The sequence below is a fragment of the Microbacterium lacusdiani genome, from assembly GCF_054779895.1.
On record NZ_BAAGXJ010000001.1, the window covers coordinates 223,066 to 305,143 of the forward strand.

At 71.5% G+C, this 82,078-nt stretch carries 80 protein-coding genes and 1 tRNA gene (1 of these 81 cut by a window edge); 46 read left to right on the forward strand and 35 right to left on the reverse strand.

Going from position 1 to position 82,078, the window contains the following annotated elements; translation table 11 throughout:
• The 15 genes from ACYVGN_RS01100 to ACYVGN_RS01170 all read right to left on the reverse strand — a co-directional run.
• On the reverse strand, positions 1 to 348 hold the beginning of the coding sequence (locus ACYVGN_RS01100) for an HNH endonuclease signature motif containing protein (protein ID WP_460788213.1). It extends 975 nt beyond the left edge of the window; the window shows 348 of its 1,323 coding nt (coding positions 1-348); it begins with the start codon at positions 346 to 348; the stop codon falls past the left edge of the window.
• Between the two features lie 76 nt (positions 349 to 424).
• Complete coding sequence (locus tag ACYVGN_RS01105; protein ID WP_460788214.1) at positions 425 to 1,120, reverse strand: NYN domain-containing protein; 696 nt, start codon at positions 1,118 to 1,120, stop codon at positions 425 to 427.
• 56 nt (positions 1,121 to 1,176) lie between these two features.
• Positions 1,177 to 1,875: a hypothetical protein gene (locus tag ACYVGN_RS01110; protein ID WP_134745770.1), complete on the reverse strand. Its 699-nt coding sequence runs from the start codon at positions 1,873 to 1,875 to the stop codon at positions 1,177 to 1,179.
• Positions 1,872 to 2,771 carry a hypothetical protein gene (locus tag ACYVGN_RS01115; RefSeq protein WP_055989599.1) on the reverse strand — a complete coding sequence of 300 codons (900 nt, stop codon included), beginning with the start codon at positions 2,769 to 2,771 and terminating at the stop codon, positions 1,872 to 1,874. The genes ACYVGN_RS01110 and ACYVGN_RS01115 overlap by 4 nt, the downstream gene beginning before the upstream one ends.
• Complete coding sequence (pilM, locus tag ACYVGN_RS01120; RefSeq protein WP_460788216.1) at positions 2,768 to 3,787, reverse strand: type IV pilus biogenesis protein PilM; 1,020 nt, start codon at positions 3,785 to 3,787, stop codon at positions 2,768 to 2,770. Before pilM ends, ACYVGN_RS01115 begins: the two co-directional genes overlap by 4 nt.
• Positions 3,788 to 3,830: 43 nt before the next feature.
• On the reverse strand, positions 3,831 to 4,658 hold the full coding sequence (locus ACYVGN_RS01125; protein WP_460788218.1) for a prepilin peptidase: 828 nt from the start codon (positions 4,656 to 4,658) through the stop codon (positions 3,831 to 3,833).
• The gene (locus ACYVGN_RS01130; RefSeq protein WP_460788219.1) at positions 4,655 to 6,121 is read right to left on the reverse strand and encodes a hypothetical protein; all 1,467 of its coding nucleotides are present in this window, start codon (positions 6,119 to 6,121) and stop codon (positions 4,655 to 4,657) included. Before ACYVGN_RS01130 ends, ACYVGN_RS01125 begins: the two co-directional genes overlap by 4 nt.
• Entirely contained in the window at positions 6,112 to 6,633 is a 522-nt protein-coding gene (locus ACYVGN_RS01135) for a prepilin-type N-terminal cleavage/methylation domain-containing protein (RefSeq protein ID WP_167626739.1), read from the reverse strand. The genes ACYVGN_RS01130 and ACYVGN_RS01135 overlap by 10 nt, the downstream gene beginning before the upstream one ends.
• Before the next feature lie 8 nt (positions 6,634 to 6,641).
• The gene (locus ACYVGN_RS01140) at positions 6,642 to 7,055 is read right to left on the reverse strand and encodes a type IV pilus modification PilV family protein (protein WP_460788221.1); all 414 of its coding nucleotides are present in this window, start codon (positions 7,053 to 7,055) and stop codon (positions 6,642 to 6,644) included.
• Positions 7,056 to 7,119: 64 nt separating this feature from the next.
• Positions 7,120 to 7,524, reverse strand: coding sequence for a type IV pilin protein (locus ACYVGN_RS01145; RefSeq protein WP_460788223.1), 405 nt, complete (start codon positions 7,522 to 7,524; stop codon positions 7,120 to 7,122).
• Between the two features lie 85 nt (positions 7,525 to 7,609).
• Entirely contained in the window at positions 7,610 to 8,881 is a 1,272-nt protein-coding gene (locus ACYVGN_RS01150; RefSeq protein ID WP_460788224.1) for a type II secretion system F family protein, read from the reverse strand.
• Positions 8,878 to 10,056, reverse strand: a complete 1,179-nt coding sequence (locus ACYVGN_RS01155; RefSeq protein ID WP_460788226.1) for a type IV pilus twitching motility protein PilT — start codon at positions 10,054 to 10,056, stop codon at positions 8,878 to 8,880. The genes ACYVGN_RS01150 and ACYVGN_RS01155 overlap by 4 nt, the downstream gene beginning before the upstream one ends.
• A gap of 137 nt (positions 10,057 to 10,193) precedes the next feature.
• Positions 10,194 to 11,885: a GspE/PulE family protein gene (locus ACYVGN_RS01160; protein ID WP_460788228.1), complete on the reverse strand. Its 1,692-nt coding sequence runs from the start codon at positions 11,883 to 11,885 to the stop codon at positions 10,194 to 10,196.
• Positions 11,886 to 12,030: 145 nt separating this feature from the next.
• Positions 12,031 to 12,106: transfer RNA gene (locus ACYVGN_RS01165), tRNA-Lys, on the reverse strand.
• 115 nt (positions 12,107 to 12,221) lie between these two features.
• Entirely contained in the window at positions 12,222 to 12,845 is a 624-nt protein-coding gene (locus tag ACYVGN_RS01170) for a GntR family transcriptional regulator (RefSeq protein WP_460788229.1), read from the reverse strand.
• A gap of 248 nt (positions 12,846 to 13,093) precedes the next feature.
• Here ACYVGN_RS01170 and ACYVGN_RS01175 point away from each other — a divergent pair, with 248 nt between their 5' ends.
• Positions 13,094 to 13,540: a GNAT family N-acetyltransferase gene (locus ACYVGN_RS01175; protein WP_055989569.1), complete on the forward strand. Its 447-nt coding sequence runs from the start codon at positions 13,094 to 13,096 to the stop codon at positions 13,538 to 13,540.
• A gap of 6 nt (positions 13,541 to 13,546) precedes the next feature.
• On the opposite strand, the gene ACYVGN_RS01180 is transcribed toward ACYVGN_RS01175, so the two are convergent.
• Positions 13,547 to 13,834: a hypothetical protein gene (locus ACYVGN_RS01180; RefSeq protein ID WP_230667506.1), complete on the reverse strand. Its 288-nt coding sequence runs from the start codon at positions 13,832 to 13,834 to the stop codon at positions 13,547 to 13,549.
• Positions 13,835 to 14,002: 168 nt separating this feature from the next.
• On the opposite strand from ACYVGN_RS01180, the gene ACYVGN_RS01185 reads away from it, so the two are divergent.
• The 7 genes from ACYVGN_RS01185 to ACYVGN_RS01215 all read left to right on the forward strand — a co-directional run bounded on the left by ACYVGN_RS01185 (position 14,003) and on the right by ACYVGN_RS01215 (position 22,229).
• Positions 14,003 to 15,490 (forward strand): alpha,alpha-trehalose-phosphate synthase (UDP-forming), encoded by a 1,488-nt coding sequence (locus tag ACYVGN_RS01185; protein ID WP_460788232.1) that lies wholly within the window; start codon positions 14,003 to 14,005, stop codon positions 15,488 to 15,490.
• Positions 15,487 to 16,284 (forward strand): trehalose-phosphatase, encoded by a 798-nt coding sequence (gene otsB, locus ACYVGN_RS01190; RefSeq protein ID WP_460788234.1) that lies wholly within the window; start codon positions 15,487 to 15,489, stop codon positions 16,282 to 16,284. The genes ACYVGN_RS01185 and otsB overlap by 4 nt, the downstream gene beginning before the upstream one ends.
• A 75-nt stretch (positions 16,285 to 16,359) precedes the next feature.
• A complete protein-coding gene (ilvD, locus tag ACYVGN_RS01195) occupies positions 16,360 to 18,078 on the forward strand; it encodes a dihydroxy-acid dehydratase (RefSeq protein WP_460788236.1) in 1,719 nt (572 codons plus the stop codon).
• A 57-nt stretch (positions 18,079 to 18,135) separates the two neighbouring features.
• Positions 18,136 to 19,944 carry an acetolactate synthase large subunit gene (locus ACYVGN_RS01200; RefSeq protein ID WP_460788238.1) on the forward strand — a complete coding sequence of 603 codons (1,809 nt, stop codon included), beginning with the start codon at positions 18,136 to 18,138 and terminating at the stop codon, positions 19,942 to 19,944.
• 1 nt (position 19,945) lies between these two features.
• Complete coding sequence (ilvN, locus tag ACYVGN_RS01205; RefSeq protein WP_055989557.1) at positions 19,946 to 20,455, forward strand: acetolactate synthase small subunit; 510 nt, start codon at positions 19,946 to 19,948, stop codon at positions 20,453 to 20,455.
• Between the two features lie 50 nt (positions 20,456 to 20,505).
• Complete coding sequence (ilvC, locus tag ACYVGN_RS01210; RefSeq protein WP_055989554.1) at positions 20,506 to 21,534, forward strand: ketol-acid reductoisomerase; 1,029 nt, start codon at positions 20,506 to 20,508, stop codon at positions 21,532 to 21,534.
• A gap of 209 nt (positions 21,535 to 21,743) precedes the next feature.
• The gene (locus tag ACYVGN_RS01215) at positions 21,744 to 22,229 is read left to right on the forward strand and encodes a hypothetical protein (RefSeq protein ID WP_460788240.1); all 486 of its coding nucleotides are present in this window, start codon (positions 21,744 to 21,746) and stop codon (positions 22,227 to 22,229) included.
• A 65-nt stretch (positions 22,230 to 22,294) separates the two neighbouring features.
• Here the strand turns inward: ACYVGN_RS01215 and ACYVGN_RS01220 are convergent, their stop codons facing one another.
• The 3 genes from ACYVGN_RS01220 to ACYVGN_RS01230 all read right to left on the reverse strand — a co-directional run bounded on the left by ACYVGN_RS01220 (position 22,295) and on the right by ACYVGN_RS01230 (position 24,621).
• Positions 22,295 to 23,041, reverse strand: coding sequence for a DUF4352 domain-containing protein (locus tag ACYVGN_RS01220; protein WP_460788242.1), 747 nt, complete (start codon positions 23,039 to 23,041; stop codon positions 22,295 to 22,297).
• A gap of 336 nt (positions 23,042 to 23,377) precedes the next feature.
• A complete protein-coding gene (locus tag ACYVGN_RS01225) occupies positions 23,378 to 23,542 on the reverse strand; it encodes a hypothetical protein (protein WP_460788243.1) in 165 nt (54 codons plus the stop codon).
• 83 nt (positions 23,543 to 23,625) lie between these two features.
• Entirely contained in the window at positions 23,626 to 24,621 is a 996-nt protein-coding gene (locus ACYVGN_RS01230) for a LacI family DNA-binding transcriptional regulator (protein ID WP_460788245.1), read from the reverse strand.
• A 171-nt stretch (positions 24,622 to 24,792) separates the two neighbouring features.
• Here ACYVGN_RS01230 and ACYVGN_RS01235 point away from each other — a divergent pair, with 171 nt between their 5' ends.
• Genes ACYVGN_RS01235 through ACYVGN_RS01250 form a run of 4 tightly spaced genes read left to right on the forward strand, consistent with a single transcriptional unit; the run spans position 24,793 to position 29,944 of the window.
• The gene (locus ACYVGN_RS01235; protein WP_055989542.1) at positions 24,793 to 26,040 is read left to right on the forward strand and encodes a sugar ABC transporter substrate-binding protein; all 1,248 of its coding nucleotides are present in this window, start codon (positions 24,793 to 24,795) and stop codon (positions 26,038 to 26,040) included.
• A 12-nt stretch (positions 26,041 to 26,052) separates the two neighbouring features.
• Positions 26,053 to 27,171 (forward strand): carbohydrate ABC transporter permease, encoded by a 1,119-nt coding sequence (locus ACYVGN_RS01240; protein ID WP_460788247.1) that lies wholly within the window; start codon positions 26,053 to 26,055, stop codon positions 27,169 to 27,171.
• Entirely contained in the window at positions 27,168 to 28,034 is an 867-nt protein-coding gene (locus ACYVGN_RS01245) for a carbohydrate ABC transporter permease (protein WP_055989536.1), read from the forward strand. Before ACYVGN_RS01240 ends, ACYVGN_RS01245 begins: the two co-directional genes overlap by 4 nt.
• Positions 28,031 to 29,944: a glycogen debranching N-terminal domain-containing protein gene (locus ACYVGN_RS01250; RefSeq protein WP_460788249.1), complete on the forward strand. Its 1,914-nt coding sequence runs from the start codon at positions 28,031 to 28,033 to the stop codon at positions 29,942 to 29,944. Before ACYVGN_RS01245 ends, ACYVGN_RS01250 begins: the two co-directional genes overlap by 4 nt.
• Before the next feature lie 140 nt (positions 29,945 to 30,084).
• On the opposite strand, the gene ACYVGN_RS01255 is transcribed toward ACYVGN_RS01250, so the two are convergent.
• The 3 genes from ACYVGN_RS01255 to ACYVGN_RS01265 are packed head-to-tail and all read right to left on the reverse strand — an operon-like array spanning position 30,085 to position 31,967.
• Entirely contained in the window at positions 30,085 to 30,480 is a 396-nt protein-coding gene (locus ACYVGN_RS01255; protein ID WP_460788251.1) for a type II toxin-antitoxin system VapC family toxin, read from the reverse strand.
• Positions 30,481 to 30,482: 2 nt separating this feature from the next.
• Positions 30,483 to 30,758, reverse strand: coding sequence for a type II toxin-antitoxin system Phd/YefM family antitoxin (locus ACYVGN_RS01260; RefSeq protein ID WP_055989526.1), 276 nt, complete (start codon positions 30,756 to 30,758; stop codon positions 30,483 to 30,485).
• Between the two features lie 30 nt (positions 30,759 to 30,788).
• On the reverse strand, positions 30,789 to 31,967 hold the full coding sequence (locus tag ACYVGN_RS01265; protein ID WP_460788253.1) for a hypothetical protein: 1,179 nt from the start codon (positions 31,965 to 31,967) through the stop codon (positions 30,789 to 30,791).
• A gap of 332 nt (positions 31,968 to 32,299) precedes the next feature.
• Here ACYVGN_RS01265 and rpsA point away from each other — a divergent pair, with 332 nt between their 5' ends.
• The 7 genes from rpsA to ACYVGN_RS01300 all read left to right on the forward strand — a co-directional run bounded on the left by rpsA (position 32,300) and on the right by ACYVGN_RS01300 (position 40,694).
• Positions 32,300 to 33,751 (forward strand): 30S ribosomal protein S1, encoded by a 1,452-nt coding sequence (rpsA, locus tag ACYVGN_RS01270; RefSeq protein ID WP_055989519.1) that lies wholly within the window; start codon positions 32,300 to 32,302, stop codon positions 33,749 to 33,751.
• Positions 33,752 to 33,914: 163 nt separating this feature from the next.
• A complete protein-coding gene (locus tag ACYVGN_RS01275) occupies positions 33,915 to 34,898 on the forward strand; it encodes an ABC transporter ATP-binding protein (protein ID WP_460788255.1) in 984 nt (327 codons plus the stop codon).
• Positions 34,895 to 35,926 carry an aliphatic sulfonate ABC transporter substrate-binding protein gene (locus ACYVGN_RS01280; RefSeq protein WP_460788257.1) on the forward strand — a complete coding sequence of 344 codons (1,032 nt, stop codon included), beginning with the start codon at positions 34,895 to 34,897 and terminating at the stop codon, positions 35,924 to 35,926. Before ACYVGN_RS01275 ends, ACYVGN_RS01280 begins: the two co-directional genes overlap by 4 nt.
• Positions 35,923 to 36,747, forward strand: a complete 825-nt coding sequence (locus ACYVGN_RS01285) for an ABC transporter permease (RefSeq protein ID WP_460788259.1) — start codon at positions 35,923 to 35,925, stop codon at positions 36,745 to 36,747. Before ACYVGN_RS01280 ends, ACYVGN_RS01285 begins: the two co-directional genes overlap by 4 nt.
• Positions 36,747 to 38,768, forward strand: a complete 2,022-nt coding sequence (gene acs / locus ACYVGN_RS01290; RefSeq protein ID WP_460788260.1) for an acetate--CoA ligase — start codon at positions 36,747 to 36,749, stop codon at positions 38,766 to 38,768. Before ACYVGN_RS01285 ends, acs begins: the two co-directional genes overlap by 1 nt.
• Before the next feature lie 37 nt (positions 38,769 to 38,805).
• Positions 38,806 to 40,155: an O-acetylhomoserine aminocarboxypropyltransferase/cysteine synthase family protein gene (locus ACYVGN_RS01295; RefSeq protein WP_460788262.1), complete on the forward strand. Its 1,350-nt coding sequence runs from the start codon at positions 38,806 to 38,808 to the stop codon at positions 40,153 to 40,155.
• On the forward strand, positions 40,152 to 40,694 hold the full coding sequence (locus ACYVGN_RS01300; protein WP_055989505.1) for a CoA-binding protein: 543 nt from the start codon (positions 40,152 to 40,154) through the stop codon (positions 40,692 to 40,694). Before ACYVGN_RS01295 ends, ACYVGN_RS01300 begins: the two co-directional genes overlap by 4 nt.
• 67 nt (positions 40,695 to 40,761) lie before the next feature.
• On the opposite strand, the gene ACYVGN_RS01305 is transcribed toward ACYVGN_RS01300, so the two are convergent.
• The gene (locus tag ACYVGN_RS01305; protein ID WP_055989502.1) at positions 40,762 to 41,118 is read right to left on the reverse strand and encodes a VOC family protein; all 357 of its coding nucleotides are present in this window, start codon (positions 41,116 to 41,118) and stop codon (positions 40,762 to 40,764) included.
• 134 nt (positions 41,119 to 41,252) lie between these two features.
• Between ACYVGN_RS01305 and ACYVGN_RS01310 the strand changes: the two genes are divergently transcribed.
• Together ACYVGN_RS01310 and coaE are read left to right on the forward strand one after the other, a co-directional pair.
• On the forward strand, positions 41,253 to 41,684 hold the full coding sequence (locus ACYVGN_RS01310; RefSeq protein ID WP_460788265.1) for a DUF1761 domain-containing protein: 432 nt from the start codon (positions 41,253 to 41,255) through the stop codon (positions 41,682 to 41,684).
• Positions 41,685 to 41,735: 51 nt separating this feature from the next.
• On the forward strand, positions 41,736 to 42,338 hold the full coding sequence (gene coaE / locus ACYVGN_RS01315; protein WP_460788266.1) for a dephospho-CoA kinase: 603 nt from the start codon (positions 41,736 to 41,738) through the stop codon (positions 42,336 to 42,338).
• Here the strand turns inward: coaE and ACYVGN_RS01320 are convergent.
• Positions 42,335 to 42,976, reverse strand: a complete 642-nt coding sequence (locus ACYVGN_RS01320) for a GntR family transcriptional regulator (protein ID WP_055989496.1) — start codon at positions 42,974 to 42,976, stop codon at positions 42,335 to 42,337. The two genes, coaE and ACYVGN_RS01320, sit on opposite strands and share 4 nt — an antisense overlap.
• A 162-nt stretch (positions 42,977 to 43,138) precedes the next feature.
• Between ACYVGN_RS01320 and ACYVGN_RS01325 the strand changes: the two genes are divergently transcribed.
• The 6 genes from ACYVGN_RS01325 (at position 43,139) to uvrB (ending at position 51,429) form a co-directional block, all read left to right on the forward strand.
• Positions 43,139 to 44,395, forward strand: a complete 1,257-nt coding sequence (locus ACYVGN_RS01325) for an NRAMP family divalent metal transporter (RefSeq protein WP_055989493.1) — start codon at positions 43,139 to 43,141, stop codon at positions 44,393 to 44,395.
• A gap of 3 nt (positions 44,396 to 44,398) precedes the next feature.
• Positions 44,399 to 45,169 carry a LamB/YcsF family protein gene (locus ACYVGN_RS01330; protein ID WP_460788268.1) on the forward strand — a complete coding sequence of 257 codons (771 nt, stop codon included), beginning with the start codon at positions 44,399 to 44,401 and terminating at the stop codon, positions 45,167 to 45,169.
• The gene (locus ACYVGN_RS01335) at positions 45,166 to 45,954 is read left to right on the forward strand and encodes a putative hydro-lyase (protein ID WP_460788270.1); all 789 of its coding nucleotides are present in this window, start codon (positions 45,166 to 45,168) and stop codon (positions 45,952 to 45,954) included. The genes ACYVGN_RS01330 and ACYVGN_RS01335 overlap by 4 nt, the downstream gene beginning before the upstream one ends.
• Positions 45,951 to 47,552 carry a 5-oxoprolinase subunit B/C family protein gene (locus ACYVGN_RS01340; protein WP_055989484.1) on the forward strand — a complete coding sequence of 534 codons (1,602 nt, stop codon included), beginning with the start codon at positions 45,951 to 45,953 and terminating at the stop codon, positions 47,550 to 47,552. Before ACYVGN_RS01335 ends, ACYVGN_RS01340 begins: the two co-directional genes overlap by 4 nt.
• A complete protein-coding gene (locus tag ACYVGN_RS01345) occupies positions 47,533 to 49,284 on the forward strand; it encodes an acetyl/propionyl/methylcrotonyl-CoA carboxylase subunit alpha (RefSeq protein ID WP_460788272.1) in 1,752 nt (583 codons plus the stop codon). Before ACYVGN_RS01340 ends, ACYVGN_RS01345 begins: the two co-directional genes overlap by 20 nt.
• A 63-nt stretch (positions 49,285 to 49,347) precedes the next feature.
• The gene (gene uvrB, locus ACYVGN_RS01350; protein WP_055989478.1) at positions 49,348 to 51,429 is read left to right on the forward strand and encodes an excinuclease ABC subunit UvrB; all 2,082 of its coding nucleotides are present in this window, start codon (positions 49,348 to 49,350) and stop codon (positions 51,427 to 51,429) included.
• 6 nt (positions 51,430 to 51,435) lie between these two features.
• Here the strand turns inward: uvrB and ACYVGN_RS01355 are convergent, their stop codons facing one another.
• Positions 51,436 to 51,645 (reverse strand): hypothetical protein, encoded by a 210-nt coding sequence (locus ACYVGN_RS01355; protein WP_460788274.1) that lies wholly within the window; start codon positions 51,643 to 51,645, stop codon positions 51,436 to 51,438.
• 117 nt (positions 51,646 to 51,762) lie between these two features.
• Between ACYVGN_RS01355 and ACYVGN_RS01360 the strand changes: the two genes are divergently transcribed.
• The 11 genes from ACYVGN_RS01360 to ACYVGN_RS01410 all read left to right on the forward strand — a co-directional run bounded on the left by ACYVGN_RS01360 (position 51,763) and on the right by ACYVGN_RS01410 (position 63,784).
• Positions 51,763 to 52,209, forward strand: coding sequence for a MarR family winged helix-turn-helix transcriptional regulator (locus ACYVGN_RS01360; protein ID WP_460788276.1), 447 nt, complete (start codon positions 51,763 to 51,765; stop codon positions 52,207 to 52,209).
• Between the two features lie 67 nt (positions 52,210 to 52,276).
• Positions 52,277 to 55,165 (forward strand): excinuclease ABC subunit UvrA, encoded by a 2,889-nt coding sequence (gene uvrA, locus ACYVGN_RS01365; RefSeq protein WP_134744981.1) that lies wholly within the window; start codon positions 52,277 to 52,279, stop codon positions 55,163 to 55,165.
• A gap of 2 nt (positions 55,166 to 55,167) precedes the next feature.
• On the forward strand, positions 55,168 to 57,123 hold the full coding sequence (gene uvrC / locus ACYVGN_RS01370; RefSeq protein ID WP_460788277.1) for an excinuclease ABC subunit UvrC: 1,956 nt from the start codon (positions 55,168 to 55,170) through the stop codon (positions 57,121 to 57,123).
• 10 nt (positions 57,124 to 57,133) lie between these two features.
• Positions 57,134 to 58,030, forward strand: a complete 897-nt coding sequence (rapZ, locus tag ACYVGN_RS01375; protein ID WP_460788279.1) for an RNase adapter RapZ — start codon at positions 57,134 to 57,136, stop codon at positions 58,028 to 58,030.
• Positions 58,031 to 58,156: 126 nt separating this feature from the next.
• Complete coding sequence (whiA, locus tag ACYVGN_RS01380) at positions 58,157 to 59,128, forward strand: DNA-binding protein WhiA (protein ID WP_460788280.1); 972 nt, start codon at positions 58,157 to 58,159, stop codon at positions 59,126 to 59,128.
• Positions 59,129 to 59,267: 139 nt separating this feature from the next.
• Positions 59,268 to 59,894 carry a superoxide dismutase gene (locus ACYVGN_RS01385; protein WP_134744978.1) on the forward strand — a complete coding sequence of 209 codons (627 nt, stop codon included), beginning with the start codon at positions 59,268 to 59,270 and terminating at the stop codon, positions 59,892 to 59,894.
• Positions 59,895 to 59,990: 96 nt separating this feature from the next.
• Entirely contained in the window at positions 59,991 to 60,998 is a 1,008-nt protein-coding gene (gene gap, locus ACYVGN_RS01390; protein WP_055989458.1) for a type I glyceraldehyde-3-phosphate dehydrogenase, read from the forward strand.
• A gap of 78 nt (positions 60,999 to 61,076) precedes the next feature.
• Positions 61,077 to 62,291 carry a phosphoglycerate kinase gene (locus ACYVGN_RS01395; RefSeq protein ID WP_055989455.1) on the forward strand — a complete coding sequence of 405 codons (1,215 nt, stop codon included), beginning with the start codon at positions 61,077 to 61,079 and terminating at the stop codon, positions 62,289 to 62,291.
• Positions 62,282 to 63,073 carry a triose-phosphate isomerase gene (gene tpiA, locus ACYVGN_RS01400; RefSeq protein ID WP_460788282.1) on the forward strand — a complete coding sequence of 264 codons (792 nt, stop codon included), beginning with the start codon at positions 62,282 to 62,284 and terminating at the stop codon, positions 63,071 to 63,073. The genes ACYVGN_RS01395 and tpiA overlap by 10 nt, the downstream gene beginning before the upstream one ends.
• 107 nt (positions 63,074 to 63,180) lie before the next feature.
• Positions 63,181 to 63,429 (forward strand): preprotein translocase subunit SecG, encoded by a 249-nt coding sequence (secG, locus tag ACYVGN_RS01405; protein ID WP_055989449.1) that lies wholly within the window; start codon positions 63,181 to 63,183, stop codon positions 63,427 to 63,429.
• Between the two features lies 1 nt (position 63,430).
• Positions 63,431 to 63,784, forward strand: a complete 354-nt coding sequence (locus ACYVGN_RS01410; RefSeq protein WP_055989446.1) for an RNA polymerase-binding protein RbpA — start codon at positions 63,431 to 63,433, stop codon at positions 63,782 to 63,784.
• A gap of 51 nt (positions 63,785 to 63,835) precedes the next feature.
• Here ACYVGN_RS01410 and pgl read toward each other — a convergent pair whose 3' ends face one another.
• From pgl to tkt, 6 genes are read right to left on the reverse strand one after another with little or no spacing between them, the layout of a single operon-like run.
• Entirely contained in the window at positions 63,836 to 64,603 is a 768-nt protein-coding gene (gene pgl / locus ACYVGN_RS01415) for a 6-phosphogluconolactonase (RefSeq protein ID WP_055989443.1), read from the reverse strand.
• Positions 64,600 to 65,538 carry a glucose-6-phosphate dehydrogenase assembly protein OpcA gene (locus ACYVGN_RS01420; RefSeq protein ID WP_460788285.1) on the reverse strand — a complete coding sequence of 313 codons (939 nt, stop codon included), beginning with the start codon at positions 65,536 to 65,538 and terminating at the stop codon, positions 64,600 to 64,602. The genes pgl and ACYVGN_RS01420 overlap by 4 nt, the downstream gene beginning before the upstream one ends.
• Positions 65,535 to 67,082 (reverse strand): glucose-6-phosphate dehydrogenase, encoded by a 1,548-nt coding sequence (zwf, locus tag ACYVGN_RS01425; protein ID WP_134744974.1) that lies wholly within the window; start codon positions 67,080 to 67,082, stop codon positions 65,535 to 65,537. Before zwf ends, ACYVGN_RS01420 begins: the two co-directional genes overlap by 4 nt.
• Complete coding sequence (locus ACYVGN_RS01430) at positions 67,079 to 68,692, reverse strand: glucose-6-phosphate isomerase (RefSeq protein WP_460788288.1); 1,614 nt, start codon at positions 68,690 to 68,692, stop codon at positions 67,079 to 67,081. Before ACYVGN_RS01430 ends, zwf begins: the two co-directional genes overlap by 4 nt.
• Positions 68,689 to 69,810 carry a transaldolase gene (gene tal, locus ACYVGN_RS01435; RefSeq protein ID WP_055989431.1) on the reverse strand — a complete coding sequence of 374 codons (1,122 nt, stop codon included), beginning with the start codon at positions 69,808 to 69,810 and terminating at the stop codon, positions 68,689 to 68,691. Before tal ends, ACYVGN_RS01430 begins: the two co-directional genes overlap by 4 nt.
• Positions 69,807 to 71,903 (reverse strand): transketolase, encoded by a 2,097-nt coding sequence (tkt, locus tag ACYVGN_RS01440; protein WP_460788290.1) that lies wholly within the window; start codon positions 71,901 to 71,903, stop codon positions 69,807 to 69,809. Before tkt ends, tal begins: the two co-directional genes overlap by 4 nt.
• 348 nt (positions 71,904 to 72,251) lie before the next feature.
• Between tkt and ACYVGN_RS01445 the strand changes: the two genes are divergently transcribed.
• Together ACYVGN_RS01445 and ACYVGN_RS01450 are read left to right on the forward strand one after the other, a co-directional pair.
• The gene (locus tag ACYVGN_RS01445; protein WP_460788292.1) at positions 72,252 to 73,172 is read left to right on the forward strand and encodes a heme o synthase; all 921 of its coding nucleotides are present in this window, start codon (positions 72,252 to 72,254) and stop codon (positions 73,170 to 73,172) included.
• A gap of 1 nt (position 73,173) precedes the next feature.
• On the forward strand, positions 73,174 to 74,628 hold the full coding sequence (locus ACYVGN_RS01450) for an MFS transporter (RefSeq protein ID WP_460788294.1): 1,455 nt from the start codon (positions 73,174 to 73,176) through the stop codon (positions 74,626 to 74,628).
• A gap of 3 nt (positions 74,629 to 74,631) precedes the next feature.
• On the opposite strand, the gene ACYVGN_RS01455 is transcribed toward ACYVGN_RS01450, so the two are convergent.
• Entirely contained in the window at positions 74,632 to 75,048 is a 417-nt protein-coding gene (locus ACYVGN_RS01455; RefSeq protein ID WP_460788295.1) for a dinucleotide-utilizing enzyme, read from the reverse strand.
• A 126-nt stretch (positions 75,049 to 75,174) separates the two neighbouring features.
• Between ACYVGN_RS01455 and ACYVGN_RS01460 the strand changes: the two genes are divergently transcribed.
• Entirely contained in the window at positions 75,175 to 75,687 is a 513-nt protein-coding gene (locus ACYVGN_RS01460; RefSeq protein WP_055989415.1) for a YbhB/YbcL family Raf kinase inhibitor-like protein, read from the forward strand.
• 57 nt (positions 75,688 to 75,744) lie between these two features.
• Here ACYVGN_RS01460 and ACYVGN_RS01465 read toward each other — a convergent pair whose 3' ends face one another.
• The 3 genes from ACYVGN_RS01465 to ACYVGN_RS01475 all read right to left on the reverse strand — a co-directional run bounded on the left by ACYVGN_RS01465 (position 75,745) and on the right by ACYVGN_RS01475 (position 77,691).
• A complete protein-coding gene (locus tag ACYVGN_RS01465) occupies positions 75,745 to 76,176 on the reverse strand; it encodes a phosphodiester glycosidase family protein (protein WP_460788297.1) in 432 nt (143 codons plus the stop codon).
• Positions 76,167 to 76,685: a hypothetical protein gene (locus tag ACYVGN_RS01470; protein WP_460788299.1), complete on the reverse strand. Its 519-nt coding sequence runs from the start codon at positions 76,683 to 76,685 to the stop codon at positions 76,167 to 76,169. Before ACYVGN_RS01470 ends, ACYVGN_RS01465 begins: the two co-directional genes overlap by 10 nt.
• A 70-nt stretch (positions 76,686 to 76,755) precedes the next feature.
• Entirely contained in the window at positions 76,756 to 77,691 is a 936-nt protein-coding gene (locus ACYVGN_RS01475) for a COX15/CtaA family protein (RefSeq protein WP_460788300.1), read from the reverse strand.
• 247 nt (positions 77,692 to 77,938) lie between these two features.
• On the opposite strand from ACYVGN_RS01475, the gene sufB reads away from it, so the two are divergent.
• The 5 genes from sufB to ACYVGN_RS01500 are packed head-to-tail and all read left to right on the forward strand — an operon-like array spanning position 77,939 to position 82,007.
• Complete coding sequence (sufB, locus tag ACYVGN_RS01480) at positions 77,939 to 79,357, forward strand: Fe-S cluster assembly protein SufB (protein WP_460788302.1); 1,419 nt, start codon at positions 77,939 to 77,941, stop codon at positions 79,355 to 79,357.
• Positions 79,358 to 80,572: a Fe-S cluster assembly protein SufD gene (gene sufD / locus ACYVGN_RS01485; RefSeq protein ID WP_460788304.1), complete on the forward strand. Its 1,215-nt coding sequence runs from the start codon at positions 79,358 to 79,360 to the stop codon at positions 80,570 to 80,572.
• Complete coding sequence (locus ACYVGN_RS01490; protein WP_055989404.1) at positions 80,569 to 80,895, forward strand: non-heme iron oxygenase ferredoxin subunit; 327 nt, start codon at positions 80,569 to 80,571, stop codon at positions 80,893 to 80,895. Before sufD ends, ACYVGN_RS01490 begins: the two co-directional genes overlap by 4 nt.
• A gap of 2 nt (positions 80,896 to 80,897) precedes the next feature.
• The gene (gene sufC, locus ACYVGN_RS01495; protein ID WP_055989401.1) at positions 80,898 to 81,668 is read left to right on the forward strand and encodes a Fe-S cluster assembly ATPase SufC; all 771 of its coding nucleotides are present in this window, start codon (positions 80,898 to 80,900) and stop codon (positions 81,666 to 81,668) included.
• Between the two features lie 9 nt (positions 81,669 to 81,677).
• A complete protein-coding gene (locus ACYVGN_RS01500) occupies positions 81,678 to 82,007 on the forward strand; it encodes a metal-sulfur cluster assembly factor (RefSeq protein WP_460788306.1) in 330 nt (109 codons plus the stop codon).
• Positions 82,008 to 82,078 lie beyond the last annotated feature (71 nt).

The following is an 82,078-nucleotide window of genomic DNA, read 5'->3' on the forward strand; positions in this document are numbered from 1 at the left end:
GGTGATCCGCCCGTCCGACAATGCTTCATGCGTTGCGGGGAACTTCGAGACGAGCTCGTGCGCGCGATCCATCCGGGACTGCATCGCGCGCGGCGACTCCTTGAGCGCCAGAGCGAGCTCGGCGGCCATAGAGCGGAGGGGGAACGCGTGGTCGCTCCCGTTCGTGTCTCGTGCGACCTGCTCCAGCGCGATCCCGGTCACGTCGGCGAGGAGCGCGGCCTCGCGCGCGTCGAGCCGGGCGCGCTCGGCGCGGATCCGCTTCAGCTCCTCGATCGAGGCACGCGTGCGCGACCGCTCCGCCGGGGTGAACCCCCAGCTGACCTCGTCGGCATCCTCGAACCTCGGCATGCCTCTATTCTCCCACCGGCCTCGGACATCCGTTCGAATGTTCGCGGGGTGTGGAGAAGTGGACCAGCTCGGAAACCTAGGGGACGAGGGCCTTGTCGGCCACCACGATCGTCGTGCCGCGCGTCTTCATGTGGAAGCGCTCCGTCGCCTTGACGAGTTCGCTCAGGCGCGCGAACCCCCAGTTGCGGGAATCGAAGTCCGGCGCGTTCTTGCGGACGTGCTGTCCGACCGGGGAGAGATTCGCCCAGCCCTGTTCGTCAGCAGTGGCCAGGACCGCCGCGCGCAGCAGCGCGACGAGCTTCGCATCGCCGCCTGGTGACGACGTCTTCGTCGCGCCGTCGCGCTCCCGTGCCGGGGTGGCGCCCTCGAGCAGATCGAAGTAGGTGAACTGGTCGCACGCGTTGCGGAACGCGCTCGGCGTCTTGCGCTCGCCGTATCCGAGCACCGGGATGCCGTCCTCCCGAATGCGCGCCGCCAGTCGGGTGAAGTCGCCGTCACTCGACACGATCGCGAAGGCGTCGATCCGGCCCGAGTAGAGGATGTCCATCGCGTCGATGATCAGGGCGCTGTCACTCGCGTTCTTCCCGACGCTGTTCTGGAACTGCTGGATGGGCTGAACCACATGCTCGCTCGCGGCCTCCTTCCAGCGCCGGAGGTCGGGGCGGGTCCAATCCCCGTACGCGCGTTTGATCGACGCGATGCCGTGGCGCGCCACCTCGCCCAGCACGGGTCCGACCCACGCCGGGGCGATGTTCTCGGCGTCGAACAGCACGGCGATGGACTTCTCGCGGCGCGACCCCCGAGCCGGGAGCGCCGCACCCGCCGGCGTCACTCGGGAAGCACCCAGATGAGGCCGTCGATCAGCGCGCCCGTGGTGCCGGCGAGGACGTCGGGCTGCTCGTCGCTCGACGAGAACGCGAACCGCGAGGCGAGCGTCAGGCGCTCGGCGCCCTGAAGCTCCCGGATGAATCCGCGCACGCCGGCGGCGGGGCCGTTCACGCCGATCTGCACCGGGATGGCGAGCAGCGCTCCGGATTCGGCTGCGGGTGCCGCGGTCGGGTCCGCGGCACCCGCAGCCGGGGCCCCGGCGGACGGCGCGGCCTCGGGCTGAGCGGCAGGCGCTGCCGCACCGTCGGGGTTCGCGCCGTCGGAGGCCGGGGGAGCCGCGGGCGGCGCCTCGGTCGCGAGCGGCTGGGAGTCGGCCACGGTCACCTGCGTGATGGAGACCCCGGTCGCCGCGGCGAGGCGGTCGAGCTCCGCGAGCCAGTCGTCGTAATCGCCGTCGGCGGGGACGGCGCGCTGCAGCTCGGCAAGGCGATCCTCGTGCGCGGCGAGTCCGTCGCGCGCTTCGGAGAGCTGCGCGATGCGCATCTCGAACAGCTGGTTCTGCGACTCGATCTGGATGCGCTCGGTCGTGGCCGCCGCGGCGGCGTCGAGCGACGGCTTGACGCCCCACACGAAGCCGACGCCGAGCAGTCCGATCGCGAGCACGGTCGCCAGCAGATAGGTCGCGCCGATCCGGTTCACGATGCGTCCTCCTCCTCCGCCGGGGCCTCCGCCTCGGGCGGCGTCACGAGCCGGCGGTCGGTCAGGTCGACCGCGATCTCGATCGTGTAGCCCAGCACCCCGGTGCCGAGCGCGTCGGGCGCCTCGGCGACCGCCGCCCGCGGCGTGGCGTTCTCGAATCCCTCGACCTCGTTGAGCGCGCGCACCCAGGCGGCGGTGTCGGGGATCGTGGGCGTGAAGGCCGTGAAGGTGAGCGTGCCGATCCGGGCGCCGCGGAGCGGATCCGCGGGCTGCGCGATCTCCGTGAGGGGCGTGGTCGAGTCGACCGCGACCGTCGTGACCCGGGAGCCCGCCGGCAGCGCGCGACCGAGATCGTCGAGCAGGCGCGGCCAGTCCACCTCGTCCGCGGATGCGGTCGCGAGCGCCTCCTCGGACCGCGTGATGCGGGACAGCAGCGCGCTGACGTCACCGAAGCGGCCCTGCCGGTCGGTCAGCTCGACGGTCCGCGCCGCCGCGGCGTCGCGAGCCAGGTCGGTCGTGGCCGCGTGCCACAGCGCCGTGCCGACGCCCGCGAGCACGAGTATCGCCGCGAGGAGCACGATGATGAGCGCGCGCCCGCGCGCGACCCGCCAGGCGCGGGCATTGCGCAGCTCGGTCGGCAGCAGATCGACGCGGGGGACGCCGCCGACGTCGAGCGCGTTCGCGGGGCGCCGCGCGGGGCGGGGGCGCTTGGCCTTCGCCACGGGCTTCGGAGCCTTGGCGGCCTTCCCGACCTTCTTCTTCACCTTGCCGCCGGGCGCCGCGTCGGTCTGCTCTCCCGCCAGGAGCACCGCGAACGCGTCGTCCGAGGCGGGCGCGCCGTCGCCGAACGTGCTGCGGCGGGCCCGGCGACCGCCGACCTCCTCGTCGGCGCTCACGACGCCACCCCCATCGCCAGCCCGATCGCGACCGCCGAGGAGCTCGCGGCGATCGCGGCGCGGTCGACGCGGCGCGCCAGGCGCACCTGGTCGAGCGGATCGGCGGGAAGCACGCGCTTGCGCGTGCGGGCCTGGAGCTGCTCGCCGAGCAGCTGCGAGTGCATCCCGTGACCGGTCAGCAGGATGTGGCGCAGCTCGCCGGCCTCGCTCGTGCCGAGGTAGTAGTCGACCGTGTTCCCGACCGCGTTCACGAGCGGCTGGGCGGCGTCGCGCAGCGCGTCGATCAGGTACGGCTCGCTCGCGAGGTCGGCGGTCACGACGGCCGCCTGCGCCTCGGCGTCCTCCAGGCCCAGGAGGGCCGCCAGCTGGGTCGCGACCTCGTCGAGGCCGCTCGGGATGATCCGGAGGAACTGCGGCACGCCGTCGGACGCGATCAGCACGTTGGTCGTCGAGCCGGTCGCCTCGACGAGGCCGACCGTGCCGTCGGCGTGGTCGCCGCGCAGCAGGGTGCGCGCCAGCGCGAAGGGCACCAGATCGACGGCTTCGGGCCGGAGCTTGGCGCGCCGCACGGCGCTGACGTTGTCGTCGACCGCGTCGCGCGCGGCGGCGACGAGGAGCCCGCGCACCTTGCCGGGATGCGCGGGATCGCGCTCGATCGGGTAGAAGTCGATCAGCGCCTCGGACGAGGGGAAGGGGAGCAGCCCGTCTGCATGCATCGGCAGCGAGAGCCGCACCTGCTCGGGCCTGCCGTCGTCGACCGTGAGGGGCCGGGCGATCACGCGGTGGCTGCCGATGCCGAGCGCGACGGCGCGCGTGCTGAACCGCGCGCTCTCCCACAGGCGCCGCAGCGCATCCGCGACGGTGTTCGGCTCCGCGACCTCGCCGTGGTGGACGGCTCCGGGCGGCAGCCCAACCTCGCCGAACCGCTCGACGCGCGGCGACGCGGTGCCCACGCCCGAGAGCTCGGCGCCGCGGACCGAGGTGCTGTCGAAGTCGAGCCCGATCACCCTGCCCATGCGAGGGCTCCCGTCGGAGTGGAGTACATGGATCCGCCCTTCATCACGCGAGTCCGAACAGCTGCAGATAGGCGCGGGCGAGGACCTCGCCCGCGAGGATGCCGATCCAGGCGCCCGCGATCATCCAGGGCCCGAAGGGGATGCCGCCGCGCCGGTCGACGCGCCGGGCCAGGATGAGCGCGCCGCCCACCGCGGCGCCCAGCGCGAACGCGCCGATCGCGCCCACGACGAGCGCGCCCCACCCGTGCGAGGCGAGGAACATCCCGAGCGGCAGCGCGAGCTTGACGTCGCCGAAGCCCATCGCGCGCGGCGAGATGAGGAAGATCGCGAAGTACACGAGGCTGAGCGCGGCGGCGCCGATGCCGGCCCGGAGCAGGTCGCCCCAGGCGCCGGTCAGCGCGGCCGCCGCGGTGAACAGCGCCACGCCCGTCCCGAGCAGGGGCAGCACCAGCGCGTCGGGGAGGCGCTGCGTGTCGAGGTCGATCGCCGCGAGCGCGACGCCGAAGCCGGCGAGCGCCAGGTGCGCGACGAGGACGAGTGACGCGGCCCACGTCCCGGCCGCGGTGGTCGCCGCGGCGATCGAGGGCGCGAAGGCGGCGGCGACGATGACGAACAGCGCGGCCGTGACGGCCTCGACGATCGGGTAGCGCGCCGAGATCGGGGCGGCGCAGTCGCGGCACCGGCCGCGCAGGATGAGCCACGACAGCACGGGCACGTTGTCGTACGCGCGGATCTCGTGCCCGCACGCCGGGCACGCGCTGCGCGGAGCGACGACCGACTGCCCCAGCGGCACGCGGTGCGCGACGACATTGAGGAAGGATCCGATCGCGAGGCCGAACAGGCCGACCCCGGTGGTGACGACGGCGATCACGGCGCCCCCAGGCTCTTGGCGGTGGTCGACGTGTTGCGGTAGGAGCTCAGCGTGAGCTCTGTGGGAGGCGTGTCCGTGCCGTCCGTGAGGTTGGTGCCCGGGAGGCCCGTCGGGGCGTAGCGGTAGGTCAGGTGCTGCTCGACGTGGATGGAGTTCGCGTACACCTGCCCGTGGATCACGAGCGAGTTGCCGAACGAGATGCTGCACGGCGTGTAGAGCATGACCGCGAGGTTGGTGAACTCCGACGAGTTCGCGAGCGACGTGTCGTCGGGCACGATGATGCCCGTGCCGTCGGCCTCGCCGCAGCTCGGCACCCCGTTGTCGATGTAGTCGGGAGTGACCAGCCACAGGCGCTCGTTCCCGGTCTGCCCGGCGAACTTGGTCTGCGAGAGCTTGAAGCTCGGGGCGAAGATAGCGACGTTCGCCGTGAGGGTCTGGACCGTCGTCTGCCCGAGGCCGGTGAGATCCAGCTCGATGCAGTGGAGCGCGTTCAGCACGCCCGGCGCGCCGGCCAGGGAGTCGAGCGCGCTCTTCGCGGCCGTGCGGTTGCAGCCCGAGAGCGTCACGACCGTGTAGCCGGGCCAGTCGGCCGCCTCGAACTCGAAGTCCACCCAGCCGGGGACCGTCGGCATGGCGCCGGCGGCGCTCTTCGACTGCACGGGACCGTGATCGGCGAGCTGGCCCGGGGCGCTGCCGGTGGTGTCGTCGGCGTACAGCGGACCGAGCGTGCCCGAGTGGTTGTTCTCGATGACCAGGTGGCTCGCGACGAGCTTGCCGGCGATGCTCGCGCCGTTGGCCAGGGTCGCCGAGCCGGACAACACCCACGTGTCGCCGCCGATCTCGCATCGGTTGCCGGCCGTCAGGTTGCCGCTCTTGACGATGACGTCGGTGTTGCCCGAGATGGAGTTCGCGCAGACCAGGTCGCCGTCGTGCATCATGATGCTCATGTCGTCGCCCGTCAGGGGCTGGATGTCGCCGTTGTTGCCGAAGCTCATGCCGCCGTGCGAGTACATCGCCGGGCCGGTCGGCGCGAAGGGCTGCGGCACGGCCTCGTATCTCGCCTCGACGCTCCTGCCGTCGTCGGCCGCATAGGAGGCGGCGCTGTCGTATCCGGTCGCGACGATCCGGTACTCCTCGTCGGCCGTCGGGCATCCGTTCGTCATGACGCCGCCCACGACGTGCTGCACGATCGTGCGGTGGAACGGCGCGGCGGACGAGCTCGCGAAGGTGCCGCCGCCGCACGCGGCGCCCTCGATCGCGGCCTGCGCGACCGCGACGCCGGCCTCGGCCGCGAACTCCGCGGACACCGTGTCGCGCGTGTCGTCGGTGCGCTCGAGCGACTGCACGGTCGTGGTGGCGACCGTGAGGGCGACCACGACCGTGAGCAGCACGATGCCGACCACAGCGGCGAGCGCCGAGCCCCGGTCGTCGCGGCTCGCCCAGGCGAGGGAGATCAGGCGCATGGGTTGCCTCCGGTGCCCAGCAGGCGCGGGACCGCGACGGTCTCGATGAGCGTCGGGGAGGTGCGGGTGTCGACCTGGAACGTCACCTTGACGCCGCCCGAAGCCGCGGTGAACACGCCCGAGGTGGAGACCAGCCCGGTGCCGACGCGCATCCAGGTCGACCCGGGCGCGCCGGCGGGCTGGGCGATCGCCGCGTCGGAGATGCGCGCGTAGACGGAGCCGCCATAGGCGTACCACGCGTGGCATGCGTCGCCCGCGCCGTCCTCGAGGCGGGCGACGACGAAGTCGCCGTCGGCGCTCACGTGCGATGCGTTGCGCACCGATGTGGTGATCGTGCGGGCGATGGTCTGGCCGTCGCGGGAGGCGTCGGCCGAGCTCGTGACCCGCAGTGAGCCCTGGGTCACGCTCATGACCAGACCGGCGCCGAGCGTCAGGATGCCCGCGAGCAGCACGACGTAGACCAGCAGCTCCACGAGCGTGAAGCCGCGGTCGTCGCGTGTCGGGCGGGTCATGGGGTCCTCTAGTCGATCAGGACGATGGTGGTGGCGGTCGCCCATGTGCGGGCGTCGCCGGACCAGGGGTCGGTGCCGGTCGCGGTCACCGTGACGGTGACCGTCGTCGGCGGTGTGCTGCAGCTCAGGCTCGCGGGTCCGCTGCGCTGGATGGAGATGGTCTGACCCCGGGGGTCGGTGACCGTGGGGACCGAGGTGCCGAGCCACGTCTGCACGGCGGTGCACGAGTGCGGCTTGGCGGACAGCGGCGCCAGCTGTTCGTTGACCAGCTGTGTCGCGGTGGTCGCCGTCGTGTTCGCCACCGCAGACCGCAGTCCCGTCATGATCATCGGCAGGAACGCGACCGCGATGACCGCGAGCAGGAACATCGCGATCAGCGCCTCGAGGGCGCCGAATCCTCTGTCTCCGTTGCGAGCTGGCATCTGATGGCACTTATCCCGGCCGGCGGCCGACCTGGACCTCCAAGCCAGCCGCCGGCTACTGGATTCAGTTGCTCGTCGCTGTCTGTCCGTCGACGTGCGTGGCCACGAATTCCACTGCATCCGCCTGCGCATCGGTGGGATCTGCGGGCGTCGGGACGACAGTGATATCCGCGGTCGTCGCCTGTGCGGCGGCGGCATCTGCCGCATCGTTGATGGTCGTGATCGTGCTGCTGTTGTTCGTCTCGGACTCGAACACGAACGCAGTGTAGGCAGCCTTTGCCGTGGCAGCAGCAGCCTCGACTGCCGACTGCTTCGCCGAGTTCACGGTGCCGATGTACACCGGGATAGCCACGGCGGCGAGGACGCCGATGATCAGCACGACCACGAGCAGCTCGATGAGCGAGAAGCCGCGGTCGTCCTTCTTGAGCTCGTTCTGACGACGCACGAGGGCGTCGAGCATGTTCTTCATGGGGGACTCTTTCTGTTGCTGGGATGGGTGGGAGGAAGGACTCCGCGGTCGCGGTGCCCGGGGGAGCCGGCGGGGCCGGGGACGACTAGGCGGACTGCTGCATCTGCTCGAAGATCCCGAACATGGGCAGGTACATCGCGACGATCATTCCGCCGATGATGCAGCCGACGATCACGACCATGAGGGGCTCGATCATGGCGGTCAGGCGCTGCGCGGTCTGCTGCACCTCGCGGTCCGTGAACTCGGCGACGCGCTTGAGCATGGTGTCGAGCGCGCCGGTGTCCTCGCCGACCGCGACCATCTGAGTCACCATCTGGGGGAACACGGGCTCGTCGGCCATGAGCGCGGTCAGCCCCTTGCCGCGGCGGACCCCGTCGGCGATGCGGCCCACGGCGTCCTCGACGAGGGCGCTGCCGGCGGTCTGCTTCACGATGCCCAGCGCCTGCAGGATCGGCACGCCCGCGCTGAGGGTGGTCGACAGCGTCCGCGTGAACCGCGCGACGGCCGCCTTGCGGAAGAACGGGCCGAGCACCGGGATCCTCTGCCGGGCCGTGTCGATCGCGAGCCGCACGCCGGGTTCGCGCCCGTAGCGGCGGAACCACAGCACGGCGGCCACGACCAGCACGACGAGGGCGGGGCCGATCCAGAGCATGTTCTCCGACAGGGTCACGAGCACCTGCGTGGGCAGCGGAAGCTCGCCGCCCATGTCCTCGAACATCTTCTTGAACACGGGCACGATGAACACGAGCATCGCGATCACGGCGAGCACCGCGACGATCATCACGATGATCGGGTAGGTCATGGCGGCCTTGATCGTGTTGCGGATCTTCAGGTCGGCGTCGAACCCGTCGGCGGCCGACGTGAGCGCCTCGGCGAGGAAGCCGCCGGCCTCGCCCGAGCGCACCATGTGCACGAGGAGCGGCGGGAACACCTCGGGCCGCGCGCCGAGCGCGTCCGACAGGGGCTTGCCGCGCTCGATGTCGCGCCGCACGGTCTGCAGCACGTCGCGCAGCCGCGGGTTCTCGACCTGGTCGACCAGGATGGTCAGGCCGCGCACGAGCGTGAGGCCGGCATCCAGCATCGTGGCGAGCTGGCGGGTCGCGAGCGAGATCTCGTCGAGCTTGATCTTCTTCTTCAGGAACGACACGTCGAGCTCGCGCGTCAGGATGCTCGACTCGCGCAGCGACGTCGCGGTGATGCCCTGCTCGCGCAGCCGGGCGAGCGCGGCGGCCTTGCTGGGCGCGTCGATCGTGCCCTTGCGCCTGCGGCCCGTCGGGTCGGCGCCGACGTAGTCCCATGCCTGGGTGGGCGTGGCCTGCGGGCCGGCCTTCTGGCCGGCCGACGACGGGGCGCTCACCTGAGGCTCCGCCGGGTGAAGCCGTCGCCGTAGTCGATGCCGTCCCCGCCGCCGCCCGAGTGCCGGGCGAGCTGACGGAAGCCCACGAGATCCTGGGCGCGCTCCTCGGCCGCGTCGTACGTGATGCGCCCGTCGTCGACCAGGGCCGCGAGGTTCTGGTCCAGCGTGTGCATGCCGTGCGTCGAGCCGGCCTGCAGGACGCCGGGGATCTGGTGCATCTGCTGCTCGCGGATGAGGTTCGCCACGGCCGGGGTCATCACGAGCACCTCGGTCGCCGCGACGCGTCCGGATCCGCTCGCGTGCGGGATCAGCGTCTGGCAGACGACGCCGCGCAGCGTGGAGGCGAGCTGGGTGCGCACCTGGTCCTGCTGGTGCGGCGGGAACACGTCGATGATGCGGTCGATCGTCTGCGGCGCGCTCTGGGTGTGCAGCGTGCCGAAGACCAGGTGGCCGGTCTCGGCGGCGGTGAGCGCGACCTGGATCGTCTCGAGGTCGCGCATCTCGCCGATCAGGATGACGTCGGGGTCCTGCCGGAGCACCTGGCGCAGCGCCCGCTGGAACGACTCCGTGTCCTGGCCGACCTCGCGCTGGTTGACCACCGACCGCTGGTGCGTGTGGAGGAACTCGATCGGGTCCTCGATGGTCATGATGTGGTCGGCCCGCGTGCGGTTGATCTGGTCGATCATCGCTGCCAGCGTGGTCGACTTGCCGGATCCGGTGGGGCCGGTGACGAGCACCAGGCCGCGGGGGAGCGTCGCGAACCGCGCGACCGCGGCCGGCATGCCGAGCTCGCGGAGCGAGCGGATCCGCGTGGGGATGAGACGGAGGACCGCGCCCATCGCGCCGCGCTGGCGGTACACGTTGACGCGGAAGCGCGCCTCGTCCGACAGCGCGTGCGCGAAGTCGAGCTCCTGCTCGAGCTCGAACCGCTCGCGCTGCTCGGGGGACATCAGGGTCGCGATCTCGCGGGCGACCACATCGGCGGTCCAGACGGGCGCGCCGTCGATCGGGCGCAGCTTTCCGTCCACACGCACCATCGGGGGGACGCCCGCGGTGACGTGCAGGTCGGAAGCGCCCTCGACCACGACCCTGTGCAGGGCGTCGAGCAGCGTCAGTTGCGGCGCCACGCGGTGTTCGGGTGAGACCGCCGTGGCGACGGATGGGGGGACCGTCACGCGCTCAGGCTACTCACAGATACCTGGGGAGTAGTACCCATTTCTGAAAAATGTGGGCGCAAACTACCCGGGCAGTACATCCATATGTCGGGCGTGTCGCCGCCCGGCATGGCGCGATGCATCGTGCGCGCGGGGTGTCAGATCACGACGCGCAGGATCTCCTCGACCGAGGTCAGCCCCGCGAGGGCCTTGGCCCACCCGTCCTCGCGCAGCGTCCGCATGCCCTGCTCGCGCGCCACCCGCGCGATGTCGTTGCTCGAGGCATGCGCGACCGCGAGCCGCTCGATCTCCTCGGTGACCGTCATGACCTCGTGCACGGCGGCCCGGCCGTGGTAGCCCGTCTCCGCGCAGTGCGCGCAGCCGACGGGCCGGAACAGGGTCCCGTTCTCGGTCTCGGCGCGGGCGAAGCCGGCGGCCGCGAGCGCCTCGGCGCCGATCTCGTCGGGCTCCTTGCAGCGGTCGCAGAGGCGCCGGATCAGGCGCTGCGCCACCACGACGTCGAGAGCGGAGCCGACCAGGAACGGCTCGACGCCCATCTCCACCAGGCGCGTGACGGCGCTGGGGGCGTCGTTGGTGTGCAGCGTCGACAGCACGAGGTGGCCGGTCAGCGCCGACTCGATCGCGATGTTGGCGGTCTCCGCGTCGCGGATCTCGCCGACCAGCATCACGTCGGGGTCCGAGCGCAGGATGGCGCGCAGCGCGTTCGCGAAGGTGAGGCCCGCCTGCGTGTTGATCTGCACCTGGTTGACGCCGGCCATCCGGTACTCGACCGGGTCCTCGATCGTGATGACGTTGACCTCCGGCCGGGCGAGCTCGGCGACGGTGGAGTACAGCGTGGTCGACTTGCCGGAGCCGGTCGGTCCCGTGACCAGGATCATCCCGTAGGGCTTCGTGTAGGCGCGACGGTAGGCCGTCAGGTTGCGCTCCGAGAGCCCGAGCGTCTCGAGCTTCAGCGCGGTGCTCGCCTGGTCCAGGATGCGCATGACGATCTTCTCGCCCCACACGGTCGGCAGCGTGGCCACGCGCAGGTCGACCTTGCGGCCGTCGTGCTGCACCGAGATGCGGCCGTCCTGCGGGATCCGGCGCTCGGCGATGTCGATGTCGCTCATGATCTTCAGGCGCGAGATGACGCCCGACTGGATCGCCTTGGGGGCGCTCGGCATCTCGTGCAGCACGCCGTCGATGCGGTACCGCACCCGCACGCGGTCCGCGGTCGGCTCGATGTGGATGTCGCTGGCCCGGTCGCGGATGCCCTGGCCGAGCACGAGGTTCACGAACCGGATGATGGGGGCGTCGTCGTCCTCGTCGGAGCCGCCGCCGCTGACGTTGAAGGACCCGTCGTCCGGATCCTCCGCCTCCTCCACCGTGAGGCTGGACGTCAGCTCGGTCATCTCTGCGTCGGCGCGGTGATGGCGGTCGATCGTGGCGTGGATCTCGCTCGCCGTGGCCACGACGATGTACGGCGGCATCCCGTACGCCACGCGCACGTCGTCGAGCGCGATCACGTCGTCGGGGTTGGCCATGGCCAGCAGCAGGTGCGGCAGGCCGCGATGCTCGATCGTGCGCAGCGGCACGAGCTCGTGCGCGTGCGCGAACGTCACGGAGATCCTGGCGAGGATGTCGGCGTCCACCGCCTCGTCCTCGAGGCGCACGAACGGCACGTCCGCCTCGGTCGCCCGCGCACGCGCGAACTCCTCCTCGGACAGCTCGCCGGCGGCGAGCAGCTCGCGGATCCGCATCAACTCCTCGCGATCCGTGCCCGCGAGCTGCTGGGCCCGCGCGAAGGGGAGAGCGCCCTGGCGGACGAGGATGTGGATGAGACCGGCCATGGGCCTGCCTTTCGGTACGCGAGCTACCAGGATGTCGGGAATCGCATCCTATGCCGTACCCGGGCATCGCCGTCGATCTCCCCGGGCAGGAGTCGTCGCCCGTGCAACGCAGAAGGCCCGGTCGCGTGGACGGGGCCTTCTCGAGTGGTGCACCCCCAGGGACTTGAACCCTGAACCCACTGATTAAGAGTCAGTTGCTCTGCCGATTGAGCTAGAGGTGCATGATCCGGGAGCGTTTTCCGCTCTCGCGAACCGAGGGACTACGTTACCAGGCGGCGGCCGAGGGCGCCAATCGGGGCCGGAAACGGCGTGGCCCGGGCGTGTCCCGGGCGGGGCTCACTCGTCTTCGATGCCGAAGGCGGCCTGCAGCACGCGGGCGCCGGCGGCCGCGTCGCCGGCGAGGACCGCGTCGCGCAGTGCGTCGAGCATGGCCGCCACCTGGGTGCCGTCCGGCCCGTCGAGGGTGGCGAGATTGCGCTCGATCGCGAGGCCCAGGTCGGAGGACACCATGGACATGAACGCGTTGTCCGCCACGCGCATGAAGAGGTCCTGAAGCTCGCGGTACGCCACCGCCGGCGATCCTCCCGCGTCCAGCTCCGCCACCATCGCGTCGATCTCCGCGGCGGCCGTGACCCGGGCTTCGGGCGTCGCCGCGGCGAGGGCCATGCGCATCAGGGACGTGACGTAGTGGCCGGCGAACTGGCGCGTCGCCTGCGCGACCTCCGGGGTGACGGCGGTGACGCGCGTGTAGCGGCTCGCGGCGGTCTCGATCAGGCCGACGCGCTGCAGCCGCTGCAGGGCCTCGCGGACGGGCATCCGCGAGACGCCGAGCTTCTGCGCGAGCTCCTGGTCCCGCACGCGCGATCCGGCGGGCATCGTGCCGTCGATGATCGCCTTGGCGATCCGCTCCGCCACCATGTCGCTGAGGCGCATGCTGGGGACTTCGAGGGTGTCGATCATCTCTGTCTCTCACGTCTGGTGGCGCCGCTCCCACGACGCCCGCAGGAGAGGGCGCGGCGGAGCAGGTGCGGATCGGGTGATTCGCCCGCGGTCGCGTCGGGTACGCGTGCTGACCGATATCCGGGCGAACTGACACGTTACGCCCTGGTGAATGGAAGGGTCCAGAGCGGATTCCGGTTCGCAGGATGCTCCGAGGCGGTCGCGGCCCGCCGCCGCCGCGTTGCTCGGCCCCCGGATAGCCTGGCCGCATGCCCCTCGTGACCGAGCTCACCGACGCCGACCGCACCGCCTGGCAGGGCCTGTGGGAGGGCTATCTCGACTTCTACGGATCGACTCTCTCGCCCGAGGTCACGGACGGCACGTTCCGGCGGCTGGTCGAGCCGGAGGGACCGATCCGCGGGGCGCTCGTACGCGACGACGCGGGCACGCCCGTCGGCCTGGTGCACTGGCTGAGCCACCCCGCGACGTGGTCGCTGGGGGAGTACTGCTACCTGGAGGACCTGTTCGTCTCGCCCGAGGCCCGCGGCGGCGGGTACGGCCGGGCGCTCATCGCCCACGTGACCGAGTGGGCCCGCGAGCGCGGCTGCGCCAAGGTGTACTGGCTCACGCGGGACACCAACACGACCGCCCGCGCCCTCTACGACCGCGTCGCGACCGACACGGGTTTCATGCAGTACTCGATCCCGCTGGGCTGAGACCGCTCAGCGCCGACGCGCGCGCTTCGCGCCGCCGGCGTCGGCGACCTGCTGCTTGTAGTACTTGCCCTCCTTGCCCTTGATGGGCGAGTCATCGGAGACCGGACGACCCTGGCTGGCCTTGCGGATGTCGAGGATCGTGCCGATCGTCAGGGCGAACGTGATGGCCCAGCTCAGCCAGCCGAGCGCCGTCCGCCACGTGAAGTTCTGGGCGTTCGCGCCGCGCAGCAGCGCGTAGCCGCTCGTGAGCGTGCCGATCAGTCCCGTGCCACTCAGGTATTTGCGGATCCCCATGGCCCCCACGCTAGCGGCACACCGCGCGCGCCGCAGGGGCTTGCGCGGCCGGCGGGGCGCATGGCATGCGGTCATAACGACAGCGGCATGGGACGTCAAGCCCCGGGGCCAGGCACGGTGTCCGAACGGGCCCGCTGATACTGTGGCCAGACCGGCAGGAGGAGCCTCATGACTCGCGCAGATCTGGTCGTCGTCGCCAATCGTCTCCCCGTGGACCGCGTGGTCTCGCCCGACGGGGACGAGACCTGGCGGCGTTCGCCCGGTGGGCTCGTCACGGCGCTGGAGCCCGTGATGCGCAAGCCCGACCGGGCCTGGGTCGGCTGGGGCGGACAGCCCGATCTCGACCTCGAGCCGTTCGACTTCGAGGGGGCCCGGCTGGTGCCCGTCCCGCTCAGCGCGGGCGAGATCGAGTCGTACTACGAGGGCTTCGCCAACGGCACCATCTGGCCCCTCTACCACGATGTGATCGCCGCGCCGGTGTACCGCCGGTCGTGGTGGGAGTCGTACGTGCGGGTCAACCGCCGCTTCGCGGAGGCCGCCGCCGAGACCGTCGAGCAGGGCGGGGTCGTGTGGGTGCAGGACTACCAGCTGCAGCTCGTGCCGAAGATGCTGCGTGAGCTGCGCCCGGACGTCACGATCGGCTACTTCCACCACATTCCGTTCCCCGCATACGGGCTGTACTCGCAGCTGCCGTGGCGCCGCCAGGTGCTCGAGGGGCTGCTGGGCGCCGACGTCATCGGCTTCCAGCGGCAGGCCGACGCCGGCAACTTCCAGCGGTCGGTGCGGCGCGTGCTGCACCACACGACGCGCTCGAGCGAGATCGTCGTCCCGTCGGGCGACGACGACCGCGAGAACCCGCGCGTGGCGATCGCCAAGGCGTACCCGATCTCGATCGACGCGCAGTCGTACATCGACCTCGCCGAGGACCCGGCGGTGCAGGCCCGCGCCAAGGAGATCCGCGAGCAGCTCGGCGACCCGAAGACGATCCTGCTGGGCGTCGACCGTCTCGACTACACGAAGGGCATCCGGCACCGTCTGAAGGCGTTCGGCGAGCTCCTCGAGGACGGTCGCCTCAAGGTGGGCGAGGCGACGCTCGTGCAGGTCGCGAGCCCGTCGCGCCAGCGTGTGGACGCGTACGCCGACCTCCGCGACGAGATCGAGCTGACGGTCGGGCGGATCAACGGCGACCACGACACGATCCACCACACGGCCATCCGCTACCTGCACCAGGGGTTCCCGCGCGAGGAGATGGTGGCGCTCTACCTGGCCGCCGACGTGATGCTCGTCACGGCCCTGCGCGACGGCATGAACCTGGTGGCCAAGGAGTACGTCGCCTCCCGCACCGACAACACGGGAGTGCTCGTGCTGAGCGAGTTCGCCGGCGCAGCCGACGAGCTCACGAGCGCGCTCCTGGTCAACCCCCATGACATCGACGGCCTGAAGGACCTGATCATGCGGGCCGTGGAGATGTCCCCAGGCGAGCAGTCGCGTCGGATGCGCGCTCTGCGTCGCCGCGTGCTGGAGCACGACGTCGAGGACTGGTCGCACGACTTCCTGAGCGACATCGACAAGGTGCGACAGGCGCGGCGGCTGAAGTCGCGCGCCGCGCGGAACGGCGCTTCGCGTGCGGCCAAGGCGGCGGGCGGGCGCGCGTGAGCACGCGGGACTGGGACGGCGCGGTCGCCGAGCTCGCCCGCACGGAGCGCCTGCTGGTCGCCCTCGACTTCGACGGCACCCTCGCCCCGCTCGGGGACGACCCGATGGCGGTGCGCGCGCTTCCCGAGACGGCCGCCGCCGTGGCCCGGCTGGCGGAGCTGCCCGACACGGTCGTGGCGTTCGTCTCGGGACGGCAGCTCACGGACCTGCGCGTCATCGGCGCCCACTCCGACGACTCGTCGGTGTGGCTCGCCGGATCCCACGGCGCGGAGTTCTGGCGTCCGGCGGCGGTGGCCGCCGGGCTCCAGCCCGAGGAGGTCGCGATGGCCGAGGTCGTGCAGGAGGCCGCGGCCGCCGACGCGCTCGTCGCCGACGCGGAGCAGCTCGTCGACGACATCGAGGGCGCGTGGATCGAGCGCAAGGCCTACGGCTTCGCGCTGCACACCCGGCTGTCCGCCCCGGCCGACGCGAGCCGCGCCGGGTCGCTCGTGGACGGCCTGGTCGCCGACCGCGCCCCGGATTGGCGGCGCCGCACCGGCAAGAACGTCATCGAATACGCCTGGCGGCATGAAGGCAAGGACTCCGCGATCGCCCGTCTTCGTGCCGAGACCGCCGCGACGGCCGTGCTGTTCGCGGGCGACGACGTGACCGACGAGGACGCGCTGCGCAGTCTCGAGCCGCAGGATCTCGGCGTCCGCGTGGGGGACGGGGAGACCGCCGCGCGCGTCCGCGTCGCGGACCCTCTTGAGCTCGCCGAGTTGCTCACCGCTCTGGCCGACGCGCGAGCATCCTGACGCGTCGAAACGGAGCTCGTCAGGCGGTCTGCACGGGCACGGGGGCGGCCCTCGTGCGGGCATAGACTTCCGTTCATGGTCGACCTCGCTTCATCCCCCTCCGGAACCCCCGACATCAAGCCCCGCAGCCGGGTCGTCACGGATGGCATCGAGGCCACCACATCGCGCGGCATGCTGCGCGCGGTCGGCATGGGCGACGCGGACTGGGAGAAGCCCCAGATCGGCATCGCGTCCAGCTGGAACGAGATCACCCCCTGCAACCTGAGCCTCGACCGCCTGGCGCAGGGCGCCAAGGAGGGCGTGCACTCGGGCGGCGGCTACCCGCTGCAGTTCGGCACCATCTCGGTCTCGGACGGCATCTCGATGGGCCACGAGGGCATGCACTTCTCGCTCGTCTCGCGCGAGGTCATCGCCGACAGCGTCGAGACCGTGATCCAGGCGGAGCGCCTCGACGGCACGGTCCTGCTCGCCGGCTGCGACAAGTCGATCCCCGGCATGCTCATGGCCAGCGCGCGCCTCGGCCTGTCGAGCGTCTTCCTCTACGCCGGATCGATCGCGCCCGGCTGGGTGAAGCTCTCGGACGGCACCGAGAAGGACATCACGATCATCGACTCGTTCGAGGGCGTCGGAGCCTGCCGCGCGGGCCTGATGACCGAGGAGGACCTCAAGCGCATCGAGTGCGCGTTCGCTCCGGGTGAGGGCGCGTGCGGCGGCATGTACACGGCCAACACGATGGCGTCGGTCGCCGAGGCCCTCGGCCTCAGCCTTCCCGGATCGGCCGCGCCGCCCTCCGCGGACCGCCGCCGCGACTACTTCGCGCACCGCTCCGGCGAGGCCGTCGTGAACCTGCTGCGCCAGGGCATCACGACCAAGGACATCCTGACGAAGGAGTCCTTCGAGAACGCCATCGCGCTGGCGATGGCGCTCGGCGGCTCGACCAACGTCGTGCTCCACCTGCTCGCGATCGCGCGCGAGGCCGAGATCGACCTCAGCCTGCACGACTTCAACCGCATCGGCGACAAGGTGCCGCACGTCGCGGACATGAAGCCCTTCGGCAAGTACGTGATGAACGACGTCGACCGCCACGGCGGCATCCCCGTGATCATGAAGGCCATGCTCGACGAGGGGCTCATCCACGGCGACGCGCTGACCGTCACCGGCAAGACCGTCGCCGAGAACCTCGCGGAGCTGAACCCCGACCCGATCGACGGCGAGGTCATCCACCGCTTCGACGACCCGATCCACGCGACGGGCGGCATCACGATCCTGCACGGCTCGCTGGCGCCCGAGGGCGCGGTCGTGAAGACGGCCGGCTTCGACGCCGCGGTCTTCGAGGGCCCCGCGCGCGTGTTCGAGCGCGAGCGCGCCGCGATGGACGCCCTGGCCGAGGGCAAGGTCGCCGCGGGCGACGTCGTCGTCATCCGGTACGAGGGCCCCAAGGGCGGCCCGGGCATGCGCGAGATGCTCGCGATCACGGCCGCCATCAAGGGCGCTGGGCTCGGCAAGGATGTACTACTCTTGACGGACGGTCGATTCTCAGGCGGCACAACCGGACTGTGCATCGGCCATGTTGCACCCGAGGCGGTGGACGGTGGTCCGATCGCCCTGGTGCGCGATGGTGATCTGATCAGGGTCGATATCGCGGCCCGCTCTCTCGACCTACTCGTCGACGAGGCGGAGCTCGAATCCCGCCGTTCCGGCTGGGAACCCCTGCCCCCGCGCTACACCCGAGGCGTTCTGGCGAAGTACTCGCGACTCGTGCGCTCCGCAGCGGAGGGCGCGACGACCGGCTGATTCCGCTCCTCACACGCGGACCTCCCTCGACTCGATCCGACTCAAGGAAGCATCACCATGCCCTCCGATACCGCTCCGGCCACGCCCCGGCCGCCCGCATCCCGTCAGCAGCCGGCCTCCGCGCCCGTGATCACGGGCGCCGAGGCGGTCGTCCGCTCGCTCGAGCTGCTCGGCGTCACCGACGTCTTCGGCCTGCCCGGCGGCGCCATCCTGCCCGTGTACGACCCGCTGATGTCGGCCGAGAAGCTGCGCCACATCCTGGTGCGTCACGAGCAGGGCGCCGGCCACGCAGCCGAGGGCTACGCGTCTGCGAGCGGCAAGGTGGGCGTCGCGATCGCGACCTCCGGCCCCGGCGCCACCAACCTCGTGACGGCGATCGCCGACGCGTACATGGACTCCGTGCCGCTCGTGGCGATCACGGGCCAGGTGTTCTCGACCCTCATGGGAACCGACGCGTTCCAGGAGGCCGACATCGTCGGCATCACGATGCCGATCACGAAGCACTCGTTCCTCGTCAAGCGCGCCGAGGACATCCCCGGCGCCATCGCGGCCGCCTACGAGATCGCGTCGACCGGACGCCCCGGCCCCGTGCTCGTGGACATCACGAAGGACGCGCAGCAGGCCGAGGCGCCGTTCGTGTGGCCGCCCAAGATCGACCTTCCCGGCTACCGGCCGGTCACCAAGGCGCACGGCAAGCAGATCCAGGCCGCGGCCGCGCTCATGGCGCAGGCCAAGCAGCCCGTGCTGTACGTCGGCGGCGGCGTGATCCGCGCCCGCGCGGCCGAGGAGCTCAAGACCCTCGCCGAGTCGAGCGGTGCGCCCGTCGTGACCACGCTCATGGCGCGCGGCGCGTTCCCGGACTCGCACCCGCAGCACCTCGGCATGCCGGGCATGCACGGCTCCGTGCCGGCCGTCCTGGCGCTGCAGGAGGCCGACCTGATCGTGGCGCTGGGCGCCCGCTTCGACGACCGCGTGACCGGCAAGGCAGCCCTGTTCGCGCCCAAGGCGCAGGTCGTGCACGTCGACATCGACCCGGCCGAGATCTCCAAGATCCGCACGGCCGACGTGCCGATCGTGGGCGACCTCAAGGACGTGCTGGTCGACCTCGACGCCGCGCTGCACGCCGCGGGGGAGAAGGCCGACATCGCCGAGTGGTGGGCGTACCTGCGCGGGCTGCAGGAGCAGTACCCGCTGGGCTACGCGCCGACCACCGACGGCCTGCTGGCGCCGCAGTACGTCATCCAGCGCATCGGCGAGCTGACCGGCCCCGAGGGCGTGTACGCGGCGGGCGTGGGCCAGCACCAGATGTGGGCCGCCCAGTTCATCAAGTACGAGCGGCCCAACTCCTGGCTCAACTCGGGCGGCGCGGGCACCATGGGCTACTCGGTGCCGGCCGCGATGGGCGCCAAGGTGGCGCAGCCGGACCGCCACGTGTGGGCGATCGACGGCGACGGCTGCTTCCAGATGACCAACCAGGAGCTGGCCACCTGCGCGATCAACAAGATCCCGATCAAGGTCGCGATCATCAACAACTCGTCGCTCGGCATGGTGCGCCAGTGGCAGACGCTGTTCTACGACGGCCGGTACTCCAACACCGACCTCAACACGGGCCACGACACGATCCGGATCCCGGACTTCGTCAAGCTGGCCGAGGCCTACGGCTGCCTCGCGATCCGCGTCGAGAAGGCGGAGGACGTGGACGCCGCGATCCAGACCGCGCTCGAGACGAACGACCGCCCGGTCGTGATCGACTTCGTGGTGAGCGCCGACGCCATGGTGTGGCCGATGGTGCCGCAGGGCGTGAGCAACAGCTACGTCCAGTACGCGCGCGACCACGCGCCGGCGTTCAGCGAGCAGGAGGACTGAGATGACGACGCACGTGCTGAGCCTCCTCGTCGAGGACAAGCCGGGTCTGCTGACCCGCGTCGCCGGGCTGTTCGCGCGCCGCGGCTTCAACATCGAGTCGCTCGCCGTGGGCGTGACCGAGGTGCCGGGCCTGTCCCGCATCACCGTGGTCGTGGACGTCGACGAGCTGCCGCTCGAGCAGGTGACCAAGCAGCTGAACAAGCTGATCAACGTCATCAAGATCGTCGAGCTCGACGCGTCGACCAGCGTGCAGCGCGAGCACATGCTCGTGAAGGTGCGCGCCGACAACCAGACCCGGTCCAACGTGATCGAGGTCGTGAACCTGTTCCGCGCGAACGTGGTCGACTACGCGCCGGACGCGCTGGTCATCGAGATCACGGGCGACAAGGGCAAGGTCGACGCGTTCCTCAAGGCGATCGAGCCCTTCGGCATCCGCGAGCTCGCCCAGTCGGGCCTGCTGGCCCTGGGCCGCGGCAGCAAGTCCATCACCGAGCGCGTCCTCCGCGGCTGACGCTCCCCACACGCTCTCAGAACCCCAACCCACCAAGGAGAACCACAACCGTGAGCACCGAGATCTTCTACGACGCCGACGCCGACCTGTCGCTCATCCAGGGCAAGAAGGTCGCGATCGTCGGATACGGCTCGCAGGGACACGCGCACGCGCAGAACCTGCGCGACTCGGGCGTCGAGGTCGCGATCGCCCTCAAGGAGGGCTCGAAGTCGGTGCAGAAGGCGCACGACGAGGGCTTCAGCGTGATGACCGTCGCGCAGGCGACCGAGTGGGCCGACCTGATCATGATCCTCGCGCCGGACCAGCACCAGCGCTCGATCTACTCGGAGTCGATCGCCCCGAACCTCAAGCCCGGCAAGACCCTCGCGTTCGCGCACGGCTTCAACATCCGCTTCGGCTACATCGACGCACCCGAGGGCGTGGACGTCATCCTGGTCGCCCCGAAGGCGCCGGGCCACACGGTCCGCCGCGAGTACGTCGCGGGCCGCGGCATCCCGGACATCATCGCGGTCGAGCGCGACGCGTCGGGCCAGGCCTGGGACGTCGCCCTGTCGTACGCGAAGGCCATCGGCGGCACCCGCGCCGGCGTCATCAAGACGACCTTCACCGAGGAGACCGAGACCGACCTGTTCGGCGAGCAGGCCGTGCTCTGCGGTGGCATGAGCCACCTCGTGCAGGCGGGCTTCGAGGTCCTCACCGAGGCGGGCTACCAGCCGCAGATCGCCTACTTCGAGGTGCTGCACGAGCTCAAGCTCATCGTCGACCTGATGTGGGAGGGCGGCATCGCCAAGCAGCGCTGGTCGATCTCCGACACGGCCGAGTTCGGCGACTACGTGTCGGGCCCGCGCGTCATCGACGCCGGCACGAAGGAGCGCATGAAGGAGGTCCTCGCGGACATCCAGTCCGGCGCGTTCGCCAAGCGCTTCATCGAGGACCAGGACAACGGCGCCCAGGAGTTCCTGGCGCTGCGCGAGAAGGAGCAGGGTCACCCGATCGAGGCGACCGGCAAGGAGCTCCGCGCCCTGTTCGCCTGGAAGCAGACCGACGAGGACTACGTCGAGGGCTCGGCCGCGCGCTGATCTCCGACGGCGTCGGAGCGGCGCCGCTCGCGGCGATCGCCGACGCCCCAGACCGCTCTACCTGAGCTGGAACAGACCCCCGCACCCATAAGGTGCGGGGGTCGCTCCGTTCGGCGGCTGCGCGCGGTCGCCCGTCCACAGGGGCGGCGGGCGAACGGATGGCTCCACAGCGGGGTCGTGGCGCGGGACGCCGGGCCAGGCTCGAGGGCATGACATACACGAAGGCGGCCGAGCGCCGCATGAACGCGTTGCGCGACTCCGCGCTCGACGACGCCCGGCTGCGCGAGCTGCTCGGGTTGATGCTCACCGGCGCCATCCGGCGGCAGATGTGGCTGATGTTCCTCGACGACGACGATCGGATGAGCGATCTCATCATGCCGATGGCGGACTACCCCGAGGACGCGGATGAGCCGGCTGTGCTCGACGACCTCGGGCCGGTGACGGCCGCGCAGGCGATCGGCGCGCGGATCCCGATGATCGCCGAGGTCGTGGGCGCCACCCAGGCGGTGCTCGTGTGGGAGCGTCTGGGCGACGAGGAGTTCCAGCCGGGCGAGCTCGCCTGGGCGGCGCGGATCGCCGGCGCACTGAGCGGCGACCCGGCCGGGGGACCCCGCGTGCGCCTGCGCGGGCAGTTCCTGCTGCATGACGACGGCATCCGGGAGCTGACCCCGGACGACTACGCCGACGCGGCGTGACGTCCGGTGAAGACGAGGGACGGCCCGGCCGATGACCGGACCGGGCCGTCCCCGCACGAGCGAGCTCAGCTCGTGGGAACGTCGCCCCGGAACGCGAGCTCGTAGTTCTCGTCGTAGATCTCCATCACGAACGGTCCCGTGGCCGGGTCGACGTCGAACGCCACCAGGCCCGCCACGGTGCCGCCCGTCTCCAGGGCGTCGGACGCGAGGTAGCCCTCGAAGTCGTACTCGCTGAAGTACCACTCGCCTTCCGAATCGAGGAGCTCCACGAAGTCATAGCCGTCGACGTACTCCACCGAACCCGACGTGACCTCCCACGTCATGTCGATCAGCAGGAACTCCCCGTTGACGGGCGTGATGTCGGTGCCCGGAAGCGCGTCCGCCGACGTCGTGACCGAGTTGACCGTCACCTGCGCCGTGCCCTCGACCATGGGCACCTCGAACGGGGTGCCGATCGCGATCGGCACGGCGTCGGCACCGGGATCGGCCGGCGCGCCCGAGGGGTCGCCGTCCGTGCCGCCGCCCTGCATGAGGGCCTCGCACTCCTCCGGGCTGAGGCCCTGGTTCTCGCACTCGTCCTGGATGATCGTCGGCATCTGCGTCGTGAGGAAGCTCACGGTCGCGACGGTCGAGACGACCCCGGCGATCAGGCCGATCACGCCGAGCGCGAGGCCCGCGATGCCCAGACCCCTGCCGGGCATCCGGCGGACCAGCACGATGATGCCGATCACGATCGCGGCGAGCAGCAGGAGGCCGGCCACGAAGATCCCGAACGGGATGAGCGAGCCGAGGAAGCCCAGGATGCCGAGCACGAGCGCGGTGATCGCGAGGCCCTTGCCGGGCGCGCTGGGCGGCGCGACCGGGACGCCGCCGTACGGGGCTCCGCCATAGGGTGCGCCGGGGTAGGGGGCGCCGGGGTAGCCCGCGTCGGCCTGCGCGCCCGGATAGCCGCCGGACGGCGCCCCGGGATAACCCTGCGGCTGGGCCGCGGCGTACGGAGGAAGCGGAGGCGAGGACGGGTAGCCCTGGTCGGCGGACGCCGCGCCGGGCTGCGGCGCGCTGGGCTGCGGCGCGCCGGGGGACGCGGCGGCGTAGGCACCGGCCGCGGCCTCGGGCGAGCCGGGCGGGGGCGGCGGCGGGACCGTGAACTACGGGTCGGGCACGGGCGCGGGCGGAAGCGTGTACTCCGGGACCGACGTCCGGGTCGTGGGCGCCTGGAACTGCGGCGCATCGTCGTCCGCCGGCGACGGGGGCGTCGGAGGCGTCGGGGACTCCGGCGTGGCGCCGTCGTCGTGGTTCGGGGGCAGCGACATGGGGCCTCCTCAGCTGTTCTGCGAGAACGATATCGCGCAGGGGCTCCCGCGGCAGGGCGCTCCGGGCGGGCAGTCCGCCCCGGTCACTCCTGCCCGTCGTCGGCGGATCCGCGCACGACGAGCTGCGGCTCCACGAGCACGTGGCGGTCCTCCGGGCGGTCGTCTCCGGATGCCAGCAGCAGATCCAGGGCGGCCGACGCCACCTGCTCGGGGAGCTGCTCCACGCTGCTCAGCCCCATGGCCTCGGCCGCCGGCGTGTTGTCGAAGCCGATGATCGGCAGCTCCGGACGGCCGGCGGCGACGGCGGCCAGATGCGCGCCCATCGCCAGGGCGTCGCTCGCGCACACCAGCGCGTCGAAGGCCGCGCCGGAGGCGAGCGCCTCGCCGACCACCGCCCGCGCCGCACTCACGCTCTCCTCCGAGACCAGCCGCACCCCGCGGCCCTCCGGCACGACGGCGCGCCACCCGCTCTCGCGGTCGTCGCCTGTGCCCGATCCCGAGGGCCAGCCCAGGAACGCCACATCCGGGCCCGCGTGCTCCACGGCCCAGAGCGCCGCCTTGCGCGTGCCGGCCGCCCCGTCGACGTCGACCCACGCGTGGTGGTCGTCGTCGCCCCACGGGCGCCCGAAGGCCACGAACCGCGTGCCGCGCCGTGCCAGCCACTGCGTGCGCGGGTCCCCGTGATACGTGCCGGTGATGATGATCGCGTCGGCCTCACCGCCGTCCAGCAGGTCGCCGAGGCGGGCGATCTCCTCGGCCTCGGTCCGCGCCGTGTAGAGCAGGACCCGCATCCCCCGATCCCCGGCGAGGTCCGCCAGGGCGTGCACGAAGCGGTCGAGCACGACGCCCGAGACGCCGCCGGCGTACGGGTCGAGATGCACCGCGATCGTCGAGCTGCGGCGGGTGCGCAGGCTGCGCGCCGCGGCGTGCGGGCGATACCCGAGATCCGCGATGGCCTTGATGACTCGGACGCGCGTGTCCTCACGCACGATCTCGGGGGAGTTGATCACGTTCGAGACCGTCTGCCGTGAGACGCCCGCGGCCAGCGCGACATCCTGCAGTCTCGGCGCCCGGCTCATCCCGTCCCCTTCGTCGTCTCCGGCATGCGCCGGTAGTGGCTCATCCTAGGCCTTCGCGCACCCCTCTTGACAGAGACATTGGAACGTTCATACTGTGATCCCCAACACCGGGAGTTGAACGATCAAATCCGGATCACCCGCCGTCAGGCCTCGTCAAAGGAGAAGAGTCTCATGGCACGGCACAGCAGCACACGGGCGCTCGGCGCCACCGCACTCCTCGCCACCACCGCCCTGTTCGCGGGATGCGGCTCCGGCTTCGACGACGGGGGCGGGGGCGGCGGCGAGCCGACCGGCGAGGCGCCCACGGGCGAGCTCAGCATCCTGATCGGATCGTCCGGCGACGCCGAGACCGCGGCGGTCGAGGAGGCGGTGGCCGCCTGGTCCGAGGAGTCGGGCGTCGAGGCGAGCGTCCAGGTCGCGAACGACCTGCCGCAGCAGCTGTCGCAGGGCTTCGCCGCCGGATCGCCGCCCGACCTGTTCTACCTGTCGACCGACGCTCTGGCCGGGTACGCGAGCAACGGCTCCCTGGCGCCGTACGGCGACCAGCTCGAGAACAAGGACGACTTCTACCCGTCGCTCGTGGAGAACTTCACATACGACGGCGAGTTCTACTGCGCTCCGAAGGACTTCTCGACGCTGGCGCTGATCATCAACCAGGACATGTGGGAGGAGGCGGGGCTCACCGAGGCCGACATCCCGACCACCTGGGAGGACCTCACCGCGGTCGCCGGGCAGCTCACGACCGAGGACCGCGTGGGCCTGGCGTTCGGCGCCGAGTACCAGCGCATCGGCGTCTTCATGGCGCAGGCCGGGGGAGGTCTGATCGAGGGCGGCGAGGCGATCGCCGACAGCGACGCCAACGTCGAGGCTCTGCAGTACGTCAAGGACCGCCTGACCGACGGATCGTTCGCGTACGCCGCCGACATCGGCGCTGGCTGGGGTGGCGAAGCGTTCGGGACCGGCGCGGCCGCGATGGTCATCGAGGGCAACTGGATCGGCGGCGCGATGACCAACGACTACCCCGACGTGAACTACACGGTCGCGCCGCTCCCGGCGGGCCCGGGCGGCGAGGGCACGCTGCAGTTCACCAACTGCTGGGGCATGGCGGCGGACAGCCCGAACCAGGAGGCGGCGCTCGAGCTCGTGGAGTACCTGACCAGCACGGAGCAGCAGCTCGCGTTCTCGGAGGCCTTCGGCCCCATGCCGTCCATCCAGTCGGCCGCGCAGGAGTGGCAGTCGGCGAACCCGGAGCTCGCGCCGTTCCTGGACGGGGCCGAGTACGCGCAGTTCCCGCCGAACATCGAGGGGTCGGCCGACATCATCACCGACTTCAACGCCCAGCTCGAGGGTCTGCGCGACGGAGACCCGGCGGCCATCCTGCAGTCGGTGCAGGGGAACCTCGAAGCCGCGCTCGGCTGACGGGCGGCGACCATGACCGCCTCGACCGCGCGATCCGCCCGCCCTCGCCGCACCGGTCCCTCCGGGATCCGGCGCGGCGAGGGCGCCGCCGGCTGGATCTTCACCCTTCCGGTGGTGATCATCCTCGGCGTCTTCCTCTTCCTGCCCGTGCTGATGGCCCTGTGGGTCAGCGTGAGCGACTGGACGGGGCGAGGCAGCCCGCTGTCGCCGTCGGTGTCGTACGTGGGGACGGACAACTACGCGGCCGTGACGGCGGGCGGCGGGCTGGCCGAGCGCGACTTCGGCATCGCCCTGCGCAACAACGCCTGGTACGTGCTGCTCGTGGTCCCCGTGCAGACCGCGCTCGCGCTGCTGCTGGCGGTCCTGGTGAACGGCGCGGCGCTGCGTGGCAAGGGCTTCTTCCGCACGGCGTTCTACTTCCCGTCCGTGACCAGCTCTGTCGCCATCACGGTGCTGTGGCTGTTCCTGTTCTCGACCAACGGCGTCGTGAACCGCGTGATGTCGTACATCGGGGCGGCGGGCCCGAACTGGTTCAACGATCCGCGCGGCATCGTGCACATCGCGCTGGGCGCGCTCGGGATCACGCAGCCGACCGGCGCCCTGGCCGAGAACCGGGCGCTCGGCGTGACGTGGTGGGACTGGCTCGCCGGGCCCTCCGTCGCGATGAGCGCGTTCATCGCGATGGCGGTGTTCACCACGTCGGGCACCTTCATGCTGCTGTTCCTCGCGGCGCTGCAGAACCTCGGCGGCGACGTGACGGAGGCGGCGATGGTCGACGGCGCGAACGCCTGGCAGCGGTTCTGGCAGGTCACGCTGCCGCAGCTGCGGCCCACGCTGTTCGCGGTGCTCACGCTCGGCTTGATCGGGTGCTGGCAGGTCTTCGACCAGATCTACACCGGCACGCAGGGTGCGCCCGGCAAGACCACCCTCACGCCCGCGTACCTGAGCTACCACTCGGCCTTCCTGTCGCAGGAGTGGGGTCAGGGCGCGGCGATCGCGTTCATCCTGTTCGCGATCATCGTGCTGATGACGCTCATCCAGCGGTGGGCGCTGCGCGACCGCCCGGTCTCGCGCCGGCGGATGCTCATGGCCGAGAGCGTCGACCAGGCGCGGGTGGGGGTCGTCCGATGAGCGGGTCGGCGCTGCGCGTGCGCCGCGCGGGATCCGGCGGGGTGATGGCGCGGCAGATCCTGCTGTACGCGGTGCTCGCGGCGGTCGCGCTCGTGTACATCTATCCGTTCCTGGTGCAGGTGGCCACGTCGTTCAAGCCGGATGCGGAGGCCGCGTCCTCGCCCGTCTCGCTGTTCCCCGCGACGTTCACCTGGGCCGCGTACGAGCGGCTGTTCCTGCACTCGGACTTCCCGGTCTGGTTCACGAACTCGGCGCTCGTGACGATCCTCGTCACCGCCGGACGGGTGTTCTTCAACTCGCTCGCGGGCTACGCCCTTGCGCGCCTGCGGTTCCGCGGGCGCGGTGTGGTGTTCGCGGCCCTGGTGGCGGTGATGTCGGTGCCCGCCGTCGTGCTGCTCATCCCGAAGTTCCTCGTGATCAACCAGCTCGGCATGTACGACTCGTACGCGGGCATGGTGCTGCCGCTGCTGGTGGATGCCGCGGGCGTGTTCATCATGAAGAACTTCTTCGAGTCCATCCCGACCGCGGTCGAGGAGCAGGCGAGGATCGACGGCGCCGGCGTGTTCCGCACGTTCTGGTCCGTCGTGCTGCCCATGGCGCGCCCGGCGCTCATCACGATCATCATCCTGTCGTTCCAGGGGTCGTGGAACGAGCTGAACCACTTCATCGTCTCGACGCAGTCGCCCGAGCTGACGACCCTGACGAAGGGCGTCGCGTCGCTCGCGAGCGGGCAGCTGAGCCAGGGCAGCCAGTACCCGCTGAAGCTCGCGGCGGCGGCCATCATGACGATCCCCGTCGCGGTGCTGTTCTTCGTGTTCCAGCGCCGCATCATGAACGCCAGCGAAGGAGCAGTGAAGGAATGACGCTCGACGACGCGGCCGCGCCCCCCGCGCTGCAGCCGCTCCTGAACGCGGCCGAGGTCGTGCTGCGCGCGCCGACGCAGGTGTGGTCCGGCGCGGGAGGGGACCTGGGAGCCGCAGCGATCGACGGGATCTACCACGGCGACGTCCGGCACGTGCGGGCGGTGACGCTGTCGTGCGACGAGTCGCCGATCGAGTGGATCGGGACGTCGCGCCCGGGCGCGTCGCGCATCGTGTTCTCGGGGCTCCTGCGGGGGATCGACGATCCGATGCCGGATCCGCGCGTGCGGCTGATCCGGGACAGGGTCGTGGAGGGGGCCGCGGTGCGGGAGCGGCTCGAGCTGCGCAACGGCCTGGCGACACCCGTCGAGGCGACGCTGCGCGTGCGGCTGCGGCCCGAGTTCGCGTCGCTGCACGCGGTCAAGGCGGGGGAGGCCGAGCCGGCGGAGTTCGAGGTGCTGTCGACCGAGGGATCGGTCGCGGTCGCCGCAGGGACGCACCGGTTCACCGTGGTGGCGCACCGGGGGGAGGAGCGGATCGCCGAGGAGCTCGTCGAGCTGGAGTGGCGCGTCTCGGCGCCCCCGCGCGGAAGCGTGTCGGTGGACTGGGTCGTCGCGCTGTCGGACGACACGCTCGTGGTGCGTCCGGCCGCGCGCCGGGCCCCGTGGGACGCGCCCGCGCTCGCCGCATCCGTCGCGGGATCCGAGCCGCGCCTGGCCCGGTGGCTCGCCACGGCGCTCGACGACCTCGACGCGCTGCGGCTCGCGCTCCCGGACGCGCCCGAGGACGAGTTCTACGCGGCCGGAGCGCCGTGGTTCTTCACGCTGTTCGGCCGGGACTCGATCTGGGCCGCGCGGCTCCTGCTCCCTGTCGACGCGAGCATCGCGGCATCCACACTGCGCGTCCTCGCCCGTCTGCAGGGCGCCGAGGACGATCCGGACTCCGCGCAGGAGCCGGGCAAGATCCTGCACGAGCTGCGCGCGACGACGCTCGAGATCCCGGGGGAGCAGGTAGTGCTGCCGCCCACGTACTACGGGAGCGTCGACTCGACGCCGCTGTGGGTGTGCCTGCTCGTCGACGCGTGGCGCGCCGGCATGCCGGAGGACGAGGTCCGCGCGCTGCTCCCGGCGCTGCGGCGCGCCCTGACGTGGATCACCGAGCACGGCGACAGCGACGGCGACGGGTTCCTGGACTACCTCGACCGATCGGGGCGCGGCCTCGCGAACCAGGGCTGGAAGGACTCGGGCGACTCGATCCAGTGGCGCGACGGCGCGCTCGCGCAGGGGCCCATCGCGCTGTGCGAGGTGCAGGGGTACGCGTACGAGGCGGTCCTCGGGGGCGCGGACGTGCTCGATCGCTTCGGCGAGGACGCGTCGGGCCTGCGCGAGTGGGCCGCGACGCTGCGCGACCGGTTCGCGGACGCGTACTGGGTGTCGACACCCGAGGGCCGCTATCCGGCCGTCGCGCTCGACCGCGACAAGCGCCCGGTGGACACGCTCACCAGCAACATCGGGCACCTGATCGGCACGGGCATCCTGGACCCCGACGACGAGCTCCACGTGGCGTCGCTCCTGCTGGGGGAGTCGATGTCGTCCGGCTACGGCATCCGCACCATGTCGACGGAGGCCGGAGGGTACTGGCCGCTGTCGTACCACGGCGGCAGCGTGTGGGCGCACGACACCGCGATCGCCGCGCACGGCATGCTGCGCGCGGGCCTGCGCGACGAGGCCCGCGCGGTGGTCGAGGGGCTGATCGCCGCGGCTGACGGGTTCGGCTATCGCGTTCCCGAGCTGCACAGCGGCGACCCCGCGACCGAGACCGCGGCGCCCACGCCGTACCCGGCCGCGTGCCGGCCCCAGGCGTGGTCGGCCGCCGCGGCCGTCGTGGCGTGGAGCGCGCTCGCCGCGGGCTGAGCGGGCTTCCATCCGGTACCGAGATCACATCCGCGCGGCGAGGAGACATGCATCCGCGGGTGATCTCGCGGGACGGATGTGATCTCGCGACGGATGATGTGACCTGGGCTGCGGGCGTCCAGGCGGGGCTGTCGTGCGGATCAGGCCGGTGCGGTGACCGGGATGCCGTATGCGCGCGTCGCGTCAGCGAGTCGTTCGTCATAGGTGACGAGCGACTCCAGGTCGTCGCCCAGCGCGAGCGCTGAGGAGAGATGGATCGCGTCGAGACTGCGCAGCGTCACGGGTTCGAGGCGGCCCGCCGCGTCGAGGATCTGCGGGATCAGGCCGATGAGCGTGACGCTCTCCAGCACGATGCGCCCGCGCTGCGCGGCGTCGGGAGCCGAGCGCCGCAGGGCGCGCATAAGCTCCGTTCGCGCGATATCCGACGTCACGAGCGCATCGCCGCCGTAACCCTTCGCCCAGGCGAACAGTGCCGCGCTCTCGGCCTCATGCACGGCCAGCTTCACCAGTGCGGACGTGTCCAGGTAGTGGGCCACGCTCAGTGCCGTTCGTCTTCACGCAGCGCGAGGAGGGCCGCGGTCACCCGCCCGCTCTCGTCGATGCCGCCCGGTGGCATCCCGAGCTCGTCGAGCGACCGTCTCGCGGTGCGGGCCTGACCGGCCGTTCGCAGCTGCTCGAGCGGCGATTGCGGCAGAGGCGAGAGCTGGGCCACGGGGCGACGTCGGTCGGTGATCACCACGGTTTCACCCGCCGTGACCCGCGCGACCACGGCGGAGGCGTTCTGCTTGAGCTCGCGGATCCCGATCTCCGACATGTGCTTCATTGTAGAACATGCATGCTCGCTTCAGAAGGGGCTGAACCGTCGCGGCTGCACCGCGAGGTGGTTCGCGAGTCGACGCATCGGTGGGGTGATCACGCCGTGTGCTCCACGTGCGCTGAGCAGAGCGAGGCCTGCGAGCACGTCGGGGAGATCGTCGCGGGCGAGGGTCTCGCGACTGCGGTCGCCGATGAACTCGGCGTGCGGGTGCGTTCCCCGGGGTGCGTCGAGAGGAGAGAGGGCTTCGGCGAGCAGGGAAGGGATGTCGGCCAGGCGCTCGCCGATCCCGTCGGCGATCGCGAGGAGTGCGAGCGTCGAGCCGGTCTCTCGCGACCCGGACCAGGGATGGCGAGCGGAGAGTCCGACGGCGTCAATGGCGATGTCGGCCTTGCTTCTGGCGCTGTTCAGCCGACCCCGGTTGGTCGTGAGGATCCGGCCGCGCAGCCGGCGCATCAGCCGATGCCGCCATGCGGCATCGATCAGCGCGCCCGCGTGCGTGTGCTCCCAGCCCAGGGTGCCCGCGAGCTCCTCGGTGAATCCGGCCGTGAGACCGCCATCCGCGCCCTGTGGGATGCCGCCGCCGATCGCGTCGCCGAGTGCCGCGAATGCCCACGTCAGCTCCGTGGTCTCCCGTGCATCGAGGGGAGCGGGGTGCAGCAGTCCATGCTGTTCGAGGTGGGACTCCAATGCCACGCGGTCGATCGGCGGCAGGTGGGCGCACAGGTCTGCAAGCCGGGATCCGGGTGCCGGGCCGTCCGCGCGCCAGGGATCGACCAGGCGTGGCACGAACCCGAACTCGATGTCGAGGTCGCGTTGCAGAAGTGTCGGATCGATCGGCGTCGCGAGATCCCACCACGAGAACCTGGGCAGGTGCTCGGCGCCGCAGCGGAGCAGGAGAACGGTGGAGTCGCCGACCTCGGCCGGTTCGGACCCGGTGATGGTGACGCGGTACCCGGGGCCGAGCGGCTCGTCGCAGCCCGGTTCGTCGTCCTCCCCGCCCCACCCGCGTCGACCGAGCTCGGCCAGCGACCAGTCGGACTCGGCTTCGTGCACCCAGCTGCTTTCGTCGCCGGTCGTGAGCTGCATGGCGCGCGCGAGAATGCGGATCGGCGCGTCGGCGAGCATCCGGAACACCCGCTCCGGTTCCGCGTCGCCGATGCGACGCACTTCGACGATCGAGAATCGAGGGCTCGACGTGATGCACATGCCGCGAACGTAGGCGTTCGATGCCGACGCGCGGGGGTGATCTCGTGTGATGAGGAAGGCATCGCCCGCGCCCTGAGGCTGTGGACGAGCGAGCGTGTCCTGTTGCGGGGCGATCCCAGCGCATCCGGGCCCCCGAACGGACCCACGACTCTGATATCCTGAACTGTCACGCGTGTGCGCGTCATCCGGGTCCTCCCGCGACGGACCACCGCGTGATGAAAGAGAACAATCCAACTGCCGCGGTTCGAACCGTGGTCTCGCGCGTCCGGGGCACCGGAGGTCGGGACCGAGCCGCGGCCCGAGCAAACAATCCAACAAGGACAACCCACTACATGACTAACGCAACGACCGCCCCGGCCACCAAGCAGGTCGCGATCAACGACATCGGCTCTGCTGAGGACTTCCTGGCCGCGGTCGAGAAGACCCTCAAGTCCTTCAACGACGGCGACATCATCGAGGGCACGATCGTCAAGATCGACCGCGACGAGGTGCTGCTGGACGTGAGCTTCAAGACCGAGGGCGTCATCCCCTCGCGCGAGCTCTCCATCAAGCACGACGTCGACCCCAACGAGGTCGTCAGCGTCGGCGACGTCGTCGAGGCCCTGGTCCTCCAGAAGGAGGACAAGGAAGGCCGTCTGATCCTGTCGAAGAAGCGCGCGCAGTACGAGCGCGCCTGGGGCGACGTGGAGAAGATCAAGGAGAACGACGGCGTCGTCACCGGCACCGTCATCGAGGTCGTCAAGGGCGGTCTCATCGTCGACATCGGCCTGCGCGGCTTCCTGCCCGCGTCGCTCATCGAGCTGCGCCGCGTCCGCGACCTCACGCCGTACCTCGGCCAGGAGATCGAGGCCAAGATCCTCGAGCTCGACAAGAACCGCAACAACGTCGTGCTCTCGCGCCGCGCCCTCCTCGAGGAGACGCAGTCGGCCACGCGCACGCAGTTCCTGAACAACCTGCACAAGGGTCAGGTCCGCAAGGGCGTCGTCTCGTCGATCGTCAACTTCGGTGCGTTCGTCGACCTCGGCGGCGTGGACGGCCTCGTGCACGTCTCGGAGCTGTCGTGGAAGCACATCGAGCACGCCTCCGAGGTCGTCGAGGTCGGCCAGGAGGTCACCGTCGAGATCCTCGAGGTCGACCTGGACCGCGAGCGCGTCTCGCTGTCGCTCAAGGCGACCCAGGAGGACCCGTGGCAGGTCTTCGCCCGCACGCACGCGATCGGTCAGATCACGCCGGGCAAGGTCACCAAGCTGGTTCCGTTCGGTGCGTTCGTCCGCGTCGCCGACGGCATCGAGGGCCTCGTGCACATCTCGGAGCTGTCGTCGAAGCACGTCGAGCTGGCCGAGCAGGTCGTCTCGGTGGGCGAGGAGGTCTTCGTCCGCGTCATCGACATCGACCTCGACCGTCGCCGCATCTCGCTCTCGCTCAAGCAGGCGAACGAGATGGTCGACCCCAACGGCACCGAGTTCGACCCGGCGCTGTACGGCATGGTCACCGAGTACGACGAGAACGGCGAGTACAAGTACCCCGAGGGCTTCGACCCGGAGACCAACCAGTGGCTCGAGGGCTTCGACGAGGCCCGCGAGAAGTGGGAGCAGGAGTACGCCGCCGCCCAGGCCCGCTGGGAGCAGCACAAGGCTCAGGTGGCCAAGGCCGCCGAGGCCGAGGCCGAGGCGGGCGACGACTTCGCCGCCGGCTCGTCGTTCAGCTCGGAGTCGGCCGGCGCCGGCACCCTGGCCGACGACGAGGCGCTCGCGGCTCTGCGCGAGAAGCTGGCCGGTCGCTGATCCTCAGCTGACACCCTGAGACGGGGTCGGATCCTCCGGGATCCGGCCCCGTCTTCCGTTTCCGCGGAGGCGAATTCTGGCGGATGTCGCGCGGTCCGCCCGAATGTGACGTCATATTGCGCCGGATTCGGACGACGGCGTCCGCGGCGTCAGCATGGGGGAGATGTCCCTCCCCACCCCAACGGTCGCCCCTGCGCGCGCCGGCGCCGTCACGCTGACCGGCGTCGGACGCACCTTCGCCGCGCCCGGCGGATCGCGCGAGGTGCTGCGCGACATCGACATCGATCTCGCGCCCGGCGAGATCCTCTCGGTCATCGGCCCGTCCGGGTGCGGCAAATCCACGCTTCTGCGCCTGATCGCGGGGCTGGACGCCCCGACCGCCGGGTCCATCACCCTGGACGGCACCGCACTGTCTGACACGGATGAGCGCACGGCCGTGGCGTTCCAGGAGCCGCGCCTGCTGCCGTGGCGCACGCTCGCGCAGAACGTCGAGCTCGGCCTGCCGCGCGGGACGCTGAGCAGCCGCGCCGGTCGCCGGGAGGGGCGCGAGCGCGTCCGCGAGCTGCTGCACCTCGTCGGTCTCGAGCACGCCGCCGACCAGCGCCCGCGCGAGGTCTCGGGCGGCATGGCGCAGCGCGCCTCGCTCGCGCGTGCGCTGGCGCGGAACCCCGGTGTGCTGCTGCTCGACGAGCCGTTCGGCGCGCTCGACGCGCTCACGCGGCTGCGGATGCAGGACCTGCTGCTGGACATCCACGCGGCCGAGCCGACGACCATCCTGCTCGTGACGCACGACGTCGAGGAGGCCCTGTATCTGGGCGACCGCGTCCTGCTGCTGCGCTCGCTCCACGCCCCGGCCGTCGACCCGACCGAGGCGCCCGCAGCCCAGCGCGCGCGTGTCGTCGCGCTGGGCTCCGGCGCCGGCATCGGCGACGCCGGAGCTGCGGTGCCCGTCGCCGTGGAGCGCCACGAGCCCGCGACGGCGGCCGCCCCCGGCGCGCCCCGCTCCATCGCCCGGGTCGTCACCGTCCCGGGCTCCCGACCTCGCGACCGCGCCGATCGCGCGCTCGCGGATCTGCGCACGGGCCTGCTGGAAGGGCTCGGCGTGCACACCCACCATCACCCCACCACCCGCAAGGAGAACCGATGAGCACTCTCATCCGCCGCACCGTCCCGACGCTCGCTCTGGTCGGCGCCATGGCGATGGTCGCCACGGGCTGCGTCGCGGGCGAGAACGCGCCGGCTCCCGCGGCCGCGTCGGGAGAGGCCGAGTGGTCGACCGACACGGTCACGGTCGACTGGGCGACCTACAACCCGCTGAGCCTCGTGGTCCGCGACCAGGGCCTGATCGAGGCGGCGCTCGGCGACGGCGTCGAGGTCGAGTGGGTGCAGTCCGCCGGCTCGAACAAGGCCAACGAGCTGCTGCGCTCGGGCTCCGCCGACGTCGCGTCCACCGCCGGATCGGCGGCGCTGTTCGCGCGTGCCAACGGCTCGCCGATCAAGGTGATCGACATCTACTCGCAGCCCGAGTGGTCGGCCCTCGTGGTCGGCGCCGACAGCGAGATCACGTCGGTCGAGCAGCTCGAGGGCGCCTCGATCGCGGCCACGAAGGGCACCGACCCGTACTTCTTCCTGCTGCAGGCGCTCGAGACCGCGGGCCTGTCGCTGGACGACGTCGAGGTGCAGAACCTGCAGCACGCCGACGGGCGCGCGGCGCTCGAGGGCGGCTCGGTCGACGCGTGGGCGGGGCTGGACCCGATCATGGCGGCCGCCGAGGTCGAGTCGGGCGCGCAGCTCATCTACCGCAACGTCGACTTCAACACCTACGGCTTCCTCAACGCGACCGAGGACTTCATCGAGAACCACGCGGATGTCGCCCAGGTGATCGTCGACGCGTACGAGGAGGCCCGCGCGTGGGCTCTCGAGCACCCGGAGGAGACCGCGGCGCTGCTGGCCGAGGCCGCGGGCATCGCCCCCGTCGTCGCGGCCACGGTGATCGAGGAGCGCTCGAACCTGGACGTCTCGGGGGTTCCCGGCGCCGACCAGCTCGCGGTGCTCGAGAAGATCGCGCCGGTGATCGTGGAGTCGGGCGACGTCGCGGGCGGCCAGGAGGCCGTCGACGCCGCCCTCGAGTCGATCATCGAGGACTCCTTCGCGAAGCAGGCCACGGGACAGTGACGCAGCCTTCCGGCACGCACGCCGCGACCGGCGCCCCCGCGGCGCCGGTCGCGGCGCGGCCGTGGTGGTCGCGCACGTCCGTCCGGGTCGTCGGAGGGCTCGCGCTGCCGGTCCTGCTGGTGACCGTATGGCAGATCGCCACGGCCTCCGGCGCGGTGCCCGTCTACCGCCTGCCGGCGCCGCTGTCCGTCGTGCAGGCGGCCGGGCAGCTCATCGGCGACGGCAGCCTGTGGCTCCACATCGCGATCTCGACGCAGCGCGTGGTGATCGGCTTCCTGGCCGGGGCGGTCATCGGGCTCGCGGCCGCCGCGATCGTCGGCCTGTCCCGCATCGGGGACATCCTGCTCAGCCCGACGCTGGTCGCAGTGCGGGCCGTGCCGTCGCTCGCCTGGGTGCCGCTGCTCATCCTGTGGCTGCAGATCGGCGAGGAGTCCAAGATCACGCTGATCGCGATCGGCGCGTTCTTCCCCGTCTACACGACCGTGGCCGCCGCGCTGCGCCGCGTCGACCCGCATCTGGTCGAGGCCGGCCGCTCCTTCGGGCTGCGCGGCTGGTCGCTCCTGCGCACGATCCAGCTGCCGGCCGTCGTGCCGTCCCTGGTGTCGGGCCTCCGCCTCGCTCTCGCGCAGGCGTGGCTCTTCCTGGTGGCGGCTGAGCTCATCGCGTCGTCGATGGGCCTCGGCTGGCTGCTCACCGACTCGCAGCAGACCGGTCGCGTCGACCGCATCCTGCTCGCGATCGTGCTGCTCGCCCTGCTGGGCACCCTGACCAACGCCCTGCTCGTCCTGTTCGAGCGGGCCGTGCTGAAGAGGTGGCTGTGATGACGGATGCGACCGAGCTGGCGCCCTCCGCCGAGGAGAGCCGCCTCGTGGAGACGCGCGCATACCCCGCGCCCGCCGCGTTCGCCGCGCAGGCGAACGTGGGCGCCGAGGCGTACGCGCGCGCCGCGGCGGACCCCATCGCATTCTGGGAGGAGGCGGCGCGCCGCCTCGACTGGGCCGAGCCGTGGCACACCGCGCACGAGTGGGAGCCGCCCGTCGCCGGGCCCGACGGCGAACTGAGCGTCCCGGCCGCACGCTGGTTCGTGGGCGGACGGCTGAACGTCGCCGCGAACTGCGTCGACCGGCACGTCGCCGCCGGCCGGGGCGACAAGGTCGCGCTGCATTTCGAGGGCGAGCCCGGCGATCGTGTCACCGTGACGTACGCCGACCTGCAGCGCCGCGTGTCGCAGGCCGCGAACGGCCTGCTGGCGCTCGGCATCGAGCCCGGCGACCGCGTGGTCGTGTACCTGCCGGTCCTCGTCGAGACCGTCGTGATCGCGCTCGCATGCGCGCGGATCGGCGCCGTCCACTCGCTCGTGTTCGGCGGCTTCTCCGCCGAGGCCGTGCGGTTCCGGATCGAGGACACGGGCGCCAAGCTGCTCGTCACCAGCGACGGCCAGTGGCGCCGCGGCAAGGCCGTGGAGGTCAAGTCCAACGCCGACGCCGCGGCGGCCGGCATCGCGCACCTCGAGCACGTGCTCGTGGTGCGCCGCACGGGTCAGGACGTGCCGTGGACCGAGGGCCGCGACGTCTGGTGGCACGACGTGGTCGAGACCGCGCCGGACGTGCACGAGCCGCAGCCGTTCGACGCCGAGCACCCGCTGTTCATCATCTACACGTCGGGCACGACCGGGAAGCCCAAGGGTCTCGTCCACACCTCGGGCGGCTACCTGACGCACGCGAGCTGGGCGCACTGGGCGCACTTCGACGCCAAGCCCGACGACGTGCACTGGTGCACCGCCGACCTCGCCTGGGTCACCGCGCACACCTACGAGCTGTACGGCCCGCTGTCCAACGGCCTCACCCAGGTGATCTACGAGGGAACGCCGGACACCCCCTCGCAGGTGCGGCACCTCGAGATCATCCAGCGCTACGGCGTGACCGTGTACTACACGGCCCCCACGCTCATCCGCACGTTCATGACGTGGTGGGGCGAGCGCATCCCCGAGGGGTACGACCTGTCGACCATCCGCCTGCTCGGCACGGTCGGCGAGGCCATCAACCCCGAGGCGTGGGTGTGGTTCCGCCGCAACCACGGCCGCGACGAGGTGCCCGTGGTCGACACGTGGTGGCAGTCCGAGACCGGCGCCGCGATGATCGCGCCCCTGCCGGGAGTGACCACGCTCAAGCCCGGATCGGCCACCGTGCCGCTGCCGGGCATCGACGCCGCGGTGGTCGACGAGCAGGGTGAGCCCGTCGCGCCCGGCCGCGCCGGCACGCTCGTGGTGCGCCGTCCCTGGCCCGGGATGGCCCGCACGGTGTGGGGGAACCCGCAGCGCTACCGCGACTCGTACTGGGCGCCCTACGCGGGCAAGGGGGAGCACGGGGCGTACTACGTCGCGGGCGACGGCGCGACGATCGACGCCGACGGCAACGTCTGGATCCTCGGCCGCCTCGACGACGTCGTGAACGTGTCGGGGCACCGCCTGTCGACCATCGAGATCGAGTCGTCGCTGGTCGCGCACCCCGCGGTCGGCGAGGCCGGCGTCGCCGGCGTCGCCGACCCGCTCACGGGCCAGGCGGTCGCGGCCTTCGTCGCGGCGCGCGAGGACGTGGACGCGGACGAGCTGCGCGCGCAGGTCGCTCGCGACATCGGGCCCGTCGCCAAGCCCAAGCACATCGTGTTCGTGCCGGAGCTGCCCAAGACGCGCTCGGGCAAGATCCTGCGCCGCCTGCTCGCGCAGCTGTGGCAGGGTGACGAGTTGGGCGACACGACGTCGCTGCAGAACCCCTGGGCCGTCGACGGCGTGCGCGCCGCGGTGGAGTCCGCCCAGAAGCCCCACCAGAAGGAGAACCTGTGATGCGTCGCGAAGCGACCAGATTGAGCGAGGGAACGAAGTGACCGAGCCGAAATCCGAGGAGCACCGTTTCGGGTTCCGCACGCGCGCGCTGCACGCGGGCGGCACCCCCGACGCCGCCACGGGCGCCCGCGCGGTGCCGATCTACCAGACGACGTCGTTCGTCTTCGACGGGGCGCAGGACGCCGCGAACCTGTTCGCGCTGCAGAAGTACGGCAACATCTACTCGCGCATCGGCAACCCGACGGTCGCGGCGCTCGAGGAGCGCCTGGCGTCGCTCGAGGGCGGCATCGGAGCGGTCGCCACGTCGAGCGGCATGAGCGCGGAGTTCATCACGTTCGCCGCGCTGGTCGGCGCGGGCGACCACGTGGTCGCCTCGGCGCAGCTGTACGGCGGCACGATCACGCAGCTCGACGTGACGCTGCGCCGCTTCGGCGTCGACACCACGTTCGTCGCCTCGAGCGACCCGGCCGACTTCGCCGCCGCGATCCGCCCGAACACGAAGGTCGTCTACACCGAGGCGATCGGCAACCCCGGCGGCGAGATCGCGGACATCGCGGGCCTCGCCGAGGTCGCGCACGCCGCCGGTGTGCCGCTCGTGGTCGACGCGACGCTCGCGACGCCGTACCTGTCGCGCCCGCTCGAGCACGGCGCCGACATCGTGATCCACTCGGTCACCAAGTTCCTCGGCGGCCACGGCACGACGCTCGGCGGCATCGTGATCGAGTCCGGCAAGTTCGACTGGGGGAACGGGAAGTTCCCGACCATGACCGAGCCGGTGCCGTCGTACGGCGGCATCCGCTGGTGGGACAACTTCGGCGAGTACGGCTTCCTCACCAAGCTCCGCAGCGAGCAGCTGCGCGACATCGGCCCGGCCCTGACGCCGCAGGCGGCGTTCAACCTGCTGCAGGGCGTCGAGACGCTGCCGCAGCGGATCGACGCGCACGTCGCGAACGCGCGCGTGGTCGCCGAGTGGCTGTCGACCGACCCGCGAGTCTCGTTCGTGACGTGGGCCGGCCTCGAGGGGCACCCGCACCACGAGCGCGCGCAGAAGTACTTCCCCCTCGGGCCCGGCTCGGTCTTCGCGTTCGGCGTCAAGCCGGCCGGCGAGTTCGCGGACAACGCCGAGCGCGCCGCCGCGGCCCGTGCCGCGGGCGAGAGCTTCATCGACTCGGTCAAGCTGGCCTCGCACCTGGCGAACATCGGCGACGCGCGTACGCTGGTCATCCACCCGGCGTCCACCACGCACCAGCAGCTCACGCCCGAGCAGCTGGTCGCCGCGGGGGTCCCGGCCGACCTGATCCGCATCTCGGTCGGCCTGGAGGACGTCGAGGACATCATCTGGGACCTGGATCAGGCCCTCACCGAGGCGACGGGAGTCAACCGATGAGCGCAAGCGGCATCGTGGCCTGCGAGCTGCCCTGGGCCTCGGCCCCGGTCGCGGGCCGCACCTGGGTCGGCCCGGGAGCGCAGGACCGCTACGAGATCCTGCGCGCGACCAAGTCGATCGCGATCGTCGGCGCGTCCGACAACCCGGCGCGCGCGAGCTACTTCGTCGCGACGTACCTGCTGGGAAGCTCGCCGTACGACGTGTACTTCGTGAACCCGCGTGCCGAGTCGATCCTGGGGCGCCCGGCCTACAAGTCGCTCGCCGACCTGCCGGTCGTGCCCGACCTCGTCGACGTGTTCCGCCGCCACGAGGATCTGCCGGGCGTCGCGCAGGAGGCGATCGACGTGGGCGCCAAGACCCTGTGGCTGCAGCTCGGCTCCTGGAACGAGGAGGCCGCGGCGCTCGCGGAGGCCGCAGGCCTGTCCGTCGTGATGGACCGCTGCGTCAAGATCGAGCACGCGCGCTTCCACGGCGGCCTGCACCTGGCCGGCTTCGACACCGGCGTGATCAGCTCGAAGCGCCAGCTGCTGTCGCGCTGACCGACCGACCCGATCCGGGGCCGCACGGATGTCCGTGCGGCCCCGGCCCCGTCATGTCGTCACGTGATCACATCGATCCCTCGAACAGCCCGACCACGTTGCCGTCGGGGTCGCGGAACAGCGCCCACCAGCTGGTCTCGGTGATCGGCGTCCGCTCCTTGACGATCTCGCCGCCGCCGGCGACGGCCTTCGCGAGCGTGTCGTCGATCGAGTCGACCTCGACGATCGAGCGCGGCTGCGTGAAGCCCTCCTCGCGCGGCGTGAGCGCGCCGCCGCTGACGCCGTTGGGGTTCTGCCACATGGGGTACTCCTCGAAGCCCGGCGGAGCCTCGATCTGCCAGCCGAACAGGTCGGCGTAGAAGGCCTTGCCCTTCTCCAGGTCCGAGACCGGGATCTCGAGGTGTGTGACGTCTCCGTGTGCCATGACTGCCCTTTCGTCGTGGGGTGGCATCCCACGCGCTCACGGTATGCCCGGCCGCCGACACCGGCAAGGGGCCGCAGTGCGATCGTTCGATCGGCCTCCCGCGCGGCGAGGCGGGCGCGCGGTACAGTCGCGGCATGATTCCTGAGATCAACTACTGGGCCGTCGTCCTGGCCACCCTCTCGAGCATGGTCGTCGGCTCGGTCTGGTACGCGCCGAAGCTCTTCGGCACCCGGTGGTCGCAGCTGGCTGGGGTGTCGATGGAGGGCACCGGCAAGGACGCGACCGTGCCCATCGTCGTGACCGTGGTCGTCAGCTTCATCACAGCCTGGGTGCTCGCCGGGGCGATCACCATCGCCTGGCACTTCTACCAGGGCAGCTACCTCATGGCCGCGCTCGTCACCGCCGTGCTGCTGTGGGCGGGCCTCACCGCCGCGCGCTTCATCACGCACGACGCGTTCGAGGGCCGGCCGGGCCAGCTGACGCTCATGAACATCGCGCACGAGCTCGTCACGGTCGTGGTCATGGCGATCATCATCGGCGTCTGGCCGCCCGCCGGGACGGTCTGATCCGGGCGGCGACCGCAGATCAGCGCGCAAGGGGCGTGCCAGACTGCTGGCATGCCCCTCGTCGCGCTCACCGGCGGAATCGCGTCCGGCAAGTCCACGATCGCCCGCCGCCTGGCCGAGCACGGCGCCGTGGTGGTCGACGCCGACGCGCTCGTGCGCGAGCTGCAGCAGCCGGGGACGCCGGTGCTCGCGGCCATCGCGGCGGAGTTCGGCGACGGCGTGCTGACCGCCGCCGGCGCGCTCGACCGCGCCGCGCTCGGTGCGCTCGTCTTCGGCGACCGCGACCGGCTGGCGGCGCTCAACGGGATCGTCCACCCGGCGGTGAAGGCGGAGTCGCAGCGCCGGTTCCGCGCGGCGTTCGACGCGGACCCTCGCGCCGTCGTGGTCTACGACGTGCCGCTGCTGGCGGAGGCCCGCGGCACGGGGGAGTGGGACACCGTGGTCGTCGCCCACGCGCCGGCCGACGTCCGCGTCGCGCGCATGGTGGAGCACCGAGGCATGAGCGAGGACGAGGCGCGTGCGCGCATCGCCAACCAGGTGCCCGACGAGGAGCGCCTGAAGCTCGCGGATGTCGTGATCGACACGTCCGGATCCCTCGACGACACGCTCGTGCAGACCGACGCGCTGTGGGAGCGGCTCCGGGCGGAGGGTTAGCGGCGTCCGAGCCGCGTGAACGCCCCGAGCACGGTCTGCTCGGAATGGACGAGGTACGCGTGCAGCTCGTCGGATGCGGCCGGTCCGCCTTCGGTCAGGAATGCCTCGAGCACGGCCCGGTTCCGGGGCACGTAGGGGGCGTGCAGCGCCTCGGGGCTGTCGATCTCGAGGAACGCCAGGCGGAGCTCCGCGGCGATGTCGCGGAACAGACGTCCGAGGCGCGGGCTGTCCGCCAGCGCCACGATGGCCGCGTGGAACGCCATGTTGGAGGTGCCGACCGCCCGCCAGTCCTTCGCGGACAGGGCCGCCTCGCTCGCCTCGACCGCGTCGCGCATCGCGTCCACGGCAGGGTGCAGCGGGGACCCCGCGGCGAGCACGGCCGGCTCTATCGTGCGCCGGGCGCGATAGATGTCGATCACGTCGGCGACCGTGGGCGACGCGACGGACGCGCCCCGATGGGGGATGTGCTCGATCAGGCCCTGCTCGACCAGGACGCGGAACGCCTCGCGCAGCGTGTTGCGCGAGACGCCGAAGAACTCGGAGAGCGAGGTCTCCGACAACCGCGTGCCGGGCGCGAAATCACCGGCGATGATTCGCTGCCGCAGCACGTCGGCGAGCGTCTCGTCGTGGGCGGGCATGCAGGAATCCTACGGCGGGCCCGCGAGCGCGCCGCAACAGGATTGAAACAAAAACGACTTGGATTGTTCAACAATCCGTGGGATGTTGTTCGACATCAGGTCGTGCGCCCCACCGCGACCGCTTCCCACATCCCGCAGGCCCTTTCCCCAGAGGAGCACGACATGAGCGAGACCACCACCGCCGAGCGGGCGAAGACGTTCGCCCGCTCGCGTCGCGGACCGATCCTCGGCGCGATCTTCCTGATGGCCACCTCGGCCATCGGACCCGGCTTCATCACCCAGACCGCCACGTTCACCGCCCAGCTCGGCGCCGCGTTCGCGTTCGCGATCCTCGCCTCGGTGCTGATCGACTTCGCGCTGCAGATGAACGTGTGGCGGATGATCACGGTCTCGGGAAAGCGCGCCGGCGATCTCGCGAACTCGGCGATCCCGTTCTCGGGGCATGTGCTCGCGACCCTCATCGTGATCGGCGGCCTCGCCTTCAACATCGGCAACATCGCGGGCGCGGGCCTCGGCCTGAACGCGCTGCTCGGCATCGACGCCAAGATCGGAGGGCTGCTCTCGGCGCTCCTCGCGATCGGCATCTTCCTCTACAAGCGCGCGGGGCGCGTGGTCGACGCCGTCGTCATGGTGCTCGGCATCGTCATGATCGTCCTGACCCTCATCGTCGCGATCGTGTCCCAGCCGCCCGTCGGCGACGCGCTGCGCCAGACGTTCGTCCCGGACGAGCTGAACTTCGCCACCATCACGACCATCGTCGGCGGAACGGTCGGCGGGTACATCACCTACGCGGGAGCGCACCGCTACCTGGAGTCCGGCAAGACCGGCCCCGAGCACGTGGCGTCCGTGCATCGCGCGTCGATCAGCGGAATCCTCGTCACGGGCGTCATGCGCTATGTGCTCTTCCTCGCGATCCTCGGCGTCGTCGCCTCCGGCGTGACCCTCGACCTGTCGAGCCAGGCGGCGAACCCTGCCGGCCAGGCGTTCGGCGCGGTCCTCGGCGACGCGGGCATCCGCATCTTCGGCGCGATCTTCTGGGCCGCGGCGATCACCTCGGTCATCGGGGCCGCGTACACGTCCGCGACGTTCATCTCGACCTTCTCGAAGAAGCTCGGATCGGGATGGCCGCTGCAGATCACGACCGTCGCCTTCATCGTGGTCTCGCTCGGCTTCTACCTGGCCATCGGCGCGGCTCCCGCCGCCATCCTGGTGTTCGTGGGCGGCTTCAACGGGCTCATCCTCCCCATCGGCATGACGATCTTCATGTACATCGGCTGGTTCCGGCAGCGGGACATCCTGGGCGGCTACCGCTACCCGGTCTGGCTGCTCGTCGTGGGCACGCTCGCCACCCTGCTGACCTGGTACATGGGAGCCGTCTCGATCGGCCCGATCTTCGCGTTCATCGGCATCGGCGGCTGACCCGTGACGTCGATCGACCTCAACTCCGACCTCGGTGAGAACACGCCCGACCGGATCGTGGCCGACGACGGGGCCATGCTCGGCATCGTGACGAGCGCGAACGTGGCCTGCGGGTTCCACGCCGGCAGCCCGGAGGGGATCCGCGACACGCTCGCAGCCGCCGTCGCGCACGGCGTCACGATCGGCGCCCACCCCGGCTACCGCGACTACGAGGGCTTCGGCCGCAACGCCGTGGACGTCGACTCCGCGACGCTTCAGGCCCACGTCGAGTACCAGCTCGGCGCGCTGCTCGGCCTGGCGGCCGGGGTCGGCGGGCGCGTCCGCTACGTCAAGCCGCACGGCGCGCTGTACAACACGATCGCGCGCGACGAGAGGCAGGCGCGCGACGTCGTCGCCGCGGTCCGGGCCGTGGACCCGTCGCTCGTGCTGCTCGGACTGGCAGGCGGTGTCGTCCTCGACGTCGCCGAGCGGGCCGGGCTCGCGACCGCTGCGGAGGCGTTCGCGGACCGCGCCTACACGCCCTCCGGGGACCTGGTCTCGCGCAGCGAGGCAGGCTCCGTGCTGCACGACCCCGACGAGGTCTCGACGCGCATGCTGCGCCTTGCACGCGAGGGGGTGATCCGAGCGATCGACGGCACCGACGTGCGGGTGCGCGCGGATTCGATCTGCGTGCACGGCGACAGCGCGGGCGCCATCGCGATGGCGGCTGCTACGCGGGCGCTGCTCGAGAGCGGGGGCATCCGGATCGCGCCGTTCGCGGAGGGAGCGCGATGACGCGTGCGGTCGTCGACGAGGCGCGCGCCGCCCGCGCGGCCTACCGCGGCGGTCTCGTCGCCCCCACGAGCGGCGTCGCGCACGGTCTCGTCCAGGCCAACCTCATCGCCGTGCCGGCGGACTGGGCGTACGACGTGCTCCTGTTCGCCCAGCGGAACCCCAAGCCCTGTCCCGTCCTGGAGGTGCTCGACGCCGGCGCCGTCGAGTCGACGCTCGCGCCGGGATCGGATCTGCGGACGGACCTCCCTGCCTACCGGGTGTGGCGCGACGGGGAGCTCGCAGAGGAGACGAGCGATGCGTCCGCCGCCTGGGCGGAGCACCCGGATCTGGTGTCCTTCCTGATCGGCTGCAGCTTCACGTTCGAAGCGGGCCTGACCGACGCCGGCATCCCGATCCGTCACCGCGAGCTCGGACGGAACGTGCCGATGTACCGCACCTCCCGGCAGTGCCTTCCGGCCGGGCGGCTGCGGGGCGAGATGGTCGTCTCCATGCGACCGGTGGCGGCGGACCGGGTGGCCGACGCGGTGAGGATCTCGGGCCGGTATCCCGCGGTGCACGGGGCGCCCGTGCACGTGGGCGACCCGGCGGCGCTCGGAGTGACGGATCTCGGACGACCGGACTTCGGCGACGCTCCCGAGATGCGCGACGGAGAGGTCCCCGTCTTCTGGGCGTGCGGCGTGACGCCGCAGGCGGCGATCATGGCGTCGCGTCCTCCGTTCGCGCTGACGCACGCGCCCGGGCACATGTTCGTGACGGACGTGCCGGACACGGAGTACCTCGCGTGAGGCGGGTCCTCTCCGCCTCGGACCGGGCGCTGCTGGTCGAGGAGGATGACCTCGAGGGCTCCATGAGCCTGCATGCTGCGCTCCTCGCCGCCGGGCTGCCCGGTGTGCACGAGCTCGTGCCGGCGGCGCGCACGGTGCTCGTGCGCTTCGACCCGCTCGCGATCACCGGCACCGAGCTGCGCACGCGGATCGCGGCCCTGAGCGCCACGCGGGCCGCGGCGGTCGCGGCCGGCACCGTGACGCTGCCCGTCCGGTACGACGGCGAGGACCTCGACGAGGTGGCGCGCCATCTGGGGATCCCGGCCGACGAGGTCGTGGCGCGGCATCTCGGGGCGACCTGGCGCGTCGCGTTCACCGGGTACGCGCCCGGGTTCGGGTACCTGGTGGGCGACGATCCGATCTTCGACGTTCCGCGCCGCTCGTCCCCGCGCACGCGCATCCCGGCCGGGTCCGTGGGGCTCGCGGGGCACTTCTCCGGTGTGTATCCGCGAGAGAGCCCCGGCGGCTGGCAGCTCATCGGACGCACGGACGCCGTCATGTGGGACCTGCGTCGGGAGCCTCCGGCCCTGCTCGAGCCCGGCGCCGTGGTGCGGTTCGAGCGTGCGTCACGGGAGCGCGTCGAGCTCCCGCCTCCGGCGCCACCCGCGCCGCACCACGGCCCCTTCGCCGTCGAGGTGGTGCGCCCGGGCCTGCAGCTGGTGATCCAGGATCTCGGGCGTCCCGGGCACGCTGCGCTCGGGGTCTCGGCGTCCGGGGTCGCCGACCGCAGGGCCCTTCGCGACGCGAACGTCGCCGTCGGCAATCGTCCCGGCGCGGCCGCCTTCGAGCTGGCCGGAGGCGGCGCCGTGCTCCGCTTCCGCGGCCCGGGGGTCGTCGCCGTGACAGGGGCCCGCGCGGATGCCGTGATCGCCAGGACGGACGGGGTCGAGCTGCCCGTGCCGCACGGGGCGCCGGCGTCCGTCGAGAGTGGGGACGAGCTGCGCCTCGGCCACGCACGGGATGGGCTGCGCGCGGTGATCGCGGTGCGAGGGGGCATCGACCTCTCGCCTGCCCTGGGCAGCCTGTCCAGCGACACGCTCGCCGGTGTGGGGCCCATGGAGCTCGGCGGCGCCCCGCTCGCCGCGGGCATGGTCATCCCGCTCCACGGCCCCCGCGCGGGTTCCGCCGCCGTGCAGCCGGTGCCGGCTCCGCGCGACCCCCTTCCCGTCGCCGGCGAGGTCGTCGACCTCCGCGTCGTGCTCGGGCCACGCGATGACTGGTTCACGGCCGCCGGCGTGCGCACGCTCCTCGAGCAGGAGTGGACGGTCACGCCGCGGTCGGACCGCGTCGGCATCCGGCTCGCGGGCACCGTGCCGCTGGAGCGCGCGGTGCCCGGCGAGCTTCCCAGCGAGGGAGCCGTGACCGGCGCGATCCAGGTCCCGCCGGACGGGCAGCCCGTGCTGTTCCTGCCGGACCATCCGCTGACGGGCGGCTACCCGATCATCGGCGCCGTGATCGACGCCGACCTGGACCTGGCCGGCCAGCTGCCGCCCGGCGTCCGCATCCGCTTCCGAGCCGTCGCACCTCAGCGCGGCGCACATGACCAGACAGGAGCCTGATGTGCAGAAGGTGCTGATCGCCAACCGGGGCGAGATCGCCGTGCGGGTCATCCGGGCGCTCGCCGAGGCGGGGATGACATCCGTCGCGGTGTACGCGGATCAGGATGCCGACGCGCTGCACGTGCGTCTGGCCGACGAGGCGCAGGGACTGGGCGGCACCACGCCGGCCGACAGCTATCTCTCGATCGACCGGGTGATCGCCGCCGCGCGGGCCACCGGCGCCGACGCGGTGCACCCGGGGTACGGCTTCCTCTCGGAGAGCGCCGCGTTCGCGCGCGCCGTCGAGGAGGCGGGTCTCATCTGGATCGGCCCCACGCCCGAGAGCATCGAGAGCCTCGGGGACAAGATCACGGCCCGCCGGATCGCCCAGAGCGTCGGGGCGCCGCTGGTGGCGGGCACCGACCGGCCGCTCGCGTCGGCGGAGGAGGCCGTCGCGTTCGCGACCGAGCACGGCCTGCCGATCGCCATCAAGGCGGCGTTCGGCGGCGGCGGCCGCGGCCTCAAGGTCGCCCGCCGGATGGAGGATGTCGCCGAGGCGTTCGCCTCCGCGTCGCGCGAGGCGGTGGCCGCCTTCGGCCGCGGGGAGTGCTTCGTCGAGCGGTTCCTGGAGCGTCCGCGCCACATCGAGGCGCAGGTGCTCGGCGACGGCGAGGGCGGAGTCGTCGTGGTCGGCGACCGGGACTGCTCGCTGCAGCGTCGCAACCAGAAGCTCGTCGAGGAGGCGCCGGCGCCCGGGCTGACCGAGGAGCAGAGGCGCCGCATCCACGACGCCGCACGCGACATCTGCGCCGCGGTGTCGTACCGCGGGGCGGGCACGGTCGAGTTCCTGATGGGCGCGGACGGCGTCATCTCGTTCCTCGAGGTCAACACGCGCCTCCAGGTCGAGCACCCGGTCACGGAGGCCGTGACCGGCGTGGACCTGGTGCGGGAGCAGCTGCGCATCGCGGCCGGTGAGGGGATGACGTTCCGCTCCACCCCGGAGCCCGTCGGCCATGCGATCGAGTTCCGGATCAACGCGGAGGACCCCGGCCGCGGGTTCCTGCCCAGTCCCGGCCGGGTGTCGGCGCTGAGGGTGCCCGGCGGCCCGGGCGTGCGCTGGGACGGCGGTCTCGAGGCCGGCGATGCAGTCCAGCCCGCATTCGACTCCCTGATCGCGAAACTGATCGTGCATGCGGCGGATCGGGACGCGGCGATCGTGCGCGCCCGGCGGGCCCTGCGCGAGCTCGGCGTCGAGGGCGTCGCCACCGTCGCGCCGTTCGCGCGGGAGCTGATCGACGACCCGGCGTTCACGACCGCCGGGTTCGCCGTGCACACGCAGTGGATCGAGTCCGAGCTGATGCCGCGGCTCGACGCGCAGGCGCGCCCGGAGCCGGTCGCGGCGGACGAGCTGCTTCGCTTCCCGATCGAGCTGGACGGACGGCGCGTCGTGCTCGGCCTGCCCGCGGCGCTGCTCGGCGGCCTCGGCGCGCCGTCGGCGTCGGCGGGGGTCGGGGACTCGGTCGAGGGGGAGGAGGCGGACCCGGCGGAGCTGGTCGCACCCGTGCCCGGCACGCTGGTGCGATGGCTCGCCGACGACGGCGCCTCGGTCGCCGCTGGGGAGGACGTCGCGGTCATCGACGCGATGAAGATGGAGACCCGGGTGCCCGCCCACCGCGCGGGCACGCTGCGTCACGCGGCGCAGGCGGGCGACGGCGTGCTCGTTGGGGAGGCCCTCGGCGCGATCGACGGCTGAGCGTCCGCCGCGAGCGCCGTCGCCGCGGGCCGCGTGTCCGTGGCCCCTCCTAGGCTGGAATCCATGCAGACGACCCGAAGCGTGCGCCCGTTCGAGGTGGTCAGCGAGTACGTGCCGTCCGGCGACCAGCCGAAGGCGATCGCCGAGCTCGCGGCCCGCATCAACGCGGGCGAGACCGACGTGGTCCTGCTCGGCGCGACCGGAACGGGCAAGTCCGCGACCACCGCCTGGCTGATCGAGCAGGTGCAGCGCCCGACGCTCGTGATGGCGCACAACAAGACGCTCGCGGCGCAGCTGGCGAACGAGTTCCGCGACCTGCTGCCGAACAACGCGGTCGAGTACTTCGTGTCGTACTACGACTACTACCAGCCCGAGGCCTACGTGCCGCAGACGGACACCTTCATCGAGAAGGACTCGTCGATCAACGCCGAGGTCGAGCGCCTGCGCCACTCGACGACGAACTCGCTGCTGAGCCGCCGCGACGTCGTGGTGGTCAGCACCGTGTCGTGCATCTACGGCCTCGGCTCGCCCGAGGAGTACCTGCGCGCCCTGGTCGCGCTGCAGGTGGGGGAGCGGTACGACCGCGACGCGCTCATCCGGCAGTTCATCGCGATGCAGTACAACCGCAACGACGTCGACTTCTCCCGCGGCAACTTCCGCGTGCGCGGCGACACGATCGAGATCATCCCCGTCTACGAGGAGCACGCGATCCGGATCGAGCTGTTCGGCGACGAGATCGAGGCGCTCTACAAGCTCCACCCGCTCACGGGTGACGTTATCGAGAGGCTCGACGCCGTCGCGATCTTCCCGGCCACCCACTACGCGGCGGGCACGGATACGATCCAGCGCGCCATCAAGACCATCGAGCACGAGCTCGAGGAGCGCCTCAAGGAGCTCGAGTCGCAGGGGAAGCTTCTCGAGGCCCAGCGTCTGCGGATGCGCACGACCTTCGACCTCGAGATGCTGCAGCAGCTCGGCTTCTGCTCGGGCATCGAGAACTACTCGCGTCACCTCGACGGACGCGGCCCGGGGGAGCCGCCGCACACGCTGCTGGACTTCTTCCCCGACGACTTCCTCCTGGTGATCGACGAGTCGCACGTCACCGTGCCGCAGATCGGGGCGATGTACGAGGGCGACGCGTCGCGCAAGCGGACGCTGGTCGAGCACGGCTTCCGCCTGCCCAGCGCGATGGACAACCGGCCGCTGCGCTGGGACGAGTTCAAGAACCGGATCGGCCAGACCGTGTACCTGTCCGCCACGCCGGGCAAGTACGAGATGGGCGTCGCCGACGGCGTCGTGGAGCAGATCATCCGTCCGACCGGCCTCGTCGACCCCGAGATCGTCGTGAAGCCGTCCAAGGGGCAGATCGACGACCTGCTCGAGCAGATCCGGATCCGCGTGGACCGCGACGAGCGCGTGCTCGTCACGACGCTGACCAAGAAGATGGCCGAAGAGCTCACGGACTTCCTCGGCGAGCACGGCGTGCGGGTGCGCTACCTGCACTCGGACGTCGACACCCTGCGCCGCGTCGAGCTGCTCACCGAGCTGCGGCAGGGCGTGTACGACGTGCTCGTCGGAATCAACCTGCTGCGAGAGGGCCTCGACCTTCCCGAGGTCTCGCTCGTGGCCATCCTGGACGCCGACAAGGAGGGCTTCCTGCGCTCGGGCACGTCGCTGATCCAGACGATCGGCCGCGCCGCGCGCAACGTGTCCGGTCAGGTGCACATGTACGCCGACACCATGACGGACTCGATGCGCAACGCGATCGAGGAGACCGAACGGCGCCGCGAGATCCAGATCGCGTACAACCGCGAGAACGGGATCGACCCGCAGCCGCTGCGCAAGCGCATCGCGGACATCACGGATCAGCTGGCGCGCGAGGGCGCCGACACCGACGCGCTGCTGTCGAAGCGCGACGCGTCACGCCTGAAGAGCGGCAAGGGCAAGACTCCGACGCCGATCAAGAAGCGCGAGGGGATCGCGGCCGAGGGGGCGCAGCAGCTCGAGGAGGCGATCGCCGACCTGACCCAGCAGATGCTGTCGGCGGCCGAGGAGCTCAAGTTCGAGCTCGCGGCCCGCCTGCGCGACGAGGTGCAGGACCTCAAGCGGGAGCTTCGCCAGATGGAGAAGGCCGGCCACGCCTGACGGGCGTCAGCCCTCCGGGCAGAGCAGCGTCTCGCCCTCCGGGCGATGGTCCCGCCGGGGGCGACCGCAGTGAGCGCACGGATCCCCGCCGCGGTCGCGCGGGACGTTCGGGCTGAGCTGGGGCGGACCCGCCAGCCGGATGAGCGTGGCGTTCGCCCACTGATACAGACCGCCGGCATCGCGCACCCTCTTGCGCCATGTGGTCTTCTCTGTCATAACGGTTAGTGTACTAAGACTGAATCGCTCCGGGCCGCGGTGCGGGGAACTCGACTCGCCCCGAGCCGGGCGGGATGATCCGGGGCACACGAAAGGTTGAGGGGTACCCTGGCAACTATGGACATCGCCGCCGACGACCTGCTCAAGCTGGAGCGCCAGCTCTGCTTCGCGATGGTGACGGCGGCGCGCAACGTCGTGTCGATCTATCGCCCGGTCCTCGAGCCCATGGGGCTCACGCACCCGCAGTACCTCGTGATGCTCGCGCTGTGGGAGAAGTCGCCGCGCACGCTCAGCGAGCTGGCCGACGAGCTCGCGATGGACCCGGCGACGGCCTCGCCGCTCGTCAAGCGCCTCGAGGCGCAGGGGCTCATCCACCGCTCGCGCCGCGCGGACGACGAGCGCCGCCTCGACATCGTGCTGACGGACAAGGGGCAGGCCCTCCGCGAGCAGGCCCTCCTGGTGCCCGGCAAGGTGCTCGCCCGCCTCGGCATGTCGATCGACCAGGTGTCCGAGATCCGCGACGCGATCAAGCCCTTCACCGGGCGCTACGAGCCGGTCGCCTAGCCTGGGGTTCGCCTGTGGGCGCGGGGCTCTCGGATCCCGTGTCGGAGGCCCCACCTAGACTGGAACGGTGTCGATCGTCCCCGTCTCCAGCCCCGGAAAGATCAGTGTGCGCGGTGCCCGCGTGCACAATCTGAAGAACGTCGACCTCGAGATCCCGCGCGACTCGATGGTCGTGTTCACGGGCCTGTCCGGGTCCGGCAAGTCGAGTCTCGCGTTCGACACCATCTTCGCCGAGGGGCAGCGCCGGTACGTCGAGTCGCTGAGCGCGTACGCGCGCCAGTTCCTGGGTCAGGTCGACCGTCCGGACGTGGACTTCATCGAGGGCCTCAGCCCGGCGGTCTCGATCGATCAGAAGTCGACGAACCGCAACCCGCGCTCGACCGTCGGCACGATCACCGAGATCTACGACTACATGCGCCTGCTCTGGGCGCGGATCGGCGTCCCGCACTGCCCGGAGTGCGGCGAGCGGATCCAGCGACAGACGGTGCAGCAGATCGCCGATCAGCTGAACGCGCTTCCCGAGGGCACCCGCTACCAGGTGGTCGCGCCGGTCGTGTCGCAGAAGAAGGGCGAGTTCGTCGACCTCTTCAAGGAGCTCGGCGCGAAGGGCTACTCGCGCGCGATCGTCGACGGCGACCTGATCCAGCTGTCCGAGCCGCCCGTGCTCAAGAAGAGCTACAAGCACGACATCTCGGTCGTGGTCGACCGCCTCGTCTCGCGCGAGAACATGCTCGGACGCATCACCGACTCGGTCGAGACCGCGCTGGGCCTCGCGGGGGGCGTGCTGCAGGTGAACTTCGTCGACGAGGAGGGCGAGGACGCGTGGCAGTCGTTCTCCGAGAAGCTGTCGTGCCCCAACGGGCACGCGCTGCAGCTGACCGAGATCGAGCCGCGCACGTTCTCGTTCAACGCGCCGTTCGGCGCGTGCCCCGCCTGCTCGGGCCTCGGCACCCGGATGTCGGTCGACGTCGAGCTCATGCTGGGCGACGAGGAGCTCTCGATCCGCGAGGGCGTCATCGTCCCGTGGACGACGCAGGGCAAGGGGCTGTTCCAGTATTACGAGCGCCTGCTGGTGGGCCTCGCGCACGACCTGAACTTCTCGCTCGACACCCCGTGGCGCGCGCTGCCCGAGTCGGTCAAGGACGCCGTGCTGTACGGCGAGGGCTACAACGTCAACGTCCGCTACAAGAACCGCTGGGGACGCGAGGTCCGCTACGCGAGCGGCTTCGAGGGCGTCGTCCCGTACATCGAGCGGCAGTGGTCGCAGGCCGAGAGCGACAGCCAGCGGCAGCGCTGGGCCGAGTACCTCCGCGAGGTGCCGTGCCCCGCGTGCGATGGGGACCGCCTCAAGCCCGAGGTGCTCGCGGTCAAGGTGCACGACCGCTCGATCGCCGAGGTGTCGCACCTCAGCCTCGACGACGCGCGCGCGTTCATGGAGCTGCTCACGCTGACGGACCGCGAGGCCCACATCGCCGCGCAGGTGCTGCGCGAGATCCGCGTGCGCCTCGACTTCCTGATCCGGGTGGGCCTCAACTACCTCACGCTCAGCCGCAGCGCGGGCTCGCTGTCGGGCGGCGAGGCGCAGCGCATCCGCCTGGCGACCCAGATCGGCACGGGCCTGACCGGCGTGCTGTACGTGCTCGACGAACCGTCCATCGGCCTGCACCAGCGCGACAACCGCCGGCTCATCGAGACCCTCATCACGCTGCGCGACCTCGGCAACACTCTCGTGGTCGTGGAGCACGACGAGGAGACCATCGAGGCGGCCGACTGGATCGTCGACATCGGTCCCGGGGCGGGCGAGGGCGGCGGCGAGGTCGTGCACTCCGGCCCCTACAAGCAGCTGCTCGCGGACAAGACCTCGATCACGGGCGACTACCTCTCGGGGCGCCGCGAGATCCCCGTGCCGTCCAAGCGCCGCCGCATCGACCGCAAGCGCATGCTGACGGTCGTGGGGGCCCGCGAGAACAACCTGCGCGACGTCACTGCCGAGTTCCCGCTCGGCGTGCTGACGGCCGTCACGGGCGTGAGCGGCTCGGGCAAGTCGACGCTCGTGAACGACATCCTCTACGAGGTCCTCGCCACGCGTCTCAACGGCGCGCGCCGGGTCGCGGGCAAGCACACGCGCGTCACGGGCCTCGAGCACCTCGACAAGGTCGTCCACGTCGACCAGGCGCCGATCGGCCGCACCCCGCGGTCGAACCCGGCCACGTACACGGGCGTGTTCGACCGGATCCGCAACCTGTTCGCCGAGACGCCCGAGGCGAAGGTGCGCGGCTACCAGGCCGGCCGGTTCAGCTTCAACGTCAAGGGCGGCCGCTGCGAGGCGTGCTCGGGCGACGGCACCCTGAAGATCGAGATGAATTTCCTGCCCGACGTGTACGTCGACTGCGAGGTCTGCCACGGCAAGCGGTACAACCGGGACACGCTGCAGGTGCACTACAAGGGCAAGAACATCGCCGAGGTGCTCGAGATGTCGATCGCCGAGGCGGCCGAGTTCTTCGAGCCGATCCAGGCCATCCACCGCTACATGAAGACCCTCGTCGACGTCGGGCTCGGCTACGTGCGCCTCGGTCAGTCGGCGACGACCCTGTCGGGCGGCGAGGCGCAGCGCGTCAAGCTCGCCACCGAGCTCCAGCGCCGCAGCAACGGCCGCAGCGTCTACGTGCTCGACGAGCCCACAACGGGTCTTCACTTCGAGGACGTGCGCCGCCTGCTCGAAGTGCTCGACAGCCTGGTCGAGAAGGGCAACACGGTCATCGTGATCGAGCACAACCTCGACGTGATCAAGTCGGCCGACTGGATCATCGACCTCGGCCCCGAGGGCGGCTCGGGCGGTGGGCAGATCATCGCGACGGGCACCCCGGAGCAGGTCGCCGAGGTCGAGGGCAGTCACACCGGCGCGTTCCTCGCGGAGGTGCTCGGCATGCGCGAGCGCCACCGCAAGGCCGGGTAGGCATGGCGGGGCAGCTTCCCTACAAGCCGAAGCCGGGGGAGATCCCCACCAACCCGGGGGTCTACCGGTTCCGTGACGCGCACGGGCGGGTGCTGTACGTCGGCAAGGCCAAGAACCTGCGCCAGCGTCTGTCGAACTACTTCGCGCCGCTGCACACGCTGCACGAGCGCACGCGGCGCATGGTCACCACGGCCTCGTCCGTCGAGTGGACGGTCGTGCCGACCGACGTGGACTCGCTGCAGCTCGAGTACCAGTGGATCAAGGAGTTCGATCCGCCGTACAACGTGCGATACCGGGACGACAAGTCGTACCCGTTCATGGCGATCACGCTCGGCGACGAGGCGCCCCGCGTCATGGTCACGCGCAACCGCCGCATCCCCGGGGCGAAGTACTTCGGCCCGTATCCCAAGGTCTGGGCCGTGCACGACACGATCGACCTGATGATCAAGGTCTTCCCGATCCGCACCTGCAGCGACTCGTCCTACAAGCGCGCGATGCAGACCGGCAGGCCGTGCTTCCCGGGTCAGATCGGCAAGTGCGGCGGTCCGTGCTCGCATCGCGTCACGATCGAGGAGCATCGTGCGATCGTCGACGACTTCATCGCCTTCATGAACGGCGGCGACGAGCGCTTCACGCGCGACCTCACGGCGCGGATGAAGGCGGCCGCCGCGGCCATGGACTACGAGCAGGCCGCCGTCCTGCGCGACAAGCTCGCGTCGATCGAGGCCGTGCTCAACAAGAGCGCCCTCGTGCTGCCCGAGCACGCCGACGCCGATCTGTTCGGCGTCGCGGAGGACGAGCTCTCCGCCGCGGTCCACCGCTTCGTCATCCGGGGCGGCCGGGTGCGAGGCGTGACCTCGACCACGATCGACAAGGAGCTCGACATCTCGGGCGGCGACCTGGTCGACCAGATCCTGCAGCGCGCCTACGGCGACGCGGCGCCCGCCGACATCCCGCGGCGCGTGCTCGTGCCCGTGCTCCCGCCCGACGCGCACGAGCTCGAGGAGTGGCTGCGCAGCCGCCGCGGCAGGGCGGTCGAGATCGCCGTGGCCCAGCGCGGCCCGCGCGCCGAGCTGCTGCGCAACGCCACGCTCAACGCGCAGCAGGCGCTGCTGCGGCACAAGACCCGGCGCACGAGCGACTACGCCGCCCGCACTCAGGCGCTCGCCGACCTGCAGGAGGCGCTGGGGATGTCCGAGGCGCCTCTGCGCATCGAGTGCTTCGACATCTCGCATCTGCAGGGCACGAACGTCGTGGGCTCCATGGTGGTGTTCGAGGACGGGCTGCCCCGCAAGGACCAGTACCGCTCGTTCTCGATCGCGCACACGACCGACGACACGGACTCGATCCACCAGGTGCTGACGCGGCGGCTCGCGCACCTCGACCGGCCGGAGCCCGACGAGACCGCCGAGGCCGAGGCAGGGGAGGAGTCGCAGGCCCGCCGGCGCCGGCGCTTCGCGTACCCGCCGCAGCTGCTGATCGTCGACGGCGGCCGTCCCCAGGTGGAGGCCGCGGCGCGCGCGCTGCGCGAGGCCGGGCACGAGGAGATCGCGCTGTGCGGCATCGCCAAGCGCCTCGAGGAGATCTGGCTGCCCGGCGACGACTTCCCGGTCATCCTGCCGCGCACGAGCGAGGCGCTCTACCTCGTCCAGCGCCTGCGCGACGAGGCGCACCGGTTCGCGATCTCGCACCAACGGCGGCGTCGCAAGCGCGACATCCGCAGCGTCCTGAGCGAGGTCCCGGGGCTCGGCGAGGCGCGCATCAAGGCGCTCCTGCGGCACTTCGGGTCCGTCGCGGCGCTGCGCGGCGCCACCGTGGCGCAGATCGAGGAGCTGCCGGGCATCGGCCCCAAGCTGGCCCAGACGATCCACCGGCACCTGCAGGGGGAGCCGGCCGACATCCCTGAGGCCGAGGCCGCGGAGCCCGGCGAGATTCCGGCCGAGGCGCCGAGCGCATAGGCTTGACGAGATGATCGACGACGCCGAGGCGCGCGAGGACCCCGCCGGCACGGGAGAGGTGCTGATCGTCACCGGCATGTCCGGAGCCGGCCGCTCGACCGTGGCGAACGCGCTCGAGGACCTCGACTGGTACGTCGTCGACAACCTCCCGCCGCAGATGCTGCGGCCGCTTCTCGACCTCGCGGGCCGGCTCGGCGGGCGGCTGCCCCGGGTCGCCGCGGTCGTGGACGTGCGCGGGCGCGACCTCTTCGCCGAGCTCCCGGCCGAGGCGCAGGCGATCCGCGACAGCAGCAACCTGCGCGTGGTGTTCCTGGATGCGGCGGACGACGTGCTGGTGCGCCGGTTCGAGGCCGTCCGGCGCCCGCATCCGCTGCAGGGCAACGGGACGATCGTCGACGGCATCCGTCGCGAGCGCGGGCTCCTGGCGCCGCTGCGGGAGAGCGCCGACGTGATCATCGACACGTCGACCTTCAACGTGCACCAGCTCGCCAACCGGGTGAGCGACCTGTTCGCCGACGCCGAGGCCCCGGCCCACGTGGTGACCGTCCAGAGCTTCGGGTTCAAGTACGGCGTGCCGCCCGACGCCGACCTCGTCGCCGACATGCGGTTCCTGCCGAACCCGTTCTGGATCGACGAGCTGCGCGGCCAGACCGGCGAGGACGCCGAGGTCTCCCGCTACGTCCTCGAGCAGGAGGGCGCCTCCGAGTTCCTCGACGCGTACGCCGTCGCGCTGCGGCCGGTGCTGGCCGGCTACCAGCGCGAGAACAAGCGGCATTCGACCGTCGCCGTGGGCTGCACCGGCGGAAAGCACCGCTCGGTCGCGATGGCGGTCGCGCTCGCGGACCGCCTCAAGGACATCCCGGGCGTGGCGGTGCGCGTGCGCCACCGGGATCTGGGGCGCGAGTAAGGCCGCGCGGATCCACCGGTAGCGCGTCCGGCTGAGAGACAGCCCCGCGGCGCGGGCGGGTCCCGCCAGGTAGGCTGATCCATCGCGCCAGGGGATGGCGTCGCAGTCCGAGAAGTGGGGAGAACGGTGTCACTGACCGCCGATGTCAAGGCCGAGCTGGTCGCGGTGCGCGATCCGCGTTCGACGGTGCGAGTGGCGGAGCTGACCGCCCTGCTGCGCTTCGCGGGCGGACTGCACTCGATCGCCGGCCGCGTCGCGGTCGAGGCCGAGGTCGACACCCCCGATCTCGCGCGCCGCACCGCGCGCGACATCGCCGAGATCTACGGCGTGCGCCCCGAGCTGGCCCGCGTCCAGGGCTCCGGCAGCCGCGAGGGCGAGTTCTTCGCCGTGCGGGTCGTCGACGGCGGCGAGACCCTCGCGCGTCAGACCGGCCTGCTCGACGTGCGCCGCCGCCCCGTGCGCGGCCTCCCGAACCGCCTCACCACCGGCTCCCGCGACGACCTCGCGGCCGTCTGGCGCGGCGCGTTCCTGGCCTCCGGGAGCCTGTCCGAGCCCGGCCGCTCGGCCTCGCTCGAGATCGCGTGCCCGACCGGTGAGGCCGGCATGGCGCTCGTCGGCGCCGCCCACCGCATCGGCATCGGCGCCAAGGCCCGCGAGGTGCGCGGCGTGCCGCGCGTCGTGGTGCGCGAGGCCGAGGGCATCCGCGGCATGCTGATCGCCATGGGCGCCGCGCAGACGGCGGCCGAGTGGGATCAGCTGCGCCAGCGCCGCGAGGTGCGCGCCGGCGTGAACCGCCTCGTGAACTTCGACGACGCGAACCTGCGCCGCTCGGCCCAGGCCGCCGTCGCGGCCTGCGCCCGCGTGGAGCGCGCGCTCGAGATCCTCGGCGACGAGGTGCCGCCGCACCTGAAGCAGGCCGGAGAGCTGCGCCTCGCGCACCGCGACGCGAGCCTCGACGAGCTCGGGCACCACGCCGAGCCGCCGCTCACGAAGGACGCCGTGGCGGGCCGCATCCGCCGCCTGCTCGCGATGGCCGACAAGCGCGCCGAGCAGGATGGCATCCCCGGCACCGAGTCCGCGGTGCCCGCCGGCAGCTGAGCCCCGGACGTCATATCGAGGACGCGGGCGAGCCGACCTCTCCGAGCGTCACTAGGATGAGGATCGTCCGGTCCCGTCGCGCGAGCGACGTGGAGGTACACCGATAGCGCCGTTGCCGCGGCGCGGATGGGATCATCGCATGGCTGTCTACACCCTCCCCGACCTGCCTTACGACTACGCGGCCCTCGAGCCTCACATCAGCGGCAAGATCATGGAGCTGCACCACGACAAGCACCACGCGGCCTACGTCGCCGGCGCCAACACGGCTCTCGAGCAGCTCGCCGCCGCCCGCGAGAGCGGTGACTTCGCCAACGTGAACAAGCTCGAGAAGGACCTCGCCTTCCACCTCGGCGGACACACCAACCACACGATCTTCTGGAACAACCTGTCGCCCAACGGCGGCGGGGAGCCCGAGGGCGAGCTGGCCGCCGCGATCGCCGACCAGTTCGGCTCGTTCGCCGCGTTCCAGGCCCACTTCGCGGCCGTCGCGAACGGCATCCAGGGCTCGGGCTGGTCGGTCCTCGCGTGGGACGCCATCGGCCAGCGCCTCTCGATCTTCCAGCTGTTCGACCAGCAGGCCAACGTGCCGCTGGGCCTCACGCCGCTCCTCATGCTCGACATGTGGGAGCACGCGTTCTACCTCGACTACCTCAACGTGAAGGCGGAGTACGTCAAGGCGTTCTGGAACATCGCCAACTGGCAGGATGTGTCCGCCCGCTTCGACGCCGCCCGCGAGAAGACCGCCGGCCTGCTCGTCGCCGGCTGACCGACGGTGGTCCCGGCGGGGTGCGTGCCCGCCGGGACCGGCACCGTCACCACCCCACCGCGCGCTCCCCGCGTGCATGACCCACAGGAGACCTCAGTGTCCGTCAGGATCGGAATCAACGGCTTCGGCCGCATCGGCCGCAACTTCGTCCGCGCCGCCCTCGCTCAGGGCGCGGACTTCGAGATCGTGGGTGTCAACGATCTCACCGACAACAAGGCGCTCGCGCAGCTGCTCAAGTACGACTCGGTCGGCGGCCCGCTCGGCAAGGACGTGACCTACGACGAGCAGTCGATCACGGTCGACGGCAAGGTCATCAAGGCCTTCGCCGAGCGCGACCCCGCGGCGCTGCCGTGGGGCGAGATCGGCGCCGACATCGTCATCGAGTCGACCGGTCGCTTCACGAAGCCCGACGACGCCGCCAAGCACCTCGCCGCCGGCGCGAAGAAGGTCCTCATCTCGGCCCCTGCCAGCGGCCCGGCGCCCACCTTCGTCATGGGCGTGAACGAGGAGAGCTACGACCCCGAGAACGACCACGTCATCTCGAACGCGTCGTGCACCACCAACGCCCTCGCGCCCCTCGCCAAGGTCTTCAACGACGCGTTCGGCATCGAGCGCGGCTTCATGATGACCGCGCACGCGTACACGGCCGACCAGAACCTCCAGGACGGCCCGCACAGCGACCTGCGTCGCGCGCGCGCCGCCGCGATCAACATCGTTCCGACCTCGACCGGCGCCGCGAAGGCGATCGGCCTCGTGCTGCCCGAGCTCAACGGCAAGCTCGACGGCACCAGCTACCGCGTCCCGGTTCCCACCGGCTCGATCGTGGACCTCACGCTGATCACCAAGGAGGGCCTGACGAAGGAGGAGATCAACGAGGCGTACAAGGCGGCCGCCGCCGAGGGTCGCCTCAACGGCATCCTGCAGTACTCGGAGGACCCGCTGGTCTCGAGCGACATCCAGCAGAACCCGTTCTCGTCGATCTTCGACTCGGGCCTGACGAGCGTCGCCGGCAACCTCGCCAAGGTCTCGGCCTGGTACGACAACGAGTGGGGCTACTCGAACCGCCTCGTCGACCTCGCGGAGTACGTGGGCGAGCGTCTCTGACCCACACCCGTCGCACGAGGGCCCGTCGGTGATCCGGCGGGCCTTCGTCGTCCCCGCGGGCGCGGTAGAGTCGGACCGATGTCTCTGCGAACTCTCGAATCCCTCGGTTCGGTCGCCGGCAAGCGCGTCATCGTGCGGTGCGACCTCAACGTTCCTCTCAAGGACGGCCAGATCACGGACGACGGCCGCGTGCGCGCCTCGCTCCCCACTCTCAACGCACTGATCAATGCGGGCGCCCGCGTCGTCGTGTGCTCCCACCTGGGCCGCCCCGACGGCGCCCCCGACCCGCAGTACAGCCTCGCGCCCGTCGCGCAGCGCCTGTCCGAACTGCTCGGCAAGCCCGTCGCCTTCGCGCGCGACACCGTGGGCGAGTCGGCGCACGAGGCGGTCGCGGCCCTCGAGGACGGTGACATCGCCGTGCTCGAGAACCTGCGCTTCAACGCGGGCGAGACCGCCAAGGACGACGCCGCGCGCCGCGCGTTCGCGGAGCAGCTCGCGGAGCTGGGCGACGTGATGGTCTCGGACGGCTTCGGCGTCGTGCACCGCAAGCAGGCGAGCGTCTACGACCTGGCCGAACTGCTCCCGAGCGCCGCCGGCCTGCTGATCGCGGCCGAGCTCGACGTGCTCGACCGCCTCACCGAGACGCCCGAGCGTCCCTACACGGTCGTGCTGGGCGGCTCCAAGGTCTCCGACAAGCTCGGCGTGATCGACCACCTGCTGCCGCGCGTCGACCGCCTGCTGATCGGCGGCGGCATGCTGTTCACGTTCCTCGCGGCCCAGGGCCACAAGGTGGGCTCGAGTCTCCTCGAGGAGGACCAGCTCGACACCGTCCGCGGCTACATCCGCCAGGCGGAGGAGAAGGGCGTGGAGCTGGTGCTCCCGACCGACATCGTCGTGGCGTCGAAGTTCGGCGCCGACGCGGAGCACGTGGTGACTGCGGCCGACGCGATCGAGGAGACGCCCTTCGGCGCCTCGGGTCTCGGCCTCGACATCGGTCCCGACAGCGCGGCCGCGTTCGCGGAGGCCGTGCGCGGCTCCAAGACCGTGTTCTGGAACGGCCCCATGGGCGTGTTCGAGCTCGCGCCGTTCGCGGCCGGCACCAAGGCCGTCGCGCAGGCCCTCACCGAGGTCGACGGCCTGAGCGTCGTCGGCGGCGGCGACTCCGCCGCGGCCGTCCGTCAGCTCGGCTTCGACGACGACCGCTTCGGTCACATCTCGACCGGCGGCGGCGCCAGCCTCGAGTTCCTCGAGGGCAAGAAGCTCCCCGGACTGGAGGTCCTCGGATGGGCGTGAGCACCCGCACCCCGCTGATCGCGGGCAACTGGAAGATGAACCTCGACCACCTGCAGGCGGTCGCCTTCGTGCAGAAGCTGCACTGGGCGCTGAAGGACGCCAAGCACGAGTTCGAGGCGGTCGACGTCACGGTCTTCCCGCCGTACACCGACCTGCGCAGCGTGCAGACGCTGATCGACGCCGACAAGATCCCGTTCGGCCTCGGCGCGCAGGACCTGTCGACGCACGACTCGGGCGCGTACACGGGCGAGATCTCGGGAGCGTTCCTCAAGCGCCTCGACGTCGGGTCGGTCATCATCGGCCACTCGGAGCGCCGCGACTACCACCAGGAGACCGACGAGCTCGTGGCCGCCAAGGTGCAGGCCGCGCTCCGTCATGAGCTCGTCCCGGTGATCTGCGTCGGCGAGACCGCCGAGGACCTCGAGAAGCACGGCGCGAGCGCCGTGCCGGTGGGTCAGCTCGAGATCGCCCTCGAGGGCGTTCCGGCGAAGGCCGACATCGTGGTGGCGTACGAGCCGGTCTGGGCCATCGGCTCGGGCCAGGCCGCGACCCCCGAGCAGGCCCAGGAGGTCTGCGCCAAGCTGCGCGAGGTCGTCAAGGCCAAGCTCGGCGAGGACGCGGCCGCGCGCACGCGCATCCTGTACGGCGGCTCGGTCAAGGCCGCGAACATCGCGAGCTTCATGCGCCAGCCCGACGTCGACGGCGCCCTGGTGGGCGGCGCGAGCCTCATCGTCGACGAGTTCGCCGCGATCGTCCGCTTCCAGAAGCACGTCGGCGTCTGACGCCCAGCCCGCTCGGCGGCGCCCCGCTCCCGGGGTGCCGCCGAGCGGCCCGTATACTGAACCTTCGTGCGGGTAACGAGTTCCGCACCCACGAAAGGGCCTGTTCCGTGCAGATCATCGAATTCATCCTGCAGGTGCTGCTCGGCCTCACGAGCCTGCTGCTGACGCTGCTGATCCTGCTCCACAAGGGGCGCGGCGGCGGACTGTCCGACATGTTCGGCGGCGGCATGTCACAGGCGATGGGATCCTCCGGCCTCGCTGAGCGCAACCTGAACATCATCACGGTCGTCCTCGCGCTGGTGTGGTTCTTCTCGATCGTCGGCCTCGGCCTCGTCACGAAGTTCCAGGTGATCTGACGTGGCGGTCGGAGGCAACGCGATCCGCGGCACCCGCGTCGGCTCGGGCCCCATGGGCGAGCAGGACCACGGGCACCACGCCGACCGGATCTCGGTGAGTTACTGGGACGCCCTGGGCAACGAGACGGTGCGCCACTACGCCGCCGGCCTGCCCGAGGAGGAGATCCCCGACATCGTCGACCACCCGCACTCGGGTCTGCCGGCGGGCCGCGACAAGGAGAACCCGCCGGAGGTCGCGAAGAACGAGCCGTACAAGACGCACCTCGCCTACGTGAAGGAGCGCCGGACGGACGACGAGGCCGAGCAGCTGCTCGACGAGGCGCTGCAGAAGCTCCGCGAGAAGCGCGGCCAGTGAGACGCACGAGAAAGCCCCCGCCGTGAGGCGGGGGCTTTCTCGTCTTCCGGATCAGTAGTCCGGGTCGATCAGCTCCTCGGGCACGTTCGCGGCCGCGTCCTGGTCGACGAACACGACCGTGCGCGCCGTGCCTTCCGCACCCGCGGCCGGCACGCTCGCGTATCCGGCGCCCGCGAGCATCAGGCCCAGCGCGGACGCCTTGTCGGCGCCGGCGACGACCATCCAGATCCGCACCGACGAGTTGATCACGGGACGCGTGAACGTGATCCGCTCCGGCGGCGGCTTGGGGGACTCGCGCACGGGCAGGACGGCCCGGTCGGCCACGTGCACCTCGCCGCGGTCGGGGAACAGGGACGCGATGTGCCCGTCGGGTCCGACCCCGAGGAAGCACACGTCGAACTCCGGCCAGGGGCGCTCGTCCGTGCCGAACCGCGCCAGCTCGGCGGCGTACGCCTCGGCGGCCTCGTCCAGCGAGACTCCGTCGTCGGTCGACGCGGGCTCGTGGATGTTCTCCGCCGGCACGGCGATGCGGTCCAGGAGCGCGGCGCGGGCCTGGCCCGCATTGCGCTCGGCGTCGCCGCGCGGCACGAACCGCTCGTCGCTCCACCAGAAGTGCACGAGGGACCAGTCGATGTTCGACGCCCAGCCGTGCTCCGCCGTGGCGGCGAGCACGGCGGAGCCCATCGAGCCGCCCGTGAGCGACACGTGGACCGTGCGGCCTTCCTGCGTGAGCTGCGCGAGCTTGCCCACGAAGCGGTTCGCGACGCCCTCGGCGAGCTGCGCCTTGTCGGGCAGCACGACCACGCGGCGCTCGGTCATGCGGACCCCCGCGGCTCGGCCAGGCGCGCCCAGCCCTCGCTGATCACGCGGCCGTACAGCTCGTCCGGGTCGAGGCGGCGCAGCTCCTCCGCGATGCACTCGCGCAGCGAGCGGCGGGGGAGGTGCAGCTCGTGGTCCGGCTGACCGGGCTGCGTGAGCATCGCCGTCGACTCGGTCTGGCGTTCGAGCACGATGTCTCCGCTCGGGCGCGACAGGCGCACGGAGCGGATGCCGTGGTCCCAGACGTCCGGGTCCTCGTACTGCCAGTCGACCGGGAGGTCGAGCGCCAGACCGAGCCAGGCCGCGAGCAGCGCGGTCGACGGCGACGTGGACGCGCCGCGCACCGAGACGGCCGTGACCGGCTCGTACGGCGGCTGGTCCAGCACGGCCGCCAGCTGCTCGCGCCAGCGCGTCAGGCGGGTCCACGCGAGATCCGTGTCGCCCGGCGTGTAGGAGCTCTCCAGGCGGCTGAGGCGGTCGGACGAGTACGGCGCGGTCGACGTGTCGGTGATGCGTCGCTGGGCGATGCGGCCGAGGGCCGACGTCCCCGGGCTCGCCGGCGGCTCGTCGGGCCACCACGCGACGACCGGCGCGTCGGGCAGGAGCAGGCCCGTGAGGAGCGTCTGCTCGTTGCTCGCCGCGTCGCCGTACGCCTGCAGCACGATGACCTCGCTCGCGCCGGCGTCGCCGCCCACGCGGATCTGCGCGTCCAGGCGCGCCTCGCCCTCGGGGTCGGTCACGAGCACGATCACGCGCATGGGGTGCTCGCGCGACGCGTCGTTCGCGGCCTCGATCGCCTCCTCGCCGAAGCCGCGGTGCGACTTGATGACCAGGGTGAGCACGCGGCCGAGCGCGACGGCGCCGCCCTCCTCGCGCGTGCTGACCAGCTGTCGGGCGACCTTGCTGACCGTGGTGTCGGGCAGGTCGATGATCATGGGCGCCTCCAGACGCGTCCGTCGCGGGCCAGCAGGGCGTCCGCCGAGGGCGGGCCCCACGAGCCGGAGTCGTACTGCTCGAGCGGGCCGCCCTGCGACGCCCAGTACTCCTCGACGGGGTCGAGGATGCGCCAGGACAGCTCGACCTCCTCGTGCCGCGGGAACAGCGGCGGGTCGCCCAGCAGGACGTCCAGGATGAGGCGCTCGTAGGCCTCGGGGCTCGCCTCGGTGAACGCGTGGCCGTAGCCGAAGTCCATCGTGACGTCGCGCACCTGGGTGCCGTTGCCGGGCACCTTGGAGCCGAAGCGGATCGTGACGCCCTCGTCGGGCTGCACGCGGATGACGAGCGCGTTCTGACCCAGCTCGGACGTCTGGCTGCGCGAGAACAGGTGCTCGGGCGCGCGCTTGAACACGACCGCGATCTCGGTCACGCGGCGGCCCAGGCGCTTGCCCGTGCGCACGTAGAACGGCACGCCCGCCCAGCGGCGCGTGGCGATCTCGAGCTTGATGGCCGCGTAGGTCTCCGTCGTGGAGTCGGGGCTCATGCCCTCCTCCTCGAGGAAGCCGACGACCTTCTCGCCGCCCTGCCATCCGCCCGCGTACTGCCCGCGCGCGGTCGCCGTGGAGAGGTCCTCGGGCAGCCGCACGGCGGCCAGCACCTTCTCCTTCTCGGCGCGCAGGTGCTCGGCGGAGAGGCTGATGGGCTCCTCCATCGCGGTGAGCGCGAGCAGCTGCAGCAGGTGGTTCTGGATCACGTCGCGTGCCGCGCCGACGCCGTCGTAGTAGCCGGCACGGCCGCCCACGCCGATGTCCTCGGCCATCGTGATCTGCACGTGGTCGATGTGGTTGCGATTCCAGATCGGCTCGTACAGCTCGTTGGCGAAGCGCATGGCCAGGATGTTCTGGACCGTCTCCTTGCCGAGGTAGTGATCGATCCGGAAGATCGAGTCGGCGGGGAACGCGGCCTCGAGCGCGTCGTTCAGCTCCCGGGCCGACGCCAGGTCGTGCCCGAACGGCTTCTCGATCACGACGCGGCGCCAGCGGTCGTCGTCCGGCTTGTCGTCGACGAGGCCCGAGTCGAGCAGCTGCTGCGCGACGACGGGGAACGCCTTCGGCGGGATCGACAGGTAGAACGCGTGGTTCCCCATCGTGCCGCGCTCGACGTCCAGGCGGTCGACCGTCTCCCGCAGGCGCCGGAACGCCTCGGGGTCGTCGAACTCGCCCTGGACGAACCGGATGCCCGCCGCGAGCTGCTGCCAGGTCTCCTCGCGGTATTCGGTGCGCGCGTACTGCTTGACGGCATCCTGGACGACCTGCGCGAAGTCCTGGTCCTCCCAGTCGCGGCGCGCGAACCCGACGAGCGCGAAGCCCGGGGGCAGCAGGCCGCGGTTGGCCAGGTCGTACACGGCCGGCATGAGCTTCTTGCGCGACAGGTCGCCCGTCACGCCGAAGATCACGAGCGCGCTGGGCCCGGCGATGCGGTTGAGGCGACGGTCGCCCGGATCGCGCAGCGGGTTCACGCCACGGGAGACCTCGACCGTCACTGGGCCGCCTCGAACAGCGCGAGCACGTCGGCCTGCGGGTCGGCGAGCGTCAGCGTGACGACCGGACGGCCGTGCTCGGCGAGCACCGTGGCGTCGCCCGCGGCCTGCGCCTCGATCAGCTGGCCGAACGTGAACGGACGGCCCGGGATCTCGACGTCGGTCTCGGTGCGCTCGGTGATCTGCAGGAACACGCCCTGCGCCGGACCGCCCTTGTGGTACTGACCGGTCGAGTGCAGGAAGCGCGGGCCCCAGCCGAACGTGGTGGGGCGGCCGGAATCGGCCGCGACCATCTCGCGCAGGCCCTGCAGCTGCGGCACCTCGAGGCGGTTCACGTACGCCTGGATGGAGACGTAGCCGTCGGCGGGGAGCGTCGCCCACAGCGCGTCGAGGACGCCCTGGATGGTGCCGCTCTCGGCCAGCGCCGGGTCGCTCACGCGCACCTCGACGCCGGCCTCCACGAAGGCCGGGGCGACCGGCTCGGGACGTGCGTCCAGCAGACCTCGCGCCGCGACCTTGGCCGACTCCACGTCGGGCTGGTCGAACGGGTTGATGCCCAGCATGCGGCCGGCGATCGCGGTCGCGTACTCCCACACCACGAGCTGTGCGCCCAGCGTGCCGCTCACGAGGATCTCGCCCGGGTGACGGTGCTCGACTTCGTCGGCGTCGTCGACCAGGCGGACGATCTGCAGGTCGGCGGGCTTGCTCTCGAGCTCGGGCGAGACCGGCAGCAGCACGACGGGCAGGATGCCCGTGCCCTCCTTGCCGGTGGACTCGGCGATGAGCTGCTCGATCCAGTCGGGCAGGCCCACGATGTGGGTGCCGTCCGTGATCAGGCCCAGCTTGTCGCGGCGTGCGGACCCGTCCGGCGTCAGGGTGCCGGCGATCGCGGCACCGAGCACCAGGGCGGGGTTCTCCGGGGCGTCGATCGCGACCTCGAGGAGCGAGGCCTCGGCCTCGTCCAGCAGCTCGGCGATGTCCGCGCCGGCGAGACCCGACGGCACCAGGCCGAAGGCCGTCAGCGCCGAGTAGCGGCCGCCGACCGTGGGGTCGGCGTTGAACACGCGGTAGCCCGCGGCGCGCGCCGACTCGTCCAGCGGCGATCCCGGGTCGGTGACCACGATGATCCGCTCCGCGGGGTCGATGCCCAGGTCGCGGAACGCCGCCTCGAAGGCGCGGCGCTGCGAGTCGGTCTCGACGGTCGAGCCCGACTTCGACGACACCACGAGCGCGGTGCGCTCGAGGCCGCCGTCCAGGGCCGCGAGCACCTGGCCCGGGGCGGTCGAGTCCAGGATGGTGAGTTCGACGCCCGCCGTCTGGGTGATGACCTCGGGCGCGAGCGACGAGCCGCCCATGCCCGCGAGCACGAAGCGGTCCACTCCCTTGGCGGCGAGCTCCTCGCGCAACGCGACGATCTCGGGGACGAGCGGGCGGGAGACCGAGACGGCCTGCACCCACCCGAGGCGCTTGGACGCCTCGTCCTCGGCTTCCGGGCCCCACAGGGTGGGGTCGAGGTTGGTGATTCTCGACGCCACGTAGTCGCCGATGAGCGTCGGCAGGTGCGCGGCGACGGCCGCCTCGGCGTCGCCCGAGACGCGGATGGAGAACGTCACGCGTCCGACCCCTTCGCCGCGGCCTTCAGCGCGCCGGCGACGGTCGCCTGCAGGTCGTGCCACGAGGCGATGAACTTGGCGACACCCTCGTCCTCGAGCACCTGCGTCACGTCGGCGAAGTCGACGCCCACGGCCGCCAGCTTCTCGAACAGCTCGTGCGCCTCGGCGTACGCGCCCGTGACGGTGTCGCCCGTGACCTCGGCGTGGTCGAACGTCGCCTCGAGCGTCTTCTCGGGCATCGTGTTGACCGTGCCGGGCGCGACGAGGCCCGTGACGTACAGCGTGTCGGGCAGCGCGGGGTCCTTGACGCCGGTGGACGCCCACAGCGGACGCTGCACGTTGGCGCCGGCGGCGAGGAGCTCCTTGGCGCGGTCCTCGGCGAAGCGCTTCTCGTACAGCTCGTACGCGAGGCGCGCGTTGGCGAGGCCGGCCTGGGCCGCGAGCGCCTTGGCCTCGTCGGTCCCGATCGCCGCGAGGCGCTTGTCGACCTCGGTGTCCACGCGCGAGACGAAGAACGACGCGACCGAGTGGATGCCCGAGAGGTCGATGCCCGCCTCGCGCGCCTTCTCGAGGCCCGCGAGGTACGCGTCGATGACCGCGTCGTAGCGCTCGAGGCTGAAGATGAGCGTGACGTTGACGCTGATGCCCGCGCCGATCACCTCGGTGATCGCCGGCAGGCCGGCCTTGGTGGCGGGGATCTTGATCAGCACGTTCTCGCGGCCGACCGCGGCGTGCAGCTCCTTGGCCTGGGCGATCGTGGCCTCGGTGTCGTGCGCGAGGTCGGGGGAGACCTCGATCGACACGCGGCCGTCGACGCCGTTCGTGGCGTCGTAGACGGGGCGGAAGATGTCGCACGCGTCGCGCACGTCGGTGGTGGTGAGCGCGAAGATCGCCTCGTCGGCGGTCGCGCCGGCGGCGGCCTGGGCCGCGACGGCCTCCTCGTAGCCGATGTGCGCGCTGATCGCGCCCTGGAAGATCGTCGGGTTCGTCGTGACGCCCGTGACGTTCTTCTCGGCGATCAGCTCGGCCAGGTTGCCGGAGGTGATGCGCTGGCGCGACAGATCGTCGAGCCAGATGCTGACGCCCTGAGCGGCGAGGGCGGCGGTGGGGGAGGTCATGCGTTCTCCTTGAGGGTCTCGCGCGCCGCCTCGACGACGGCCTCGGCGGTGATGCCGAACTTCTCGAACAGGGTCTTGTAGTCGGCGGAGGCGCCGAAGTGGTCGATCGCGACCGAGCGGCCGGCGTCGCCGACGATGCCGCGCCACGTGAGCGCGGAGCCGGCCTCGACCGACACGCGCGCCTTGACCGACGAGGGCAGCACGCTCTCGCGGTACGCCTCGTCCTGCTCGGCGAACCACTCGAGCGACGGGGCCGACACGACGCGGGCGTTCACGCCCTCGGCGGCCAGGGTCTCGCGGGCCTTGACGGCCAGCTGCACCTCGGAGCCGGTGGCGATCAGGATCACGTCCGGGGTGCCGTTCGGGGCCTCGGCCAGCACATACGCGCCCTTGGCGGCGCCCTGGGCCGACGCGAACACGTCGCCCGAGGCCTCGCCCTCGCCGCGCTCGAACACCGCGATGTTCTGACGCGTCAGCGCGATGCCGGCGGGGCCGCCGCGGCGGCGCAGCATCTCGAGCCACACCACGCCGGTCTCGTTCGCGTCCGCGGGGCGCACGACCGTGAAGTTCGGGATCGCGCGGAGCGTCGCGAGCTGCTCGATCGGCTGGTGGGTCGGGCCGTCCTCGCCCAGCGCCACCGAGTCGTGCGTCCAGACGAAGATGCTGGGGATGTTCATCAGCGCGGCCAGGCGGACGGCCGGGCGCATGTAGTCGCTGAAGATCAGGAACGTGCCGCCGAACGCGCGGGTCGGGCCGTGCAGCACGATGCCGTTGACGATCGCGCCCATGGCGTGCTCGCGGATGCCGAAGTGCAGCACGCGGCCGTAGGGGTCGCCGCTCCACTCGTGCGTCGACCACTTGGCGGGCACGAACGACTTGGCGCCCTTGATCGTCGTGAGGTTCGACTCGGCGAGGTCCGCCGATCCGCCCCACAGCTCGGGGAGCACGCCCGCGAGCGCGTTGATGACCTGGCCCGACGCGGCGCGCGTCGAGACGTCCTTGCCCGCCTCGAACACGGGCAGCGCGTCCGCGACGCCCTCGGGCAGCTCGCCCGCGTGCAGGCGGTCGAACAGCGCCTTGCGCTCGGGGTTCGCGGCGGCCCAGGCGTCGAACGACACCTGCCACGCGGCGCGCTGCTCGGCGGCGCGCTCGGCGAGCGAGCGCGTGTGGGCGATCACGTCGTCCGCGACCACGAAGTGCTGCTCGGGGTCGAAGCCCAGCACCTTCTTGGTCGCCGCCAGCTCGTCGGCGCCCAGAGCCGAGCCGTGGATCTTGCCGGTGTTCTGCTTGCCGGGCGAGGGCCAGCCGATGATCGTCTTGAGGATGATGAGCGACGGCTTGGTCGTCTCCGCCTTGGCGGCCTCGATCGCGGCGTGGAGCGCGGCGACGTCCTCGACGTACTCGCCGGTCTTCTTCCAGTCGACCGTCTGCACGTGCCAGCCGTAGGCGTCGTACCGCTTGGCGACGTCCTCGGTGAAGGCGATGTCGGTGTCGTCCTCGATCGAGATCTGGTTCGAGTCGTAGATCGCGATCAGGTTGCCGAGCTGCTGGTGGCCCGCGAGCGAGCCGGCCTCCGCCGTCACGCCCTCCTGGAGGTCGCCGTCGCCGGCGATCACGTACACGAAGTGGTCGAACGGGCTCTCGCCCGCCGGCGCCTCGGGGTCGAACAGACCGCGCTCGTAGCGGGCGGCGTACGCGAAGCCGACCGCCGACGCGAGGCCCTGGCCCAGCGGGCCGGTCGTGATCTCGACGCCGTCGGTGTGCCCGTACTCCGGGTGGCCCGGCGTCTTCGAGCCCCACGTGCGCAGCGACTTGAGGTCGTCGAGCTCGAGGCCGAAGCCGCCGAGGTACAGCTGCACGTACTGGGTCAGCGACGAGTGGCCGGCCGAGAGGATGAAACGGTCGCGACCCACCCAGCGCGTGTCCGCGGGGTCGTGGCGCATCACGCGCTGGTACAGCAGGTAGGCGGCGGGGGCGAGGCTCATCGCCGTGCCCGGGTGGCCGTTGCCGACCTTCTCCACGGCGTCCGCAGCAAGTGCGCGGGCCGTGTCCACGGCGCGCCTGTCGATCTCATCCCAACGCAGTTCCGTCACCGGATGCCCTTTCGTGGTGGGGGTGCGCCCGAGCGGGCCGCTCGGCAGGACCGTGGGCTGTGCACGGGGTGAAGCAACCGGCGCTGGGCGCGCGTGTGACCCCAGCATAGCGCCGGGCCAGGAGCCGGGAACGTGCTCCGTGACGGAGCGTGACACAGTCGATCGCCTGCTCGGAGACGGGGCCGTGACGCGCATGTGTCGCTCCGCTCACGGGCGGCGATCCGCGGTCGTGAGGACGCGTCGGGGAAGCGCGGCGGCGGCCGGGTCGCGGGGTACGGATGCCCTAGACTGAGGGGGCCTGTGCCTCTGCGCGCACGGGCACGGAAGCACGGCGCGGGGAGGAGAGGCATGGCCACGACGACCGTCGGCGCCGACCGCACGACGAGGAGCGGCCTGGGGCGCCGGATCCGCGCCTACGTGGCGCTGACCAAGCCGCGCGTGCTGGAGCTGCTGCTGGTCTCGACCGTGCCGGTCATGTTCCTCGCCGCGGGCGGCCTGCCGAACCTGTGGCTCGTGCTGGCGACCGTGATCGGCGGCTCGCTGAGCGCCGGCGCCGCCGCGGCGTTCAACATGTACCTCGATCGCGACATCGACGCGCACATGCAGCGCACCGAGAACCGGCCCATCGTGACGGGCGAGATCTCGCCGCGCAGTGCGCTGGTGTTCGCGTGGACGCTCGCGATCGTGTCGACCGCGTGGTTCCTGCTCACCACGAACCCGCTCACGGCGTTCCTGTCGGCCTTCGCGATCTTCTTCTACGTCGTGATCTACACGATGATCCTCAAGCGCCGCACGGAGCAGAACATCGTCTGGGGCGGCATCGCGGGCTGCTTCCCGGTGCTGATCGGCTGGGCCGCGGTCGCGAACTCGCTCGACTGGGCCCCGTTCATCCTGTTCGCCCTGGTGTTCCTGTGGACCCCGCCGCACTACTGGCCGCTGTCGATGAAGTACAGCGACCAGTACGAGAACGTCGACGTGCCGATGCTCGGCGCCACGCGCTCGGGCGCGCAGGTCGGGCTGCAGATCATCCTGTACGCGTGGGCCACGGTCGTCTGCTCGCTGCTGCTGATCCCGGTCGCGGGCATGGGGCTGGTGTACACGGTGTCGGCCCTCGTGTTCGGCGGCTGGTTCCTGTACGAGTCGCACCGCCTCTACACCCGCACGGTCCGCGGCGAGGTCGCGGGACCCATGCGCGTCTTCCACGCCTCGATCACCTACCTGACGCTCGTCTTCGTCGCCGTCGCGATCGACCCGCTGCTGCCGTTCTGACGTGAGCGGTCCCGAGCACGCGGACGCGCGCCCCTGGCCCGCGTTCTGGGTGTGCGCCGGCGTCGCGAGCATCACGATCCTCGATCTGACGAAGGTCAACGTCGCGCTGCCGTCGATCGAGCAGGGGCTCGAGGCCGGCCCGACCGAGCTGCAGCTGGTCGTGTCCGGCTATGTGCTCGCGCTCGCGCTGCTGATGGTGCCCATGGGCCGGCTCGGCGACCAGCGCTCGCGACGCGCCCTGCTCGTCGCCGGCCTGTCGCTGTTCACGGTCGCGAGCGCGCTGTGCGGACTCGCGCCGAACGCCGAGGTTCTTCTCGCGGGGCGCCTGCTGCAGGGCGTCGCGGCCGGCATCCACATGCCGCAGGTGATGGGGCTCATCCAGCAGCTCTTCCGCGGTGCGGCGCAGGGCCGCGCGTTCGGGATGTTCGGGGCGACGATCGGGCTGGCGACCGCGTTCGGGCCGCTCGTCGGCGGCCTGTTCGTCGCGGCGGGCGGCGAGCAGGACGGCTGGCGCGGCATCTTCTGGATGAACGTGCCGCTCTGCCTCGCGGCGATCGTCTTCGCGCTGCGGCTGCTGCCGCGGTCGGACGGCGGGGCGCGGCGCCTCGACCTGGACCCGGTCGGCATCGTGCTGTTCGGCGGGGTGGTGGTGGCGCTCATGCTGCCGTTCCTGCTGACGACGGGGTCGCCGCAGGACCCGTCCGAGCGGTGGTGGGCGCTCGCGGCCTTCGCCGCGCTGCTGGGGCTGCTGATCCTGTGGGAGCGGCGATACGCCGCGCGCGGGCGCACGCCCCTCCTGCCCGCGAACCTGTTCCGCGCCCCGGCCTTCCGCAACGGCGCCATCGTGGGGGCCGCGTACTTCAGCGGCATGCCGGCGATGTTCCTCGTCACGACGCTCTTCCTGCAGACCGGGGTCCGGATGACGGCGCTCTCGGCCGCGGTCGTGACGGTCGGCTTCGCGCTCTCGAGCGCGGTCACCTCGTGGGCCGGCGGGCGACTCGTGGCCCGGCACGGCCGGCGTCTCGTGGCGCTCGGGCTCGCGGTGATGCTGCTCGCGGTCGCGGCGCTGATCGTCACCGCGCTCCTCGCGCCGGCCGCGCACGTCGGCTGGATCATGGCGGCGGTCATGGTGATCGGCGGGCTGGGTGCCGGGTTCGTCATCGCGCCGAACCAGGCGCTGATGTACGAGGAGGTGCCGCGGTCGCAGGCGGGCGTCGCGGGTTCGGTCGGCCAGCTGGGTCAGCGGGTCGGGACCGCGATCGGCACGGCCGTCGCCCTCTCGCTGTTCTACGCGACCGTGTACCGCGAGAACGGCCACGCGGCCGCGATCGTCGTGTACCACGACGCGTACGCGGCCGGCATGCTGGCGGTCGCGGGGTTCCTCGCGGTCGCCCTCGTCACCGCGATCGCCGACCTGGCGCGGCGCCGGGGGATCGGCTCCGCCGGCGCCGCGTAGCGGTCAGGCGCGGGCGCCCGCGTACGCCGGCTCGTCCGCCCCCGCGCCCTCGGGCGCGGCGTCCTGGTCCGGCGCCTCGTCGGTCCACTCCTCCGCGGCGTCGTCCGTGCGGGCGGGCGCGGGCACGAGGGCCGCGGCGCCCGCGAGCGCCAGGGCGAGGGCGAGCCCGATCGCGCCCGCGCCGGCGAGCGCGGCGCCCAGGGTGATCCAGGCCTGGCCGACGTAGACCTCGACGCCGGTCGCGGTCATGTCGGTCAGCTTGGCGGTCATCGTGTCGATGCGCGGCAGCGTCAGCGCGAGTCCGGCGGCGAGCGCGCCCGCCGATCCGGCGAGCAGGATCCAGAACGGGACGCTGCGGCGCAGTCGCGCGGACGCGGTCGGGGCGGACGTGCGGGTCTTGACGGATGCGTTCGTGTTCATCGGGCCAGTCGAACCCGACCGCCCAGGCGCCGTCCATGCGCCCGCTATGGATCCCCTGTGCGCCCCGCGGCGGCCGGGTGCGCCGACGCCGGGCGCCGCGTTAGCCTGGCGGCGGAAGGAGGCCCCATGTTCTCTTACGACCCGTATGCCGAGCTGGCCACCCTGCGCGACTTCGCCCCGCTGACGCTGACCAGCACCGACATCGCCGACGGCCAGCCGCTTCCGAAGGCGCAGTGGGGAGCGGCCGGCGGCGGCTCCGACACCTCGCCGCAGCTGAGCTGGTCGGGTGCCCCGGAGGGCACGAAGTCGTTCGCCCTGTCGTGCTTCGACCCGGATGCGCCGACCGGCTCCGGGTTCTGGCACTGGGCCGTGTACGACATCCCGGCGGACGTCTCGTCGTTCCCGACGGGCGAGACCCCCGCGGGCATCGTCCTGCCGAACGAGAAGGGCGTCCGCGGCTACATCGGCGCGGGCCCGCCGCCGGGCACGGGGGTGCACCGCTACTTCTTCGTCGTGGACGCCCTGGACGTCGAGCACCTGGACCTGCCCGAGAATGCGACCCCCGCGATCCTCGGGTTCAACCGTCACTTCCACTCGCTCGCGCGCGGGATCCTCGTCCCGACCGCGACCAGCGACTGACCCCTTGACGGGAACGCGGAGGGCCCGGGCGCCGAGCGCCCGGGCCCTCCGTCGGAATCAGCGGATGTAGATCGCGTCGCCCACCGCGCGCTCGCCCGCGGCGTCCGACGGGTGCGAGACCAGCACGTCCTCGATCACCATGGCCGTGGAGCCGCCGCCGTCGAGGTTGATCGCGTCGACCAGGCCCAGGGCCTTCGCCACGTCGGCCGTCTCCGCGATGGAGAGGCCGAGCTCGCCGACCTGGCGGCCGTCCACCGTCACGAGCACGGTGCGGCCCGCCGCATCCACGCCCGCGAACGTGCGCGGGTTGCGCTGCAGCACCCAGCCGTACTGGAACGAGGGGTTGCCGGGGTGGACCATCCCGTCGGCGGCCTGCGTGATGCGGTGCTCGCCGTCGGCGAGCAGCAGCGGCCCGCCGTTGATCACGGACATGCCCGGCTGGGTGAGATCGGCGCCGCGCTCCGACGTCAGCTTCAGCGTCACGGGCACGGCCGCGCCGACGCGCACGTGACGTCGTGCAGGGGCAGGTCCGTGGCCGCGTCGCCGAGGCCGCCGCAGTTGCGGATCAGGCCGGGGACCCGGTCGAGGCCGTCGAGCGTCGCCGTGCCCGACGGCAGCCGCACGCTGCCCTCCCAGACGGGGCGGGTGATGTCGGTGCCCTCCGCGTGCGCGTCCAGGACGAGCACCGGCCGCGAGCCGATCGTCTCCGACACGAGCTCGCCGTCGTACACGCCGGCGCCGGCGGGGTCGCCCTCGGCTCCGGCGGCCGGGTCGAACACGAAGAAGCCGGCGTTGACCGCCGCCGTCGCGTTCTCATGCGCCGCGAGCCAGGTGGTGCGCTCGCGCGTCTCGAGCGTCGGGCCGTACGTGCCGCCGATCTCGCCGCGGAACGTCCGCGGATCGATCGTGAGGACGTTGATGCGCCAGTGACCGGCGGCGTCCGAGCTGCCGTCCCAGCCCGCGTACCAGGTGCGACCGGCGAAGCCGGCGGCGCGCACGCGGGCCAGCTCGGCGTCGGCCTCCGCCTTAGACGAGAAGGTGGCCGACGGATGAACGCCGACCGAGTGCTCACGCCGGGGCGGACACCGGCCGCTTCAGGCGCAGCACGACCACGGTGAACGCCGCCGCGGACAGGGCGGCCAGCACCATGTGGACGCCCACCAGCAGCGCGGGGAGGTCCGTGCGCGCCTGGACGATCCCGACGACGACCTGCACGGCGATGACCGCCAGCAGCGCCGCGAGCCAGGGGAGCGGGCGAAGGCGCAGCGCGGCGGCCGCGATCACGAGCGCGACGACCAGCGCGAGCAGGATGTACCCCGGCCACGAGTGCACGTGCGCGAGCACCGTGGCGTCGAAGCCCGTGCGGATCACGTTCGCGTCGCCGGAGTGCGGGCCGTTCGCCGTGGTCAGGACGCCGAAGAGGATCGTGGCCGCGAGCGCGAGCGACGTCACATGCGTCAGGATCGCGAACCACGCGGGCACCGCGCGCTCGCGGGGCCCAGGGGCCTCGTGCATCCGCACCAGGTACGCGGCGGTCGTGCACACCAGCAGGAGAGACGCGACGTAGTGGAAGCCGACGATGAACGGGTTCAGCCCGGTCCACACGGTGACGCCGCCCACCACGGCCTGCGCGGCGACGCCGCCCAGCACGATCCAGGCCAGCACCGCGAGGTCGCGGCGAGCGCGTGCGCGGCGCAGCGTGACGATCAGGACGGCCAGCGCGAGCAGGCCCACGACGCCCGTCATGGTGCGGTTGCCGAACTCGATGAAGCCGTGGATGCCCAGCTCCTCCGTCGGGACGAGCGAGTCGGGGGTGCAGAGCGGCCACTCCGAGCAGCCGAGTCCCGAGCCGGTCAGCCGCACCGCACCGCCCGTGCCGATGATGGTCGTCTCCGCCAGGAACGACAGCCACGCCAGCACGCGCAGCAGGCGATCCGCCACGGCGGCGGTGCGCGGAGAGGCCGGGACGGGGCCGGTGACGGGGGCTGCGGTGGCGGCGGACATGGCGAGGAGGCCTCCTGGCGGTACCCCGTGAAGCGGGGCCGGCGCGGCCCGGTGAGGGGCGGAACCTGTAGAATCGAAGGTGGTGACGCGGATGCGCGCGAGAGTCTCGCCGCACCGCCCACAGTCTAGGCGCGACACCTTCGCGTCTCGTATGAAGGCCCCACCACGGCGGCTCGCGCGGATCCGATCGGCTCGCGCCGCTGGAGCGGCTGACACCGTCTGCGGCCTAAGAGGAGAGTGTGACGTCATGTCCGATGTGCTGATCGACCGCCCCGAGCTCGAAGGTCTGGGGGTGTACGAGTTCGGCTGGCACGATCCCGACGCCGCCGGCGCGAGCGCCAAGCGCGGCCTCACGGAGGCCGTCGTGCGCGACATCTCCGCGCTCAAGAGCGAGCCCGAATGGATGCTCAAGACCCGTCTGAAGGGCCTGAGCCTGTTCGAGAAGAAGCCGATGCCGACCTGGGGCGCGGACCTCAGCGAGATCGACTTCGACAACATCAAGTACTTCGTGCGCTCCACCGAGAAGCAGGCACAGTCGTGGGAGGACCTCCCCGAGGACATCCGCAACACGTACGAGAAGCTCGGCATCCCCGAGGCGGAGCGCCAGCGCCTCGTCGCCGGAGTGGCGGCGCAGTACGAGTCCGAGGTCGTCTACCACCAGATCCGCGAGGACCTGGAGGCTCAGGGCGTCATCTTCATGGACACCGACACCGCGCTGCGCGAGCACCCGGAGTTCTTCGAGGAGTACTTCGGCACGGTCATCCCCGCCGGCGACAACAAGTTCGCCGCGCTGAACACGGCCGTGTGGTCGGGCGGCTCGTTCGTGTACGTGCCCAAGGGCGTGCACGTCGAGATCCCGCTGCAGGCGTACTTCCGCATCAACACCGAGAACATGGGCCAGTTCGAGCGGACCCTGATCATCGCGGACGAGGGCTCCTACGTCCACTACATCGAGGGCTGCACCGCCCCGATCTACAAGAGCGACTCGCTGCACTCGGCCGTCGTCGAGATCATCGTGAAGAAGAACGCCCGCGTGCGCTACACGACGATCCAGAACTGGTCGAACAACGTCTACAACCTCGTCACCAAGCGCGCCGTGGCGCACGAGGGCGCGACGATGGAGTGGATCGACGGCAACATCGGCTCCAAGGTCACGATGAAGTACCCGTCGATCTTCCTGATGGGCGAGCACGCCAAGGGCGAGACGCTCTCGGTCGCGTTCGCGGGCCCCGGCCAGCACCAGGACGCCGGCGCCAAGATGATCCACATGGCGCCGTACACGCAGTCGTCGATCGTCTCCAAGTCGATCGCCCGCGGCGGCGGCCGCGCCGGCTACCGCGGCGAGGTGCGGGTGGACGCCAACGCGCACCACTCGGCCAACACGGTCCGCTGCGACGCGCTGCTGGTCGACACGATCTCGCGCTCCGACACGTACCCCGCGATCGACATCCGCGTGGACGACGTGCAGCTCGGCCACGAGGCCACGGTCTCGAAGGTCAGCGAGGAGCAGCTGTTCTACCTGATGAGCCGCGGCCTCCCCGAGGACGAGGCGATGGCGATGATCGTGCGCGGCTTCATCGAGCCGATCGCGCGCGAGCTGCCCATGGAGTACGCCCTCGAGCTGAACAAGCTCATCGAGATGGGCATGGAAGGATCGGTCGGCTAGATGACGACGTCGACGACGGCGCCGGTTGCGGCGCAGGACGAGCACGCCCACGTGGACCCCGCGGCGCAGGTCGCCGGGGTGACCGTGCCGGTGCAGACCCGCTCGGAGCGCCTCCGCTCGTACGAGCCCGCCGACTTCGGCGTGCCCACCGGCCGCGAGGTCAACTGGAAGCACGCGCCGGTGGCGCGCCTCAAGCCGCTGTTCGCGGCGGCGGCCGCGAACGACGGCGTGACCGCCGAGGTCGTGTCTGGCGCGCAGTACGTCGGCGCGCCGCTCGCGGCCGGCCAGGCGCCGCGCGGGGAGTTCTTCATCCCCGAGGACCTGCCGGCGGCGCTCGCCTGGCAGGGCGCGACCGAGGCCCTCCACGTGCGCATCCCGCGCGAGGAGGAGGTGGCAGAGCCGATCGTGGTGCAGTTCACGGGCCTCGGCGCCGACCGCCGCGCGGACGGCCACATCGTCATCGAGGCGCTCGAGCACAGCAAGGCGACCGTCGTGCTGCGGCACGCCGGCTCCGCGCAGTACGCGCAGAACGTCGAGATCATCGCGCGCGACGGCTCGAACGTCACGGTCGTGACCGTGCAGCAGTGGGACGACGACGCGATCCACGCGGCCTCCCACCAGGCGCGCGTCGACCGCGACGCCTCGGTGCGCCACATCGTCGTCAGCTTCGGCGGCGGCGTCGTGCGCGTGAACCCGAACCTGGAGCTCGCGGGCGCCGGCTCCAACGGCGAGATGTACGGCCTGGCCTACAGCGACGCCGGCCAGCACCTCGAGAGCCAGGTGTACCTGCACCACAAGGGCGTCGAGACCACGGGCGACGTGCTCTACAAGGGCGCGCTCCAGGGCGAGAGCGCCCGCACCGTGTGGATCGGCGACGTGCTGATCGGCCCGGACGCGACCGGCACCGACTCCTACGAGGCCAACCGCAACCTGGTGCTGACCAACGGCGCGCGCGCCGACTCGATCCCGAACCTCGAGATCCAGACGGGCGACATCAAGGGCGCCGGCCACGCGTCGGCCACCGGCCGCTTCGACGACGAGCAGCTCTTCTACCTGCAGGCGCGCGGCATCTCCGAGGAGGAGGCGCGTCGCCTGGTGGTCCTGGGCTTCCTCGCCGAGACCGTCCAGAAGATCGGCATCCCCTCCCTGGAGGAGGAGCTGACGGCGCTCATCGAGAAGGAGCTGGCGGCGACTCCGGACGGAGCCGCCGCGTGAGCGCCACGCGCGTGTGCGCGCTGAGCGAGCTCGAGCAGGACACCCCGCTGAAGGTCGAGGTCGACGGCGTCGCGATCGCGGTCGTGCTCGACTCGGCCGGTGAGGTGCACGCGATCGGCGACACCTGCACGCACGGCGACATCTCCCTGTCGGAGGGCTTCGTCGAGGGCGACACGCTCGAGTGCTGGGCCCACGGCTCGGCGTTCTCGCTGCGCACCGGCAAGCCCCTCAACCTCCCCGCTTACGAGCCCGTCCCGGTCTTCGTCGTCGAGATCGACGGAGACGACGTGCTCATCGACCCCACGCTGAAGAAGGAAATCTGACCATGGCTGTCCTCGAGATCCGCGACCTCCACGTCACGGTGGAGACCGAAGAAGGCACGACGCCCATCCTGAACGGCGTGAACCTCACCGTCCGCTCCGGCGAGACGCACGCGATCATGGGCCCCAACGGCTCGGGCAAGTCGACGCTCGCGTCGACCATCGCGGGCCACCCCAAGTACACCGTGACGGGCGGCACCATCACGCTCGACGGCGAGGACGTCCTCGAGATGAGCGTCGACGAGCGCGCCCGCGCCGGCCTGTTCCTCGCGATGCAGTACCCGGTCGAGATCCCGGGCGTCACCGTGACGAACTTCCTGCGCACCGCCAAGACCGCGATCGACGGCGAGGCGCCGTCGCTGCGCACGTGGACGAAGGACGTCAAGCAGGGCATGAAGAACCTGCGCATGGATGACAAGTTCGCGCAGCGCAACGTCAACGAGGGCTTCTCGGGCGGCGAGAAGAAGCGCCACGAGATCCTCCAGCTCGAGCTGCTCAAGCCGCAGCTGGCGATCCTGGACGAGACCGACTCGGGTCTGGACGTCGACGCGCTCAAGGTGGTCTCGGAGGGCGTCAACCGCGCCAAGGAGAACACCGGCCTCGGTGTCCTGCTCATCACGCACTACACGCGCATCCTGCGCTACATCAAGCCCGACTTCGTGCACGTCATGGTCAAGGGCGAGATCGTCGAGGAGGGCGGCCCCGAGCTGGCCGAGCGCCTCGAGAGCGAGGGCTACGAGGGCTACTTCGCGCCCGGCGAGCCCATCGAAGCGTAGGCTGGAGACATGACCGCGACCCTCACCCCGGAGAAGTACGACGAGGTCACCGAGGCCCTCAAGGACGTCATGGACCCCGAGCTCGGGGTCAACGTCGTGGACCTCGGCCTCATCTACGATCTCGCCTGGGACGAGGAGAACGACGCGCTCGTGATCCACATGACGCTGACCAGCGCCGGCTGCCCGCTGACGGACGTGCTCGAGGAGCAGACCGCGCAGGCGCTGGACAACGTGGTCGAGCGGTTCCGGATCAACTGGGTCTGGATGCCGCCGTGGGGTCCCGAGCGGATCACGGACGACGGCCGCGACATGATGCGCGCCCTGGGATTCGCGATCTAGTTGTACTGCCCAGGGACGTTGTTTGATCTGGCTTCCCTGATGTGACGAGAACCTCCCGGCAGAGTGGAGCT

Bases quoted from the DNA above. Each gene is read 5' to 3' on its own strand.
- ACYVGN_RS01335 (WP_460788270.1), top strand. From the start codon at position 45,166: ATGACGCGTGCGGTCGTCGACGAGGCGCGCGCCGCCCGCGCGGCCTAC.
- ACYVGN_RS01320 (WP_055989496.1), bottom strand. From the start codon at position 42,976: ATGCCCGCCCACGACGAGACGCTCGCCGACGTGCTGCGGCAGCGAATC.
- ACYVGN_RS01360 (WP_460788276.1), top strand. From the start codon at position 51,763: ATGGACATCGCCGCCGACGACCTGCTCAAGCTGGAGCGCCAGCTCTGC.
- pilM (WP_460788216.1), bottom strand. From the start codon at position 3,787: ATGGGCAGGGTGATCGGGCTCGACTTCGACAGCACCTCGGTCCGCGGC.
- sufB (WP_460788302.1), top strand. From the start codon at position 77,939: ATGTCCGATGTGCTGATCGACCGCCCCGAGCTCGAAGGTCTGGGGGTG.
- ACYVGN_RS01475 (WP_460788300.1), bottom strand. From the start codon at position 77,691: ATGTCCGCCGCCACCGCAGCCCCCGTCACCGGCCCCGTCCCGGCCTCT.
- ACYVGN_RS01140 (WP_460788221.1), bottom strand. From the start codon at position 7,055: ATGCCAGCTCGCAACGGAGACAGAGGATTCGGCGCCCTCGAGGCGCTG.
- ACYVGN_RS01395 (WP_055989455.1), top strand. From the start codon at position 61,077: ATGTCTCTGCGAACTCTCGAATCCCTCGGTTCGGTCGCCGGCAAGCGC.
- ACYVGN_RS01160 (WP_460788228.1), bottom strand. From the start codon at position 11,885: ATGGCCGGTCTCATCCACATCCTCGTCCGCCAGGGCGCTCTCCCCTTC.
- ilvD (WP_460788236.1), top strand. From the start codon at position 16,360: ATGGTCGACCTCGCTTCATCCCCCTCCGGAACCCCCGACATCAAGCCC.
- ACYVGN_RS01420 (WP_460788285.1), bottom strand. From the start codon at position 65,538: ATGATCATCGACCTGCCCGACACCACGGTCAGCAAGGTCGCCCGACAG.
- ACYVGN_RS01200 (WP_460788238.1), top strand. From the start codon at position 18,136: ATGCCCTCCGATACCGCTCCGGCCACGCCCCGGCCGCCCGCATCCCGT.
- ACYVGN_RS01300 (WP_055989505.1), top strand. From the start codon at position 40,152: ATGAGCGCAAGCGGCATCGTGGCCTGCGAGCTGCCCTGGGCCTCGGCC.
- ACYVGN_RS01260 (WP_055989526.1), bottom strand. From the start codon at position 30,758: ATGTCGGAGATCGGGATCCGCGAGCTCAAGCAGAACGCCTCCGCCGTG.
- ACYVGN_RS01180 (WP_230667506.1), bottom strand. From the start codon at position 13,834: ATGGGGATCCGCAAATACCTGAGTGGCACGGGACTGATCGGCACGCTC.
- ACYVGN_RS01455 (WP_460788295.1), bottom strand. From the start codon at position 75,048: ATGAACACGAACGCATCCGTCAAGACCCGCACGTCCGCCCCGACCGCG.
- ACYVGN_RS01230 (WP_460788245.1), bottom strand. From the start codon at position 24,621: ATGAGCCGGGCGCCGAGACTGCAGGATGTCGCGCTGGCCGCGGGCGTC.
- ACYVGN_RS01250 (WP_460788249.1), top strand. From the start codon at position 28,031: ATGACGCTCGACGACGCGGCCGCGCCCCCCGCGCTGCAGCCGCTCCTG.
- ACYVGN_RS01305 (WP_055989502.1), bottom strand. From the start codon at position 41,118: ATGGCACACGGAGACGTCACACACCTCGAGATCCCGGTCTCGGACCTG.
- rapZ (WP_460788279.1), top strand. From the start codon at position 57,134: ATGATCGACGACGCCGAGGCGCGCGAGGACCCCGCCGGCACGGGAGAG.
- tpiA (WP_460788282.1), top strand. From the start codon at position 62,282: ATGGGCGTGAGCACCCGCACCCCGCTGATCGCGGGCAACTGGAAGATG.
- ACYVGN_RS01355 (WP_460788274.1), bottom strand. From the start codon at position 51,645: ATGACAGAGAAGACCACATGGCGCAAGAGGGTGCGCGATGCCGGCGGT.
- ACYVGN_RS01445 (WP_460788292.1), top strand. From the start codon at position 72,252: ATGGCCACGACGACCGTCGGCGCCGACCGCACGACGAGGAGCGGCCTG.
- ACYVGN_RS01170 (WP_460788229.1), bottom strand. From the start codon at position 12,845: ATGATCGACACCCTCGAAGTCCCCAGCATGCGCCTCAGCGACATGGTG.
- ACYVGN_RS01185 (WP_460788232.1), top strand. From the start codon at position 14,003: ATGACTCGCGCAGATCTGGTCGTCGTCGCCAATCGTCTCCCCGTGGAC.
- ACYVGN_RS01275 (WP_460788255.1), top strand. From the start codon at position 33,915: ATGTCCCTCCCCACCCCAACGGTCGCCCCTGCGCGCGCCGGCGCCGTC.
- ACYVGN_RS01175 (WP_055989569.1), top strand. From the start codon at position 13,094: ATGCCCCTCGTGACCGAGCTCACCGACGCCGACCGCACCGCCTGGCAG.
- ACYVGN_RS01385 (WP_134744978.1), top strand. From the start codon at position 59,268: ATGGCTGTCTACACCCTCCCCGACCTGCCTTACGACTACGCGGCCCTC.
- ACYVGN_RS01265 (WP_460788253.1), bottom strand. From the start codon at position 31,967: ATGTGCATCACGTCGAGCCCTCGATTCTCGATCGTCGAAGTGCGTCGC.
- ACYVGN_RS01460 (WP_055989415.1), top strand. From the start codon at position 75,175: ATGTTCTCTTACGACCCGTATGCCGAGCTGGCCACCCTGCGCGACTTC.
- ACYVGN_RS01225 (WP_460788243.1), bottom strand. From the start codon at position 23,542: ATGTCGCTGCCCCCGAACCACGACGACGGCGCCACGCCGGAGTCCCCG.
- coaE (WP_460788266.1), top strand. From the start codon at position 41,736: ATGCCCCTCGTCGCGCTCACCGGCGGAATCGCGTCCGGCAAGTCCACG.
- tal (WP_055989431.1), bottom strand. From the start codon at position 69,810: ATGACCTCCCCCACCGCCGCCCTCGCCGCTCAGGGCGTCAGCATCTGG.
- sufD (WP_460788304.1), top strand. From the start codon at position 79,358: ATGACGACGTCGACGACGGCGCCGGTTGCGGCGCAGGACGAGCACGCC.
- acs (WP_460788260.1), top strand. From the start codon at position 36,747: ATGACGGATGCGACCGAGCTGGCGCCCTCCGCCGAGGAGAGCCGCCTC.
- rpsA (WP_055989519.1), top strand. From the start codon at position 32,300: ATGACTAACGCAACGACCGCCCCGGCCACCAAGCAGGTCGCGATCAAC.
- ilvN (WP_055989557.1), top strand. From the start codon at position 19,946: ATGACGACGCACGTGCTGAGCCTCCTCGTCGAGGACAAGCCGGGTCTG.
- ACYVGN_RS01310 (WP_460788265.1), top strand. From the start codon at position 41,253: ATGATTCCTGAGATCAACTACTGGGCCGTCGTCCTGGCCACCCTCTCG.
- ACYVGN_RS01345 (WP_460788272.1), top strand. From the start codon at position 47,533: ATGACCAGACAGGAGCCTGATGTGCAGAAGGTGCTGATCGCCAACCGG.
- pgl (WP_055989443.1), bottom strand. From the start codon at position 64,603: ATGACCGAGCGCCGCGTGGTCGTGCTGCCCGACAAGGCGCAGCTCGCC.
- ACYVGN_RS01235 (WP_055989542.1), top strand. From the start codon at position 24,793: ATGGCACGGCACAGCAGCACACGGGCGCTCGGCGCCACCGCACTCCTC.
- ACYVGN_RS01240 (WP_460788247.1), top strand. From the start codon at position 26,053: ATGACCGCCTCGACCGCGCGATCCGCCCGCCCTCGCCGCACCGGTCCC.
- ACYVGN_RS01325 (WP_055989493.1), top strand. From the start codon at position 43,139: ATGAGCGAGACCACCACCGCCGAGCGGGCGAAGACGTTCGCCCGCTCG.
- sufC (WP_055989401.1), top strand. From the start codon at position 80,898: ATGGCTGTCCTCGAGATCCGCGACCTCCACGTCACGGTGGAGACCGAA.
- uvrC (WP_460788277.1), top strand. From the start codon at position 55,168: ATGGCGGGGCAGCTTCCCTACAAGCCGAAGCCGGGGGAGATCCCCACC.
- ACYVGN_RS01280 (WP_460788257.1), top strand. From the start codon at position 34,895: ATGAGCACTCTCATCCGCCGCACCGTCCCGACGCTCGCTCTGGTCGGC.
- ACYVGN_RS01130 (WP_460788219.1), bottom strand. From the start codon at position 6,121: ATGCGCCTGATCTCCCTCGCCTGGGCGAGCCGCGACGACCGGGGCTCG.
- uvrB (WP_055989478.1), top strand. From the start codon at position 49,348: ATGCAGACGACCCGAAGCGTGCGCCCGTTCGAGGTGGTCAGCGAGTAC.
- ACYVGN_RS01500 (WP_460788306.1), top strand. From the start codon at position 81,678: ATGACCGCGACCCTCACCCCGGAGAAGTACGACGAGGTCACCGAGGCC.
- ACYVGN_RS01215 (WP_460788240.1), top strand. From the start codon at position 21,744: ATGACATACACGAAGGCGGCCGAGCGCCGCATGAACGCGTTGCGCGAC.
- ACYVGN_RS01135 (WP_167626739.1), bottom strand. From the start codon at position 6,633: ATGACCCGCCCGACACGCGACGACCGCGGCTTCACGCTCGTGGAGCTG.
- ACYVGN_RS01145 (WP_460788223.1), bottom strand. From the start codon at position 7,524: ATGAAGAACATGCTCGACGCCCTCGTGCGTCGTCAGAACGAGCTCAAG.
- ACYVGN_RS01245 (WP_055989536.1), top strand. From the start codon at position 27,168: ATGAGCGGGTCGGCGCTGCGCGTGCGCCGCGCGGGATCCGGCGGGGTG.